94 protein-coding genes and 3 pseudogenes (2 of these 97 cut by a window edge) are annotated in these 115,343 nt (G+C 56.4%); 45 read left to right on the forward strand and 52 right to left on the reverse strand.

What is annotated here, in order from left to right:
- Positions 1-305, reverse strand: the 5' portion of a protein-coding gene (locus H6973_12555) for an aminodeoxychorismate/anthranilate synthase component II (protein MCP5126420.1). Its footprint begins 277 nt before the window's first position; the window shows 305 of its 582 coding nt (coding positions 1-305); its start codon is at positions 303-305; the stop codon falls past the left edge of the window.
- Between the two features lie 7 nt (positions 306-312).
- On the reverse strand, positions 313-1,104 hold the full coding sequence (locus tag H6973_12560; GenBank protein MCP5126421.1) for a prolipoprotein diacylglyceryl transferase: 792 nt from the start codon (positions 1,102-1,104) through the stop codon (positions 313-315).
- Between the two features lie 345 nt (positions 1,105-1,449).
- Here H6973_12560 and H6973_12565 point away from each other — a divergent pair, with 345 nt between their 5' ends.
- Entirely contained in the window at positions 1,450-3,915 is a 2,466-nt protein-coding gene (locus H6973_12565; protein MCP5126422.1) for an SBBP repeat-containing protein, read from the forward strand.
- Positions 3,916-4,077: 162 nt separating this feature from the next.
- Here H6973_12565 and H6973_12570 read toward each other — a convergent pair whose 3' ends face one another.
- Positions 4,078-4,833, reverse strand: coding sequence for an ATP-binding protein (locus H6973_12570; protein MCP5126423.1), 756 nt, complete (start codon positions 4,831-4,833; stop codon positions 4,078-4,080).
- Between the two features lie 16 nt (positions 4,834-4,849).
- The gene (locus H6973_12575; GenBank protein ID MCP5126424.1) at positions 4,850-6,379 is read right to left on the reverse strand and encodes an IS21 family transposase; all 1,530 of its coding nucleotides are present in this window, start codon (positions 6,377-6,379) and stop codon (positions 4,850-4,852) included.
- A gap of 366 nt (positions 6,380-6,745) precedes the next feature.
- On the opposite strand from H6973_12575, the gene H6973_12580 reads away from it, so the two are divergent.
- The 4 genes from H6973_12580 (at position 6,746) to H6973_12595 (ending at position 10,411) form a co-directional block, all read left to right on the forward strand.
- On the forward strand, positions 6,746-7,633 hold the full coding sequence (locus tag H6973_12580) for an IS982 family transposase (GenBank protein ID MCP5126425.1): 888 nt from the start codon (positions 6,746-6,748) through the stop codon (positions 7,631-7,633).
- A 117-nt stretch (positions 7,634-7,750) separates the two neighbouring features.
- Positions 7,751-7,978 carry a DUF4214 domain-containing protein gene (locus tag H6973_12585; GenBank protein ID MCP5126426.1) on the forward strand — a complete coding sequence of 76 codons (228 nt, stop codon included), beginning with the start codon at positions 7,751-7,753 and terminating at the stop codon, positions 7,976-7,978.
- 352 nt (positions 7,979-8,330) lie between these two features.
- Positions 8,331-9,695, forward strand: a complete 1,365-nt coding sequence (locus H6973_12590) for a transposase (protein MCP5126427.1) — start codon at positions 8,331-8,333, stop codon at positions 9,693-9,695.
- A 302-nt stretch (positions 9,696-9,997) separates the two neighbouring features.
- A complete protein-coding gene (locus H6973_12595; GenBank protein ID MCP5126428.1) occupies positions 9,998-10,411 on the forward strand; it encodes a transposase family protein in 414 nt (137 codons plus the stop codon).
- A 78-nt stretch (positions 10,412-10,489) separates the two neighbouring features.
- Here the strand turns inward: H6973_12595 and H6973_12600 are convergent, their stop codons facing one another.
- Complete coding sequence (locus H6973_12600) at positions 10,490-11,854, reverse strand: transposase (protein ID MCP5126429.1); 1,365 nt, start codon at positions 11,852-11,854, stop codon at positions 10,490-10,492.
- Between the two features lie 192 nt (positions 11,855-12,046).
- On the opposite strand from H6973_12600, the gene H6973_12605 reads away from it, so the two are divergent.
- Both H6973_12605 and H6973_12610 read left to right on the forward strand, forming a co-directional pair.
- Positions 12,047-13,009 (forward strand): transposase, encoded by a 963-nt coding sequence (locus H6973_12605; protein ID MCP5126430.1) that lies wholly within the window; start codon positions 12,047-12,049, stop codon positions 13,007-13,009.
- 526 nt (positions 13,010-13,535) lie between these two features.
- Positions 13,536-14,710, forward strand: a pseudogene (locus H6973_12610) (IS630 family transposase).
- Here the strand turns inward: H6973_12610 and H6973_12615 are convergent.
- The 3 genes from H6973_12615 to glnE all read right to left on the reverse strand — a co-directional run bounded on the left by H6973_12615 (position 14,707) and on the right by glnE (position 19,423).
- Positions 14,707-15,396: a Uma2 family endonuclease gene (locus H6973_12615; GenBank protein ID MCP5126431.1), complete on the reverse strand. Its 690-nt coding sequence runs from the start codon at positions 15,394-15,396 to the stop codon at positions 14,707-14,709. The pseudogene H6973_12610 and the gene H6973_12615 overlap by 4 nt on opposite strands.
- Before the next feature lie 147 nt (positions 15,397-15,543).
- Positions 15,544-16,464 carry a branched-chain amino acid transaminase gene (locus tag H6973_12620; GenBank protein ID MCP5126432.1) on the reverse strand — a complete coding sequence of 307 codons (921 nt, stop codon included), beginning with the start codon at positions 16,462-16,464 and terminating at the stop codon, positions 15,544-15,546.
- A 70-nt stretch (positions 16,465-16,534) separates the two neighbouring features.
- A complete protein-coding gene (glnE, locus tag H6973_12625; GenBank protein MCP5126433.1) occupies positions 16,535-19,423 on the reverse strand; it encodes a bifunctional [glutamate--ammonia ligase]-adenylyl-L-tyrosine phosphorylase/[glutamate--ammonia-ligase] adenylyltransferase in 2,889 nt (962 codons plus the stop codon).
- A gap of 209 nt (positions 19,424-19,632) precedes the next feature.
- On the opposite strand from glnE, the gene H6973_12630 reads away from it, so the two are divergent.
- Entirely contained in the window at positions 19,633-21,258 is a 1,626-nt protein-coding gene (locus tag H6973_12630) for a GGDEF domain-containing protein (protein MCP5126434.1), read from the forward strand.
- Here the strand turns inward: H6973_12630 and rarD are convergent.
- The gene (gene rarD / locus H6973_12635; GenBank protein ID MCP5126435.1) at positions 21,250-22,125 is read right to left on the reverse strand and encodes an EamA family transporter RarD; all 876 of its coding nucleotides are present in this window, start codon (positions 22,123-22,125) and stop codon (positions 21,250-21,252) included. The genes H6973_12630 and rarD overlap by 9 nt on opposite strands.
- A gap of 105 nt (positions 22,126-22,230) precedes the next feature.
- On the opposite strand from rarD, the gene H6973_12640 reads away from it, so the two are divergent.
- Positions 22,231-22,620 (forward strand): DUF2845 domain-containing protein, encoded by a 390-nt coding sequence (locus H6973_12640; protein ID MCP5126436.1) that lies wholly within the window; start codon positions 22,231-22,233, stop codon positions 22,618-22,620.
- 161 nt (positions 22,621-22,781) lie between these two features.
- Here the strand turns inward: H6973_12640 and H6973_12645 are convergent, their stop codons facing one another.
- From H6973_12645 to H6973_12670, 6 genes are all read right to left on the reverse strand, one after another.
- Positions 22,782-24,515: an NAD-binding protein gene (locus H6973_12645; protein ID MCP5126437.1), complete on the reverse strand. Its 1,734-nt coding sequence runs from the start codon at positions 24,513-24,515 to the stop codon at positions 22,782-22,784.
- Positions 24,512-24,901: a hypothetical protein gene (locus H6973_12650; GenBank protein MCP5126438.1), complete on the reverse strand. Its 390-nt coding sequence runs from the start codon at positions 24,899-24,901 to the stop codon at positions 24,512-24,514. The genes H6973_12645 and H6973_12650 overlap by 4 nt, the downstream gene beginning before the upstream one ends.
- Before the next feature lie 69 nt (positions 24,902-24,970).
- On the reverse strand, positions 24,971-26,257 hold the full coding sequence (locus H6973_12655) for a DUF790 family protein (protein MCP5126439.1): 1,287 nt from the start codon (positions 26,255-26,257) through the stop codon (positions 24,971-24,973).
- Positions 26,258-26,332: 75 nt separating this feature from the next.
- The gene (locus tag H6973_12660) at positions 26,333-27,193 is read right to left on the reverse strand and encodes a prephenate dehydrogenase/arogenate dehydrogenase family protein (GenBank protein MCP5126440.1); all 861 of its coding nucleotides are present in this window, start codon (positions 27,191-27,193) and stop codon (positions 26,333-26,335) included.
- Between the two features lie 19 nt (positions 27,194-27,212).
- Positions 27,213-28,337 carry a histidinol-phosphate transaminase gene (locus tag H6973_12665; protein ID MCP5126441.1) on the reverse strand — a complete coding sequence of 375 codons (1,125 nt, stop codon included), beginning with the start codon at positions 28,335-28,337 and terminating at the stop codon, positions 27,213-27,215.
- Positions 28,338-28,471: 134 nt separating this feature from the next.
- Entirely contained in the window at positions 28,472-30,454 is a 1,983-nt protein-coding gene (locus H6973_12670; protein MCP5126442.1) for an acyl CoA:acetate/3-ketoacid CoA transferase, read from the reverse strand.
- Positions 30,455-30,580: 126 nt separating this feature from the next.
- Between H6973_12670 and H6973_12675 the strand changes: the two genes are divergently transcribed.
- Together H6973_12675 and H6973_12680 are read left to right on the forward strand one after the other, a co-directional pair.
- Positions 30,581-32,173 carry a peptide chain release factor 3 gene (locus H6973_12675; GenBank protein ID MCP5126443.1) on the forward strand — a complete coding sequence of 531 codons (1,593 nt, stop codon included), beginning with the start codon at positions 30,581-30,583 and terminating at the stop codon, positions 32,171-32,173.
- 215 nt (positions 32,174-32,388) lie between these two features.
- Entirely contained in the window at positions 32,389-33,327 is a 939-nt protein-coding gene (locus tag H6973_12680; protein ID MCP5126444.1) for a MerR family transcriptional regulator, read from the forward strand.
- 56 nt (positions 33,328-33,383) lie between these two features.
- Here the strand turns inward: H6973_12680 and H6973_12685 are convergent, their stop codons facing one another.
- The 13 genes from H6973_12685 to H6973_12745 form a co-directional block, all read right to left on the reverse strand.
- Positions 33,384-36,455 carry an EAL domain-containing protein gene (locus H6973_12685; GenBank protein MCP5126445.1) on the reverse strand — a complete coding sequence of 1,024 codons (3,072 nt, stop codon included), beginning with the start codon at positions 36,453-36,455 and terminating at the stop codon, positions 33,384-33,386.
- A gap of 160 nt (positions 36,456-36,615) precedes the next feature.
- Positions 36,616-38,496, reverse strand: a complete 1,881-nt coding sequence (locus H6973_12690; protein MCP5126446.1) for a hypothetical protein — start codon at positions 38,494-38,496, stop codon at positions 36,616-36,618.
- 156 nt (positions 38,497-38,652) lie between these two features.
- Entirely contained in the window at positions 38,653-39,699 is a 1,047-nt protein-coding gene (locus H6973_12695) for a hypothetical protein (protein ID MCP5126447.1), read from the reverse strand.
- A gap of 174 nt (positions 39,700-39,873) precedes the next feature.
- Positions 39,874-40,989, reverse strand: a complete 1,116-nt coding sequence (locus H6973_12700) for a chemotaxis response regulator protein-glutamate methylesterase (protein MCP5126448.1) — start codon at positions 40,987-40,989, stop codon at positions 39,874-39,876.
- Positions 40,990-40,993: 4 nt separating this feature from the next.
- A complete protein-coding gene (gene cheD / locus H6973_12705) occupies positions 40,994-41,656 on the reverse strand; it encodes a chemoreceptor glutamine deamidase CheD (protein ID MCP5126449.1) in 663 nt (220 codons plus the stop codon).
- Between the two features lie 22 nt (positions 41,657-41,678).
- Entirely contained in the window at positions 41,679-42,515 is an 837-nt protein-coding gene (locus tag H6973_12710; GenBank protein MCP5126450.1) for a protein-glutamate O-methyltransferase CheR, read from the reverse strand.
- 154 nt (positions 42,516-42,669) lie between these two features.
- Positions 42,670-43,230: a purine-binding chemotaxis protein CheW gene (locus H6973_12715; protein ID MCP5126451.1), complete on the reverse strand. Its 561-nt coding sequence runs from the start codon at positions 43,228-43,230 to the stop codon at positions 42,670-42,672.
- A gap of 11 nt (positions 43,231-43,241) precedes the next feature.
- Complete coding sequence (locus tag H6973_12720) at positions 43,242-45,326, reverse strand: chemotaxis protein CheA (GenBank protein ID MCP5126452.1); 2,085 nt, start codon at positions 45,324-45,326, stop codon at positions 43,242-43,244.
- 6 nt (positions 45,327-45,332) lie between these two features.
- Positions 45,333-45,695 carry a response regulator gene (locus H6973_12725; protein MCP5126453.1) on the reverse strand — a complete coding sequence of 121 codons (363 nt, stop codon included), beginning with the start codon at positions 45,693-45,695 and terminating at the stop codon, positions 45,333-45,335.
- A 107-nt stretch (positions 45,696-45,802) separates the two neighbouring features.
- The gene (locus H6973_12730; protein ID MCP5126454.1) at positions 45,803-46,078 is read right to left on the reverse strand and encodes an STAS domain-containing protein; all 276 of its coding nucleotides are present in this window, start codon (positions 46,076-46,078) and stop codon (positions 45,803-45,805) included.
- A 267-nt stretch (positions 46,079-46,345) separates the two neighbouring features.
- Complete coding sequence (locus H6973_12735) at positions 46,346-48,469, reverse strand: CHASE3 domain-containing protein (GenBank protein MCP5126455.1); 2,124 nt, start codon at positions 48,467-48,469, stop codon at positions 46,346-46,348.
- Positions 48,470-48,783: 314 nt separating this feature from the next.
- Positions 48,784-50,862, reverse strand: a complete 2,079-nt coding sequence (locus H6973_12740) for an MCP four helix bundle domain-containing protein (protein MCP5126456.1) — start codon at positions 50,860-50,862, stop codon at positions 48,784-48,786.
- 281 nt (positions 50,863-51,143) lie between these two features.
- Positions 51,144-52,244 (reverse strand): VCBS repeat-containing protein, encoded by a 1,101-nt coding sequence (locus tag H6973_12745; protein MCP5126457.1) that lies wholly within the window; start codon positions 52,242-52,244, stop codon positions 51,144-51,146.
- A 280-nt stretch (positions 52,245-52,524) separates the two neighbouring features.
- Here H6973_12745 and H6973_12750 point away from each other — a divergent pair, with 280 nt between their 5' ends.
- Positions 52,525-52,854: a DUF4124 domain-containing protein gene (locus H6973_12750; protein ID MCP5126458.1), complete on the forward strand. Its 330-nt coding sequence runs from the start codon at positions 52,525-52,527 to the stop codon at positions 52,852-52,854.
- A 24-nt stretch (positions 52,855-52,878) separates the two neighbouring features.
- Here H6973_12750 and H6973_12755 read toward each other — a convergent pair whose 3' ends face one another.
- A complete protein-coding gene (locus H6973_12755; GenBank protein ID MCP5126459.1) occupies positions 52,879-53,058 on the reverse strand; it encodes a hypothetical protein in 180 nt (59 codons plus the stop codon).
- A 115-nt stretch (positions 53,059-53,173) separates the two neighbouring features.
- Between H6973_12755 and H6973_12760 the strand changes: the two genes are divergently transcribed.
- The 4 genes and pseudogenes from H6973_12760 to H6973_12775 all read left to right on the forward strand — a co-directional run bounded on the left by H6973_12760 (position 53,174) and on the right by H6973_12775 (position 57,470).
- Positions 53,174-54,040, forward strand: a complete 867-nt coding sequence (locus H6973_12760) for a squalene/phytoene synthase family protein (protein ID MCP5126460.1) — start codon at positions 53,174-53,176, stop codon at positions 54,038-54,040.
- 40 nt (positions 54,041-54,080) lie between these two features.
- Positions 54,081-54,824: a YciK family oxidoreductase gene (locus H6973_12765; protein ID MCP5126461.1), complete on the forward strand. Its 744-nt coding sequence runs from the start codon at positions 54,081-54,083 to the stop codon at positions 54,822-54,824.
- 621 nt (positions 54,825-55,445) lie between these two features.
- The gene (locus H6973_12770; protein ID MCP5126462.1) at positions 55,446-56,027 is read left to right on the forward strand and encodes a hypothetical protein; all 582 of its coding nucleotides are present in this window, start codon (positions 55,446-55,448) and stop codon (positions 56,025-56,027) included.
- Between the two features lie 405 nt (positions 56,028-56,432).
- Positions 56,433-57,470: pseudogene (locus tag H6973_12775) on the forward strand (IS4 family transposase).
- 58 nt (positions 57,471-57,528) lie between these two features.
- Here H6973_12775 and H6973_12780 read toward each other — a convergent pair.
- Together H6973_12780 and H6973_12785 are read right to left on the reverse strand one after the other, a co-directional pair.
- A pseudogene (locus tag H6973_12780) lies at positions 57,529-58,825 on the reverse strand (ISKra4 family transposase).
- Positions 58,826-59,069: 244 nt separating this feature from the next.
- Complete coding sequence (locus H6973_12785) at positions 59,070-61,082, reverse strand: DUF3488 domain-containing transglutaminase family protein (protein ID MCP5126463.1); 2,013 nt, start codon at positions 61,080-61,082, stop codon at positions 59,070-59,072.
- An 88-nt stretch (positions 61,083-61,170) separates the two neighbouring features.
- On the opposite strand from H6973_12785, the gene H6973_12790 reads away from it, so the two are divergent.
- Positions 61,171-61,479: a helix-turn-helix domain-containing protein gene (locus H6973_12790; GenBank protein MCP5126464.1), complete on the forward strand. Its 309-nt coding sequence runs from the start codon at positions 61,171-61,173 to the stop codon at positions 61,477-61,479.
- A gap of 213 nt (positions 61,480-61,692) precedes the next feature.
- The gene (locus H6973_12795) at positions 61,693-61,848 is read left to right on the forward strand and encodes a PIN domain-containing protein (GenBank protein MCP5126465.1); all 156 of its coding nucleotides are present in this window, start codon (positions 61,693-61,695) and stop codon (positions 61,846-61,848) included.
- Here H6973_12795 and H6973_12800 read toward each other — a convergent pair.
- The 5 genes from H6973_12800 to H6973_12820 all read right to left on the reverse strand — a co-directional run bounded on the left by H6973_12800 (position 61,845) and on the right by H6973_12820 (position 66,231).
- Positions 61,845-62,819: a DUF58 domain-containing protein gene (locus H6973_12800; GenBank protein ID MCP5126466.1), complete on the reverse strand. Its 975-nt coding sequence runs from the start codon at positions 62,817-62,819 to the stop codon at positions 61,845-61,847. The two genes, H6973_12795 and H6973_12800, sit on opposite strands and share 4 nt — an antisense overlap.
- Before the next feature lie 10 nt (positions 62,820-62,829).
- On the reverse strand, positions 62,830-63,753 hold the full coding sequence (locus tag H6973_12805) for an AAA family ATPase (GenBank protein MCP5126467.1): 924 nt from the start codon (positions 63,751-63,753) through the stop codon (positions 62,830-62,832).
- 11 nt (positions 63,754-63,764) lie between these two features.
- On the reverse strand, positions 63,765-64,289 hold the full coding sequence (locus H6973_12810) for a gamma carbonic anhydrase family protein (protein ID MCP5126468.1): 525 nt from the start codon (positions 64,287-64,289) through the stop codon (positions 63,765-63,767).
- A gap of 176 nt (positions 64,290-64,465) precedes the next feature.
- On the reverse strand, positions 64,466-64,915 hold the full coding sequence (locus H6973_12815) for a cache domain-containing protein (protein ID MCP5126469.1): 450 nt from the start codon (positions 64,913-64,915) through the stop codon (positions 64,466-64,468).
- A 143-nt stretch (positions 64,916-65,058) separates the two neighbouring features.
- Complete coding sequence (locus H6973_12820) at positions 65,059-66,231, reverse strand: oxygen-independent coproporphyrinogen III oxidase-like protein (GenBank protein ID MCP5126470.1); 1,173 nt, start codon at positions 66,229-66,231, stop codon at positions 65,059-65,061.
- 110 nt (positions 66,232-66,341) lie between these two features.
- On the opposite strand from H6973_12820, the gene H6973_12825 reads away from it, so the two are divergent.
- Positions 66,342-66,878 (forward strand): hypothetical protein, encoded by a 537-nt coding sequence (locus tag H6973_12825; GenBank protein MCP5126471.1) that lies wholly within the window; start codon positions 66,342-66,344, stop codon positions 66,876-66,878.
- On the opposite strand, the gene rdgB is transcribed toward H6973_12825, so the two are convergent.
- Both rdgB and rph read right to left on the reverse strand, forming a co-directional pair.
- Positions 66,847-67,488, reverse strand: a complete 642-nt coding sequence (gene rdgB / locus H6973_12830) for an RdgB/HAM1 family non-canonical purine NTP pyrophosphatase (protein MCP5126472.1) — start codon at positions 67,486-67,488, stop codon at positions 66,847-66,849. The two genes, H6973_12825 and rdgB, sit on opposite strands and share 32 nt — an antisense overlap.
- A gap of 22 nt (positions 67,489-67,510) precedes the next feature.
- Positions 67,511-68,233 (reverse strand): ribonuclease PH, encoded by a 723-nt coding sequence (rph, locus tag H6973_12835; protein ID MCP5126473.1) that lies wholly within the window; start codon positions 68,231-68,233, stop codon positions 67,511-67,513.
- Between the two features lie 347 nt (positions 68,234-68,580).
- Between rph and H6973_12840 the strand changes: the two genes are divergently transcribed.
- From H6973_12840 to H6973_12850, 3 genes are all read left to right on the forward strand, one after another.
- On the forward strand, positions 68,581-69,447 hold the full coding sequence (locus H6973_12840) for a YicC family protein (GenBank protein MCP5126474.1): 867 nt from the start codon (positions 68,581-68,583) through the stop codon (positions 69,445-69,447).
- Positions 69,448-69,637: 190 nt separating this feature from the next.
- Positions 69,638-69,997 (forward strand): GFA family protein, encoded by a 360-nt coding sequence (locus tag H6973_12845; GenBank protein ID MCP5126475.1) that lies wholly within the window; start codon positions 69,638-69,640, stop codon positions 69,995-69,997.
- 232 nt (positions 69,998-70,229) lie between these two features.
- Complete coding sequence (locus H6973_12850) at positions 70,230-72,917, forward strand: calcium-translocating P-type ATPase, PMCA-type (protein ID MCP5126476.1); 2,688 nt, start codon at positions 70,230-70,232, stop codon at positions 72,915-72,917.
- A 78-nt stretch (positions 72,918-72,995) separates the two neighbouring features.
- On the opposite strand, the gene H6973_12855 is transcribed toward H6973_12850, so the two are convergent.
- The 5 genes from H6973_12855 to H6973_12875 all read right to left on the reverse strand — a co-directional run bounded on the left by H6973_12855 (position 72,996) and on the right by H6973_12875 (position 76,979).
- Positions 72,996-74,306, reverse strand: a complete 1,311-nt coding sequence (locus H6973_12855; GenBank protein ID MCP5126477.1) for a phenylacetate--CoA ligase — start codon at positions 74,304-74,306, stop codon at positions 72,996-72,998.
- A 90-nt stretch (positions 74,307-74,396) separates the two neighbouring features.
- A complete protein-coding gene (gene msrB / locus H6973_12860; protein ID MCP5126478.1) occupies positions 74,397-74,792 on the reverse strand; it encodes a peptide-methionine (R)-S-oxide reductase MsrB in 396 nt (131 codons plus the stop codon).
- A gap of 59 nt (positions 74,793-74,851) precedes the next feature.
- Positions 74,852-76,450 (reverse strand): cation:proton antiporter, encoded by a 1,599-nt coding sequence (locus H6973_12865; protein MCP5126479.1) that lies wholly within the window; start codon positions 76,448-76,450, stop codon positions 74,852-74,854.
- 15 nt (positions 76,451-76,465) lie between these two features.
- Positions 76,466-76,708, reverse strand: coding sequence for a GlsB/YeaQ/YmgE family stress response membrane protein (locus H6973_12870; protein ID MCP5126480.1), 243 nt, complete (start codon positions 76,706-76,708; stop codon positions 76,466-76,468).
- Positions 76,709-76,742: 34 nt separating this feature from the next.
- Positions 76,743-76,979: a sulfurtransferase TusA family protein gene (locus tag H6973_12875; GenBank protein MCP5126481.1), complete on the reverse strand. Its 237-nt coding sequence runs from the start codon at positions 76,977-76,979 to the stop codon at positions 76,743-76,745.
- Positions 76,980-77,107: 128 nt separating this feature from the next.
- Between H6973_12875 and H6973_12880 the strand changes: the two genes are divergently transcribed.
- The 3 genes from H6973_12880 to H6973_12890 all read left to right on the forward strand — a co-directional run bounded on the left by H6973_12880 (position 77,108) and on the right by H6973_12890 (position 80,338).
- A complete protein-coding gene (locus H6973_12880; protein ID MCP5126482.1) occupies positions 77,108-78,589 on the forward strand; it encodes a M48 family metallopeptidase in 1,482 nt (493 codons plus the stop codon).
- Between the two features lie 76 nt (positions 78,590-78,665).
- Entirely contained in the window at positions 78,666-79,286 is a 621-nt protein-coding gene (locus H6973_12885) for a hypothetical protein (GenBank protein MCP5126483.1), read from the forward strand.
- Positions 79,283-80,338, forward strand: a complete 1,056-nt coding sequence (locus H6973_12890) for a class III poly(R)-hydroxyalkanoic acid synthase subunit PhaC (protein MCP5126484.1) — start codon at positions 79,283-79,285, stop codon at positions 80,336-80,338. The genes H6973_12885 and H6973_12890 overlap by 4 nt, the downstream gene beginning before the upstream one ends.
- Before the next feature lie 137 nt (positions 80,339-80,475).
- On the opposite strand, the gene phaR is transcribed toward H6973_12890, so the two are convergent.
- From phaR to H6973_12905, 3 genes are all read right to left on the reverse strand, one after another.
- The gene (phaR, locus tag H6973_12895) at positions 80,476-81,051 is read right to left on the reverse strand and encodes a polyhydroxyalkanoate synthesis repressor PhaR (GenBank protein MCP5126485.1); all 576 of its coding nucleotides are present in this window, start codon (positions 81,049-81,051) and stop codon (positions 80,476-80,478) included.
- Positions 81,052-81,113: 62 nt separating this feature from the next.
- The gene (phbB, locus tag H6973_12900; GenBank protein ID MCP5126486.1) at positions 81,114-81,857 is read right to left on the reverse strand and encodes an acetoacetyl-CoA reductase; all 744 of its coding nucleotides are present in this window, start codon (positions 81,855-81,857) and stop codon (positions 81,114-81,116) included.
- A 537-nt stretch (positions 81,858-82,394) separates the two neighbouring features.
- The gene (locus H6973_12905; GenBank protein ID MCP5126487.1) at positions 82,395-83,417 is read right to left on the reverse strand and encodes an esterase-like activity of phytase family protein; all 1,023 of its coding nucleotides are present in this window, start codon (positions 83,415-83,417) and stop codon (positions 82,395-82,397) included.
- A gap of 686 nt (positions 83,418-84,103) precedes the next feature.
- Here H6973_12905 and H6973_12910 point away from each other — a divergent pair.
- From H6973_12910 to H6973_12935, 6 genes are all read left to right on the forward strand, one after another.
- On the forward strand, positions 84,104-87,589 hold the full coding sequence (locus tag H6973_12910) for a DUF4214 domain-containing protein (GenBank protein ID MCP5126488.1): 3,486 nt from the start codon (positions 84,104-84,106) through the stop codon (positions 87,587-87,589).
- Positions 87,590-87,734: 145 nt separating this feature from the next.
- Positions 87,735-87,932 carry a type II toxin-antitoxin system HicB family antitoxin gene (locus H6973_12915; GenBank protein ID MCP5126489.1) on the forward strand — a complete coding sequence of 66 codons (198 nt, stop codon included), beginning with the start codon at positions 87,735-87,737 and terminating at the stop codon, positions 87,930-87,932.
- Entirely contained in the window at positions 87,922-88,101 is a 180-nt protein-coding gene (locus tag H6973_12920) for a type II toxin-antitoxin system HicA family toxin (protein MCP5126490.1), read from the forward strand. Before H6973_12915 ends, H6973_12920 begins: the two co-directional genes overlap by 11 nt.
- A gap of 130 nt (positions 88,102-88,231) precedes the next feature.
- Positions 88,232-88,459: a DUF4258 domain-containing protein gene (locus tag H6973_12925; protein ID MCP5126491.1), complete on the forward strand. Its 228-nt coding sequence runs from the start codon at positions 88,232-88,234 to the stop codon at positions 88,457-88,459.
- The gene (locus tag H6973_12930) at positions 88,456-88,644 is read left to right on the forward strand and encodes a DUF2283 domain-containing protein (GenBank protein ID MCP5126492.1); all 189 of its coding nucleotides are present in this window, start codon (positions 88,456-88,458) and stop codon (positions 88,642-88,644) included. The genes H6973_12925 and H6973_12930 overlap by 4 nt, the downstream gene beginning before the upstream one ends.
- Before the next feature lie 305 nt (positions 88,645-88,949).
- Positions 88,950-89,519 (forward strand): hypothetical protein, encoded by a 570-nt coding sequence (locus tag H6973_12935; GenBank protein MCP5126493.1) that lies wholly within the window; start codon positions 88,950-88,952, stop codon positions 89,517-89,519.
- 101 nt (positions 89,520-89,620) lie between these two features.
- On the opposite strand, the gene H6973_12940 is transcribed toward H6973_12935, so the two are convergent.
- Positions 89,621-90,322, reverse strand: a complete 702-nt coding sequence (locus H6973_12940) for a DUF4336 domain-containing protein (protein MCP5126494.1) — start codon at positions 90,320-90,322, stop codon at positions 89,621-89,623.
- A gap of 290 nt (positions 90,323-90,612) precedes the next feature.
- On the opposite strand from H6973_12940, the gene H6973_12945 reads away from it, so the two are divergent.
- From H6973_12945 to H6973_12965, 5 genes are all read left to right on the forward strand, one after another.
- Positions 90,613-91,041: a hypothetical protein gene (locus H6973_12945; GenBank protein MCP5126495.1), complete on the forward strand. Its 429-nt coding sequence runs from the start codon at positions 90,613-90,615 to the stop codon at positions 91,039-91,041.
- 13 nt (positions 91,042-91,054) lie between these two features.
- Entirely contained in the window at positions 91,055-92,056 is a 1,002-nt protein-coding gene (locus H6973_12950) for a GGDEF domain-containing protein (protein ID MCP5126496.1), read from the forward strand.
- 35 nt (positions 92,057-92,091) lie between these two features.
- Positions 92,092-92,865: a pimeloyl-ACP methyl ester esterase BioH gene (gene bioH / locus H6973_12955; protein ID MCP5126497.1), complete on the forward strand. Its 774-nt coding sequence runs from the start codon at positions 92,092-92,094 to the stop codon at positions 92,863-92,865.
- Positions 92,858-93,754: a malonyl-ACP O-methyltransferase BioC gene (bioC, locus tag H6973_12960; GenBank protein MCP5126498.1), complete on the forward strand. Its 897-nt coding sequence runs from the start codon at positions 92,858-92,860 to the stop codon at positions 93,752-93,754. Before bioH ends, bioC begins: the two co-directional genes overlap by 8 nt.
- An 86-nt stretch (positions 93,755-93,840) precedes the next feature.
- Positions 93,841-94,353, forward strand: a complete 513-nt coding sequence (locus H6973_12965; GenBank protein MCP5126499.1) for an OsmC family protein — start codon at positions 93,841-93,843, stop codon at positions 94,351-94,353.
- A 10-nt stretch (positions 94,354-94,363) separates the two neighbouring features.
- On the opposite strand, the gene H6973_12970 is transcribed toward H6973_12965, so the two are convergent.
- The 3 genes from H6973_12970 to H6973_12980 form a co-directional block, all read right to left on the reverse strand.
- Complete coding sequence (locus tag H6973_12970) at positions 94,364-94,660, reverse strand: hypothetical protein (protein ID MCP5126500.1); 297 nt, start codon at positions 94,658-94,660, stop codon at positions 94,364-94,366.
- Positions 94,657-95,016, reverse strand: coding sequence for a hypothetical protein (locus H6973_12975; protein MCP5126501.1), 360 nt, complete (start codon positions 95,014-95,016; stop codon positions 94,657-94,659). Before H6973_12975 ends, H6973_12970 begins: the two co-directional genes overlap by 4 nt.
- Before the next feature lie 93 nt (positions 95,017-95,109).
- Entirely contained in the window at positions 95,110-97,290 is a 2,181-nt protein-coding gene (locus H6973_12980; GenBank protein ID MCP5126502.1) for a choice-of-anchor D domain-containing protein, read from the reverse strand.
- Between the two features lie 104 nt (positions 97,291-97,394).
- Between H6973_12980 and tnpA the strand changes: the two genes are divergently transcribed.
- Positions 97,395-97,829 carry an IS200/IS605 family transposase gene (gene tnpA / locus H6973_12985; GenBank protein MCP5126503.1) on the forward strand — a complete coding sequence of 145 codons (435 nt, stop codon included), beginning with the start codon at positions 97,395-97,397 and terminating at the stop codon, positions 97,827-97,829.
- A gap of 73 nt (positions 97,830-97,902) precedes the next feature.
- Here tnpA and H6973_12990 read toward each other — a convergent pair whose 3' ends face one another.
- Positions 97,903-102,453, reverse strand: coding sequence for a choice-of-anchor D domain-containing protein (locus tag H6973_12990; protein ID MCP5126504.1), 4,551 nt, complete (start codon positions 102,451-102,453; stop codon positions 97,903-97,905).
- Positions 102,454-103,092: 639 nt separating this feature from the next.
- Positions 103,093-103,992, reverse strand: a complete 900-nt coding sequence (gene cysM, locus H6973_12995; GenBank protein ID MCP5126505.1) for a cysteine synthase CysM — start codon at positions 103,990-103,992, stop codon at positions 103,093-103,095.
- A gap of 146 nt (positions 103,993-104,138) precedes the next feature.
- Here cysM and H6973_13000 point away from each other — a divergent pair, with 146 nt between their 5' ends.
- From H6973_13000 to H6973_13035, 8 genes are all read left to right on the forward strand, one after another.
- Entirely contained in the window at positions 104,139-105,998 is a 1,860-nt protein-coding gene (locus H6973_13000; GenBank protein ID MCP5126506.1) for an outer membrane protein assembly factor, read from the forward strand.
- On the forward strand, positions 105,995-109,777 hold the full coding sequence (locus H6973_13005; protein ID MCP5126507.1) for a translocation/assembly module TamB domain-containing protein: 3,783 nt from the start codon (positions 105,995-105,997) through the stop codon (positions 109,775-109,777). The genes H6973_13000 and H6973_13005 overlap by 4 nt, the downstream gene beginning before the upstream one ends.
- Positions 109,778-109,895: 118 nt before the next feature.
- Positions 109,896-111,698 (forward strand): acyl-CoA dehydrogenase C-terminal domain-containing protein, encoded by a 1,803-nt coding sequence (locus H6973_13010; protein ID MCP5126508.1) that lies wholly within the window; start codon positions 109,896-109,898, stop codon positions 111,696-111,698.
- Positions 111,699-111,885: 187 nt separating this feature from the next.
- Complete coding sequence (locus H6973_13015; protein ID MCP5126509.1) at positions 111,886-112,803, forward strand: AEC family transporter; 918 nt, start codon at positions 111,886-111,888, stop codon at positions 112,801-112,803.
- Between the two features lie 31 nt (positions 112,804-112,834).
- Positions 112,835-113,353 (forward strand): bifunctional adenosylcobinamide kinase/adenosylcobinamide-phosphate guanylyltransferase, encoded by a 519-nt coding sequence (gene cobU / locus H6973_13020; protein ID MCP5126510.1) that lies wholly within the window; start codon positions 112,835-112,837, stop codon positions 113,351-113,353.
- Positions 113,350-114,393, forward strand: coding sequence for a nicotinate-nucleotide--dimethylbenzimidazole phosphoribosyltransferase (gene cobT / locus H6973_13025; protein MCP5126511.1), 1,044 nt, complete (start codon positions 113,350-113,352; stop codon positions 114,391-114,393). The genes cobU and cobT overlap by 4 nt, the downstream gene beginning before the upstream one ends.
- A complete protein-coding gene (locus H6973_13030) occupies positions 114,390-114,995 on the forward strand; it encodes a histidine phosphatase family protein (protein ID MCP5126512.1) in 606 nt (201 codons plus the stop codon). The genes cobT and H6973_13030 overlap by 4 nt, the downstream gene beginning before the upstream one ends.
- Positions 114,995-115,343, forward strand: the 5' end (the start) of a protein-coding gene (locus tag H6973_13035; protein ID MCP5126513.1) for an adenosylcobinamide-GDP ribazoletransferase. It continues 398 nt past the right edge of the window; only the first 349 of its 747 coding nucleotides appear in the window; it begins with the start codon at positions 114,995-114,997; its stop codon lies off the right edge, out of view. Before H6973_13030 ends, H6973_13035 begins: the two co-directional genes overlap by 1 nt.

Below are 115,343 nucleotides of genomic sequence, written 5' to 3' on the forward strand. Positions count from 1 at the left end.
CCATGCATCACCCATCGGGCGCGGACAATATGTCCACCGAAGGCTTGGCCCATGCTTTGATGCCCCAGGCAGACCCCAAACATGGGAATCTGTCCGGCAAACTGCTGGATGGTCGCCAGCGACACTCCGGCTTCGTTAGGCGTGCAGGGGCCTGGCGAGAGGACGATATGCCGAGGTTGCAGTTCAGCAATTTTATCCAAGGTAATGTGGTCGTTACGGTACACCCATACGTCTTCGCCCAATTCGCCAAAATATTGCACGAGGTTATAGGTGAAGGAGTCGTAGTTGTCGATCATCAGCAGCATAGAGCATTTACCCTGTGGTTTTTCGCCGATACGCTAGCGCCAGGAGCGCGATGCCGACAGCGATGAGCGGTAGCGACAAGATCTGTCCCATGGTCAGCCAGCCGAATGCGATGTAGCCCAAATGCGGGTCCGGTTGACGGACAAACTCGACCAGAAACCGGAAGATTCCATAGCTTAGCGCGAAAACGCCCGATACGGCCATCGTCGGACGCGGTTTGGCGGAGAAGAGCCAGACAATCGTGAACAGGGCCAGCCCTTCGAGGACCGCTTCGTACAACTGCGAGGGGTGGCGCGGAAGACCGTCACTTGTTTGCCTGAACACCATGCCCCACGGCAGATCGGTCACCCGACCCCATAGTTCGCCGTTGATGAAGTTGCCGATACGCCCAAACAGGATGCCGGGCGCGATCAGGGGCGCAATGAAATCAATGGTTACCCAGAAGGGCTTTTGATATTTGCGAGCAAACAGGGTCATGGCCAGCAATACGCCGAGAAAGCCGCCATGAAAGGACATGCCGCCTTCCCAGACCCGGAACAGCACCAGCGGGTTATGCAGGAAGCTGTCGAACCCGTAGAACAGGATATAGCCAATTCGTCCGCCAAGAATCACGCCCAGGGCGATATAGAACACCACATCGTCCATCTGCGCGGTGGTCCAGCCAGAGTGAGGTTGTCTGGCGCGATAGCGGCCCAGCGCCCACCCGGCCAGAAAGCCGATCAGGTACATCAGGCCGTACCAGCGCACTTGCAGGGGACCCAAGCTGAGCGCTACCGGGTCGAAATCGGGGTGAACGAGCATGAAAACTCCCTGAGCTTTATAGTTTACGCGGGCAAAGTAAATCGTAGCGGGCATCCTGCCGTCAAGCAATGGATATTGTCAGGTATGATAATTGCTAATGGGAGCTTTAGAGTAATTCAGAGGAAATAATCATGGCGCAAATAAGAAAGACACAGCGGGATTGGCTCAGGATGGCAGGGTTCGCAGGGTTGACTATGCTACTCCTGCTGATAAGCGGAGCGCGAAGCGCTCCGCTTATCGGGGCGCGAGCCGAGCTTCGCTCGACGCGAGTTGCAGGCGTCGCGCTGCGCGCTCCGCCTATCAACTCGCTGGAGCGGTAATCGGCCTAATCACCTGCAAGCGCCTATGCGCTCTCCGGTATTAGACCGATTCCGCTCAGCTCGCACCCCGTTAAGTGGAATCGCGCAGGCTGAGTCGCCGCCTGCTGCTTGGGCTTTCGACCTGCTCAGGCAGGTTAATCAGTGGCAATTGACGGGACCACTGGATTTCTTGCCAAGCGCAATGAACACGCTAAATCCCGCCCCTGCCAATAACATGACCGCCCGCCGTCGGATTGAGTCGCACCAACGCCTGACGCCCATTTATTTTGAACCCAATATTGGACAGGTGGCTGAGGATGTCAGATTTTTGGCGCGAGGCCCCAGCTACACACTCTTTTTGACAGCGAATGAGGCGGTGTTGGCCCTGCAAGGGAAAGCGGTCATTCGCACCCAACTGGAGGGGGCAACGCGCAATCCTGAGCCGCAAATGGAAGGTCTGGAGAAGTTGCCCGGCATCAGCAACTATTTCCTGGGCAATGATCCGGCGAAGTGGCGCACGAAGGTACCGCATTACCAGCAAGTCCGCTACGCCGACGTCTATCCTGGCGTTGATATGGTTTATTACGGTAACCCGAATCAACTGGAGCATGATTTCATTGTTGCCCCTGGGGTTGACCCTTCGGTGATTCAACTGGCGATCAGCGGCGCGGAGCAAGTAAGGGTCAATACCGAGGGTGATTTGGTGTTGGCGGTTCCCGGTGGCGAAATCGTGCAACAAGCGCCCCGGATTTATCAGGTGATCGACGGTCGGCAGGAAGCGGTCGCCGGGCGTTACGTATTGCGGAATGAAAATTTGGCGGATACAGGGACCGTGCAAGTGGCAGTGGTTGATCCTGTGATCGAAGCGCTGCAAGTTAGGTTTGAAATCGCCCAGTATGATCAGGAACGGCCCCTGGTGATCGATCCGGTGCTGAAACTGGATTATTCCACTTACTTGGGTGGTATTTTAAACGATTATGGTACAAGCATTGCTGTTGATAATAAGGGTAATGCTTATGTGACAGGCGCGACAGCTTCAATTAATTTTCCAATAACTTTAGGAGCATTTGATAGTTCGCTCGTTGGCGTTAAAACTTCCGACGCCTTTGTGTCTAAGTTCAGCTTCAGTAGCCTGATCTATTCCACTTATCTTGGTGGGATCGACTCTAATGATGATAAAGATGATATTAGCTATGACATTGTCGTGGATGATCTTCAGCGTGCTTATATTACAGGAACGACTGCTTCTGTTAGCTTCCCTTATACTCCTCCTCCTTATGTACTTCATGGACCTGGAGGAAGAGCGCCGTCTGGTGGCAAGGACGCGTTTATTGCCGTGCTGGATAGCACTGGCAGTAGTTTGTTATTTTCGACACATTTAGGCGGAACCAAGGATGATGAAGGACGAGGGATAGCATTACGGCAACCAATGGGACTCATGATTTATGTGGCAGGTTACACCAATTCCACTGACTTCCCCCTCGTATCGTCTAATCCACTCGATGCTCTTCAACCAAGACTGCTTGGCGGAACCGATGTATTTGTCAGCCAGATCGATACCGGCGGCACATTGTGGTATTCGACCTATCTAGGTGGAGATAAGGATGACAAAGGTATGGCGATTGCTAGAGATAGTAATGATAATGTTTATATTACCGGTTCAACGAAATCAGCTAATTTCCCGATAACAGGTTTGGCTTTCGATACTACACTCGGCGGTAGTGAGGATGGTTTTATCGCAAAAATTGATCCTGATCCTTCCAAAGATCCCAGATACTCGTTAATTTATTCGGCCTATCTGGGCGGAAGCAGCACGGATAGCGGCACGGATATTGCCGTAGATAGCAATTTCCATGCTTATGTTACTGGAGTTACCGCCTCCTCAGATTTTCCTATCTTTCCCATTACATCTAATGTCGCACAAAGCAGCTATGGCGGTAATAAAGACGCTTTTATTACCAAAATCGACCCAGATCCTACGCTCATAGGTTTGCATTCATTGCTTTATTCCTCTTATTTGGGCGGAAACAAAGCAGACAGTGGGGCAAGTATTGCAGTTATTCAGGAGACTTCAGGCGCGATTCGCACTTATGTTACTGGAGCAACTGCTTCCTCTGATTTTCCAGTGACCTCCGATGCCCAAGATGATGCTTTAGGTGGAACTAGCGATGCTTTCATTGCGCAAATCAGCCAATCTGGTGACCGCTGGCTTTATGTGACCTATTTGGGAGGGGATAATGATGATGTTGAAGAAAGCGGTACTGGGATTGCTGCAAATAAAACATCTACTTCTAACGGAGATGATTTTCATGTTTATATCACGGGCGTAACTGACGCCAACGACTTTCCTGTCACCAGCAACGCCTACTATCCAATCAATAATAATAACAAAGACGTTTTTGTTACCAAATTGGACGACTTGACTCCAGCGACCTTTTTGATTACTCACTACTACATTTCATGCGATGTTCGACTTTTTTCAGGCGATCAAACCCTCGAACTGGAGGTCTGACCGACCGAGTTGTCGGTTCATGAAAATCCAGCGTTTCGGGTGAAATTGTGCGTATTTCACTGATGCCGGCCATCCATTTCACGGGATGACGGCCGGCGAGTTCAGTCGAAGGCGGCAGCGTATTTCACTCGGTCGGAGCGCAGCGACGCAGTGGATGAGTGTTTACTGTTCCGTGATGGAGTTCGTCAAGGGGGTTTTACGTTTTCGTAAGGATTCTCCGGTCAGGTTGAGGGTGTAGGCGTTATGGACGAGCCGATCGAGGAGGGCATCAGCCAGAGTGGGTTCGTCCAGATAGGCGTGCCAGCTTGCCACGGGCAACTGGCTGGTCACGAGGGTGGATTGACGGTGATGCCGGTCATCGAGGATTTCCAGAAGATCACGGCGGCCCTCGCTGGTGAGCGGTGTTAAGCCCCAGTCATCGATGACCAACACGTGTGCTTTAGCGTACTCGCGTAGCAGCTTGGGATAGCGGCCATCGGCGCGGGCCAACGCCAGTTCAGGGAGCAAGCGGGGCAAACGGACATAGCGCGCGGTATAGCCCAGACGACACGCATGCTGAGCCAAGGCACAAGCAATCCATGTTTTCCCCACGCCGGTGGGGCCGGTAATCAGGCAGTTGAGATGCTCCACAAGCCAGCGTTCACCGAGCAGATGCTGGATGAGGGTTTTATCCAGGCCCCGGGGATGTTGGTAATCCAGGTCTTCCCGGCAGGCTTGCTGGGGCAAACGGGCTTGCTGTAAGCGGTACTGGAGGCGACGATTCGCGCGTTCGGTCAGTTCGCGATCAACCAGGAGACTCAAGCGATCCGTAAAGCTGAGCTGATCGCTATCGGGCATCTGGAGTTGCTCGTGCAAGGCCTGACGCATGCCGCTGAGTTTCAAGGTGTGCAGTTGATCGAGAAGGGGTTGTTTCAGCATGGCGGAGGCTCCTGGGTTATTGGTAATAGCGTGCGCCGCGCACGTTCGCGTGGGTCGCGGTCGAAGGGATGGGCGGTGGCGAAGTCCCCGCATCCGGGAGGCGTTGCTGGTCCAGGCCATGCTTGAGAATCGACTCGATGCTCTTGTAACTCAGTCCCCCAATGGCTAACGCGCGCTGACAGGCGGCCTCCAAGCGGTCGGCGCCATAGGCTTTGCCCAGACGCAAGATGCCCAAGCACGAGCGGTAGCCCTGCTGAGGATGGGGCCGCGTGGCCAGGATACGTTCCACTAGAGTCGCCGTGTGGGGGCCGGTCTGGTGAGCCCAGCGCACTAACCGTTCGGGCGTCCATTCGGCGTACTCCCGATGGGCTTTGGGCATGTGGGCGGTTACGGTGGTATGGCGACCAGGCTGCGGATGGCGGCGATGACAAGCCACCCGCTGACGTTGATGGAAGACCTCGACCGTGGTGGCGGTCAGGCGCACCTCCACTTCCTGGCGCACCAGGAGGTAGGGGACCGAATAGTAATGGCGCTCGATGTCAATGTGATAGTCAATGTTGACGCGCGCTTTTTTCCATTGCGCGAACACGTAGGGTTCGGCCGGTAAGGGACGCAACGCCGGTTGTTCCAGCGTTGCAAACCAATGCTGACGGGAACCGGGGAGTTTTTTGAAGGCGCGCTGATTGAGGGCGTCGCGCAGTTCGCGGATGACCGTGTTGAGTTCGTCGAGACTGAACAGAGTCCGATGGCGCAAGCGGGCCAGAATCCAGCGTTCCACCACGAGCACGCCACTTTCCGCTTTGGCTTTATCACGCGGTTTTCGGACACGCGCGGGGATCACCGCGACGCCATAATGGGCGGCTAACTCCAGATAACTGGGGTTGAGGTCGGGCTCATAGCGGTGCGGCGTCTGGACGCCGGTTTTCAAATTATCTGGAACCACAATTTCCGGGACACCGCCGAAAAATGCAAAGGCCCGGACATGCGCCATGAGCCAGTCATCCAGTCCTTGGGTCCAGGTCGCCTCCACATAGGTGTAATTGCTGGCGCCCAGCACCGCAACAAACACTTGGGCCTGGCGGAGTTCACCCGTGATGCGGTCCACGATGGGCACGGTGGGACCGGCGTAGTCCACAAACACCTTCTCACCGGCCCGATGGGTCTGGCGCATCACCACATCGGTATGCGCCACCCAAGCCCGATACTGCTGGCAGAACCAGGTGTATTGATAGCCCTGGGGATGCGTGGCTTTGTACTCTTCCCACAAGAGCCACAAGGTGACGCCGGGGCGGCGTAATTCCTGGTGGACGGTGGCCCAATCCGGTTTTCCGCGATCCGCAGACCCAGCGGCGGGGCGCGGCGGAAACAACCGTCGTTCCAATTCATCGGCCATCATGCCCTTGGGCAGGGGCCAACCCAGGCCCGCTCGTCGGGCGCGTTGCAGATACTCTCCGACCGTGCTACGGCCGATCCCGCAACTCCGGGCAATTTGTGGTTGGCTATGGCCCGCCGCCTGCAAACGAAGCACTTCTTGAATCTTGCGCATGGATAACCTCTCAGTCGGCATGAGTTCCTCCTCGGAAAAAAAGGAACCAGCCTACAAGTTGTTAACCTGCGTCGCTGCTCATTGGCGAAACAACCCGCCGCCTTCCGTGTAATGGCCTGCCGCCTTCCGTGAAACGACCTGCCGTCATCCCGTGAAACGACCTGCCGTCATCCCGTGAAACGACCTGCCGTCATCCCGTGAAACGACCTGCCGTCATCCCGTGAAATACGCATGAAATTGAGTCAAATTCTATTTTTAACGCGATGTTCGACTTTTCCGAGGGGAGATGAGAGCAGGCGGATGCGGCATGGCGATGTGAGCTAAGCTGAGAGGAACCAACCGCCTCAACCGCACGGAGAGACCGCCATACCGCTCGAAGACTTTATCATCACGGTGTTTTGTTGGGTAGACGAACACCTGAATGCCCTGCTCGGGGATCACTGCTTACGCTCGCGAGGCTTCGCCCCCAAGCTGAATGATAGTGAAGTGATCACGATGGAAGTCGTCGGCGAGTTCTTAGGGCTGGATACGGATGTGGGCATCTGGAAGTACTTCGGTCGTCATTGGCCGTCGTGGTTCCCGGAACTCGGATCGCGGACGACGTTTGCCCAGCAGGCGGCGAATCTGTGGGTGATCAAGCAGCGGCTTCATCAGCAGCTGCTGATCGAGTTGGGGGCGGCGACGGACCCGATTCGCTTGGTGGATGGTTGCCCTCTGCCCCTCTGTGTGTTGACCCGTGCCCCGCACTGTCGGTTATTTCCTGCGGTGGCGGATTTTGGCTATTGTGCGGCAAAGAAGCAGTACTATTACGGGCTTCACGGTCATCTGATGGTCACGATCCATGGCGTCATCACGGCGTGGACGGTGACGCCCGCTACGGGTGATGAACGCGAGGCGTTGTGGGATTTGACCGAAGGTGTTCAGGGTTGGGTGATCGGCGACAAAGGTTACCTGAGCGCCTTTCTTCAGACGGAACTGGCCACGACCGGGATTGACTTGCAAACCCCCTTGCGGGCCAACATGATCGATCCGCGTCCCCCGTGGGCTGTCCAGCAGCTTACGAGAACCCGCCGCCTCGTGGAAACGGTCATCGGTCAGCTCACCGAGCCATTCCATTTTGAGAAAATCCGGGCGCGGGATGTGTGGCACTTGACGAGTCGGATCGCCCGAAAAGTCTTAGCGCACACCTTGGGTATTTTCATGAACCGACAAGTCGGTCGGTCAGACCTCCAGTTTGAGGGCCTGATCGCCTGAAAGTCGAACATCGCGTACATTTCCATTCTTGGCCGTGCGCCCGAACCAGCAGGACTTCTTTATTGGCAGAGCCGCATCGCTACAAATCCGGGAGATGATAAACCTGTCTTTCGGGATATGGCGGACTTTTTCTTCAACAGTAGCGAATATTCGATCCCCCCCAATACCAATTCTCAGTTCATCACTGACCTCTATCGCACTTTCTACCAGCGCGAGCCGGATGCAGCGGGATTAAGTTACTGGTTGGGCCTGCTGACGACAGCCGGCGTATTACGCAGCAGCGTGATACAGGCATTCCTTTATGCCCCGGAATTCACTGCGTTCATGGAAAATCTGGGGTTTTAAAGGGAAGCGTAGATTGGCGGGTTACGCCCTCACCCCCACCCCTCTCCCGCCTGTGGGCGAGGGGGTTTCTCACAGCTTCTTCTTAGTCGGCCCTAAACCAACGTTCGTGTCACGAAGGGCAAAAAGTAAAATAAAATTATTATTATCATTAAGTTCTCATCAGTCATAAGTTCTCTCCCTGAAAAGCCTTGACGGCCGCTCCTCAAGAGCAGCATGAATTCCCCTCAGCGGTCCGCGCCTGAACAACCCGGTCGCCCGAGGAGAATCCATGCTGATTTATGTATACCATGCTTGAGAAAGTTTTCGCAGCGCCTTTGCGCGGCAGCGCAGTTGGCTGCTGTTCTGCGCGGTGGTGTTGAGCTTTCTCGCCGCCCCGGAAATGATCGGGGTGACGTCAATGTGCCGGTTCTGGCAGGGGAATGAAGCGGTCTATCACCGGTTTCTGCATTTCTGTCGCTCCAAAGCTTATGATCTAGAGACCCTGTTGGCGACGTGGCAGGGTTATGTGTGGCGTCAGGCCGTCGCCGTCCAGGTGGCCGGGCGGGCTGTCTTGTTGGGTGATCATACGCTGGTGGTCAAGGATGGGGGGCGTATGCCAGGCGTCGTGTCGTTACATGACGCTTCAGAAACCCAGCACAAGCCATCGTACTTCCGCGGGCACTGCTGGGGCGCGATCGGGGTGGTGGTTGGCGCACTCGATGCTTGTTTTTGTTTGCCTTTAGCCCTGCGCATGCATCAAGGCTTTTGCCATTTAGGTCAGGTGGAACCGACTTCACCCCAAAGGGGCGCGGACCCGAGCCTGCCCGAGCGGGTGGTGCAGATGGCCCTGACGTTGACCATCGATCAGGATGGCCCCGCATTTTTAGTCTTGGATGCCTTTTTCTCGATCGCGGGGGTCTTTCGCTTGGCCCAATCCGTTTATTCCATCGCCTTGAAGCAACCGTATTTGGTGATCGTGGCCCGGGCCAAGAAAAATTACGTCGCCTATTTTCCGGCGACCCCGAAGCCGGCCGGCCGGCCCGGACCACAACCCCGTTATGGCGAGAAAGTCCATCTGATAGAAGTTTTTGATTATCCACAAGGTTTTGACGAGGTCGAGTGTTGCGTCTATGGCCAGCGGGAACGGGTGCGGTTGATGAGCGTCCCCTTACTCTGGAAGCCCCTCGGCGACGCCCTCCTGTTCATCTTCGCGATCACCTCGCGCGGCCCTTTGGTCCTCATGTGCTCCGATCTGAGCCTCTCACCCATCACCGCGTTGGAACTCTATTGTGTCCGCACCCGCATCGAAATTCTGTTCGCGGTATTAAAGCAGCTCCTGGGCGCTTTTTGTTTTCACTTCTGGACTTCACACCTACCACGCCATGCCCGCCGTCCGACCCGGAATCGGTCGCTCAAGGCCCCGGTGATTGAGCGTCAGCCCACGGTCGCCGCCTGTTGGCAAGCCTATGAAGTCTTCGTCTTCTGCGCCGTGGTCGCCCAAGGCTTGTTGCAGCTGATCGCTCTGCGCTTTGGCCCTGAAGTCTGGCAACAACATCGGTTCTATCTGCGCACCCGTTCCCGCGACCTGCCCTCGGAGAAAACAGTCCGGCAAGTCCTCGCTCCTCAGGTGATCAAACCACTTCTCGATCTCCCACCAAACAGTCTCATCGCGCAGATCCGACACGCTTTCCAAGGTACCACGGAGGAGGAACCGGCCGACCCGCCTTCGATCGTCTGAATCCTTGCTCAAATCACTCGGTTAAATAATGTATTCTTGGCTGATTAACCTTCAGTCAGGGGCGGTCTTGTTCGACGATTAGACCGAGAACTTACGACTGAGGAGTTAAGTTATAGTCAAACCGTTTTTGGTTGGTTTACATATTCTTTATTAATTTCAGTTATTTATTTCATGAAAATCCAGCAATTCCCGGTCTCTTGAAAATTTCTATATAATCAGTGTATTATGAAAAGTGATTTTTCGCCTCAATTTTTGTTTTTTTGGCGTGTTTGGATCTAAAACGCATCCGGTGTGGTTTGATCATGAAGAAATTCCCTTTTCACCCTTTACCGAATTCTTTAAATCAAACGGTGTCAGCGCCAGCGCTCCTGAATCAGGCGCGGCGGGCCTTTGAAAACATCCCTGACCCCCGTCGTTATGGCCAACAATATTCATTAACCGATGTCTTAATGTCGGGTTTAGCGGTCTTCAGCTTAAAATATCCTTCCTTGTTAAAATTTGATGAACACCGCAATGAAGCACGAATTCGCGCAAATTTAAAATCATTATATGGCGTTGAACAAGCGCCCTGCGATACCCAGATGCGGTCGGTGCTGGATCGCGTGGATCCCCTCGAACTTCGCGCCCCCTTTATTCAAATTAACCAAGGACTTTATGATCAAGGTCTTTTGGAAAATTTTCGTTATTTACTCCTCAGTCGTAAGTTCTCGGTCTAATCGTCGAACAAGACCGCCCCTGACTGAAGGTTAATCAGCCAAGAATACATTATTTAACCGAGTGATTTGAGCAAGGATTCAGACGATCGAAGGCGGGTCGGCCGGTTCCTCCTCCGTGGTACCTTGGAAAGCGTGTCGGATCTGCGCGATGAGACTGTTTGGTGGGAGATCGAGAAGTGGTTTGATCACCTGAGGAGCGAGGACTTGCCGGACTGTTTTCTCCGAGGGCAGGTCGCGGGAACGGGTGCGCAGATAGAACCGATGTTGTTGCCAGACTTCAGGGCCAAAGCGCAGAGCGATCAGCTGCAACAAGCCTTGGGCGACCACGGCGCAGAAGACGAAGACTTCATAGGCTTGCCAACAGGCGGCGACCGTGGGCTGACGCTCAATCACCGGGGCCTTGAGCGACCGATTCCGGGTCGGACGGCGGGCATGGCGTGGTAGGTGTGAAGTCCAGAAGTGAAAACAAAAAGCGCCCAGGAGCTGCTTTAATACCGCGAACAGAATTTCGATGCGGGTGCGGACACAATAGAGTTCCAACGCGGTGATGGGTGAGAGGCTCAGATCGGAGCACATGAGGACCAAAGGGCCGCGCGAGGTGATCGCGAAGATGAACAGGAGGGCGTCGCCGAGGGGCTTCCAGAGTAAGGGGACGCTCATCAACCGCACCCGTTCCCGCTGGCCATAGACGCAACACTCGACCTCGTCAAAACCTTGTGGATAATCAAAAACTTCTATCAGATGGACTTTCTCGCCATAACGGGGTTGTGGTCCGGGCCGGCCGGCCGGCTTCGGGGTCGCCGGAAAATAGGCGACGTAATTTTTCTTGGCCCGGGCCACGATCACCAAATACGGTTGCTTCAAGGCGATGGAATAAACGGATTGGGCCAAGCGAAAGACCCCCGCGATCGAGAAAAAGGCATCCAAGACTAAAAATGCGGGGCCATCCTGATCGATGGTCAACGTCAGGGCCATCTGCACCACCCGCTCGGGCAGGCTCGGGTCCGCGCCCCTTTGGGGTGAAGTCGGTTCCACCTGACCTAAATGGCAAAAGCCTTGATGCATGCGCAGGGCTAAAGGCAAACAAAAACAAGCATCGAGTGCGCCAACCACCACCCCGATCGCGCCCCAGCAGTGCCCGCGGAAGTACGATGGCTTGTGCTGGGTTTCTGAAGCGTCATGTAACGACACGACGCCTGGCATACGCCCCCCATCCTTGACCACCAGCGTATGATCACCCAACAAGACAGCCCGCCCGGCCACCTGGACGGCGACGGCCTGACGCCACACATAACCCTGCCACGTCGCCAACAGGGTCTCTAGATCATAAGCTTTGGAGCGACAGAAATGCAGAAACCGGTGATAGACCGCTTCATTCCCCTGCCAGAACCGGCACATTGACGTCACCCCGATCATTTCCGGGGCGGCGAGAAAGCTCAACACCACCGCGCAGAACAGCAGCCAACTGCGCTGCCGCGCAAAGGCGCTGCGAAAACTTTCTCAAGCATGGTATACATAAATCAGCATGGATTCTCCTCGGGCGACCGGGTTGTTCAGGCGCGGACCGCTGAGGGGAATTCATGCTGCTCTTGAGGAGCGGCCGTCAAGGCTTTTCAGGGAGAGAACTTATGACTGATGAGTTATTTAGGACATTTTTTAATCAGTATTGATGGTACCGGGGAATTCGCTTCATCAAATGTTCATTGCCCGCACTGCTGTACCCGTCAGCATCGCAAGGGTGAAGTGAGTTATTATCATCAATTATTAGGCGCGGTGATCGTTCATCCTAACCAGAAACAAGTCATCCCTTTTTTTCCCGAAGCCATTACACATCAAGATGGTGAAACCAAAAACGATTGTGAAGCGAATGCGGGCAAACGCCTATTAAAAGCGCTTCGTGAAACCTTTCCTCATTGGCCTTTGCGCGTGGTGGAAGATAGTCTATTCGCGAACGGTCCGCACATCAAGTTACTGAAAGAACTAAATATTGGTTATATTATTTCGGTAAAACTGGGAGGTCAGGACGCTCTCTTTGCTGAGGTTAAACATCGTATTTACACGGGTCAATATGAAGAATTTGAGGTCTTAGGAGACGACAAAATTCTCCGAGGCTATCGGTGGATCAATGGCATTCCTTTGAACAAATCACATCCCGATTTAATGGTCAATTTTCTCGATTATTGGGAAATTCGCGACGGTCAGGAATTCAACTTTTCATGGGTGACGGACATCACACTCACGGCAAAAAATGTCCATCTTGTGATGAAAGGAGGGCGCAGCCGCTGGCACATTGAAAATCAAGTCTTCAATACCCTGAAAAATCAAGACTACGAATTTGAACACAACGATGGACATGGGGAACAGTATTTAGCGACCGTTTTTGCGATGTTGATGATGCTGGCTTTTCTTATTGATCAAGTCCAGGAATATGGCTGTGCCTTTTTCCAGGCTGCTCGCCAGCGTTTTCATTCACGCACCGCGTTATGGATCAAAATAAAAGGACTTTTTACCGAATTCTTTATTGATACTTGGGAATCACTCTGGCGTGCGATTATCTATGGACATTATGGTGGATTCCTACAGCCGAATACCTCTTAGCGTCTGGTTAGACTGTGGGCATGTTCTATTTTCTTAGTCTGGTTATCAGGGTCTCTTTAATATATAAGCTATTAAGCGTCTTTGAACGCTTAGGGGATATTTTTTCTTTCTTTTCTTGTATTCTATAATCACTAGAATTGATCTATTCGAAAAAGGTCTAAACAGAGAGAACGGGAATTGCTGATGAAAATCAATTAGCATAAAACTGTTTGACTATATATTAGATAACTATTGCTTTTTGTAGCCTTCACTGTTGGGTGAGATGTCAAATAGGCTTTAGTCTATTTGACAGTGATCGATGAGCTTTTAATACAATGATTTTTAATTAATTTTATCAGTTAATAGAGTGAATACCCTATTTGTCACTAGGAAGTCTATTATCCCTGACAACATCCATGCTGGAATGAACTCTATTGGCATTGCACCTGATGACACGAACGTTGGTTTAGGGCCTAGTGGGCTGACACAGAAGTTTTGACAGGTAGCGGTGGGTGCCCTATGGTTGAGATCAACAGGAGGAATCACCATGGCCCACAAGTATCTGGTTGATCTAACTGAAGAGGAGCGGGAAGACCTGCTGAAGGTCATTCATAAAGGCAAGGCAGCGGCGCGCAAGGTTGCCCGTGCCCATGTGTTGCTGCAGGCTGCGGAAGGGGCGACGGATGAGGCCATTGCCCAAAGCCTTCACTTGGGGATTTCGACCGTTCATCGTACCCGTCAACGGTTTGTCGACGAAGGGTTGCTGGCGGCGTTAAGCGAGCGGCCACGAGTCGGTTTGCCCCCGGCCTTGACCGGCAAACAGGCCGCCTTTCTGGTCGCCTTGGCCTGTAGTACCCCGCCCGCTGGCCGTTGTCAGTGGACTCTCCAATTGTTAGCGGACCGCTTCATGGAACTCCGGCCCATCGAAGCCATTTCCCGTGAGAGTGTGCGGCGCATCCTTAAAAAAACGACCTCAAACCCTGGCAACGTCAAGAATGGTGTATTCCCAGTGTCAGTCCCGATTATGTTTGGCATATGGAGGATGTGTTGGACCTGTACGCCGAACCCGATGATCCTCAATACCCCCAAGTGTGCTTCGATGAAAGTCCGGTGCAATTGACCAGCGAAACCCGCTGTCCTCAACCCGCCCGCCCGGGTCAACCGGCGCGCTATGACTGTGAATACAAACGCGAAGGCACCGCCAATTTATTTCTATTCGTACAACCCTTGCGCGGGTGGCGTCATGTTAATGTCACGAAACAGCGCACCAAACGCGATTTTGCCCAGCAAATGCAGCAACTCGTTGATGTGTACTTTCCGAAGGCGGAGCGAATCCGGTTGGTCGTGGATAACCTCAATACCCACACTCCTGCGGCCTTGTATAGTGTCTTTTCTCCAGAGGAAGCCCGCCGGATCACCCGCAAGCTCGAATTTCATTACACCCCCAAGCATGGCAGTTGGCTCAATATGGCGGAATGTGAGTTCGCTGTTCTCGCCGGCCAGTGTTTGAATCGCCGCATTGCGAACCTCGAAACTTTGCGGAAGGAAATCGCCGCTTGGCAAGGCCCACGCAACCTACGTCAGACCAAAATCCACTGGCAGTTCGGCACCGACTTGGCCCGGGTCAAACTCAAGCGCCTCTATCCTCCCTTGAAATCTTCTGAAACCCCGGTGGACCTAGAAACCTCTGAACCTGTCAAAACTTCTGTGTCAGCCCACTAGTCCCTCTCATCAGGATCGATGCCTAATGCCCGCAATCGTTCCGCGAGTCGCTCGGCGCGTTGATGCTCGGCAGTGACCCGCTGATCCAGCTCAATAAAGGTTTCAAAACGCCGACCATCCGGTCGATACAGCATCAAATCCGCTCCTTGCAGATGGAAACGAATCCGCAGGCGAGGACTGATCCAGCCTTCCATCAGGCTAACCGGTTCCAGCTGGTCGTCCCGGCGCAGCCAGCCCTGCAGCGCGCCTCGGTCCGGGTCATATTCGTAATATTCCTCAACGCCATAGCATTCATAGAAACGCAGTTTGCGTTGCATTTCACGCCGGGTGTTGCCAGGTGAGAGCACCTCGAAGGTGACCTGCGGGGCGACGCCGTCCTCGTCGCATTGCACGTAGGAACCCCGGTGGCCGGGCGGGCGGCCAAACACGACCATAGCGTCGGGGGCGGCGCGGATTTTGGGATTTCCTTCCACGGGATACCAGAGCAAATCTCCGGCGACGAAGACATCGGGCCGACCGGCAAACAGCGCAGCCAGACCGCCCTGGATCATGACAATGTAGTCAAATTGCCGGGTATTGTCGGCCATCGGTTTGCCGTCGCTTTCGGGATAGATGATTTTCGCCGGCGGGGAAGGGGGGATGCGAGCGGGCTTCGTTGCTGGGGTAGGCCAGGCGGTTGCTGTCATACTAGCCTCCATCAATGCAGTTCAACTTTGGAAGAATGAGCCGAGCAAGCTGGATATGGCGCACAGAAGGAGGTGCTCATCCCATGTGCGCCGATTCAGGCGGGGCGCGTTCGACCTTGGGCAGGGATTGTTGCTGTGAGAAATCGCCTAAGCCAGCGTCAGCCATTCAGGATAAACGTCACGGCGTCCATGCACCTGATCGAAATACATCACTTGCAAGCGATGGGTGATCGGGCCTCGTTGACCAACGCCAATACTGCGGCCATCGACTTCGCGGATTGGGGTCACTTCCGCCGCCGTACCGGTAAAGAAGGCTTCGTCAGCAATGTACACCTCATCGCGGGTAATGCGCTTTTCCCGAACCGGGATATTGAGATCGGCGGCGAAGCGGATGATAGTGTCGCGGGTGATGCCTTCCAGCGCGGAAGTCAGGTCCGGAGTGTAAATAATCCCGTCGCGCACAATGAAGATATTTTCCCCGCTGCCTTCCGAGACATAGCCTTCAGTATCCAGCAACATGGCTTCATCGTAGCCATCGCGCAGAGCATCGGCGAGGGCCAGCATCGAATTCATGTAATTGCCATTGGCCTTGGCCTTGCACATGGTGACATTGACATGATGCCGGCTGAATGAGGAGGTGCGAATGCGGATGCCGCGCTCCAGGTTCTCCGCCCCCAGATAAGCGCCCCATTCCCAAGCGGCGACAATGACATGCACTTTCAGGTTGTCAGCGCGCAATCCCATACCCTCGGAGCCGTAGAAGCACATCGGGCGGATATAGGCGCTGGCCAGATTATTGGTGCGCACCGCCTGTTGGCAGGCCGCATTGATTTCGTCTTTGCTGTAGGGCATCGGCATCCCGACGATGTGCGCGGAACGGAACAGCCGATCGGTATGCGCCTGCAACCGGAAAATCGCTGCGCCCCGGTCCGTGGCGTAAGCGCGGACGCCCTCGAAAACCCCCATGCCATAGTGCAGGGTATGCGTTAAAACGTGGGTGTTGGCTTCGCGCCAGGGCGTTAGTTCGCCGTCATACCAGATCAAACCATCGCGATCAGACATTGACATTTTTTTTAATCCTTGCAGGGTGAAATAGCATCGTATCAAAATTTCGATTCTTGTTATGTTGGACAGTTCATCAATGAATTTCCATCAACCGCCGCCAAATGCGAACCACCCCCTCGCGCTCGCGGCTCATATCATCCGGGAGAATCAGCGCCGGTTGTTCCTGTAGCTTGAGTTGGTGAATGCGCCGCCGCAGAACCCGGTAGGCGTGGCGCAACCACGCGGCGTCTGCAATAGAGAGAGCGCCGAAACGCTCCAGTCCGTCGATCTGCCGGATATTATCGGTAAAAATCAGCAAATCGGGGCAGCGACAGGCGTTGGCTAACACTGCATATTGCACCATAAATTCAATATCGGCGATACCACCGCGACCCTGCTTAAGGTCAAAACCTTCATTCGTGCTGGCATCCAGTTCCGTGCGCATCCGTTCGCGCATGTCGCGGACCTCCTGACGCAACGCGACCGGATCGCGCTCACGCTGCAAAATCTCCTGGCGGATGGCGGCAAAGCGCTCAGCCAGCGCTGTTGGACCCGCAACGACCCGGGTGCGCAACAGCGCTTGATGCTCCCAGGTCCAGGCCTGGCTACGCTGATATTCGGCGAAAGCTTCGAATGAACTCACTAACAAGCCGGCGCGGCCACTGGGCCGTAACCGGGTGTCCACTTCATACAGATCACCCGCGCCAGTTCGGGCCGTCAATAAATGGAGAATCCGCTGAAGCAGCTTGGCGAAGAAAGCGGCGTTGTCGATCTGGCGCGGCCCCGAAGTCGATTGCTGGTCGCCGGCGCTGTCATGCAGAAACACTAAATCCAGATCGGAACCGTAATTCAGTTCGATCCCACCCAGTTTGCCATAGGCAACGATCGCAAACTGCGCGTCCCGCTCCACGCCTTCGACCTTACACCGGGGCGCGCCAAACCGGGGCGTCAGATGAATCCAGGCCCGCTCCAACACCTTGCGCAGCAGGGTTTCGGCGATCTCGGTCAAATGATCGCTGACAATCATTAATGGCATGGCCCCGCTGACATCGGCGGCGGCCACCCGCAACACTTGAGCCTGCTTGAAGTAACGCAGCGCGTTGAGTTGCTCTTCTTCATCATCCGGCGCACGCTGGAGTTGCTGATCCAGCTCCAGCGCCAGTTGTGACCGATCCAGGGGCGCGTATAACGTAGCGGGATTGAGCAGATCGTCGAGCAGCAGCGGATAACGGCTCAGATGCCGGGCAATCCAGCCGCTGGCGGCGCACAACTTGACCAATTGCGCCAGCGCTTGGGGATGATCCGCCAGCAACGCCAGATACACCGAACGGCGGGCCACAGCTTCCAGCAAATTCAGAATGCGCTCCAGGGTGGCTGTAGGTTGCGGCATAGTCGCGGCTGCTTCCAGAACATTCGGGATTAGCGTATCCAGTCGCGCCCGACCCCGTGGACTCATGGTCCGGTAGCTAAAGCTGTTGCGTAACGCCCATAGCCGATTCCAGGCCGAAGCTGGATCCTCGAAATTCTGCTCCGTCAGTAAATGCACGGCGGATTCCTCGTCGGGATTGTCCCGCCACAATTCCGCCCAATCGACGTTACCGGTTCCAGATGGAGCTTCCGCACCGTCGCCAAACACATGGGCGAAGTGCTGGCTCACCTGTTCAATATGCCGCGTCAGTTCCTGGGCGAAAGCCCGCCAGTTGGGATAGTCCATGGCATAGGCCAGTCGCGCTTTCGCCCGTTCCTCTTCCGGCAGATCATGCGTCTGCCGGTCCGCCCAGGCTTGCAACCGGTTTTCCACGCGGCGCAAAAATACATACGCCTCCTTGAGTTCCGTGATTGCCATTTCTGGCAAACGACCACTCATCGCCAACGTATTCAGAACCGATAGAATGCCGCGTTCCTGCAAAGCCGGTTCCCGACCGCCGTAGATGAGCTGGAATACTTGGCCGATGAATTCAATTTCACGAATGCCGCCAGGACCGAGTTTGATATTGCGCTGCATCCCTTTGCGCTCCACTTCCTGGGCAATAAGGGTTTTCATGCTGCGTAACGCCTCGAAGGCGTTGTAATCCAGATAGCGGCGGTAAACGAACGGTCGCAGGGCTATCAATAACCGCTCGCCCGCCTTCCGGTCACCAGCAATCACCCGCGCTTTGATCATGGCGTAGCGCTCCCAGTCCCGGCCATGATTCTGGTAGTAATCTTCGAAAGCGGCAAATGACAGGGCGACCGGCCCGGAATCGCCAAAGGGGCGCAAGCGCAAATCCACCCGGAACACGAAGCCTTCCGCCGTGATTTCGGCTAATACTTTGCTTAGACGCTGACCCAATCGCCGGAAGAATTCTTCGTTGCTGATCACGCGCGGCCCATCGGTCTGTCCTTGAGCCGGATAGGTCAGGATCAAATCAATATCGGAGGAGAAATTCAGTTCGCGTCCCCCGAGTTTGCCCATACCGAGCACCACCAATTGCTGTGGCTGGCCCTCAGCATCACGCGGTGCGCCATAACGCTGTTGACATTGCCAGGCATAGAGTCGCTCCAATGCCGCGCTAACCGCGACCTCCGCCAGGTCGGTCAAATCGCCCAGCGTTTCAGTTAATTTCGCCAACCCCCCCAGGTCGCGCCAGGCAATACGGACCATTTCCCGCCGACGGAAACGACGCAGCCCGACGGAAAGTTGTTCTTCATTGGCGGCATCCGCCAAAGTATGCTCCAGCCGGTTTGCCAAATCGCCGGGAGCGTAGCACGTTGACAAATCACCGCTAGCCAGCAATTCCGCCAGTAATCCCGGTGCGCGAATGCAGGCGCGGGCGACGAATTCGCTGCACGCCCAGACTCGCGTTAAAGGCTCCAGTATCGCTCCAGTCGGCAGTTCCAGTCCTACCGTTTGGGATGACGCTTGAAATGTCTCCCAATACTGGGTGACTTCATGGCGCAGCGGTTCGGGAAGCCAACTTAATGTTTGGTTGAATCCAGTCATGATAATACTTAAAAATCAGATTATTATTGGATTCTTATCCGTGAATCAAGGAGAAGAAACAGCGCAGCAGCGCGAGGGCGAAGTGTTCTTGGATACCAAAAATCCGAATGGCCACCGATTCTAAGGCAAATCCACCGGTGAATCGTCAATAGGCTATGATGATCCATTAATATAGTTCATCTTTCCAAGGTCTATGAGTATCAAGCATCATGCACGCTGAACTGGAGCAACGCCTGCGTTTCTGTGGCAATCTGCCAAGCCTGCCGGCGGTCGCTCTGAAAATGGTCGAGCTGGCCAATGATCCTGACGTTCACCTGAATGACGTCGCCCGGGTGATTGCGATGGACCCAGCCCTGGTGACCAAATTATTCCGGGCAGCCAATTCCCCTCTGTACGGGTTGCGTCGCAAAGTGACCAATCTGAAGCAAGTGTTAAGCCTACTGGGGTTGCAAGGCACACTGGCGCTGGCGCTAGGCTTTTCCCTGATCGCAACTGGCCGGGACGCCGACGGCATTCCCCTCAATACCGAGCAGTTCTGGCGCCGTTCGCTGATGACGGCGACCGCCTGCCGGATCCTGGGTGAACGGTTGTCGATGAAGAATCTTGAGGAATTATTCCTGGCGGGATTGCTCCAGGGGATTGGCGTCCTGGCCCTGTCGATGATCATACCGCAATCTTATGGCCCTCTGCTGAAGGACGCCACCGAACATCCCGAGGGAGCGACCGCTGTGCTGAACTACCAGCGGCTGGCCGAACTGGAGCGGGAACGGCTGGGTGATGATCATGCAGCGGCGGGCGCATGGCTCATGCAGCATTGGCGATTACCGGGCTATTTGAGAGTGGCGACCGCAGGTAGCCTGGACCCAGATAGCGTCGATGCGCCTGATCGTTACCGCGCTCTGGTGCAGTCAGTGGCGTTGGCGGCGCATATCGCCGATATCTGGACCCGGCCGCATGATTGGCAACATTCGCCAGAAGTTGCGAAATTAGCTCAACAATGGTTCGGATTGGAGACCGACCATTACCTGGAAATTCTGGAGCAGATTGGCGAAAAATTTCCGGAAATCGCCGCCCTGTTCCAAATCAAACCGCTGGATGCGGCGCAAATCGCCGGGATTCTGGATCAGGCCCGGGAGGCGCTAGATATTCGCGCTGTCCAGCGCTGGCCCGAGCGGATCAGTCAAAAACCGCCTTCAACCCGGTCGTCGCGCCCGGTGGCGTTGCCGCCCCAGCTTCCACCGACGCCAACTCTGGCCAGCGCCCGTAACGCGCGCTTGCAACGTGATCCGATGACTCGGCCCTCAACTGCCCAATACGCCTTCGATGCGCTGACCGGTTTGCTGAACCAGCCTCGTCTCGGCGACCGGTTGCGACAAGAATTGGTGGCCGCCAAGGACCAAGAGTGGCCGCTGAGCGTGGCGTTGCTGGACGTGGATAATCTTCGACAAATCAATGAATCATGTGGCTATGGCATCGGTGATCAGGTGCTGGTTACGCTAGCGCGGCTGCTCAGCAGCAATATCCGGCGTCAGGATGTAGTGGCCCGGCATCAGGATGACGCATTTGCTCTGGTATTACCGGCCAGTGGGGTCAAAGACGCCCGTAATCTAATTGAGCGGTTGATGGAGCGGATTCGCGATTGGGAACCGGTGATCGAAGGAGGTCAAAGTTTACGGGTAACAATTTCTGTTGGCCTAGCGACATATCCAGAGACAGGGTTGGCTGCTTGTCAGTCCGGCGAGCAATTGCTGGAAGCTGCTAATCAAGCGTTGCGCTCGGCTCAGGAAGCGGGCGGCGGTCAGTTGGTGGTGCATGGCGCAAAACTGTCAGGCTAATGAACGGCGATGGCCAAACCAGGCATCGAGGGTATACAGCGCCAGCGCCAGCCAGATGCAACTAAAAGCGATTAGATGAATGGGAGTAAATGATTCCCGGTAAACCACCACCGCCAGGAGGAATTGCAGGGTCGGGGTCAGATATTGGATCAATCCGACAGTGGACAGCCGCAGGCGCTGCGTGGCCTGGAGAAACATCAACAAGGGAATGACCGTGACCAGCCCCGCCGCCAATAGTAACGCATCGGTTTGTTGATCCACTTGACCCAGTACCCCACCGTTCTGGGTTGCCAGAAAGAGCAGAGCAATCGGCGCAATGAGCAGGGTTTCGACACATAAACCCAGGGTTGCAGTGTGCCCTGCCTTCTTGCGCAACAAGCCGTAACTGCCGAAGCTGAACGCCAGGATCAGGGAAATCCAGGGAAACACTCCATAACCGATCACCAGCGCCAACACCCCAAGCGTTGCGATCAATACCGCAATGCCCTGACGCGGATTCAGTCGTTCACTCAGAAATATCACTCCAAGCAATACGTTGACCAATGGATTGATGTAATAGCCCAGACTGGCTTCCAGAATCCGGCTGTTTTGCACCGCCCAAATGTAGAGCAACCAGTTCCCGGCAATAAGCGACGCAGTAAGCAGATAAAAGCCGAGGCGGCGAAGATTACGAAACTCGGCGCACAGGGCTGGCCACTGCCCCCAGATCAGAATCAGAATCACTAGGAGCACTGCCGATCCGAGTACGCGATGCGCCAGAACTTCCAGAGCAGGGACGTGCTGCAATAGTTTGAAGTAGATGGGGAACGATCCCCATAAGGTAAAACAGCCAAGCGCATTCAGCAGCCCGGTGGCCGCACTGTCCAGAGCTGGGCGGGCGGGTGTTGAGGTAGAGAGATGAGTCATGTGGGGCATGATAACCGAATGGTTTGGGTTAAACTGTAGGAAAATCCAATTGGATAGGAGGCGCTCATGCAGAGGCTTGTAGAGTGGAGGCTCGTAGCGGTGTTAACGATATTCGGCATGACAACTGCGTTTGCCGACTCCATGCGCTGTGGCAGTTATCTCGTTAATACTGGCGATTCCCAGTCGCGGGTGCTGCAAGTCTGTGGGGAACCACAGCGCGCCTGGCAGGATGGTTTTATTGAGCAAACCGTGCGCCGTAATGACGGCTACTATGATCCATCGACGTTACCACAGACGCAGACTTATCCATTTCCTCTGGGTGGCCAGGAAACCGAAGTGCGCCGGGTGAAACCGGTCTACAAATGGGAATACAACCTGGGTCGTGGGCGGTTTCTCAAAACGCTGGTGTTTCACGGCGACATTCTGATGGGGATTATTGATGGGCCAAGGCAGTGAGTAGGAAGGTTGCCGGCATCAGGTTTCAGTAGAGCCTTTGTAACCGTTCAGTCCCCCCCTTTAGCAAAGGGGGGTGAGGGGGGATTTTGGCCCCGTCGCTCGTGCGCAATCCCCCCCCAGCCCCCCTTTTCCAAAGGGGGAGGTGAACGTTTACGAGCCTTTTAACCCGAACCGGGCCAGCGGGCGTGGAGCCGGGCGAGCTGCTCCCAGACCCAGCCGCCGGGAATCTCCCGTCCGCACAGCACATATTCCAGCGTGTTCTCGTTATTTAACGTCAATTCCAGATCGCCGCGCGCCTCGCGGCAACCCACGAACAATAATTGATCGCCGGCCTGAACCGAGGTATGCCGATGCGGCAACATCACCATTGCGTCATCCTCACGCACCAGATAGAGCGCCCGGCATTCGAGTTCCTGAGCGCGGTCACGCGGATTGCGCAGCAAATCGCCCAATGGCGTCGGCGCCTGGGATAATTTCAACCATTTCAGTAATGCTGGCGCTTGTGGAGCATCAATGCACACGCTCCACACCGTGGGCGCTTCCCAGCCAAAACGCCCGGTCAACTGGTCCAGCAGGGTGCTAGCCCAGGATTCGCCCCGCTGCTTGATCTGCCATAAAAACGGGGCCAGCAGCGGCGTTGTGAGAATCGCCAGACACTCGCGGGCGATAATCTGGCTCGGCACCACGGTAAAATCCGACTCGAAGGCGTCGAACAGCGCTTGATGCGCCTGCAAGTTCTGGCGCAGCACCACGAATAACCGGGCATTCAGCTTTCGGGCAGTGACCACAATGGACAGATTGTTCACATCATCGTTCGTCGAGGCCACGATGCCAACAGCTTGTTGAATGCCCGCTTCCAACAAGGCCGGTACGCTGCTGCCATCGCCGCGCACCCAGTGCCGGTGATCGGACTCCAGCGGCGGGTCATGGTCAATGATCGTGATCGGAATATTTTCCTGTTCCAGCGCCGACACCAACACCTTGCCAAACCGGCCATAGCCACACAGCACCCAATGGCCGCGCGGCGGATCGCGGTGCGGCTCTACTTTTGTGCCCGGAACTGCCGTCAGCCATTCCAGCAGGTGATAAGCTGCGGGCGCGTGCAGCGCCAGCGCCAGATAACGGCCAAATTTATCGAAGGGATTAATAATGTGCTGGGTGCCAAAGGACGCCATGTTGGCGGCGGTTTCCAGCGTTTCGACCCGGCACAGAACCGTCAATTGAGACGCCAGCAATCGGGCGGCGATGGCGATGGCCAAGTTGGCGCTATCGTCATTCGTCAACGCGATCACGCCCTGGCAGCAGCGGTGCGTCAGACCCGCCAGTTTGAGGATTTCCGGTTGACTGGCGTCAGCCGCCAGCGCCGGGATGTCTGCAGTATGACCGTGCAAATCCAGTTGACTGACCCGGCTCTCGCTGACTTCGATGACAATCGCCCGCACCCCGAGTTGATCCAGCGCGCGGCAGAGCAACTGCCCGGTTTCGCCATAGCCGCAGACCAGGTAAAACGGTTCCCGCATATTCCGCACGGCCCGGCCAAAGCGTTGCAAACGCACTGCATTGCGGAAATTCTGATCCTGCAACAAGGCCAGCAACGCGCCAATCGAGTAGGCCCAGCCAATGACCGACAGATAAATGCACAGCGTGACCCACATCCGTTGCGCTTCGGAAAAGGCGTTGGGAATTTCGCCGAAACCGATGGTGGTCGCGGTATAGCTGATGAAATAGAAAGCGTGCAGAAAGTCCATTTGGCTGGGGTTGCCCTCAGCATCCAGACCGGGAATCAGCGTTAGACCCAGGATCGAAACCGCGTAAATCACGATCAGCGTGATCAGCGGCGCGCGCATCCGCCGCAGCGCCAGAAAGAACGTGCTTTCGTAGCTTTCGGGGTTCATCGTTTCTGCATGATGGTTTCGGCGATCAGAATGACCATCGACACGACGTTGGCGAACAGCGCGCCGCCGGACAGGGAAACGACCTTGGCGGTCATCTCGGGGGTAATGCCGGCGCCGGCGCTGGCGACATGCGCGCCATAGCCCCAGACCAGCGCCGCCGCAATCAATTGCAGATCGGCCACCAGGCTGGTGGAAAGATGAATTGCGCCGATGTGGGTGCGGTCGCCGAATTTCAGCACGGTAGCGATCAAGTTCACCACGATCGCCGCGAACAGTTCATAAACGTCGTGGTGAATCGGATTGTCCAGATCGCCGATGAAGAAACCAAAGTTCAAAGTGGCGGCGAGGACGATAAAGAAACCGAAGATGACTTTTTCAAGGTTCATAAGGAGGGTTGCTGGGAAAGTAGAGTGGGCTAATTTTAGCGGGGAAAGCGCTCAGGCGGACGTGACCGTTCAATCCCCCCCTTTGGCAAAGGGGGGTGAGGGGGGATTTTGGCCTCGTTGCCCATGCGGAATCCCCCCCGGCCCCCCTTCTTCAAAGGGGGGAGATGAATTCTTACAAGTGGACAACGATCCCAGCACCGCCAGCACCTGACGCGGTTCGAGCTTGCCTTTGAAAAAGATCACCGGGCCGGGGATATCGCGGAAATCATCGGCACCAGCGTTCAGCCGCTCCGAGACAGCGACGATCAGATTCGGCATGGCGGCCCGGCGCAATTTATCCAGCTTGCGGCGCAGATAGTCCGGGTGCCAAAAGCCCATGATCTCAATGTGAATTACGCGACCGTCGACATGACGCAAGGCAAAGTCTGGCACAAACACCGTCCCTTTTAAATCCACGATTTCCACTTCCCGCTCCAGGGTCCACGGCGTACCCAGCTTCTCCCAGCGACGGGCGAAACTCTCTTCCAGCAGACTGTCGTAGGTGGGCGGTGGGGCAGTCAGCGGTTTGAGCGGCGATTGCGAATCCAGCTGGTAACTCAGTTCCTGGCCATCCCGTTGCAAGACCGCCTCCATTTGCCAGCGGCTAACCCGCAGCAACGCCGGCAGGAACACCGCCATTTGCAAACCATATTTACGGGTCTGCTTGAACAGGCTGGCGGGGCCGTCCACATAGATTTGGTAACCATCGTCCAGGTTGCCCTCGACCGCGTACATCAGTCCGTGGAATTTGAGATGCTGGAACAACCGGCGGTATTCACCAGGAACATTGCGGTGGGCAATGAGGCGCAAATAGAGCGCTGAATACAGCAAGCCCTGCGCTTGCGCCAGGTTATAGCGGTCGATCAACCGTTCTGGAGTGAAGTCCGGCAATGCAGTCAACCGGTGATTCTCTGGCAAATCGGCATACAATGCTTCACGCAGGGTCTCTGCTTCCAGCTGGTAGCGCGGCGCAACGGCTTCCAGAACCTGTTGCGCCTGGGACTCGCCATAACTGCCCTGTTCAGCGGCTAATGTGAACACTTCACGCCGCAAGGTTTCCGGTTCCAACTCGCCCGTGGCCAGAGTGAATTCGGCGGCGTTGAGCGCCAAGTGGGCGAAACCGCGCACGATGCGGTAATCAGGCGAGTCGCCTTCCAGCGCCCGCAACGCAGCCTGCAACTCGCCGCGTGGGCGGTGTTGATGTTCGGCGATCACAGTCAGTACCTGTTCCGCCCAAGGATGTTGATCAGAACGCAGGAAGCGGGGATAAAGTTGAGCGCCGCGCTTGTAGGAGAAAAGGAGAGGGGTGGGCAACATTCTCAGGAATCTCGCCAAAATAATGGATTCATTCGCGCACTCGACTTACTCCATATCTGGCGTTTCAGTGACTCATTACTCAAGGTACAGGTTGTCCCGGGCGCGTTTGGCTCGCTGGAAGGTGGCGAGAAGAGCGGCGTGGTCTTCGTTGCGGATCGCAGTAGCCAGCCGCTCCAGATCGGCGCTGAACAACGCAATCATCTCCAATAACTGTTCGCGATTGGCGAAACAAATATCATGCCACATTTTTGGATCACTGGAAGCAATGCGGCTGAAATCACGGAATCCGCCAGCGGCATAGCGGAAAATCTCCGCCCGGTCATCCAGCCGCGCCAGGGTGTCGACCAGCGTGTAAGCCAGTATATGCGGAAGATGACTGGTGGCGGCTAACACGGCATCGTGATGACGCACCCCCATGTCGATCACTTCTGCGCCGGTCAACTCCCACATGCGCTGGATGAGACGATGGGCAGCGGACGAGGTCTCCGCCAGCGGAGTCAAAATCACCCGCCGACCCTGGAACAGGGTGGCGAACGAGGCTTCGACGCCGCTTTGCTCCGTGCCGGCAATCGGATGGCCGGGTACAAAATGCGGTGGAATCGCGCCGTAAACCCGTTCCACATCCGCCAACACGCTGCCCTTGGCGCTGCCTACATCGGTTACTACGGTATCGGCGGAAAGGCAGGGAACGATCATGCGTAGCACGGGTTCAATCGCGCTCAGCGGCGCCGCGATAACGACTACATCTGCGCCTGAGACCGCCTGGGCGGGATCGGTCACATAACGGTCAATGACCCCCAGACGCACGGCGGCCCGCAGATTGTCCTCGCCACGCCCACAGCCAATGACCTCGCCCACTTCGCCAACGTCCCGCAACGCCCGGGCCAGCGAGCCGCCGATTAGCCCAACGCCGATGAGGCATAGGCGTTGAATCAGGGGTTGCGCTGTCTTCATGTCAACCCCGCAACACGTCCTGCATGGCCGCAATCAATCGGGCGTTTTCCGCCGCGCTGCCGATGCTGATTCGCAGGTGCTGAGGAAGTCCATAGTTATCGACAGGACGGACAATCACGCCTCGTTTCAGGAGTTCTACAAATACCTCGCGCCCTGAGCGACCCATATCCACGCACAGAAAATTGCCTGCTGACGGTAGCCAGTTCAAACCCCATTGCCGACAGGCGCCCTGCACTTGCCGCATCCCGGCGCGGTTGACCGCACGCCCCTGCTCCAGGTGACTGACATCCTCTAGCGCCGCCGCTGCGGCGACCAGCGCCAGGCTGTTGACATTAAAAGGTTGGCGCACCCGGTTCAGCAAATCAGCGATTGCCGGATGAGAAACAGCATAGCCGACCCGCAGTCCCGCCAATCCATAGGCTTTGGAAAAGGTGCGGGTTACAACAAGATTCGGGAAACGGTCCAGCCAGCGCAGGGCGTTGGGACAATCGGTTTCCGGCTCGACATATTCAAAATAAGCCTCATCCACGACAACGATCACCGCTGGAGGTATCGCCTCTAGTAACCCCTGCAACTCCGCTGTAGTGAGCCATGTACCGGTGGGATTGTTGGGATTGGCGATAAACACGACCCGAGTACGCTCATTGACCAGAGCGAGCAGGGCTGCTGGATCGTGACCGCAGGGCATGGCGTGATTCGGTAAATAGGCTTTGGCGACCCGAGCAGTAGCACCAATGGCCTGGGTGACTAGGGGATAGACCGCGAAGGCGTGTTCGGAAAAGACCGCTTCATGTTCCGCCGTCAGAAAAGCGCGGGCAATCAGTTCCAGCACATCGTTGGAGCCGTTGCCCAGGGTCAACATGGCCATCGATAGCCCGAGCTTGGCGGACAGGGCAGCCTTGAGTTCAAGGCCGTTACCATCGGGATAACGCGCCAAGTTGCCCAACGCATCGTGAATGGCGGTTACCGCACGAGGACTGGGACCCAGCGGATTTTCGTTGGAGGCCAATTTGACGATGTCGCTAAGACCATACTCCCGGCGTAATTCGCTTTCCGGCTTGCCGGGTTGATAGGGTTGAAGGTTGCGAACGCCGGGCGCGGCAAGGACATGGAAATCGCAGGTCATGATGGGTCGGGATTCCTCTGCAAAAGGGGAGACATGACGGTAAACCCTAGCAGAAAATCCTGAAGCTTGTGCAAGGAATCGCTTTATCTTCCTTAAAAACCTCCGCCTTGCAAAAGAGGAGACCATGAGAGTGCTTACGAGGGATCAAGCCGCGCTGCCGCCTCGGCAGCGGTGGCGTAGAGATCGGGCTTAAGATTGTGTCGCCGGAGGGCATCCCCGAGTTGGGCGCGCAGGAAAGTGTTGGTGGTGTAGCGGGTCACGCCCAGGTAGTAGCGCTGCACGACATCGCGCACCATATTCATATAGTCCTGCATTAACTCCGGGGTGATTGAGAAATTGTCGTAGTTGACAATGCCGAACACCGGTTTGCCGAGCGGTTCCAAACGGCTGGTGATAGCCGCACGAATTCGGGCGATATCTTCATGGCTACGCACGGCCAGACCCTCGAAATTCAGGAAGAACAGATTCTTGGCCGGGTCATAAGACAGACGTTGATCCAGTGGCCGCGCGACCAGCAACTCGCGCAAACCCATCGGTCCGTCGTTGAAGATGCAGGCATCCATGGTCTTAAGTTGCGGACTGATGGCCGGTCGAAACGCCATTTTCGCCAACACGTCCCGCTCCAGATCAAGGCCCGGGGCGATCTCGATCAACTCCGGTCCCTCTGCGGTCAGCCGGAATACCGCTCGCTCCGTGACATACAACACCGGTTGCTGGCGCTGGCTGGCGACTTCACCGCTGAACGTGCGCTGTTCAACCGTTTCCACGAACTTCGTGGTTTCCCCCTCGTGGCGTATGCGCAATTGGCTGTTTTCCACAGCCATGTCCAACTTGTCGGCGGTGAATGTTCCAGCGAACACCACTTTACGGGCATTCTGGCTAATGTTGATGAAACCACCCGCACCGGCAATGCGTGGACCGAATTTCGAGACATTGAGATTGCCCTGCCGATCAACCTGCGCTAAACCCAATACGGCGATATCCAGACCGCCGCCATCATAAAAATCAAACTGGTTCGGTTGATCAATAATCGCCTGCACATTGGTGGCGGCCCCGAAATCCAGCCCGCCGGCAGGAATGCCGCCGACCACGCCCGGCTCGGCGGTCAGAGTCAGCAGGTCGATAATCTTCTCCTCGGCGGCGATGTTGGCCACCCCTTCCGGCATCCCAATGCCGAGATTAACGATCGCATTCATGGTCAGTTCCAGCGCCGCGCGGCGGGCGATAATCTTGCGCTCGCTCATCGGCATGGCAGGAATCGAGGCCAGCGGCGCTTTAATTTCACCGGAGAAAGCGGGATTGTAGGGCGTAGCAAAGGTCTGCCAGTGATGTTCCGGCGGGGAAACGACGATGCAATCCACCAGAATACCCGGCACGCGCACATCCTTAGGTCGCAGAAAACCGCGCTCGGCGACCCGTTCGACCTGGGCGATAACGATGCCGCCAGAATTGTGCGCCGCGGTTGCAATCGCCAACGATTCCAAGGTCAGCGCTTCCTTTTCCATGGTCAAGTTGCCATCAATGTCAGCGGTGGTGGCGCGAATGATGCCCACATTAATCGGAAAAGCTTTGTAAAATAGGTATTCCTCGTCGTCGATTATCATCAATCTGACGATATCGTCCTGGGTGCGCGCGTTGAGTTTGCCGCCGCCCAGGCGCGGATCGACAAAGGTGCCCAGCCCAACCCGAGTCAGCGTCCCCGGTTTTCCGGCGGCAATATCGCGGAACAGATGGGTGATGACCCCCTGCGGCAGGTTCCAGGCTTCAATTTTATTGGCCACCGCCAGCACTTGCAGTTTTGGTACGAGGCCCCAGTGGCCGCCGATGATGCGCCTCACCAGCCCTTCGTGACCGAAATGATTCAGGCCCCGGGTTTTCCCATCGCCCTGACCGGCGGCGTAAACCAGCGTCAAATCGCGTGGTTTATCCAGCACCGGCGCATCCGGACCGGCATCTGGCGCCAGGAACAGGTCCTCGACCGCGCAGGCGATGTCCTCGGCAAAGCCGGTGCCGACAAAACCGCTGGTGGCCAGGGTATCGCCAGGGCGAATCAGGGTCACCGCCTCGCGCGCGCTGACGACCTTGCCGCGCTCGGCAATTTGCAGTGAGGCAAGCAGAGGATGCTACATGATGATGTTCCTCGTCAGGGTTGGGAGCCGAAATCGTTATGATAAGCCCGCCGCGTTGCTGAATTCAGGTAAAATTACTTTCTTTTCCAATAAGACCCCATCCGGCTTTTCACCATGACCACTCTGCTCCAAGAACTGCAACGGCGCCGCACCTTTGCCATTATTTCCCACCCTGACGCTGGCAAGACGACCCTGACGGAAAAACTGCTGCTGTTTGGTGGCGCCATCCAATTGGCCGGAACGGTCAAGGGCCGCAAGGCGGCGCGTCACGCGACCAGCGACTGGATGGCCCTGGAGCAGCAACGCGGCATTTCGGTCACTTCATCGGTGATGCAGTTCCCCTATCGCGACCGCATCATCAACCTGCTCGATACCCCCGGTCACGAGGATTTTTCCGAGGACACCTACCGCACCCTGACCGCCGTCGATTCGGCGCTGATGGTGATCGACTGCGCCCGGGGCGTCGAGGAACGCACGATCAAACTGATGGAAGTCTGCCGACTGCGCGACACGCCGATTTTTACCTTCATCAATAAACTCGACCGTGATGGCCGCGAACCCATTGAGTTATTGGATGAGGTTGAAGAGATTCTGAAAATCCGCTGCGCTCCAGTGACCTGGCCGATTGGCATGGGGCGGGAGTTAAAGGGCGTCTATCACTTTGAGCAGGATTTTATTCATCTCTACGATCCCTCCCGCGATGGGCGGATCAATACCGGGCGCATTCTCCAGGGATTAAGCAGCCCGGAGGTCAATCAGGCGCTGGGTTCGGACCGGGCGCAAGCCCTGCGCGATGAAGTCGAACTAGTGCGCGGGGCCAGTCATGCCTTCGATTTCGCTGAATACCGCGCGGGACGCCTGACCCCGGTATTTTTTGGTTCCGCGCTGACCAACTTCGGCGTGCAGGAGATGCTGGATGGGTTCATCGAACATGCCCCACCGCCCCGCTCCTGCGCCGCCGCCAGCCGTGAAGTCGAACCAGGAGAAGAGGCTTTCACCGGGTTTGTGTTCAAAATCCAGGCGAATATGGACCCTCAGCACCGCGACCGCATCGCCTTCCTACGCATTTGTTCCGGAACCTATCAGCCTGCGATGAAAGTGCGCCATGTTCGGCTGGGCCGGGAGGTAAAAATCGCCGATGCGCTGACCTTTATGGCCGCCGAGCGCGAACATGCCGAAGACGCTTTTCCTGGCGACATTATTGGCTTGCACAACCACGGCACCATTCGTATTGGCGATACGTTCACCCAGGGCGAGGACTTGCAATTTACCGGTATCCCGGACTTCGCCCCGGAACTGTTCCGCCGCGCCCGACTGCGCGATCCGCTGAAAATGAAGGCGTTACAGAAGGGTCTGGAACAGTTGTGCGAGGAAGGCGCTACCCAATTATTTCGCCCACTCAATAGCAACGATCTCATCCTGGGGGCAGTGGGCGTGTTGCAATTCGACGTCGCTGCTTTTCGGCTCCGCAGTGAATACGGGGTCGAATGCGGATTCGAGAATGTCAATGTCGCTACCGCCCGCTGGGTCCGTTGTCCCGACGTCAAGCGTTTTGAGGATTTCCAGCACAAGCTGCGCGATAACCTAGCGCTGGACCATCATGGCGAACTGGTCTATATCGCCCCCAGTCGGGTCAATTTACAGCTGACCCAGGAACGCTGGCCAGAAGTTCGTTTCGCCGCCACCCGCGAGCATGGCTTGCGCTGAAACCGCAACGCTAGTCGCGATAGCATTACTCACATCAATAACCGGAGAGGAAGACGCAACATTTTGACCCTTCGAGAGTAGTATTCAGCTTAAAGTTTGTATAATATTAGTCTAAATATAAGCGAGAAATTATGAATAATTAGGGTATTTTGTACACTATTTGTACAAAATATTCCATTCCGGCTGAACCCCGGTATCGAAGAGATCCATCTCCAATGCATAACAATCTCAATCATTGCAGCTTGCCTGACCAGGGCTTGGTGCCCATCCGCACGGTTTCCGGCTTGACTGGCGTGAACTCGGTCACTCTGCGCGCCTGGGAGCGTCGCTACGATCTCATCAAACCGGTGCGCACGCCCAAAGGTCATCGCCTCTACACGATGGCCGATGTGGACCTGATCCATCAAGTAGTTTCGCTGCTGAATAACGGCATGTCCATTGGGCAGGTGCGGCAAGTGCTCGATAATCCTCAAGCCCAGTCTGATGCAACGCCAGAGATTCATGCCGAGGAAAATCCGGATTTCTGGCAAGGCTACCGTCATCGCTTGCTACAAGCGGTCGCGGCCTTCGATGATGGAGTTTTAAATGACACCCACAGTGAAGTTTTGTCGCTCTATCCGGTCGACATGGTTACCCACCGATTAATCATACCGTTGCTGCGAGAATTGGGCGAACGCTGGGCAGAGGGATTGGGCAGCGTTGCCGAGGAACATTTTTTCAGCATGTTTCTGCGCAACAAACTGGGCGCCCGCTTCCATCATCGCGGTTGTAACCACAAGGGGCCGAAATTGTTGGGCGCTTGCCTGCCGGGCGAGCAACACGAAGTCGGCTTGCTCCTTTTCGCGTTGGCGGCGCTGGATCAGGACTACTCTCTGGTCTTATTGGGACCGAACACGCCGTTGACAGAGTTACCACCGGTCGTCGAACGTGCTGGCGTCCATGCGGTTGTTTTATCGGGATCGGATGAGACCGCCCTGGGCATTATTGAGGAAGATCTGCTCAGACTTTGCCAGAAGGTGACGGTCCCGGTGTTTGTTGGCGGACGAATCGCTGATGGTTGCGCTGGGATGCTCGCCGGTGCGGGAGCCATACCTTTAACTGAAGATTTCGGTCTTGCTTTGCGCCAGATTGACGCAATCCTGACCCCTCGCTAGGATGAATGCGTTGTTTATAATGAAGATTGATTTTTTAGAATCATCGCTTATCACTATTAATCCACATTATTCGGGTCGATCCTCACGGCGGTGATCCAGGAGGTGTGGGGTTGCCACTGTGTCATCCACTCAAAAATTTGCGCTGCCGGCATGGGACGGGCAATCGCATAGCCTTGGCCTAGTTCGCAGCCCAATTGCAGTAGCAGTTCACCATGGGCTGCGGTTTCCACGCCCTCGGCGATCACCTCACGCTGGAAAGCGCCGGCCAGACTGATGACGCCGGCCAGAATCGTTAGGTCGTCGGGGTCATCCAGCATGCCGCGCACAAAGCTCTGATCAATCTTGAGGGTCTCAACCGGCAGGCGTTTGAGGTAGGTCAGCGAGGAATAGCCGGTCCCGAAATCATCGAGCGCGAACCGGATTCCCAGCGCCTGCGCAGCGCGAAGGATCTGGGATACCTTGGTAATATCCTCCAGCGCGCTGGTTTCGAGTACCTCTAGCTCCAGATCGCCAGGTTGCATATCCGGGTGGCGGTCCAGGGCAGCGTGTAGTTTGTCGATGAAATCGGCTTGATCCAGTTGCATGGCGGTGACATTGACGCTCACCGGCAACGCTGCTCCCGCCCCGCGCCAAGCCGTCACTTGGGCAAGCGCGGTCTCGATCACCCAGTCACCCAACTCGATCATCAAAGGGTGGTTTTCGAGTGTCGGCAAAAAGCCGCCGGGTGACAGCAGCCCTCGCTCGGGGTGTTGCCAGCGGATCAGCGCCTCGACACCGATCACGTTGCCTCGGCGCATGTTAACCTTGGGCTGGTAATGCAGCACGAACTCCCCGTTGACCAGGGCCTTCCGGAAGCGTTCGATGCTTGCGTGGCGACCACGCAAGCCGCGATCATGCGCTGCGTCGAACAGGTAGTAGCGGTTTTTACCGGCGAGCTTGGCTTGGTACATAGCCTGGTCAGCTTGGCGTAGCAGCTGATCGGCATCGACGGGTTCCGCTTGCGGATAGAAGCTGATCCCCAGGCTGGCGGAGACCTGCAACGGCCCCACTTCGTCGTGCACGGGTTCGGCGATGGCCCGCAGCAGCCGGTTTAGCCAGGGCAAGCTAGCGTCGACGTCCGGCAGATCGACCAATATCGCGACGAACTCGTCCCCTCCCAGGCGGGCCAGGGTATCGCCTTCGCGCAGGGCGTGTTTCATCCGGTCGGCTAGCGTCATTAGCAGGCGGTCGCCGGCATCATGGCCATGGCGATCGTTGATGATCTTGAAGCCGTCCAGGTCGAAGTAGACCACGGCAAGTTGCGTACCTCGGCGCAGGGTTTGCGCCAGGGCCTGCTGCAAACGGTCGGCCAGCAGGACACGGTTGGGCAAGCCGGTGAGGACATCATAGTGGGCGATGTGCTCAAGCTGCTGTTGGTGTTCCTTTTGCACACTGATGTCCGAGAACAGCCCAACATAACGTTGCACACAGCCATTGGAGTCGCGCACGGCGCTGATGGTCAACAGCTCGGCATAGACTTCGCCGTTCTTGCGACGGTTCCAGATTTCACCGGCCCAACGTCCCTGGCTGTGCAGAGTCTGCCACATCTCGGCATAAAACGCCGCGTCTTGCCGTCCGGACTTCAGGATGCGGGGATTTTGGCCCAGCGCCTCTTTCCGGCTGTAGCCGGTGATGCGGGTGAACGCCGTATTGACATCAAGGATGACGCCGTCCGCGTCGGTGATCGTGATGCCTTCGTTGGCGTGCTGAAACACGCTGGCGGCCTGTTCCAGCTCAGCTTCAGCCTCTTTGCGCTGGGTGATGTCGTCGTAGATGCCGAGTACTCCGAACACGTTTCCTTCAGCGTCGCGCAGCGGCACCTTGGAGGTGCGCAGCCAGATGGTCCTGTTGTCGGGCGTAGTTTGAGGTTCCTCATAGTCCAGACGGGGCTGACCTGAGTCCATCACTTGCTGGTCGTCGGCGCGATAGCGATCGGCCTGTGGCGTCCAGCCCATAGCAAAGTCGTCGCGACCGATCAGTTCAGACGGCGCTTGCTTACCGGCGTCCTGAGCGAAGGCGGGATTGCATCCGAGATAGTTGAGGTTGCGGTCCTTCCAGAACACACGGATCGGCAACGTATCAATCACTTTCTGCAACAGGTAGGTCGATTCCGCAAGTTCCAGCGTCATTTCTGTGAGTGCAGCCTGAATCGTTTTCCACTCGTTGCGTTCCGAGCGCTCGGATGCAAGAATCCGTTTCCTCGGTTTCCCTGGATTGATCGCCACAACTTGATCAAGAACCCGTTGGAGTGGCGTGCGGATGTTACGGCGGACTACACGCAAGGCATAGATGACAGATACGAACACGATCAGCGCTGCAAACACGAGGACGCCATATCGAGTGTCGCGCACCGCCTGTCGGATTTGGTCGTTTAGCATAGTGGCATGACTCGCTACGCCGGTATCCAGACGCTTCATCTGTGCAAGCACCGTCTCCCGGGCGTCATGATTGTGCGCAAGTATTGCGTCGTAGTCCCCTAGCTTTGCGTTCAGTCGAATCACCTGCTCACGGTAGGCCTGAGTGAGCGCACCGACATATTTGGCAATGCGCGCCATTTCAGGTGACGCTGGGGTAAAACCCTGGATGCGCAGAACGAGATTGTCGATAGCGGGGAGTACGGCAACTTCGGCGTCATCCGCCGATCGGTTGTCGCCACTTTGTATGGCGATTTGCTTGCCGATATGCAATGCGGTTTCACGATAGCCCGAGACTAGCGCAATGATCTGGTCGAGATGACTAACCGACTTGCCAGCCAGCGTTTGGTCGATCAGCGCCCGCCCTGTCAAGCTCTCCAATTCCTCGAATGCGGTCAGCAGGCGACGGTCGGTTTCTGCTATTTCGGTCAGGACGTCGCCAATCTCTCCACATACATCGAACAGATGTTGGGTTTCCCGCCGCAGAGCGCGCATTAACTCAATTAGCTCCTGATCCGGGAGTTTCTTGATCAGTGCGTCCAGTGAGTGGCCGATGTGAGCGCGTGCCGCGCCGAATGCCGTCGTGTCCCGGCATGTTCGATTCGCCAGATCAATCTCGGAAAGCGTAGCGGTCAGATCGCGTCCAATGGCGGCATTGTCAATGACCTGCTGCATCTGGACCGAGGAAATCTGCGCCGCCAGATCTTCGAGTTGATTGAAGGAACCAATGGTCAGGATGACGGTTATGCCTATTGCCAGGGCATTGAGCGTCACCAGGACATACAGCTTGCTTGCAATGCCTTTTGGCCAAGGTGGCATGATTCGCTTCCACTGCTTACGGTTGCTCGCGCACCAGCGTCGCTCCTCTCAGCGCCATCGGTTTCAGGACAACCCCTCTACGCTCCAGTTCCGTTACGTTAATGATACGCTGCCCCTGTACGTTTTTCATGATGGGAATGGCCGCCACCGATTTGCCGCGCATGGCTTGAAGCAGCATTTCCGCCGATTTCTCGCCTTGCTCTTGTCCGGTCTTAACGACAGCCGCCAAGGCGCCCTGTTCAACCTGATAGCGGTTGCCCGCCAACATCGGACCGCGGTAAATGTCCTTCAGTAATTTGCTGATTTCCAGATTGGTGAGCGATTTGCCGCTTTGATCCGTGATGCCCTCGAGGCTGTCGATGAACAGGGCATCGCATGACGCATTCAGCGGCTTTTTCAGTGCAGCGAGTTCACGCGTCGTGGAAACCAGGTAGAAGTCGGAGAGCGTCACTGGATAGCTGTCCTTTTCGCGCATGACCTGGGCGCGCAGCGCTTGGCCCGACGGAACATTGTTGGTCAGGAAGCAAATGTTCTGAATGGAAGGCAACAACTGCTTGATGAAGGACAGGGATTCCTGGACATGGGCGCGCTCCAGCACGCCGGAGACGTTGCGCGACGGAAATCCGTACTTTTCCAGTTCGGCGTTAACGCCGTTGAACATGACCGGTTTATCGCTCTTGTCCTTAAGGAAGGGCGCTACGAACATCGCCTGGGCGTCGTCATCAGCCGCGATCACGCCATCGGGTTGGAACTGTTGGAACAAGGCATAGGCTTCTTCTGCGCGCTTTGGTCCGTTGGCGCGATCGGCTTTCGTATTCATGTAGAAATAACGAATCTCGCTTGAGGGGGAGAGCACCCCTTCAATCCCTTCGCGGATCTCCTGGACCCAGGGGTTATCTTCCTCATAGCTCATTACGACGAGTACTTTGAATTCTGCGGCTATTGCCGAAGTCGACAGAAGCCAGGCCAGCGCTGCCGTCAGCGCTCCGGCCGCCGACCGCCCTATCGTTCTCGATGATTTCTTCACACGGATAGACCTCGACAGGGAGCCGCTGCTGACGCTGGCCCGCCACTGATCCTGAATCTCCAGGATTTCGTCCTCTTCGGCGCCGCCCTGAAACACATCGTTCCAGGCCACATACAGGAGAATGCCCAGATAAACGGGCAGCGGCAGCGCCAACACCTGCGCAGGGATAGCAAACAACTCGAAGAATGGCAAAGTCGCCAGCGCTAGACCACTCAAACCCAGCGCCGGAAACAGCCAGGGATTAAGTTGCATGGCCAGAACGCTACGCCGCCAACATACCGAAAGCGGCAGCTCGCGGAATAACTGCAAGGGAACCACAAAAATGGCCAACAATATTTGTAAAACCAGTAGTACGCTTCCCAGAACGCTCAGTTGCGTCCCTAATAAAGTGCTGGCAACCCCGAAGGCGGCGGGCGGTGGAACAACAGACACTGGATCGCCAGCGGCAGCCAGATCGACGGGCAAGAGTTGATCCTGCACCCAATAGACCACTAGATAGCCTTGCAACAACAGGGCAAACAAAAACAGGCTGGTTCGCGTCAACGCTTTGGCCGCCGTCCAATTAAACAATTGTTTGGGGGCTGGCGCCTGCTTGCGGTTGGCCGCACGAGCTATTCCACAAGCCAGCGTTACCGTTAGACTAAGCGGCAAACCATAACAAAGTACGGTGGCGATCAACGTCACCCAGCCCCCCAACAGGGGCAACCACCATTCCCAAACCGGCAACGCCAACAGCAGGGCGCTGCCCGATGGGGCAAGCAGCGCAATAGCCACGAATAACCCCGGTCGCCGCCACATCAATTGCCAGGCTTGAATCAACCAATCCCGGCCATCGCCTGGGGTCAGCGCCCGAGGCCCAAAACCATGCATAATTCCTCCATCCTGTGGCAAGTGGCGAATGGCGCGATTTAACTCAAAATAAGCGTTCAGTTCCCTGTCCCCTGCCAAGGGAGGGTTAGGAAGAATTTCCAGTTTTCTTCCCCAACCCCTCTCCCGCAAGTGGGGAGGGGAGCGAACGGTTACAACTCAAAACAACTCTACGTCTCCTTCGTCCATGGATTCCTGCAAAACCGATTTGCTTTTCTGGAAGACTGCGGACTGTCGGATTGACTGCAAATGATCATGAAGCTTAAAGAGCGCCGCCTGAAGATCCCCGCCGCCTTGCGCGGTTTTAGTGAAACTTGCCAGACGTTCGCGCAATTCCATTAAAGTTTTTTCCTGTTCGCCCAGCTCGCGTTCAGCGTGCGTCAACAACTGGCCTACGATATCCTCGAATTGCAGAGACTGCACCGCTAATCCCACGCTGCGATCAATGCCTTGAGTAATCTCGGAAACCTGACTTAGATTCTGGGAGATATGCTCATTCATCACCGCCAGCTTGGCAAACAGCATATCGGAACTATCCCGGGCCTCATTGAGAGAATCCGTGTCGCGCGCGGCCATTTCGTTAACCACTTCCCGGGTTTCATGAACGATTTTCTTGGATTTTTCGACCTGAACCCGAATCTGTTCGTTCAATTTCGCCGAATTTTGCGACAGATTACGCATCTCGGTGGCAACGACCTGAAAACCCCGCCCGGCCTCGCCCGAACGGGCCGCTTCGATAAAAGCGTTAAGGGACAACAAATTGGTTTGCTTGGTGATCATCTCGACGTTACTTAACAGGGAAAATGTCTGATTGACCACATCGGTCATCGCCTCCATTTTAGCGATCACCCCACTGCTCTGGGCGCTCACCTGAGCGAGCATGTCCATGAAACTTTGTAAAATAGTCGACATGCCATCGGCAATTTCCCGAACGCTGGCCCGATCGCTATGCTGCGATCCAGCGCCCTCTTCGGAGACCTCTTGAATCAGTGAAGCAACGACTTGTTGCTGGGCATGGGTTTGGGTGTTCAGACTATTAAAGCTATTACCCAACTTAACGACCGCATCGTTAATCAGCGTCTTGCCTCGATGAATGTCGTCATGCACCTTGGTATCCTTCGTCGCCAGAATTTCCTGAACAGACAATAGGATATCGGTAACGACCTGAAGCAGGGATTCATCCGTGTTTGCAGGCATTCCACTCACTGGGCGCTTTCCTTTATCGGTCGCATGATCTATTAGCACTATTCACCATTCACTACTTACTCAGGACTTTCGCTCGGATGGCTCTATACCACCGTATATGGTGGATTTCCTGGAAAGAACAACCATACATGTAGTGTGAAAGCGAAAGTCCTGTTACTGTTCGCTACTCGCCGGTCACCGGCTATGTTCTTCCACCAACCGCATGATCTGGGCCGGGATGGCTTCCAGAGGCATGATTTTATCAACCCCGCCCAGTTTCACTGCTTGACCGGGCATTCCCCAGACCACGCTGGTTTGCTCATCCTGAGCGATGGTCGGTGCTCCCGCTTCATGCATTTCCTTCAAACCTTGCGCTCCGTCATCACCCATGCCGGTCAAAATCACCCCGATGGCGTTCAGGCTCGCATGGGTAGCGACGGATCGGAACAAGACATCGACGCTCGGCCGGTGGCGATTGACCGGCGGGCCATCATTCAGTCGGCAGACATAGCGAGCGCCGTCGCGGAACAGGACCAAATGCCGATCGCCCGGCGCGATGTAGGCATGGCCCGGCATCACCTGCTGGCCATCCTGCGCCTCGCAAACCGATAGCGCCGAAACCGAATCCATGCGTCGGGCAAACGGCCCGCTGAAGGCTTCCGGAATGTGCTGGGTAATAACGACTCCCGGACATTGCTGCGGTAAACGAATTAAGACTTCCTTGATAGCTTCGGTACCGCCCGTTGAGGCGCCGATGGCAATAATGCAGTCGGTCGTTTTGAAAGTCCGCCGCTTTTGACTGTCCCGTTGCATAATTACATCAGCGGAGTATTTTTCAGGCACCGCTGCAAGTCGGCCCGCCGCCGCCGCAGGTTCCACCGGAGCCGACCGCCGCTCCTGAACCTTGGCCCGCGTCGCCATGCGCACTTTCTCGCGAATCTCCAAGGCATAATCATCCAGCGCATGCGCGACATCCACCTTGGGTTTAGTGACGAAATCAACCGCGCCCAGCTCCAACGCCTGGAGGGTGACCGCCGCGCCGTTCTCGGTCAACGATGATACCATGACCACCGGCATGGGTCGCAGCCGCATGAGGTTGCTCAGAAACGTCAAGCCATCCATGCGCGGCATTTCCACATCCAGAGTCAGCACATCAGGATTGAGTTTTTTGATTTTCTCGCGGGCTGCATAGGGATCTGTCGCAGAACCCACGACTTCGATACCTGGGTCGCGGCTGAGAATCTCCGTCAGAATTTGACGCACCAAGGCCGAGTCGTCAACGATTAATACTTTAATTTTATTGCCCGGCATACGCTTAGTCTCCGAACAGTTCGACCTCGCCGCCTTCGGTCGCTTCCCGGCGCAGATCGGCAAGATAGGCGCTTTCCTGTTGAACAATGGTTTCATTGCGAACGTTGCGCAATTTTTTGAGCAGCACCTTGCCGGTCGCCGGAAAATACGCCATGCGGCGCGGGTAGTCGCCGCCGACATCCTCGGCGGCAATCTTCAAACCCTCGGTACGCAAATAGGCGCGCACAAAGCGGATGTTTTGCTGCCCCACATCGGCCATGCCGCCCATGATCCGTCCGCCGCCGAAAATTTTGACCTCCAGGTTCTCGCGTCGCCCGCCATATTTCAAAATGCTATTAATCAGGCGCTCCATTGCATAACTGCCATAGGCCGCGTCAGCATCCAGGCCATGCGTTGCAGTTTTATTGTTTCGCTCGGCTTTTTCTGCTGGCAGCATGAAATGGTTCATGCCGCCAATCCCGGTTGCGGCGTCGCGGACGCAGGCGGATACACAGGAACCCAGCACCGTGGTAATCATCTCGTGGCAATGCGTGACATAACATTCCCCCGCCAGAATACGGACAACTTCGACGCTCTGAATCGGATCCCAGTAACTTTTCATGTGCTGGAATTCCGGCAAACGAAGGTGTTTCACTGGACGGGAAGGACTTTTTAAAGCTGGCGCCATGCTATTAATCTCTATATTTATTTTAAAGACAGCGCTGATAAATGGTCTTGCCCAGCGGAACGAAACGCTCGGTGACCTTGAACAGCGATTCAGAGTGGCCAACAAACAGATGACCACGCTCAACCAGGATATCAGCGTAGCGCTCGAAGAGGACTGCCTGTGTTGCTTTATCGAAATAAATCACGACATTACGACAGAAAATCAGGTCAAAAGGACCACGCATCGGCCAATCATTCATCAGATTTAACTGCCGGAAAGTAATCAGATCGCGCAGTGCCGGCGCGACCCGCACCCAACCCGCCTGAGCATTTCGTCCTTTCTGGAACCAACGCCGCAAACGCGATTCGCTGAGATCTTTGACGCGGCTCCACTCATAGATACCGCGTTCGGCAGTGGCCAGCACATTGGAATCCAGGTCGGTCGCCAGAATTTTGGCATCCCAGCCAACGTTGGGCAGCACTTCGCGCAGCACAATCGCGATGGAATAGGGTTCTTCCCCGGTTGAACAACCGGCGGACCAGATGCGGATGCGCCGGTTGTTCAAACCCCGTGAGCGCATTAGCGCGGGTAACAGTTCATTCGCAAGAAATTCGAAGTGATGCGGCTCCCGGAAGAAGGAGGTCAGGTTCGTCGTCAGGGCATTGACGAATTCACGGAGTTCGTCTTCATCGTCGCCGGGTTCCAGATAATCGCAATAGTCCGCGAAACGCCGAAAACCCCGTTGGCGCAACCGCCGCGACAGCCGGCTATACACCAGTTCGCGCTTGCCGTCCGCCAACGAGATACCTGCTACCTGGTTAATAATGCGTCGAATGCGCTGAAAATCCTGATCGGAAAATTCAAATTCACTGCCCGCCATGACGGATTACCCGCCGCAACTCTGCCAGGGACGTAACCGTCCAGTCCCCCCCTCTGGCAAAGGGGGGTGAGGGGGGATTTTGGCCCTATCGCCCGTGCGAAATCCCTCCCAGCCCCCCTTTTTCAAAGGGGGGAGGTGAACGCTTACCCAGGGACTACGCATGGGCCAGCACCTGGGAACTACTGCTCCGAACCGTTTCCAGAGAAAACATTTCTTCAACACTCAACAGTCGATCAACGTCCAGCAACATGACCATGCCCGAATCCAGCGCGACCAATCCATTGATAAACTCGGTGCTGACCGCCGAGCCGAAGTTCGGCGCTTCCTTGATGTCAGCGGCATTATTAATGTTCAAAACATCCGACACCCCATCGACTACCATGCCGATGATCCGGTCACCCTGTTCCGCATGCACGGTGACCACGATAACCACCGTCGTCTTGGTGTATTCCACAGATTCCAGCCCGAACCGCAGGCGCAAATCAACTACAGGGACGATGGCGCCCCGCAAATTCATGACCCCCCGCACGAAGACCGGCGCATTAGGCACCTTGGTGACGGGCACCCAGCCGCGAATTTCCTGAACCTTCAGGATATCGACGCCATAGGATTCGCCCGCCAAATTGAAGGTCAGATATTGCAGGTTTTCCACGACAGCTTCACGTTGAGAGCTGCGCTTCCCCGCAGGGGCCAAATCGGTCGTTCTCGTTTCCATGATTCGCCTCATCAGATTACATGATTGATCCGGATCAAACCGGAAATATCGAGAATCAGTCCCACCCGACCATCGCCCAGGATCGTTGCGCCCGCGACGCCAGGTACCCGGCGGAAATTCTTCTCCAGGGATTTAATGGATATCTGTTGCTGACCCAGCAGGTCATCCACGAACAGCCCGACCTGTCGACCATCAGCCTCCACGACGACCAGCAGACCCTTCTCGAGATCGGTTTGTGCGCCTTGCGCGCCGAACAGTTCGTACAAACGCAGGATCGGCAGGTGCTGGCCCCGAAAGTGAAACACTTCATTCTTCCCAGCCAGTCGGTTGACCATGTCAGCGCGAGCCTGCACCGATTCGATAATCGACAGCAGGGGAATGATGTAACAATCCTGGCCGATCGTGACCAACTGACCGTCAAGAATTGCCAGGGTCAATGGCAGACAGATGGTGATCTTCGTACCGCGTCCTGCTTCGCTGGCCACCTGGATATTGCCGCCGACATCCTGGATGTTGCGACGCACTACATCCATGCCAACGCCGCGCCCGGATACATCGCTGATTTGTTTGGCGGTGGACAGACCGGGATGAAAAATCAGCTCATAAATTTGCTCATCGCTGTACTCTTCGCCCGGTTTCAGCAGACCATTTTCCAATCCTTTGCGCAGCAGCGCCTCGCGATCCAGGCCCCGGCCATCATCGGCGATCTCAATGAAAATGCTACCGCTTTTGTGGTAGGCGTCGAGCATGATGTTACCGGTTTCCGGCTTGCCGCGCTCCAGCCGTTCCGCAGGGGGTTCCAGACCATGATCCAGGCTGTTGCGCACCAGATGAACCAGCGGATCGCCAATCTTTTCGATGACCGTCTTGTCAATTTCAGTCTGTTCGCCGTTCATCAGTAGTTCGACCTGCTTGCCCAGCTTGCCGCTGATGTCATGCACCATGCGCGGAAAGCGACTGAACACGGAACTGACTGGCAACATGCGGATGCGCATGACATGTTCTTGCAAATCCCGGGTGTTGCGATCCAGTTGATCAAGGGCCTCGTGCAATTTGTCCAGGCGGCTCATCTCAAAATCCGTGCCGAGCGCGCTTAGCATGGATTGCGTTGTGACCAGTTCGCCCACCAGATTGATGACGGCGTCGACCTTGTCAATGCTGACCCGAATGGAGCCGCTGTCCGCGGCGGCGACGCTGGCCCGGCGTTCGCCTTTGCGTCGGTCGCCGCTGGTGCGCCGTTCGAGTACGAGCTCGCCTTGCTGGGCTTCTTCAGAGGGGGCTTTAGCAGTAGCTTCAGGCGCACCTGTGCGGGTAGATTCCTGGACTTCAGGCGCGGTAGGCGGAACCGACCCGGTCAGCGGTTCGATGCGCAAATCGCATTCGTCCTCGACCCAGGCAAATACTTCCGCCACGGCTTCCTGGGATTGAGCGCCGCGTAATTCGAGCTGCCAGGACAGATAACAGTCTTCGGGATTCATCTCCGCCAGGCGCGGCAGCCGACTGCAATCGGCTCGAACGGTTAATGCGCCCAGCGTCGACAATTCACGAAAAATGCGCACCGGATCATTGCCGCTGTGCATCAACTGCGTATGAGGGACAAATTCGATCCGCCAGTCGCCGATTTTAGGAGCAGAGGGGGAAGGCGAGGATGGCAGCGGCGATTGTTTGGCCTTCGCTGCGCTATTCGTTGCCGTTTCACGCGCTTCATTCTGCTCCAGCAACTTCAGCAGGCGAATCCGTAGTTCCTCCACCTGGTCGTTATCGATGTCTACCTGCTCGCGCAGCGAGACCAGCATCTCCCGCAGGCAATCCACGGATTCAAGCAGGGTATTAACGGCTTCGACGGTCACATCCAGGCGACCTTCGCGCATTTTGTCGAGCAGAGTTTCCATGGCGTGGGTGAAGTCTGTTACTTCACTAAAGCCGAAGGTGCCGCTGCCCCCCTTGATCGAGTGAGCAGCCCGGAAGATTGTGTTGATCTGTTCCAGGTCTGCCGCGCCGGGCGACAGGGCCAGCAAGCCCGCCTCCATCACATCCAGTCCTTCGAGACTCTCGTCAAAGAAGGTTTGGACGAACTGCCCGATATCAATGGCCATGGGCGCTTATCCCAGTACTTTGTTAACAGTCGCCAGCAGTTTTTCCGGATTAAACGGTTTGACGATCCAACCGGTAGCGCCCGCGCCCTTGCCTTCGGTTTTCTTCTCGGCAGTGGATTCGGTGGTCAGCGTCAGGATCGGGGTAAATTTGTAGGCGGGCAACGCGCGCAATTCCTTGATCAGGGTAATGCCATCCATGTTAGGCATATTCACGTCGGTGATCACCAGGTCGGCTGGAGCGCCCTGGGCAATGTTCAGGGCTACCTGACCGTCTTCAGCCACCATCACCTGATGGCCGGCTTCCTTGAGGGTAAATTCCACCATTTGTCGCATGGATGCGGAATCGTCTACGATCAATATTGTCGCCATTAGCAAAATCTCCGTCGACCTAGAAGCTATACAGAAAAACCACTCATCACTGCGGGAGCCGGCTTACCGGCGATAGCCCTGTTTATTTGTTGCTCACAAACGAGTTGCTACACCTCGCCGAGTTTCAGTTGATCAACCAGTCCCAGCAACCGCGCGCTTTCCACCAGTGGGGGCGAAGGATTACGCCAACACACCGACAAACCCAGTGACTGAGCTTCATTCATCAGGCTCAAAAATAACTGTAGCACTGCCGCGTGAACTTTGCGCACTTCCTGACCATCGATTTCAAGAGGCTCCCCTACCTGCAAGGCGCTCAACAATTGCTGATGCAAGGCGCTGGCAGCAGCGATATCCAATTCAGCCTGACATTCAATGGTTGTCATGATGGATTCCTTACTCTCTCTCTGTGGCGCAGGGCTGTTAATTGCTTTATAGCTGCGTAAGGCGAGTTAAGACGCCAGTCCGTAACCCGCCAGTTTGCTCAACTTCGACTGTGACGGGTTACGCTACGCTAACCCGCCCTACCCATCGGATCAGTAGAACTTAACAGCACTGTTCCAAATGTAAGCGTTCACCTCCCCCCTTTTGCTAAAGGGGGGAACTTATGATTCAAAATTTATTGAGAAACGGTATTACTTTTCGCACAACCTCTAAAACTCCTCCCATTCCTCGGAAGTGGCGTGGGCCGCTGGCTTCTTCTCAGCGGACACCGCTGACTTGGCGGTAGCTGCGGGCCTGGCCGCAGGCTTGGCTGTTTTAGCCATCGGTTTGGCCACAGCTGGACGGCCCTTGCTTGCTGGCCGCGATGATGCGGCTGTAGCAACCACAGCCGGCTTCTCGCTTACAACCCGTTCATCCAGCTTGAAGAAAGCCATCAGGTTTTGCAGCTCGCGGGCCTGTTCGCCCATCGACTGACTGGCCGCCGCCGTCTCTTCCACCAGGGCTGCGTTCTGTTGGGTCACCTGATCCATTTGTAAAATGGCCTTGTTGACCTGCTCAATCCCCGACGCCTGCTCGCGCGCCGCCGCCGCCATTTCCGCCACAATGTCGCTGACTTTCTTGACCGCGGTGACAATCTCTTGCAGGGTTTTGCCAGATTGTTCGACCAGCTTGCCGCCATCTTCCACCTTGGCGACGCTGTCGGTGATCAGTGATTTGATCTCCTTGGCGGCGTCCGCGCTGCGCTGGGCCAGTTTGCGCACTTCCCCGGCCACCACGGCAAAGCCCCGGCCCTGTTCGCCGGCGCGCGCTGCTTCCACGGCGGCGTTCAGGGCCAGCAGATTGGTCTGGAAAGCAATCTCGTCAATGACGCCGATGATGTCGGCGATCTTGCGGCTGCTGGTATTGATGGCGCCCATCGCGGCTATCGCCTGATCGACGACCTGCCCGCCTTGTTCAGCCTGGGTGCGCGCCGCACCGGCCAACTGATTCGCTTGTCCGGCGTTGTCGGCGCTTTGCTTCACGGTCGAGGTCAGTTCTTCCATGGAAGAGGCTGTTTCTTCCAGGGCGGAGGCCTGCTCCTCAGTGCGTTGCGAGAGGTCGGAACTGCCTTGGGCGATTTCCGCCGCCGCTGAACTAACCTGGCTGGTGGCCTGAGTGACTTGACTGACCATCTCGCGCAATTGCCGGGCCATCTCGCGCATGGCCGCGTAGATGCCGGTTTCTTTCTTACCGGTTTGCATGGAGGCCATTGTCAAGTCGCCTGCGGCGATCTTTTGCACCAGGGCAGCAATGACATCGGGTTCGCCACCAACTTGAATCAGTACGCCACGACTGAGGAAAAAGGCAACTGTGATGCTCAGAATCAGCGCAACGATGATGGTGACATAGATAACTGTAAAAGTCTGTGCCATAGCCGTTTGGCTTTCTGTTTTGCGCTGCTCCATGAGGCCTTTTTCTTCGTTCTGAAAATCGCTCATGATTTGGCGAAACTGGTCGAAGTACTGTTTACCACGAGCCTCGCCAACGAGCCTGGCCATGTCATCCATCGTCTCAGCGTGGCCAATCTGCCGGCGCAGTGCGATGGTGGGTTCAGTAACGTCCTTCTGCCAAGCCTGGATAGTTTTTTCGATCTCCTCCAGTAACTGCACTTGGACCGGATTATCGCTCACCGTTTCCTTGAGAGCACCGACCATTTTCTGGAATTTTTCATTGCCCTGATTATAGGGTTCGAGAAATGCTTCCAGACCAGCTAACAGATAACCGCGCATACCTGTTTCCATATCCACAGCGGCGGCCAGAATGGCATTGGCGCGGGCAATCACCTGGTAAGTGTGGGAAACCCACTGCTCGTTTTTTTGCAGAATCTCCAGCTGATCGAGATTGGCTTCGGACTGCCGGGCCGATTGAGTGAGTTCGCTAAAAGCCTTTTCAGACTCTTGCTCACGCTTGTCCAACAAAACAGATTCTCGTTCGGTGAACGTGGTGATCTGCGCACGGAACTGGTCAAAATATTTCTTGCCTCGAGCTTCGCCGATGAGCTTGGCCATGTCGTTCATGGTCTTGGCGTCGCCGATCTTCCGGCGCAGCGCGATAGCAGGTTCAGTGACCTTCTCTTGCCACTCCTTCAGAATCTGCTCCACTTCATCCAGACGCTTGACCTGTTTAGGATTGTCACTCACAGTTTTCTTAAGGGTTTCGATTTGCTGGTAGGCCGCCTTTTCGCCCTGTTTATAGGGGTCGAGAAAATCCTCCTTACCAGCTAATAGATAGCCGCGCATACCTGTTTCCATGTTTACTGCCGAAGCGACAATAGCTGCTGCATCGCCTAACACTTTATAGGTATGATCTACCCATTTATTGGTTTCTCCTATGATACTAATGTTGCGGATGCTAAGAACACCCAAAAAAACCAATAGCAATAAAGGGATACTAATCCCGAGTAGTATCTTTGTTCTTAACTTCAATTTTTTCATGAATGTATGCCCCTGCTTCGCTAGTCATTGCTAAATCGAAGATCAGTTTAAAAATATGGCTTTTATTTATTTTTCAATAAACTCAATGTGGGACTGACTCCCAGTGCTGGATTTGAGCCGGCTGGGGGCCAGTTCTTCATTGAAGAGCAATAATCTTATTTTTCGCACAGCCTCTAAAACTCTTCCCATTCCTCAGAGGCGGCGTGCGTTGCCGCTGACTTCTTCTCGGCAGGCGCAGATTTGGCCACGGGTTTGGCTACAGGTTTAGCCGCAGGCTTAACTGTTGTTTTAGCCATCGGTTTGGCCACGGCTGGACGTCCCCTGCTTGTGGGTCGAGACGATCCCGAGGTAGCAACCACAGCCGGCTTCTCGCTTACAACCCGCTCGTCCAGCTTGAAGAAAGCCATCAGGTTTTGCAGCTCGCGGGCCTGTTCGCCCATCGACTGACTGGCCGCCGCCGTCTCTTCCACCAGGGCTGCGTTCTGTTGGGTCACCTGATCCATTTGTAAAATGGCCTTGTTGACCTGCTCAATCCCCGACGCCTGCTCGCGCGCCGCCGCCGCCATTTCCGCCACAATGTCACTGACTTTCTTGACCGCAGTGACAATCTCTTGCAGGGTCTTGCCGGATTGTTCGACCAGCTTGCCACCATCTTCCACCTTGGCGACGCTGTCGGTGATCAGTGATTTGATCTCCTTGGCGGCGTCCGCGCTGCGCTGGGCCAGTTTGCGCACTTCCCCGGCCACCACGGCAAAGCCCCGGCCCTGTTCGCCGGCGCGCGCTGCTTCCACGGCGGCGTTCAGGGCCAGCAGATTGGTCTGGAAAGCAATCTCGTCAATGACGCCGATGATGTCGGCGATCTTGCGGCTGCTGGTATTGATGGCGCCCATCGCGGCTATCGCCTGATCGACGACCTGCCCGCCTTGTTCAGCCTGGGTGCGCGCCGCGCCAGCCAACTGATTCGCTTGTCCGGCGTTGTCGGCGCTTTGCTTCACGGTCGAGGTCAGTTCTTCCATGGAAGAGGCTGTTTCTTCCAGGGCGGAGGCCTGCTCCTCAGTGCGTTGCGAGAGGTCGGAACTGCCTTGGGCGATTTCCGCCGCCGCTGAACTGACCTGGCTGGTGGCCTGAGTGACTTGACTTACCATCTCGCGCAATTGCCGGGCCATCTCGCGCATGGCCGCGTAGATGCCAGTCTCCTTGCCGGTGTCAGTGAAATGGACGGTGAGATCGCCAGTCGCAATCTGGCCGGTCAGTGCCGCTATGTTCGCCGGTTCGCCGCCGATCGGGCGCTGAATCATCCGCGTCAGCAGGAACGCCAGGCTAATACCCAGTAACACAGCAATTGCCGACAGCCCGCTGACAACCTGCAATGCCAGCGTGGCCTGGTGCTGGACTCGTGGTCCCAGGGCCTCCTGATCGCCTTGATAGGCTGCTTTGATTTCCTCGGTGGCCTTGGCGACCTCGGGGCCAATGCGATCCAGAGTGTTTTTGATCAGGTCATCGCCTTTCTGGAGGGCTTCATACAGGGTCGGCAACCGTGCAGTATAACCGTCGTGAGCCTTGCTAAACGCCTCAAGCTGAGCCTGATAAGCACCTTTGGCGCTTTCTATTAGCGCCTTCTCGCGCTGGTTGACTTTGCCGATTATAATCTCCTGGGCTCGTTGGAAATGCTCCACTTGGTGGGAACCAAGGTATTTCAGGATGGCAACCCGCCCTTCCAGAAACTCCCCCATCAACTCACTGACGCGCTCCACCATCGCCGTATTTTGGTCATTGGCAGCCTGACTGCTGAGATCGTTCAATGCCTTGACTGCATCAGCACCCAATGCGCCTAGTTGGGCCTCCAGTTCTTGTCCTTGTTTGACCGTCTGCACGACCTGGTCAAACGCTTCGTCGTATTTTTTCCTGTCTTCGTCAATAAGTGCCACCAGCTTGATGCGCTCCGGTTTTTTTACATCTTCTCGTATCTCCTTGAGAACATTTTCCATTTTCTCCAAGTCCCGGCGATAGTTCTGGACGCTTTGATCATTCGGTTCGATGAGGAAATTCCTGACCGCCAGGCGCACACTCAGCATGTGTTCCTGGAAATTACCGGCCCGGTTGGAGGTGTTCGCCAGTTGGCGGTATTCGGTAATCCCGTCGTTAGCGCCTTGAAGACCCCACCAGGCCGCTGCCGCTACGATGATCAGCAGCACAAGGATCGCTACGAAGCCTAAATTCAACTGTGTTCTTAGCTTCATGTTTTTAAACATTATCTGCAACTCCTATTTGTGACTTTCTAGGATCACTGCTTTCAGAAAGGATGGATTTTCAGACTGTCATGCATCTCATCGCGCTCATTCCCAATCTTCTCAACAGGGGAGTATAGGTCAAGCGTCAATTTTTTCATGGGATATTTTTTCAGCGAACATAATGAAATAAATTAAGTTGACACAAGCAACCCATCTCACAAAGGAATTGACTGAATCAATAGTAAATCTTCCGTTTGAAAAATAAAAGAGACAATAGTATAAAAATACAGTCTTGCGTTTTCTCAAACGCTCAGGTCGATTTGCTGGAGGGTTCCCGCCACGCCATTTTCGTGGAGAAAAACCCCGGATTCGCGAATCGCGCCCAACAAGTTATTCTGGTCGTCCTTGAGCGAGAAAGGCGTAGCGACATGACCCAGGTAAATGGCGCCCACCCCGCGCTGACCCAGCGCAACGAGCTGATCGTTCCCCGCAGCGTCCTTCGACCAGATGCGCAGGCTTTGATAGATAGAATCGTTCTCATCGATCCACTGATTGCCGTCTTCATCATATTGAGCGAGTTCGGCAAAGCCCTGCCCTGTGGTTGCGCCGAATAATTCGCTGCCATCGTTGATTGTCCCATCGCCGTTGCGATCCAGCGCCAGGAATCCGCTGTTGGGGCCAACAAAGGCGATTTGATCCTGCTGGCCATCGGAATCGATGTCGAAGCTGAAGCGGGTTGTCGTCAATTCCGCGGCATTGCCGCCAAAGTTTAACACCAGCGGATCCTTGAGTTTTGCATCACCAGCGCGCAGGCTTACACTTTGCTCTTGCAGGAACTCGCGGCTCATGCCCAGTTCAACAGAAAAGTTGATTTCCCTGCCGTCTGCGGTCTTGACCATGCCATCCGCTGAGAAAGTGGTTTTTTCGGCTTCGTAATGGCGTTCGTAATAATCGTATTCGATGCCGAACCCGGCGCGTTCCGGAGCCTGCGCCTGCCGCTGGGCCTGTTGCAGAGATTGCGTGGTTTCCTGGGCCTGTTCCTGGATTTTGCCCATTTCCTCGCGCAATGCCTTGGGCGAGACCAGCTTGATTTTCTTGCCGGTCAGCGCCTCGATCGTGCGAATCAAAATGCCCAGTTTGAGTTCATCCTCGGGCTGCAACTCGGTCTCGTCCGACGCGACTCCCTTACAGGATCGGGCTTCACAAGCCGCCTGGGAAAGATGCACGGCATCCGAGCGCAATTGACCCGGAGGGGTGCTCTGATTTGACGGAGCAGGCTGGTTCCGGCCCTCGAAATCCGGGCGACGGTCGCCCACCCACATCCGCAACGATTCCTTGACTTCACGCTGAGTGACAGCCTTGTGCTGACCGACGAGTTGTATATTCGAACTTTGAATGATCATGGCGGATTCCTCTTGACTGGCTCCCGCCGGCGAGGCAATGGCAGGACGGGCAGCGATGGGCGCAATTTAATAGGAATATCGGCCTCGCAGAAAAATTCTTTACCAGAGGTCATGAGAGCGAATCCCCATTATTCCGTGCATCGCTGCTGAAATTAGGCTTTACTATTTCCTAACGAGGCATGAGTCAGGTCATCGCGTCATGAATAATTCAAGGTTTTTCTTCAAGACGAAGAAACGATTTACACACGGGTCAGATAGCGATTTTACCAGGGGATGGCGATTGAAACTGTATCTTTTACTTTTAGTTACATTTCCAGTTGGGTTCGCGCTGGCTGGCGATGAAGCCTACACCTGGAAGGATGCCGATGGACGGGTGCATTTCGGCAATCGTCCGCCTGAAGGTCAGACGGCTACGCCCATTCATGTTGAACCCAGCGACCGTATCTATAGCTGGACTGATGCGGAAGGCAAGGTTCAATATGGCGCGCATCCGCCTCCGGATGTCGTGGCCAAGGAACTCAAGGAAGAGGAGGGTTCGCTGTCCACCATCCACGCCAGTAAACTGCGCCCTGGAGAAAAGCAGTTACTACGGGAATGGCGACAACGTTGAGTAAAGGCTGGCGAAAGAAATCGCCTAATCGCTTTTCCAAGCGTCAGGCCAGCGGCGCTGAAGTTCAACCAGCCATTGGCGCCTCAGATTCTGGCGCGTCCCTGCGGATGCGCCATGCAATAAAGCGCGGTAGTACTGATAAGATGCGCGCGTGACCGCGCGTTCGCATCTCGGCAACTTCTCGATATCGCGAATGGTCATCATGGCGTACCTCCAGCTCTTTCAGGGAAGATCGGAAGAGAGTTTTCTGAATTTTAATAAGCATAATGCGTGCCGATATTCACCACGATGATCCGCTTTCGACCCAAGAGTTCTGAGCATGACTGCAGATGATTACTGCCACAACCTGGCAGTCCGGCAAGGCTCTGATTTCCGCTACAGCCTGCTAAAGTTACCGCTTGCGCAGCGCCATACCTTGGTTGCCGTCCACGCTTTTTATCTGGAAACTGTCCGGATTCCTCAGGAATGCCGGGACCCTGGTCTTGCCCGGACCAAATTGGACTGGTGGCGCGCCGAACTTGGTCGCTTATTCGCCGGCGACCCGCAACATCCGGTCACGCGCGCGTTGCAACCACGACTGGCGACTTTTAACCTGCCCGAGGAATACTTCCGGGAAATTCTGGACGGGATTGTAATGGACATCGACTATGACACCTATCCGAGCCTGACGGAATTGACCTTGTATCTGTATCGGCATGGCAGCATTCCAGCGCTGCTGGCGGCGGAAGTCACCGGCTACCAGGATCGCCGCGCGACGCCGCGCTTTGCTCACGAAACCGGCGCTTTGCTGCTGTTGTTTGACCTGCTGTACGAGGTGCGCCACCATGCGCAGCATGGTCATTTCTACCTGCCCGAGGATGAAATGCAACGCTTTGGCGTCGGTCCAGGCGACCTGTTAGCGGCGCAAACCACCGACCGGGTGCGGCAATTATTCGCCTTTCAGGCTGAGCGTATTCATGAATACTACCAGCGGGCATTGGCTGCTTTGCCCGAGACCGATCGCTATGCGCAATCCCATCTGTTGATCCGCCTGGAACTGGTCATGGCCCTGCTGGCGGAAATTGCCGGGGAAGGTTACCGCTTGCTGGAGCAGCAAACCCGCCTGACGCCCTTGCGTAAACTGTGGATGGCCTGGCGATTGCTCGGTCGTGAGCAACGCCGCTATCGGCAGAGGGTCGCCGCATAGTAAACTGATCCAATTAATCGCTTTTGGACAGGATAGTGTCATGAAGGATTACCAACCTGCTGCTGATTTATTGAAAGACCGGGTTATTCTGGTGACCGGTGCTGGAGACGGCCTGGGTCGAACCGCTGCGCGGCAGTTAGGCGCACACGGAGCGACGATCATCCTGCTCGGGCGCACGATCCGTAAATTGGAGCAGGTTTATGATGAGTTGGAACAGGTGGGCGCCCCTCAACCAGCGATTTACCCTATGAATCTGGAAGGAGCGACGCCCAAGGACTATGCCGATCTGGCGCAGGTGCTGGAAACCGAATTCGGTCGTCTGGATGGCTTGCTGCACAACGCTGCCCTGTTTCAGGGACTGACGCCCATTGCCAATTACGACATCGAACTCTGGTACCGGGTACTGCAAGTCAACCTGAACGCGCCCTTCCTGTTGACTCAGGCGCTGTTGGGCTTGCTGAATCGTTCTGCTGACGCCTCGGTGGTCTTCACCGCCGACCAGGTCAGCGAGAAGGGGCAAGCCTATTGGGGCGCTTATGCCGTAGCCAAGGGCGGCGCGCAGACCCTGCTGAAAATGCTGGCTAATGAACTGGAGACTAACACCCCGATTCGTGTGAACGGTATTGACCCGGGGCGGGTGCGCACACCGATGACTTTAAAAATCTATCCAGGCCGCGAACCGGAGCAATGGCCAACGCCGGAAACTGTGATGAGCGTCTATCTTTACCTGCTTGGCCCTGACAGCAAGGGAATTACCGGCCAGGTCTTCCACGCCCAGGATTGACCCGGTTCCGGCTCCTGGCGCGCGGGTTCAGAATGCTCCGAAGACTCTATGGCGCTGGGCTATTATACCCATTCCCATTATGTTCAATGACATTACCGCAGAGTCTCCCCCCTTTGAAAAAGGGGGGCCGGGGGCTTACAAGGGTAGGTTTTTATAAAAGGTTAAGCGAGACATAGTGTTGCGGTAAAGTAGTCGATAAGGAACTCGCCGGGTTACCGGAGAAACCATCATGTCTTGCTCACCTGAATGATATCAGTGGCATCAACAAATCGCCGCGCACTTTCCAAACCTGCTGTTGGGGGCCGTGGCTCCATTGGGTGCTAGAAGGTTGGATCGGGACCCAGTTGGCCGTGGCCCTGGATACGACGACCCTCGGCGCGCAGTTTGTCATCTTGACGATCAGTGTGGTGTATCGTGGATGTACGGTGCCGATCCTGTGGAAGATCCTCACAGCGGGCGTGAAACCTCCCTGGAAACCGGAGTGGGAGGGGTTGTTGAAGGCGTTGCGCGGACGCCTCCCGGCGACCTGGACCGTGATCGTCCTCGCGGATCGCGGTTTATACGCGAAGTGGTTGTTCGAGGCGATGACCTCGCTCGGTGGGCATCCGATGCTGCGAGTCAATGCGAACGGCGCCGTTCGCCCGGAAGGGGGTGTATCACCGACGCGCCTTTCGCGCCTTCGTCCCGGCCGTGGGCCGGCACTGGGCCTGTCGTGGGACCGCCTTTCACACCCGGAAAACCCGCTTGGCCTGCACCCGCTTGGCCCGCTGGGAGGCCGGGCATGCCGACCCGTGGTTGATTTTGACCGATGTCCCCCCGCAAGCGGCCGATGCCTGTTGGTACGGGTTACGCGCTTGGATCGAGCAGGGGTTCAAAAAAATCAAGCGGGGCGGTTGGCAATGGCAATACACCCGCATGACCGATCCTGATCGGGCCGAACGGTTGTGGGTAGCGATCGCGATCGCGACGTGGTGGCTCCTGGCGGTCGGTGGCGAAGCCGAAGCGGCGATCCCCGCCACCACGTTTCCTCCCGTGCCGGCTTCACCGCGCCGTCAAGGTCACAGTTGGCGGTGGGTCGGGGTTTTTCGGCATGGCTGGGCGTTAATTATCGCCGCGATGTTCAATCATCAGCCGCTCCCCATCGGTCACGGTTGCCCTGAACCTTGGCCCGCGCTCCTGATAACCACCGATGATTTCTCGTGACCACCGCTAGAACGGGAGACATGAAAAAACCTACCCTTGTAAGCCTCTCACCCCCCTTTGCTAAAGAGGGGAACTCAGAATTCAAAACTGATTGAGAAACGGTATAGTCAAACAGTTTTTGGATAGTTCGTCAGGTGCTGAGACCACTACGGTATTCCTTGCTGGAAGGGCAATCAACATAAAACTGTTTGACTATATCAGAATCAACTGCTCATTGAGAGCAAAATCACCGCGCTGGTGGGGTGTGATTCAAAGTGATGCAACGACGACTTGATCGTGTTTATGCAGCTTCTTTTTCAATCCCTCGCCAATAGGCTTCCCACTCCTGGTTAGCCCGGTTGCTTACCACCTATCAGTTCTGAGTTAGACTAGGATTATGAGTTTAACGAACATCATGAGGGGATCATGGGAACGATTCGGCAGTTGGCAACAGAAATCGAAGCGGGGTTGAGAGCTGCCCACCCGACGCTACGCAAGACGGTACGCGCCAAGCTAGCTTTAGCGGTGGGCGCCATCCTGGAAGCCCAGACCCCGAATACGGTGGAACTCGCCAATCTCCTACCCTTGGAGACCGAACGGCAAGATATGCGCGAGCAGTGGCTGCGGCGGTTGTTGAAGAATCCGTTGCTGTCGAGTACGGAAGTGCTGGAACCGTGGGCGCGCCAAACCTTGGCGGCGACGGGCCAGCAGGGACAAACGATTATTTTGAGTCTGGATCAAACCGATTTGGGGGATCGTTTTGCGATTTTGATGGTGAGCCTTGGGATCGGCGATCGGGCCTTACCCCTTGCTTGGCGGGTGGAAGCCGGCCCGGCCAATCTGGGTTTTGCGGCCCAGAAAGCGGTATTAGAACAAGTTCGAGCGTGGCTCCCGGCGGGAGCCGAGGTGCTGCTTTCGGCGGATCGCTTTTATCCCTCGGTGGATTTATTCGCGTGGCTTCACGCGCAGTCCGGTTGGCATTATCGGTTACGATTGAAAGGCAATCTCAATGTGGATCCAGGGTTTGGAGACATGACCACGACCGGGGTGCTTGCCACAGGGCAAACCGAGCGCTATCTGCCCAATGTGCGGTTATTCAATCAAGGGGTCGCGACGAATCTGGCGATTTGGCATGAGGGGGCCCACCCGGAACCCTGGATCATCGCCATGAATGACCCGCCGAATCGGGCGACCGTGCGGGATTACGCAAGTCGCTGGGGCATTGAGCCGATGTTCTCCGATTTCAAAAGTCGCGGTTTTCAATTAGAAGACACGCAGTTACAGGCCGCTGATCGGCTCGATCGGTTGCTGCTGATCATGGCCTTGGCCATGTACTGGTGCGTGCGCGTCGGTCAAGAGGAGGCCCACGATCACCCCACGCCCCTGGAAAAAAGACGCAAGAACAGACCGATCCTCACCATTGGACCTTTCGAAAACTCGCCCGTAGCGCCGTTTCCTGGTTCACCCGGGGTCTGCGCGCAATCCACCGGAAGCTACAAATGCAACAACCTTTACCTTCCTTCTATCGAGTTTGCCCCGTGATGAGAAACTGATAGGTGGTAAGAGCCCGGTTGAGCCGGAGGGCTAACATCGTCTCGATATGAACGGGTGACCACCAAGCGCCGGGAAGCTTGAGCCGTTCTTGGATGATATAGCGGTGCGCACTCTCGATTTCCCCTGATCCAATCGGAAGGCCCTGGGCGATCGCCCCTTGATAGTCCAGTTGATCGAGGCGGTTACGGAGATAACGATCACAGGCGGTGACCGGGTCATCGTCGTTTTCGGCCTGGATGAACGGTACCAAGGTCTCCAGGATTGCGGGGGCCTGGTTGACCTTCAACCGGTCTTTTTGCACTTCCAACCACGCGTGGGGATCGTTCGCCGCACAGACCTTGGCCGCTTCACTCAGATACTCACAGAGATGAAAAAAATCCACTAAATAGGTCCCTTGAGTCCCGAATTGCCGGTCGACTTGGTGAGCAATCCACGGCGCGCCATCGCCGATGGCATGCAACTGACTTTCGGGACCAAACCCGGCTTTTGCCGCACAACGTGCCCATTGCCGCCCGCTTTCTTCAACGCTGCCCATAAAATTGCCGCCAAACACAGGGGATACGCTCCCTTTCGGATGGACAAGATTCAGGCGTACTTCTTTCCAACTTAATACCTTCGCCTTGCGTCGGTCTTCGGCATCCGGTGGGGACTCCACCACAGGTACCATCGAGCCATCCATCTCACCGATGAAAATGCCCCCTGTCGTCGTCCCCGGCTCGATCACACGGGCCGCCTCTTGTTCATAAATGCATTCAGCATGATGTTCCGTCATCCGTTGAATGGTGCTTACCGGCATCTCAATGCCATCATGTTCCTGCAGCTTAGCAGGTACCCGTCCAAACGCATGATCCGCTCCAAAATCCGTCATGACTCGTTGTAAGGGCAGCGAACTGCATCGGCACGTGACCCCCGCCAACGCACGAAACGGCCGCTCAATACCCGTGCCATGCCGCCAGAGGGGTTCCATCACCTCAATTTGGCCAAAGGTGGTGTGCCAGTAGAGTTTTTTTACCCCCCGGCCGCCAATCCGGCTCCGCTTTGGCCAACACCGTTTGCTTCTCGACCCCGCGTTCCGCCCACGCCGTCAGCGCCTCGTGGCCCATCTGGCGGAGTTCTTCAATCACCCGCCGTTCTGCCGCATCGGCTTTTTCACAGTCCCCCTCGGCATCTTCGACCACCCGCAACAGACTTTCCATCCGGCAGCGTAAGACGGGATGACGATCCAGGCGCTCGATTAAGGTTTCGTTGCGGTCCAGGGTGAGCATGGCAGGTCTCCTCGAGTCGTATCAGTATCAATAGATCATGCCGTATATGGAGCCTGCATCACTTTGAATCACACCCGTCCTAAACATCATGTATAGACTGAAAGGTGACGCCTATGGGGTGCGGATGGCCATTGAAGACGCCGGGGACAGCGCGGTACGCAGCGGTGGGAGATTGAAGCATTTCATTCACACAGCCATCGGATGCCCAGGCAGGCGCATCCGGGAAAAGTCGCTCCTGAAGAGCTTAAGTCCGAAATTGCCTCACCCGTCGCTGCAACTGGCGCACCGCCATCGGCGGGATGACCGGGCCATAGCGCAAGGCCATGTACAGTCGCGCAATGTCCCGAACTGGCCCGGCCAGCTCGGGGCATTGTGCGATCACCCGGTTGCTGAAATCCAGTGGGCCTTCATGGGGGCCGCGCGCTAATCCGCGTTGCGCCAATCGGCCGCAGAACTGCTGCCAGGCCCGCACGACCGGGTCACGAGGTCGACGGCTCCGCCAACGCAGCGTGACGAAGATCACCCCCAACCCCCCAAGTATCGCCACCATAGCGATCGTCATCTCGCGCCAATCCACCTCGCCAAACCCTAGACCTGATAGAAATTCCTTCTGTCGGTCGGGGCCATAGGCCAACACCCACTCGTTCCATTGAATATTTAATGCATCCCAATTCAAGGCCAAGCGTCGCAGCCATTCATAATCGCCGCCTCGGCGGGCTAGAAACGGCAGGGTATCCATATCAGTCAGCGCAGCATAAATACCTTGTTGAATCCGATTTGGCGACACCGCCGCGGTAGGATCAACGCGCACCCAGCCCTGGTCTTCCAGCCAGACCTCAGCCCAGGCATGCGCATCGGATTGGCGAACGATCAGGTATTCCCCCAATTCATTACGCTCGCCACCCTGATAACCGGTAACCACTCGTGCGGGTACGCCAGCGGCCCGCATCAGAAACACGAAGGCGCTGGCGTAATGTTCACAAAAGCCTTCACGGGTGCGAAAGAGAAACTCATCGACGCTGTGAAAACCGAGTAGCGGTGGCGTTAAGGTGTAATAAAACGGCTGCTTGCGAAACAGCGTCAGGGCCGCATTAACCAGACTTTCGGGGCTGGAGTCGCGCGCGCGCCATTCCTCGACCAGTTCCCGGGCGCGTGGATTGCTCTGCGCAGGCAACTGCAAGCCAACAAACCGCTCGTGCGAAGACAACTCGCCCGTCCGATATTGCAGGTAGGAGCGCATCTCATAGCGGTACACTTCATTGACGGGTTGCTTGCGCAATATTTGAAATGACCGGGTCATGCCGGCGCGTTGCGGGAGACTGGCCGGCAAATCCAGCGCCAACAACCATCGTCGGTTGTTCGGCTCCATGAGGACTACGTAATCGAGCGCCTGCCCCTGCGGGATAAAGGGTACCGGGGTCCGTAATGGCAATTCATCACGCTGCCGCCAGCGCCGTCCGTCGAAGCTCCATAACACTGGGCCGCGCCAGTAAAGCTGCCTAGGTGAGGGTATGGCGCCGGTGAACCGGACGCGGAAGGCGACTTCGCCAGACTGGATTAACTGACTGATCGTGCCCGGCTCCATCTCCCCGGACAAACCGGTGCGGCCTTTATAGGCATCTTTGGGCAATCCCCATAAGGGGCCGGGAATGCGTGGGAATAGCACGAACAGCACCAGCATGACTGGAAAGGCCACCAGCACCATTTTGCCCGCCAGCCGCAAGGGGGCGAGGGTGGTCAGGCCAGCGTGCTGGCGGTGAATGAGTATTTGTGAAACCAGCATCAGCGTCACTACCCCCAACAGGTAGGCAACTATGGGAATCTCCTGGCTGTAGAGCAAGTTGCTCATCACCAGCAGATAACCCAGGAAGACCAACACCACGCCATCGCGCAATCCCCGGGTTTCCAGCAATTTACAGGCGGCCATCGCAGTCATCAGCGCCACGCCGGGGTCGCGGCCAAACAATGTCCTGAAGCTGACCAGCACCCCAGCGGTCGCCAGCAGTGCCAGCGTCAGCAGCATCCAGCGGGGCGGCAGTGGTCGTTCTCGAATGGCGATGAAAACGCGCCAGCCGGCAATGATGAAAAATGCGGGCGCCAGCCAGGTCGGCAATTCATTGGCGTGCGGCGCAACCGCCAGCGTTAAGGTCAAGGTCAGCCAGATCAGCGCCGTCGATGTCAGCGGCTCCGCCGGAGGTTGAACATGAGTTCTGGCATTGTCCTTTCTCCCAGTCAGAGAGGAGAGTAACTGGAGCATTGAAGATGGATTCCCATGCGATGGTTTATCGCCATTCATATACAATGATCGTCTATCTTGCAAGGAGCATCATGTCATGAATCATCAGATGTTGCTGACTACCCAGGAAGCTGCGGAACAGCTACGCGTATCCGCGACCAGCCTGTATCGCTGGCGGCGGGAAGGTTTGGGGCCTGCTTATATTCTGGTTGGGCGCAAGGTGCGCTATGAGACCCAGGCCGTTGTCGACTGGTTATCCAGTCGACAACGGCAACCCATTCGTCGAAGGGTCTCACGCGAATCACCCCCATGTCCCGCCGAGTCGCTGGCGGAATTGATGAGGCAATTACCCGAACTGCCTGCTTTCCAGGGTGATCCATTAGCGATCCAGCAGGCGATGCGCAATGAATGGCGATAAGTTTTTGCTGGACACTAATATTCTGATCGGGATGCACCAGCACTCGCCGGATGTTTTCGATAGGGTGCTGGCCAGTGGAGCTACAACCACCCAGTCCGGTTATAGCGCCCTGACGCGAATTGAATTACTCGGTTATCCAAGCCTCACCCAGGCGGAAGTGAGTGTGCTGGAATCATTGTTGGACAAATTGCAGCGCTATCCTCTTGATCAGCTATTGAAGATGCGGCTATCCAAATCCGTCGCGCTCACCGCGTCAAACTGCCCGATGCAATCATTCTGGGGACCGGCCAGGTTCACCGATTGACTTTGTTGACTTTGGACAAGGATTTGGACCGGTTGGCAAAATTGTTGCCAGGGTATTCAACCTAAGGAGAAGGGGTATGCCGCGCATTGCCAAACAGCGCCAGCGCCTCCAGGCAGCGCCGGTGATGCGCATCGCCCTGTCCTGGCGGAATTTGCACGCCGGGCAAGCGCAGACCATAGCGAAGCCCCTCGCTTTCCGCTTTAAGCGTCCACTGGCAGAGCTGCGCCAACCGCGTCTCGACCAGCTCATCGCCCAGCAGCGCCCAGTCCAGCCAAAGTTCCGGGCGGGCCTGATCGGTGAAGCGTTTGACCAGGAGTTGATCGCTGCGACTTGCTGCCTTCCAGGCGATCCGGCGCGGCGAGTCGCCTAGGGTATAGGGCCGAAAACCGGCATAGTCTTCACTGCCCGGCCCCTGTTCGTGCAAACCGCCGCCGGAATGGCTGGGCAACGCCACCGGCAAGGCGCGGCGTCCCCGAGGTTGTGGATAGATTAAAGCCGCCGCCTCAAATTCCACCCAGCTCCACGCTTGCAACAGACCGAGTGGAAACCGGGTCAATACCCGAATCCGCCCTGGCCGTAGCCAACCCCGCCGCGTCGCCGGGATCGCCACGGTCGCCACCGCCGCGCCGGAAGCTGGCGCATCTACATAGTGAGCGGGCTGATCGCGCCATTGCAGCCCAACGCCGTAACGCGGTTTCAAATCGGGATTTTCCAGCCGGAAACGAAATACCGCATCCTGGCCAACGAAAACAGGCTCCACATCAGGGGGATGCACGATCAAACCCAGCAGCGCATCGTGCGCCTGCCACATGCTGTTGTGGGCTACGGCAACCAGCAGGAAGGTAAAGGCGAAGCCCATGCTGTTGCTGTAGTTGATGGACCAAAGAAACAACACGAACAGTAGCGCGGCGAAGCCATAACCGTAGCGGGTCGGCAGAATGTAAATGCGACGACGCTCCAATCGCACCGGTTCATGCGTCGGTCGCTGACTACGGGTGACCCACGCTTCGAAGCGTTGCCGTAAACCATCGAACATGCAATCAGACTCAGGCCGGCAGGGCTACAACGTTTAGTAACTGTTCAATCAATGCAGCAGATGACTGTTCCAGGTTATCGTCACCAGGGTGCAGGCGATGGCCGACGACGGCTGGCAACACGGTTTGCACATCCTCTGGCAACACATGCCCTCGCCGGTGCAGCAACGCCCAGGCCCGCGCCGCGCGCAATAGCCCCAATCCAGCCCGTGGCGACAGGCCGCCGCGGAAACGATTGGACTGGCGAGAGAACGCCAGCAGCGCCTGCACATAATCCAGCAGCGGCGGCGCGGCGTGAACGCCAGCGACTTTCGCCTGCGCCTCATGCAATTGCGCCGGCGTCATGCGGATTGTCAAGCGGGCCAGCACCTCGCGGCGGTCTTCGCCTTCCAGCAACATCCGCTCGGCTTGCACATCGGGATAACCCAGTTCGATTCGCATGAGAAACCGGTCCAGTTGCGATTCCGGCAAGGGAAAGGTGCCAATCTGGTAAGCCGGGTTCTGGGTGGCGATGACGAAAAACGGCTTCGGCAATTCGCGGCTTTCGCCTTCAATCGTGACCTGTCCCTCTTCCATTGCTTCCAACAACGCACTTTGCGTCTTGGGCGTGGCGCGGTTAATTTCGTCGGCCAAGATGAGCTGAGCAAAGATCGGTCCGGGATGAAAAACAAAGGTCTCCTTCTGGCGTTCATACACTGCTGCACCGAGAATATCCGCCGGCAACAGGTCGCTGGTGAACTGGATGCGCTGGTAGTGTAAGCCGAGACACCGCGCTAGGGCATGGGCCAGCGTGGTCTTACCCATACCGGGTAAATCCTCGATGAGCAAGTGACCACGCGCCAGTAGGCAGGCCAGCGCCAGCCGGATGGCTCTTTCCTTGCCTAGAATCGTCGTGCCGACTTCCTGGATCGCGAGTTCCAACTGGTCTTCAAGCATCGCCACCGGCTTTAATCCTGCTCGCGTAAATCGCGCTTGAAGCGTTTGAAATTCTCGACGTAGCGCCCGGCTGTCAGGCGCAAGCCTTCGATTTCCTGCTCAGTCAGGGTGCGCACAATCTTGCCCGGCGAACCCATAACCAGCGAGCCGTCCGGAATCACCTTGCCTTCCGGGATCAGGCTGTTGGCGCCAATCAGGCAGTTTTTGCCGATTACGGCCCGGTTCATGATCAGACTTTTTATGCCGATCAAGCTGTTGTCGCCGATGATGCAGCCATGCAGCATGGCAAGGTGGCCGACGGTAACATCGCGTCCGATGGTCAACAGAATGCCGGGGTCGGTGTGGAGAATGGCACCGTCCTGGACATTGGAATTCTCGCCAATGGTCATTACGTCATTGTCGCCGCGCGCCACGACGTTGAACCAGATACTAGCGTTGTGCTTGAGGACGACCGAGCCAATTACGGTCGCGTTGTCGGCAATGAACCAGTCTTCGCCATGAAATTCGACCCTGCGGTCGCCAAGGGAATAAATCACCGGATCCTCCTGGGAAGGTGCGAGGGGGATTGAGAAAACCGGGGCAGTATAAACGAGATTGGCGGATGAACAGCGCTATGAAGTGGGAAATGCGGGAGGATGTGGCGAGATAGGAATGCCGAACTCCAAATGGAGTTCGGCGCAAGCAGGATCATTAACAATCGTTGAATGCGACCTTAGGGCTTGTAATAACCCACGGCGCAGATTTGATCGCCTACTTTCTCAACATACGCTACTTTCTCGGAAGGTTTTTCTTCGCCCGGACGCGGCCACATGTAAGTCACTTCGATCATCCCGCCTTCATGCGCATCCTTGTACATTTCCTCGCCGAGCGCCTTGCCCGCCTTATCCTTCAGATCTTTCAAGCTCTTTCCCACCAACTTCGGGTGAGCGGTGAAGTTGCCATCGGGACCGCCGCAGAAAACGTATAAGTCCTTTTCCCCAAATCCGTCTTCTTTCTTCGTGAACATCTCCAGAGCCTTAGCCTGGTCTTCCTTCACCGCGGCAACCGCTTTCTCCAGCATCGCCTTGGCTTCGTCAGGGGTGCCGAAATCAGACGCCCAGGCGCCGGCGGACAATCCCATCGCACAGAATGCGGCTACGCCCATCAGTAGTTTCTTGTTCATCAATCAACCTCCTTTGTGCATTATCGCTCTGAATTCTCGGTTTTACATCGCCATGCGGGTATGGCGACGCTTTCAAACTGTAGACGGCGAATGGGCAAGTAACAAGGTGAGGAGCACAAAATGTACCCTTAAAATTTAACCGGCTATCCTGGCATGAACTCTTGCAGCAGATCATTCAGAAACCGCAACCCGAATGGAGTCGGTTGCAGTCGGTCGGGATCGGACTCCATCAACCCTTTGGCGCAGGCTTGACGCCATGCCGGTTCCAATACAGTTAAGGGTAAACCGGTTCGTTCGCTGAACAGCGTCGCGGAGACGCCTTCCACCAAACGCAGGGCGTTCATCAGAAATTCCACCGGTAGATCGCTCTTCTGGATGGGTTCATCGCCGCCGATGCTTGTCGGAGTTCCAGCGAAAGTCAGGTAGTCACGAGGATGCTTGAGCTTCCACAGCCGGTGAATTCGTCCGGTGGCGGGATCGGTCAATTTGCCGTGCGCGCCGGCGCCAATCCCCAGATAGTCGGCAAATTCCCAGTAGTTGAGGTTGTGCCGGCAGCGACGGTCTTCGCGGGCGTAAGCGGACACTTCGTAGCGTTGATAACCCTGGCGCTCCAGTTGAATCCACGCCTGTTCCTGGATGGCGTCGATGGTTTCGTCAACCGGCAAGGCGGGTGGCGCATGGTGAAAGCGAGTGTTCGGCTCAATGGTCAACTGATAGTACGAAAGATGGGCTGGTTGCAGAGCGATGGCGTTAGCTACATCAGCCAAAGCCTGCTCAACCGTTTGCCCCGGCAGGCCGAACATCAGGTCCAGATTGAAGTTATCCATCTCGGCGGCATGAGCGGCCTCCGCGGCGGCGAATGCAGCGCGGCGGTCGTGGATGCGTCCTAATGCCTGTAAGTGTCCATCATTGAAGCTTTGCACGCCGATGGACAAGCGATTGACGCCAATTTCGCGAAATTCAGCAAACCGGCCCTGCTCAACTGCACCCGGATTCGCTTCCAGGGTGATTTCCATATCCGGGCGCAATGGCAACCGGGCGCGCAGACCCGATAGCAACCGCTCCAGGGACTCGGCGGAAAATAAACTGGGCGTGCCACCGCCAATAAACACACTGTCAATGCGCCGCCCCCACACCCGAGGCAAATCCTGCTCGACATCGGCCAGCAAAGCGTCAACATAAACCGGTTCCCGCAACGGCCCGCGCAATTCGTGAGAGTTGAAATCGCAGTACGGGCATTTGCGCATGCACCAGGGGATATGGATATAGAGCGCTAATGGCGGCGTCGAATGAAGAGTCAGCATTGATTTTTCCATTACCCTTCTAAAATGATGATGATGCCCATCAAAATGACTTCGTGCCTACGAACGTCATCACCTGGCCGCAGCGACCTATCATCCACTGAACCCACACTTTCAGGTGCGATATGGAACTTGATCAGGTGTACATCAAAACAGTCAAGGGACAAGAAGAGATCCAGAATCGAACTCACAAACTACCGGTCAACCTGCGCAAGCTGTTGATCATGGTGAACGGACGATCGACTGCTCGTGAAATGATTGAACGACTGACCTCACTGGGCGACATGACTCTGGCGTTTGCCGAACTGGAAGCGGGTGGTTTCATCACGTTCCACACTTCGCCAACTCCTCTAACCGCTGTGGCATCCGGTTCTGCAGACCGCGTATTACCGGATTTATCATTAACAGGAGAGGTGGCGGAACCCCGGTTTAATCTGGACAAAGCTAAAAGCTTTACGCGCTCTATCCTGTTAGGCGCTATCGGCCCCAGCGCCGGACGGCGGATCGAGCGGGTTGAAGCGACTACTACCGCCGAGGAATTACGAGTTGAATTGGAAGCCATTTACGAAATGTTGCCTAAAGTCCTGTCTAAACGCCAGGCCGAGCAAACGTGGAAGCAACTGGAACCGATCATGCTGTCGATTGTGTTGCCGCCGCTGTAGCCAACCTCCAGAATTCATGGTGTCGCTTGAGCATCTCAATCAGCTGCGCCAGTGCTTGGCCGCGATGACTCAGCCGGTTCTTGACCGCCAGATCCAGTTCAGCGGCGGTTTGCCCTTCGCTGGGGACGAGGAATACCGGATCGTAGCCGAAGCCGCCAGCGCCATAGGGTTCGAAGGTGATGAAACCTTCCCAGCGAGCTTGGCAAATCAGCGGCGTCGGGTCGGCAGCGTGGCGCAGGAGAACCAGTACGCATAGAAAATACGCGCCGCGTTGTTCGGCGGGTGCGTCCCCCAACTCGTTTAGCAACTTTTCAATGTTCGCGCGATCACTGGCGCCAGCGCCCGCATAACGGGCTGAATACACGCCGGGCGCGCCGCCCAGGGCGTCTACCACCAATCCGGAATCATCGGCCAGCGCCGGCAATCCTGTGTGTTGTGTCGCATTTCGGGCCTTGATCAGCGCATTTTCGACAAAAGTCAAGCCAGTCTCTTCGGTTTCCGGAATATTCCACTCCGATTGTGGCCTGATTTCCAGCTCCACTTCCGTCAGAGCGGCGCGGAATTCTCGAAGCTTGCCGGCATTACCGGTCGCCAGGACAATCTCATGCATGAGTTTCTCCATTCGTTGTGTATCAGGCGGGCAATCCCAATACTTCTCTTTGCTTAACCAGCAATTTTGCGATGCCGCCCCGCGCCAGTTCCAACATAGCCTGCAACTCCTCCATGCGGAAGGCATGGCCCTCGGCGGTGCCCTGGATTTCGATGAAAGCCTGGGCGTCGTTCATCACTACGTTCATGTCGGTTTCGGCTTCGGAATCCTCGGCGTAGTCCAGATCCAGCACTGGCTCGCCTTGATAAATACCGACCGAGACCGAGGCAACTTGGCCATGTAGCGGATTTTTTTTGACCCATTTCCGTCCGATCAAATAGCGCACCGCATCGGCCAGCGCTACAAAACCGCCGGTAATTGCTGCAGTGCGGGTGCCGCCATCAGCCTGAATTACATCGCAGTCGATAGTAATCGTGCGTTCGCCTAGCGCTTCCAAATCCATGACTGCGCGCAACGAGCGACCGACCAGGCGCTGAATTTCCAGGGTGCGGCCATCTTGCCGGCCTCGACTGGCTTCTCTCTGTGTCCGGGTGTGAGTGGAGCGGGGCAACATGCCATATTCAGCCGTGACCCAGCCCCGTCCTTTGCCTTTTAGGAACGGAGGTACCCGCTCTTCAATACTGGCGTTGCAGATCAAGCGGGTGTCGCCAAATTCCACCAGCACCGAACCTTCGGCGTGTCGGGTAAATTGGCGAGTAAGGCGAATCGGGCGCAATTCATTGGCGGCGCGGGCGCTGGGACGCATAAGGCGGTTTCCTGTTTCAGTAGGGATTAAAATTTCAAGAATGGACTATAACAGAACAGGCGGTCAGGTCGGATCAGGTCGTTTGATCAGTTATTGTCTTGCTCGCCGTTATCCCTACATTCCGGGTCATGGCTATTCACTGCAGCAGTACGCAGTGCGTACCCTACTCTTGAATGATCGGTATCAACGTCATCGATGTAGGGTACGCACCGCGTACCTTGGAATGCAGGCTAAACAGGTTGCCAGACTATAATCTCTTGTTTTGAGCGTTTCTACCGATGGTTTCAGCTAAGCTTAAGCACCAAATCATTAAATGACGAACGACCACTAAAGATTGAGGATCAGCCATGTTACGCAGCATGACAGCGTTTGCGCGCCAGGAGCAATCCAGCGTGTGGGGAACGATGATTTGGGAATTGCGCTCGGTCAATCATCGGTATCTGGAAACCTCGATTCGTCTGCCGGAAGCGTTGCGCAGTTTGGAGTCTCTGGTCCGCGAACGCATCGTGGCGGCGCTGAGTCGCGGCAAGGTGGAAGGTACGCTTAAACTGCAAACGACCGGTGCAGCGCTAACCGCTATCACGTTGAATCAACCTCTGGTTGAGCGCTTGTTGGAAGTGGCTGGCGAGCTGGAACACCTGATGGGGCCGGGCACTGGATTGCGGTTGGTGGATGTATTGCGTTGGCCCGGAGCGGTCAGCGAGGCCGAGCCGAATCTGGATGAGATTAAGTTGACCCTGCTTGCCGGTTTGGATGCCGCGCTGGCGGAGTTGGTTGCAACCCGCGAACGGGAAGGCCAGCGCACTGCTGAAATGATTCGGCAACGCTGCATCGCGATGCGCGAACACGTTAAACAGGTGCGCGCGCGCCGTCCAGAGGTGCTGGCGCGTTGGCGCGACAAGCTGTTGGGCAGACTGGCGGACATTCCGGCGGATGCTGACCCTGGTCGGCTGGAGCAGGAACTGGTGTTGATTGCGCAACGCCTGGATGTGGATGAGGAACTGGATCGACTGGATACTCATCTGGACGAGATTGAGGCGGTTTTGGAACGTTCGGAACCGGTGGGGCGGCGGTTGGATTTTCTGATGCAGGAGTTGAACCGCGAGGCGAATACGCTCTCCTCGAAATCAGCGGATGCGGACACCACACGGTCGGCGATTGAACTCAAAGTGCTAATCGAACAGATCCGGGAACAGATTCAGAATATTGAATAGGGTTTCATGGCGTTTCATGGTATCTCACATCTTCGGATTAGCTGTTGTTTAAGCGTATTTTTTAATGAGAACTTGCGAAATTTTCAGCTTCAACGGCATCACTTCCTTAGATCATAATCTGTTCGGCGGGAACGTTAGTTTCTCAGTCGACAGTGACGGCCCCCACCCAAAGATACGCAGGAGGTAAAGTATGGCCAAGCATTATCAAGGCAGTTGCCACTGTGGCGCTGTGCGCTTCTCGTTCGAAAGCGAACCGCTTACCAAAGGAGTACGCTGTAATTGTTCGATCTGCGCCAGAAAAGGGGCGCTTATGTCCCCTGAGCCGATGTCTCAAGACCTGCTCAAAATTGACGCCCAGGAAGGAATGCTGGGCCTTTACCAGTTTGGAGCGAAAACCGCCAAGCATTATTTCTGTAAAAACTGCGGTATTTACACATTTCACGAAACCTCGCGCAAGCCCGGCTATTTTCGCGTCAACCTGGGGTGCGTAGACAGCGTTGACACTTTTGCATTGGAAACGGAGGTCTTTGATGGAAAACATCTGCTGTAATTCCCTGAGCGTTGCGCAATTGCGCGCCGATTCTTGATCAACGCGCCTCCATAGCCCGAATGGCCAAAGTCGAAAATTCGATCAGGCGTTGGAAACCCTGAAGGCTGTGATGGATCGAAGCCCTGGTTGGTCTTCAACCGCGTGGGGAGTTGAAGCCAGGATGCAGGTTCTAAAGCAGCCTTGCTAGACTTACTCTTCACACTCTTCCACCCTTCCTATTCGAGACTTCGTCATGAAATTCACGTATCCGGGACTGACCGATCAGGAAGTTGCTGCTTCGCGCGCCCAACATGGCTCGAACGCCGTGGCCAGCCAGGAAGTGGAAACTTTCTGGGATAAGCTACTGGGCAATCTGAAAGACCCCATCATTATCATTTTGATCGTCGCGTTGCTGATCACGGTCGCGCTGACGGTATTTGGCTATGCTGAATGGTACGAAAGCGTTGGCATTGCTTTTGCTGTCGTGATTGCGACCTTCGTCGCCACCTGGTCTGAGCACAGCAACGAACAGTCCTTCCAGAAACTGCTGGAGGAAGCCTCGCTGATTCTGGTCAAGGTGTTCCGCAACGGCCACCTAACTGAGATTTCCATCAATGATCTGGTGGTCGGCGACTATATTCTGCTGCAGCCCGGCGATACCGTGCCGACTGACGGTCTGCTGATCGCCGGCCATGCCGAGGTCGATGAGGCCGCACTTACCGGTGAATCGGAGCCGGTGAAGAAGATAGCAACGCCTGAAGATGCTGATCCCGCAACGGCTGGGGAAGAACATCGCTTGTTCCGCGCCGGGTTGCTGGTGGATGGCGAATGCGTGATGCAGGCCAGCGCGGTGGGCGACCAGACCCGCTATGGCCAGACCATGAAGGAGTTGCTGTCCGCCGAAGACCGCCTCTCGCCGCTGCAACACAAGCTGACCGTGCTGGGCGGCCATATCTCGACCTTTGGCTACATTGGCGCGACCTGCATTTTCCTGGCTTTCATGTTCAACAACATGTTCCTGCAAGCCGAAAGCCTGGACGCCTACTGGGCGCAAGCGGGCGGGATCATCGTCAAGGACTTCGTGACCGCGGCCATTCTGGCCATCATTGTTATCGTGGTGGCGGTGCCGGAAGGGCTGCCGATGATGATCGCTATGGTGCTGGCGATCAATATGAAGAAGCTGCTCAGCGTCAAGGTGTTGGTGCGCAAGCTATTAGGCATCGAAACCGCCGGCAGCCTGAACATTCTGTTCACTGACAAGACCGGCACCCTGACCCAGGGGCGGTTGTCGGTCAGCGCCTTTCTCACTGGCGCAGGAACCCGGTATGAAAAACTGGACGACATTCCTCAAGCTGTGCGCGACACCGCCGGATTTGCTCTGCGCAACAACACCAGCGCAGTGATTGACGCCAGCGACCCGAACGCCATCAAGATGGTTGGCGCGGATCGCACCGAGCAGGCGCTGCTGCGTTTTGTCACTCCCTATCTGACCGCGCCGGGTAATGTCGACATCGTCGATGTCATTCCTTTCAGCAGCAGCCGCAAATTCTCCGCCACCCAAGTGACTGGCGACCGGGCGGTCACCTTGGTCAAGGGCGCCCCGGAAGTGATTTTGCAGAACTGCACCCACTACCTGGATGCCGACGGTCACCCGGTTGACCTGAGCAACCCGGACGCGTTGCAAACGGCCATGAGCGAACTCTCTGCGCGAGCCATGCGCCTGCTGGCGGTGGCGGTGAGCGAAACGCCGATTGACGACAGCAAGGCCCTGCCGGCGAACCTGACCCTGGTCGGCGTGTTCGGGATGCGCGACGAACTACGCGACACTTCCTACGCTTCGGTGAAAACCGCCAAGCAGGCCGGCATTCATGTCATCATGATCACCGGCGACGCCAAGGAAACCGCGCAAGCGATTGCGAAGGACGTGGGCCTGCTGGAAGATGATCCGCAAGCGATTATCCTGACCTCGGCGGAGCTGGCGCAACTGTCTGACGAGGAAGTCAAGCAGAAGCTGCCGCATCTGTATGTAGTCGCGCGCGCCTTCCCGACCGACAAGAGCCGCCTGGTCAAACTGGCCAAGGAACTCGATCTGGTGGCCGGCATGACCGGCGATGGCGTCAACGACGCGCCAGCGGTGAAAAACGCCGATGTTGGCTTTGCTATGGGCAGCGGCACGGAAATGACCAAGGAATCCGGCGACATCGTCATTCTCGACGACAACTTCTCCTCGCTGACCAAGGCGGTCCTCTACGGACGCACCCTGTTCAAATCCATTCGCAAATTTCTGGTCTTCCAGTTGACGGTCAACGTCTCCGCCATCCTGGTCGTGTTCCTGGGACAGTTCTTCGGCTTTGACCTGCCGCTGACCATGACCCAGTTGCTGTGGCTGAACATCATCATGGACACTCTGGCCGGGCTGGCCTTCGCCGGAGAAGCGGCCTTGCAACGCTACATGCTGGAGAAACCGATGCGCCGCGACGAGCAGTTGATTAACGCCGATATGTGGTCATCGATCCTGATCAATGGCGTATTTATCGCGCTGCTCAGCATTGTGTTCCTGACCAGTGGTTTCACCCAGGGGCTGTTCTCCGGCGGTCATGAAATCGGCTCCGAAGCGGCGCAGGCCAAATTCCTGACCGCGTTCTTCGCCTTCTTCGTGTTCATCCAGGTGTTCAACACCTTCAACGCCCGCACCCAGGGTCTGAACCTGCTGGAGCATCTGTTGGATAACCGTCTGTTCTCCACCATCATTCCGGCGATCATGGTCATCCAGGTGATCTTTATCACCTATGGCGGCGAAATCCTGCGCACTGTCGGGTTGTCGGCGCAGGAATGGATTTACGTGCTATTGATGACCGTCGTGATTATCCCGGTTGATCTGGTGCGCAAGATCGTGCGTAACCAGTGGTTTGGCAACCCCGTGCGGTCGGAAGCGGCATAGTACCGTGCATGAAAACCCCTCTCCCCCAGTGTGAGAGGGGTTGGAGAGATTTTTTGTCACTCTCGGATGCGTTGGCGTTCAGAACGCCGGACGTAAATCCAGAACCCGCTTCGCCTTGCCTTCCGACACTGGCAGACTACCCGGTGGGTGCAGCTCAACCGCTGGTTTCACCAGAATCGCCGAGCGCAACACCTCACCAATGTGTTCGCGCAGTTCATCCAGTGCGCGCGGCGGACCGGCGGACAGCGTCGCATCGACCTCGGTTTTGATCAGCAATCGATCCAATGATCCTCGCTTTTCCAGTTGGATCAAATAATTGGTTCCCACTCCCGGCATTTTCATCAAGGCGCTCTCAATCTGGGACGGGAAGACATTGACGCCGTTGATGATCAACAGATCATCGCTACGACCCTGGAGACGCGCCAGGCGGCGATGGACTCGCCCGCAGGGACAATGACCGCTCACTAAATGGGAAAGATCGCGGGTGCGATAGCGCAATAACGGCGTCGCTTGCCGTTGCAAGGGGGTCAACACGATCTCGCCGGTTTGCCCCTCAGCCAGCGGTTGCAAGGTTTCTGGATCGATAATTTCCAGAATGTAAGCATCTTCCCAAAGATGCAGACCGGTCTGGTGCAAGCACTCGAACGCTACGCCAGGACCGTTCATCTCGCTCAAACCATAAGAGTTATAAGCCTTGACGCCCAACAAGCCTTCAATCTTGCGTCGCGTCTCCTCGGAGTGCGGTTCAGCGCCGATAAACGCTTTTTGCAGCGCAAGCTCCGCGACGGTCACTCCTTCGCCCGCCAGCGCCGCCTGGAGATGCAACAGATAGCTAGGCGTGGCGTGAACGACGGTCGTGCGAAAGTTGCGCATTAACTGGATTTGGCGACTGGTGTTGCCAGAACTGGCCGGGATCACCAGCATTCCTACTCGTTCCGCCCCGTAATGCAGACCCAGCCCGCCAGTGAACAACCCATAATTCGTCATGTTCTGGAACACATCGCAGCGGGTGGCTCCGGTCGCAACGATGCAACGAGCAACCAATTCGGTCCAGCCATCAATGTCATGCTGGGTGTGATAAATCACCGTGGGCGCACCGGTCGTACCACTGGATGTGTGCAGGCGCACTACTTCCTCCCGGTCAACCGCCAGCAAACCTTCGGGATAGGCGTCGCGCAGGTCGTCTTTCGTGGTATAGGGCAGGCGACGCACATCACGCAGGCTGGCGATGTCTTCCGGATGGCTCAATCCAATCCCGGTTAGCCGTCGCTTGTAAAAGGGAGTTTTCAGCGCCCAGGCAATGGTGTTGCGCAAATAAGCGAGTTGCAGGCGCTCCAGCGCCTCCCGTTCCATGAATTCAATCGCCGGGTTCCAGGCCGGTGCGTTCATTGATTAATTACGGTTCCTGAATGGAAAATAGTCGGGCAATAGGAACGGAAACCGCTGGGTCAGCCGCCTTGAACTGAATGAAAATGGTAGCTACTTTTCGTCCAGCTTCAACGCTGCTGAATTAATGCAATACCGTAAACCAGTCGGGGCGGGGCCATCATCGAAGACATGGCCGAGATGCGCCCCACAATCCGCGCACAACACCTCCGTCCGGCGCATGAACCAGCTTCGATCTTCAGCCGTCGCTACTTTTTCCGCATTGACCGGCGCCCAGAAACTGGGCCAGCCGGTGCCGGAATTGAATTTAGCCTGGGCGTCGAACAGCGGTGCGCCACAGCACACGCAGTGGTAAACGCCGGGATCGTGGCAATCATGGTAGGTGCCGGTGAACGCCGGTTCAGTCCCTTTCTGACGGCAGATTTTGTACTGCTCAGGGGTCAACTGCGCACGCCATTCGGCATCCGTGTGGGTGATCTTGTTGCTCATGTGAGGTTCCTCAAGGTCGGTTGAGTCCGCTCAATAGACCGTGGAGGCATGAATTAGTGTCAAATTGATGCCTCTTCGGTGTGTTGATCCATGCGCTTTTGCAGCGCCTCCCAGACATGCTCCGCCAGACCCACGCCAACTTCATTAAACGCCAGGAAGGTCATATCAGCGCCCGCCGCCTTGAGTTCGCTTTCTTCCTCGGGATAATGACTGATCGCTCCAATCAATCCTGGAAAACCGCGACGCCGCAGTTGTCGACTGGCAATACGCTTAGCCTCCGAATCAGGCATCGCCAATATCACCGCCTTGATGCCTTCCAGCCGTAACCGGTGCCAGAAACCCGGATCCTCGGCGTCTGCATACACGACTCGCCGGCCCTCGTGAAGATGCCGCTCCACTTTGCTGAAATCCGAGTCGATGCCCGATACCATCAGGATTTTGTGTTCTTCAGGAATATTTTGGCGTTTCTTGAGGAAGTCATAAGCGGCGGCGCCGGCGTCACCCATACCAATGATCAGAATCTGGGTGCTGCCCAGCGATACCGGTTGCTCGTCAGGATGATGATCGGGACGCTCAAAGCGCGTCAACCAATCCTCGAATCGCTCGTACAAGGTATGAGCAAAGCGGTTAACCGGCGCAGTGATCACAAAGGATAGCGCTACCGCAATAGCCAGCAGCACTAGCCATTCCGGCTCCAGTTGGCCATTGCCCACCATGAATTTCACTACGATCAGGGTAAATTCGCTGTAGCTGGTCAGAGCCAGCGCGCTCAGGAAGGCAGTTCTCGCCCGCAAACGGAACGCCAGCAGGATGAAGAAGAACAGCGCCGCCTTCAGCGGCAGCAGCAGCGCCAGCAACCCGGCCCCGCCTAACATGGCCAGACTTGGCCAACCCATCAGGCCGATTTGCAGGAAAAAACCCACCAGCAGCACTTCCTTGAGCGACCAGACCGCTCGGGCCAATTCTGCAGCCTTGGGATGGCCAACCAGCAATACGCCAAGCAGGAGCGCGCCCAGTTCCGAACTCAGTCCCAGATGCTCGAAACCCAGTCCACCTACGACCAGCGCCAGCGCCAGACCGTAGAGCACCAATAGTTCATCGTGGCCGCTCCAGTCCAGAATTTTGGTCACCAGCGGTCGTAGCAACGGCAGTCCCAGCACCAGCAATGCCCAAGGCGACGGCGCCGCAGCTCCGGCAAAAGCCATCAACGCCAGCGCCGCCAGATCCTGAATGATCAGAATGCCAATCGCCAGCCGGCCATGAAAAGCGCGCAGTTCGACCTTTTCTTCCAGCGTCTTGGCAGCCAGCACCGTACTGGAAAACCCCAGCGTCGTCGCCAGCACTAATGCTTGCCAAGCGGGCAGAGTGACCACCGCCAAGAACCCCAGCCCCAGTAGAACGCCGCTGATGATCAGATGCAGCAACCCCCCGGCCCAAACTTCGGGACGGGCCAGACTTTTGATGCGCAGTTTTAAACCGACGCTGAACAGCAATAGCAATACGCCGGCATGGGCGATATGGTCGAGCAATGCGCTGCCTTGCTGACCAAAGGCGTTCAGCGCGAATCCGGCAGCCAGATAACCGACCAGCGCCGGTAGGCCCAGATGGCGGGAAAGTAGCCCCAATAGGAAGGCGAGTGCAAGCCAGAGTGCATCCATGACTGTGATAAACCTTTAAGCTTTCTTCAAAACCCGCACCACGTACAACAGAGCCATCGCCCCCACGGTTGCGGTGATGAGATGGCCGATCAGACCCACAGCGGCGAAGCCGATCAGGCGGAATAGAAATCCGCCAACAAACGCGCCGACCACGCCAATCACCAGATTACCGCCCAGTCCCATGCCGCTGCCGCGCATGAAATTCGTGGCAATCCAGCCCGCCACCAAGCCAATTAACAGAAATCCGATCAGATCCATAGCGTTCTCACCTCAACCAGGTAATTTGGATTCATCAATCCATACGCTTGCGCAGTAGAAAAAAGAATTGTCCGTTCGTCTCCTGCACCTCCAGCAATTCATGGCCCGACTGTTGGCTGAAGGTTGCAAAATCCCGAACCGACTCCGGATCGGTAGCGGTTATGCGCAACGTTTGTCCGCCCTGCAAACCCGCCAGCGCCTTCTTGGCTTTGAGAATCGGCAACGGGCAGTTCAGCCCCGATGTATCGAGTTCAGCATCAATGACGGTCATGGCGGCGGAAAATTCTCCAAAAGTCTTACTATCATTCAAGCATGTCTATTCTCCAGGTGCAAATCCTGGAACCCTGGAGCCGGCTATCGAGTCTGACAGGAATCTCATTGCCGATTTGTGGAAATGCTATGTCGCATCGCTTGCCGCCTCTAATGCTGAGCCTGATTCTAAGCCTGACGCCCAGCGCGCCCGCGACGGCGCAGTCGATTCTGTTGCCGGATATCGGCGATCCATCCAGCGTCTATTTCGGCGCCAATGACGAACAGAAACTGGGCCTGGAAATCATGCGGAAATTGCGTGATCGCGGCGCAGTGCTGGATGACGCGCAACTGACTCAGTATCTGAACTCGATCGGCCAAAGCATTGTCACCTACGCCGACCAGAATGGCGCGCCCTACACTTTTTTCATGGTGCGTGATTCCAGCATCAATGCCTTCGCATTGCCGCATAACTTCATTGGCGTCAATGCCGGCCTGTTGCTGGCGACCCAGCGTGAAGACGAACTGGCCGGAGTGATCGCCCATGAAATCGCCCATGTCTCCCAGCGGCACATTGTCCGCGCTATGGCCGATATGCAGCGCCTGAGCTTGCCGATGGCGGCGGCTATGCTGGCGGGCGCAGCACTGGCCGCATCCGGCAGCAGTCAGGTCGGCCAGGCGGCGATGGTCGGTTCCATGGCCGCCAGCGCCCAGCATCAAATCAGTTTTACGCGCGCCAACGAACAGGAAGCCGACCGCATCGGCATGCAATTTCTGGCCAAGGCGGGTTTTGATCCCAAAGGGATGACTGACTTTTTTGGCAAACTGGAGCGTTTATCCAGTGGGGAAGCGCGCAACCAGATTCCCGAAATGCTGTTGACCCATCCCCGTCCGGAAAACCGCGCCGCCGATACGCAGGACCGCATCCTTCTGCCGCCGGTGCGCCAAGCCGCTCCGCGTGACCGCCAAGCCTATGCATTGGCCAAAGCCCGAACCCAAGTATTGGTGACCGAGGATACCCATACGCTGATCCGCGAATTGGAAACCCGGCTGACCCGAGGTGATTTTACTAATGAAATGGCCGAGCGCTACGCCTACGCCCTGGCGCTGCGTCAGGCCGGTCGTTACGACGACGCCCAGCAGCAGGTCGCCCGCCTGCTGCGCAATAATCCAGACCGGTTGGCGTTCCGCATCGAGGCTGCGGAAATCGCCCTGGCTAAAGGCGACCGGGCGCGAGCCTGGCGCTTGTTTGAAGACACCTGTCGGCTTTATCCTGATGACTTTACTTTGGCAATGCACTATGGCTCAGCGTTGACCACCCAGGGCAATCCCCAACGCGCCATGCAATTGCTACAGCCGCATTTGCGCCGCCATCCCAACGATCCGCAGCTGTACGCCACCTATGCGCAGGCGGCGCAACGAGCAGGGGACCGGGCGGCGACTTACGCAACTATGGCTGAATATTACTACCTGAATGGCGAATTGCTGGCGGCAGTGGATCAACTGGAGGCCGGTTTACGCAATCCAGGATTGTCCCCGAATCAGGAGGCGCAGTTGCGCGCCCGGCTGAAACTGTTCAAAGCGGAAGCCCTGGCTCAAGACCTGCCAGTCTCTAAATCAACGACACCCTGAGCGAAAACCGGCGATAGCGAAATGACTCGTCTATACTCCAGTGATTACCCCAATCAATCCAGAATTCCCCGTTGCCATGATTGAGCAAACCGAGCAGACCGAACCGACTTCTACGTCCGATACGGGCCAATTCGATATTGAACTGGCGCTCAGGCAGGCCCGCGCCTATCTGGCCTTTGGCGAGCAGATCCGTCAATTTACCGACCGGCTGAATGCGCAGGTGGATGAACAAACCGATTGGGGTGCGGCGTTACAGCAGCATTTCACTGAACTCAAGGCCGCGATTGCCCAGTCTGCCGAGGATCCGAAGATTAATCCCGAACTGGCCCGGTTTTGGCTTTTAATTGCCGAAACCTGGAGTGGAACCGTCGCTTCGCTGGGGATGGCGGCGGAAACCATTCCCGAGGAGCTGCGGCAATCCGAATCCTGGCGCTCCTATCAACGCACCCAGATGGAATATCTGGATTTGCTGCAAGGCGCGGCCCGTGAAGCGCTGGATCGGATGGAGGAGAAGCTCAACGAATTCGCCGCTGCCGGAAAGACAATTGCCAGCCTGCGCGAGTTATATAACCTGTGGGTGGACTGCAATGAAGAAACCTACGGTCGAATGCTGCGCAGCTCCACCTATGCGGTTCTCAACGGCCGTCTCATCAACAGCCTGCTGCATTGTTACCAGCGCCGGGGGACTGCGCCATGATCGGATTGACCTCTGAACAGATCGCTACGGAAATCGAAGCCTTCAGCGCCCGGTTGACGCAAGGTTCCCGGGTACTGGCCGGATTGGGCGAGATCGAATCCGGGGTCTCGGCGCGCGAGGTGATTTACCAGGAAGACAAGCTGACCCTGTACCGCTATCAACCCCGGGCGCAGAATCTACATCCTGTGCCGCTGCTGATCGTCTACGCGCTGGTCAATCGGCCCTATATGATGGATTTGCAGGAAGATCGCTCGATGATTCGGGGATTGCTGGACGCCGGACTGGATGTTTATCTGATCGATTGGGGTTATCCCGACGCCGGTGATCGGAGTCTGACCTTGGCGGACTACATCCATCGCTATATCGACCACTGCGTGGAGGTTCTGCGCGAACGTCATGGAACGGACGTCATTAACCTGCTGGGCGTCTGCCAGGGCGGCGCGCTGAGTCTTTGCTTCGCTGCGCTTTACCCGGCGAAAATTCGCAATCTGGTCACGATGGTGACGCCCGTGGATTTCCAGACTCCGGATAATTTACTGAGTCAACTGATCCGGTACGTTGATGTGGATCTGCTGGTCGATACCCTCGGCAATCTGCCAGGCCAGATGCTCAATTTCGCTTTCCTGTCATTGAGTCCCTTTCGCCTAGCCGGGCAAAAGTATGTCGATTTGACCGATGCTTTCGACGATGCGCAGGCGCTGAAAAACTTTCTGCGCATGGAAAAATGGATTTTCGACAGTCCGGATCAGGCTGGGGAAGCCTTTCGCCAGTTCGCTAAAGATTTCTTTCAACAGAATAAGCTGGTCAAGGGCGAAGTCGTGATTGGCGACCGGCGCGTGGATCTGCATGAGGTCGTCATGCCGGTGCTCAATGTTTACGCTACCCAGGATCATCTTGTGCCGCCGTCGGCGTCCAGGGCGTTAGCGGACTGTTGCGGAAGCCGGGACTATTCGGAGTTCTCCTTCCGGGGCGGTCACATCGGCATCTATGTCAGCGCCCGCGCCCAGCGGGAAGTGCCGCCAGCGATTGCCGCCTGGTTGCTGGCGCGTTAAGGTGCTATAGTCTGGCAACCTGTTTAGCCTGCATTCCAAGGTACGCGGTGCGTACCCTACATCGACTACATCGACGACGTTGATACCGATCATTCAAGAGTAGGGTACGCGCCGCGTACCGCTGTAGTGAATAGAATTCAGACGCTTTTATCTTTCTTATTACTCTTACGTTCTTTTTCGGGCTTTGCCGAGGATGACGCCGGGTTCACTGGATTTCCTGACGGCGTGGGGTTTGGTCGAACCAGCGGTGAAAATTCGCCGACGGCGGACGGCGGATAGGGTTTCTGGAGCTGTTCATTGACGCTCTTCCAGAGCGACAGATTATGCTCCACCAGTTCGGTCATCATCGCCAGCGGATTCTTGCCGATAAACGTGCGCATCTGTTCTCGAAACAGGTGCTGTTGATCCACAAACGCCTGTAGGCTTTTCTCCAGATAATTGCCCATCATGCCTTGCAGCGTGTCGCCGTAAAACCGAATGATGTGCGCCAAGACTTCCGTGGTGAAAATCGGGTTGCCCTGTTCCTCTTGCTCGCTGATGATCTGTAGTAAAATTCCGCGTGTGATGTCGGTATTGGTCCGGGCGTCAATGACATGAAAATTGGCGCGATCCAGCACCAGTTGCTTGACATCTTCCAGGGTAATATAGCTGCTGACGGCCGTGTCATAGAGTCGGCGGTTCGGGTATTTCTTGATAATACGCGGTTCACTCATGGCGGGACATGCAGAAAAGCGGCGCGGCGCCACCGGAGAGGCGGCGCCGCCCGGTTCATGATCTAGCGGAAGTAGAGGCCGCCGTTAACGGTAACGTCTTCGCCGGTCAGGAAACCGGCGTCTTCGGCAGTCATGAAGGCAACCGTGCGAGCGATTTCGGACGGTTCGCCCAAACGACCGACAGGAATGGTCCCGACGATTTTCGCCAGCACATCCTCGCGGATGGCCCGCACCATTTCGGTGCCGATGTAGCCCGGAGAAATGGAGTTGACGGTGACGCCCTTCTTGGCGCATTCCTGGGCCAATGACTTGGTGAAGCCATAAACCGCCGCTTTGGTTGCGGAGTAGTTAGCCTGACCGGCCTGGCCTTTGATGCCATTGACCGAAGAAATATTGACGATGCGGCCCCAGTTCCGCTCCACCATCTTCCCATAGACCTGCTTGGTCATGTTGAAGATGCTGTTCAGGTTGGTGTTGATGACGGCATGCCACTGTTCCGGGGTCATCTTGTGGAACATGGCGTCACGGGTGATGCCGGCGTTGTTGACCAGGATTTCAATCGGTCCGACTTCCGCTTCGATCTTCTTGCACGCTTCGGCGCAGGAATCGAAATCGGTAACGTCAGCCAGATAGACCGGGATATCCAGACCTTCGGCCTTGCGGTCGGCCTTCCACTTGTCCACGACTTCCGCGGAGAGACCGCTGTAATCAACCGCTACCGCCTTCCGGCCCTGTTCAACCAGCGCCTTGCACATCGCCGTGCCCAAACCACCGATACCACCAGTAACCACTGCAACTCGGGACATTGAGATACTCCTCCTCAGATTATTTGCTTATTGATCAACTGCATTCGACGGCCAAAAAAACAGCGTTCCGACCGTCGCCGATGTTCAGGGCCACGAGACCCTTTCTGGCGTCCCGGCGGATTCTGTCATGCGCGAATTGGCGCACTGGCCGCCGTTGACATTCACTTTAGCTGGCTTTTCCAGCCTATTTCACGGTTGACGAGGATCGAATCACGCCTTGCCTGGCGCAAGCATTCGATACAAATGCATAAGGCGTATTGGTTTTATAAACCTGACGATCAATGGAAACCGGAAATAGCTCCCTGTTAATTTAAGCGCAGCATATTGAAGCCTGCCATACCCCTTGTCAACCAATTCCGCTGTGCAGCATTGGGCAATCCGGGGTTATGTTGCGGCTTGTCGATCACCAGAGGCGCTGCCAACCATGCGCAATCCCCCCCGACCCCCCTTTTTCAAAGGGGGGAGATGAATGCTTACGTTTTTCAAAGGGGGAGGTGAATGCTTACGTTTTTCAAAGGGGGAGGTGAATGCTTACGTTCAGCGCGGCGCTTTTTCCTGGGGAACGGGCAATAGCTCGAAATAAACCAGAAAGGTCGATTGCCAGGCGCTGCAGTTATCATCGCTGATCATGAAAAATCGCTGCTCCCGGTGACGGGTCAGACCCTCGAAATTGTCCAGCAACCAGCCCTGACTGCTATCGAAAACCGCCACATTGGCGACATTCAGTAGCGCTGCTTTTCCCGGCGTGGGCAATTCGGTCCGGCGCAGACTGATAATCAGGGGACGTAAAGGCGCGACAAAGGCCCGTTCCAGGGTCAGAAGACTGCCATCCGGCAGAGCCGCCATGTCGACCAGCGCGCTTTCCGGCGCAGGACCGAGAGGATAGCTCCAGGAGCGGCCACCATCGAGTTGAAAGAGGCGAACCTGATCCGACGGCTCGTTGCGTAGTGACACTTCCGTTCCGACCAACGGCCCCCAGCGTGGGTGAATCGTGATGGCTTCCAACGCCTGATTTTCATCGCGATAGTGGCGTCGATTCCTGAGCGGCGCGGGTAATTTTTCGTCACCCTGCCGATGGCCGGTTGGCGTGTAGCGAACCACTCTGGGCCTTCTTTCATAGGAGACCAGCAATTCTGTGTCGTTCTGAATGGCGTTTTCGCCATTGCGTATGGCTAGACCTTCGGCATCGTTGTAGGGAAATCGCAATGGCTGGTCACGGCTGTCCCGCAGAGGATAAGCCGCCATCAACTGAACTCCCGTCAAATAGCCCTGCTCGCTGAATTCCGGTCGCAAGTGAAACAGGGCGCCAAAGTCGGAGAGAGCATACAGAATGCTGGCGTCCTCGTCCCAGGCTAATCCCGATAGACCGCACAACCGTTGTCCATTGATTTCGGTATTGGCCAACCGCAATGCACCCAGCAGGCGAATCCCGGCGTAAACTTCCCCGACGCTAACCTGATCGGCCAACGTAATCGGGGTTGTCTTAAACTCCTGGGTCGCGCAGGTGCTGGCGTTTAGTCCAACCATCAAGATGCAAATCAGTAATAAGCGACGAGGCATGAGGACTCCAGTTAAGATCGCCACGGTGCAAGTTGAAACGGATGAACCATTAAGGCGCTAAGAAGCGTTTTCGTACAGCTAAGGCGATCCGTGAATTTCCCCTTTCGCGAAGGGGCTTCAGAGTAGCGTAGATACAAGGTTAGATTGCCGTCTTTTTGGCAACACAACCAGCGGCGATTCCCATTTCTTATGCTATGATTATGCCTTATGGTAAGCGTCAATTCAGGGCAGGTTCAGGATGGTGTGGCACAATCTTCCGTTACCGCGCAGGATTGCCCCTTTGTCAGAAGCCGACTGGCGTATTTCCCCCTTTGCAAAAGGGAACGTCAACGTAATTCCCCTCTTTGCAAAAAGGAACGCCGACGCAATTCCCCCTTTGTAAAAGGGGGCAAGGGGGGATTCCACCTTGACGCAACAAACTTTTGCAGTAAACTTGACGTGATCGTAGTTTTCAAGCAACATAACAACAAGTTTGTATCTTTTTTTCACGATGCGCCCGACCCGAGACGACTAGACCTTGGTGAATCTGCGAGAATTAGAGGTATGGCGTGGGTTATTGGTGTTTTTTTACGAGTCATCGTCTCATTTCCTTGAATCCGTATTGATTCATGGGGTAGTCTTTGCGGGTGTGTTTCACCACGAAATTTTTAGGTTGTTGTTTTCCTACAACGGTGAGGTAAGTTAATATGGCTTTTCAAACTCAAGACGCTAAAACCATTAGCTGGTTCTATGCTGCTGCTTTCGGGCGGACGCCGGTGCCGGATTCGACGGCGACGGATAATGGCGACCTTGGCGGTCTGATTTTCTGGACCAATGTATTCATCGCGGGGGAGGGAGATTTCGCGCAGTTCCAGGGTAATCTCGATGCGATCGGCGACTTCTTCGTGGCGTCGGACGAGTTTCAGGCGAAGTATCCAGCCGCACTGACCAACGAACAGTTCGTGACCGCTTTGTATGACAACATGTTGAACCGCGCCCCGGATCTGGCGGGATTCAATTTTTGGGTGAATGAGCTGAACAGTGGCCAAAGCCGCGGCGCGGTGCTGGTTGATTTCGCTAATACCGAGGAAAACCAGGGCGCGATTCCCAACCAAAGCGCGGCATTGGATAGCTTTATCCTCTTCATTGCAAATGACAACAGCATGCCGAATCCGGTGATCACGCCGGAAGAGGCGACGACCTGGCTGGCGGACAACCCGACGCTGGATGCGTCTATCATCGACCTGCCGCTGGACACCACGGCTCCGACTATCGACGCCGATCAAACAGCGACCTACTCCGAGGGTTCCACCGCTGATGCGATCCTGCTTACCTTAGATGCAGCGGATAACGTGGGCGGCAGCGGCATTGAGAGCTTCGCCATCGTTAGCGGCGATGACAACCATTATTTCGAGATTGACGCCGACGGCAACATCAGCCTGACGGCGGCGGGCGCAGCAGCGGGCGCGGCGTCCAACAGCGCCACGGTCGATCCTGATACCTTTACCCTGGGTGTTACCGCGACCGACCGGGCAGGCAATACCTCGACGGCGGTCGATGTGGTCCTGACCGTAGCCGATGTTACGCCGCCGGCCCTGAGTTCGGCGCTGGTTGGGCCGACTTCGATCATTCTGGCCTACAACGAGAACCTGGACGCCACTAAACTGCCGCTGCCCACCGATTTTGCAGTGACGCAGAATGGGACGACGGCTGTTAGCGTCAACTCAGTGACCATCAGCGGCTCCTCGGTGACGCTGGCGCTGGCGGCGGCTCCGACGGGTACCGTGACGGTGTCCTACACGCCGAATGCGGATACGGGCAAGCAATTGCAGGATCTGGCAGGCAATCCAGCGGTGGCGCTGGCCAACCAGGCCACGCAGGGCGATACGACCGCGCCGATCTTGATGAGTACTGAACCGGCGGATAGCGCCACCGATGTAGCGGTGGGCGTCAATATCGTGATGAACTTCTCCGAGACAGTGAAGGCGGGGACGGGAAATATCATCATCGCCAACAGCGCCGATGGAACCGATACCCGCACGATCAGTGTCACCGATACCTCGCAGGTGACCTTCAGCGGTGCGAAGATGACCATCAACCCGACAGCCGATCTGAAGGCTAATGGCAGCTATACGGTCACGATGGGCGCGGGTGTGGTTGAAGACCTGGTCGGGAATGACTTTGCCGGTCTGAGTGGCACTGACTTGAACTTCTCCACGCCGGGCGGTGGCGGTGGCACAGAGGGCCAAATTTTTGCGCTCACTACCAGCACTGACGTTATTCCGGGACTGATCGGTTCGCTGGGCACCACAAACACTGATGGCGATGACACGATTATCGGTGGATCGGGTTCCGCCGGTGGTAGCAACACGCTAGGTTCCGCTGATAGCATTAATGCAGGCAAGGGTACTGACACTCTCAAGTTCACATCGGAGGGTAGTGGTGCCGCTGTCAGCGTCACACCGAACCTGACCTCGGTGGAAAAGGTGTTCATCCAGGGTCTCGCCATGGGCGGCACTGTTGTTAATATGGTGAATGCAACGGGTACAACCGAGATCTGGAACGAACGTTCTACGGATGCGGGCGGCGTGCTCGTCACCAATGTTCAGGAACAGGCAATTGTCGGCGTCAAGGGCGAAATTACTGGTGCAAGTTATTATGCGGTTGCGTTTAAGGACAGCCTGGTTTCCGGCGCAAATGATGCGATTACTATCGCCCTGGATGGCGCCACGCTTGGTGTCTTGGCGGTAGGCGACACAAGTTTAGCTAACGAGTTTGAGACGCTGAAATTCGTTGGAACTGGCGTTAATAAGGTTACCACCCTGTGGGATAGTTTCGGTGCTGCTCTGAACACCACCAAAACCGTGGAATTTTCCGGTGCGGGTTCTATTGCTATTGTAGCTCCGCTTGCCGCGACCGTCACCACGGTTGACGCAACCAGCAATAGCGGCGGCGTATCGGTGGATGTGAGCGCTACGGGCACTTTGATGGCAACTGGCGGCTCGGGCAATGACACCTTTAAAATGGGCGCCAGCCTAACGACCGCTGATACGTTAGCAGGCGGTGCGGGCGTTAATACCATCGGCATTACTACCGGCACGTCATTGGTGGATAGCTTGAAAGTCACCAACTTCCAGACCTTGGACGTGGGTGGCGCTGATGCCAACGCGAATACCTACAACCTGTCGAAGCTGACTGGCATCACCAAGGTACAGGTAAGCGCTCCTACGAACGCGACAGCCGGTAACGAGGTAATTATTAACAACCTCGCTAAAGGCGCAAGCATTGAGATTGACGCTTCGATTGCGGGTGCATTGCAGGTAACGGGTGACTTGATTATCAATGTTAATGGCGCGGGCGCTGGTAGCCCGAACGATACGATCGATGTTCTGATCAAGAACAAGGCGGCCTTCGATACCACGGGTAACTTGGTCATCAACGACATCGAGACGGTCAACTTGACCTCTGACAAGGGGACTACCAGCGGCGATGTTAAGCACACGATTGCACAACTGACGGACGCAGCTGCAACTACGGTTGCGGTTCATGCCGGTTCTGGTCAGCTCGCCATCACCAACTTGGAAACATTGGCTTTGGTGCTGTTCGACGCCTCTGCGGCTACGCAAAAGGTTGAATTGACCACGGGTGCTGATGTCTTCACGGCGCTTAACGGCGTAGCCTTCAAGCTGGGGGCTGGTAACGACCTGCTGGACCTGACGGGCGCTACAGTGACTGGCGATATTCTCGTCACCGGCGGCGCTGGGGGTGACGCGATCACCCTGACGGCGGCTGGTCAGGTGGAAAAGTTGATTTATACCGCTGCGGGTCAATCCAATGTAGGCGTGACCAACAGTGAAAACAACTTTGATAAAATCGCTAACTTCACGACGACTGAGGACAAGATTGACCTGAAGGCTTTTGGGTTCACCGGCGCTTTGACCAGTGCCTTGAAGGTTGGTGCAGCGGCTGACATTGATGTGACTACGGGTGTGCTGGCAGCGGGCAAGGAAGCAAATTTCTTCGGTGCAGGCGCAGATCAACGCGCAGTAGTCATTGTCGATGATGGTGCTGACACGTGGGTTTATGTGGATGCTAACAAGGACGGTAGCTTTAACAGTGGCGATCTTGCCATTGAGTTGACTGGATTGACCGGAGGGACCATACCGGTTCTGGGTGACTTTACATTTGTCTAATGTCTTAGCGTTTGTCAGGCTGTATCGACTAAGACCTGATTGAAGGGTTGTAAACAGACCCCCCCGCCCTGTGATGAATAGGGCGGGGGGGTTGTCTTTTTGGGAAATAGGGGATAGACCACAGTTTTAAATCGAGATCAATCTGATGAACCATAAACTGACCGTCATCTACTGGAAAAGCGAACACTTTTGGTTGGGTAAACTACTTGAACACCCGGAAATTATGACGCAAGGTGAAACACTCGAAGAGCTTGAAGAAAATCTTCTCGATGCCTATCGAGCTATGATTTTGGATGATGTGCCGGAGGATCATGGAATTAAAGAATTAACCTATGAAGCGTAATGAGCTGATCCGTGCGTTATTAGCGGCGGGTTGTGTTCTACATCGGCACGGCGGGCGCCACGATATTTACCTCAATCCAGCAACCGGCCAAAAACAATCCGTACCCAGACACGCCGATATTGACGAACACTTGGCAAGTCATATTAAGAAACACTTAGGCGTCTTGTAGCCGCGTTGGTGAGGTTGCGGTCTATTGCACAAAATCCCCCCCAGCCCCCCTTTTTCAAAGGGGGGGCTGAACGGTTACTTTCTATCCAAAGAATTGTGGATTATTAACATGGATTTTGTATTGACCGACCATGCACGAAAGGCGGATTTTAAAACGTCAAATTAACCTGGAATGGATTAAAGACGCTTTAGAATATCCGGCAAGGATAGAATCTGATCTTGATGATGGAAACGTGGTGCATGTTCTGCGGCCTATTGCTGAACGAGGTTTTCGTGTCTTGCGTGTCATCTACAACGAAACCGCTAATCCCCATGTGGTTGTGACTGCCTATTTTGATAATGAGGTGAAGGATCTATGAAAATTGAATTTGATCCCCAAGCAGATGCCGCTTATCTTGAATTGATTGAAGGCCATGTAGAGCGATCCGAACCGATACAAGCAGGGATTATTGCTGACTTTGACGAACAAGGACGCCTGATGGGGATCGAAATTCTGCATATCAGCAAACGCGCAACGCTTGAGCCTGTAAAAAAAGCTGCGTAGCTTCGTAGGTTGTGAAGTCTCTTTTTGGCAACTAAATCCCCCCGACCCCCTTTTTCAAAGAAGGGAACAGAGAACGAGAGTAGATGAACTGTGCTGGGAGACTGGGGTGATTTTTTATGGAGGTGCGATACGGCGTATACTGTTCACATTGAGTGGAAGAGAGAATGACGATGGCAACAACTTATGAAGAGATTTTAGAATTGTTCCGCGAGACGGATCGGAAGTTTCAGGACACGAACCGAGGTATTAAGGAATTGCTGGACGCGCAAAAGGAGACGGATCGGAAGTTTCAGGAAACGGATCGGTTGCTCAAAGAACGATTCCAGGAGACGGATCGGAAGTTTCAGGAAACGGATCGGTTGCTCAAAGAACGATTCCAGGAGACCGACCAAAAGTTTCAAGAGACCGAGCGATTGTTGAAAGAGCAATCCCAAGCCACTAAAGCCCTTGAAGCGCTGTTCACCAGTCAATGGGGCCGGCTGATGGAATCGCTGGTCGAGGGGGATCTGGTGAACCTGCTGGTGGCCCGAGGGATTGCCATCACCGACACTACCAGCCGCATCAAGGGCCGCCACCCGGTCGGCGGAAACTATGAGTTCGACATTATTGCCCATAATGGCGATGAGATCGTAGTGGTGGAAGTCAAAACGACGTTGCGCCCGGACGATGTGAAAACCTTCCTGAGCAAACTGGATCATCTCAAGGAATGGCTACCCCGGTATGCCCACAACCGGATTTATGGCGCGATGGCGTGGCTCACGGCGGACGCCAGCGTCGAGGCGATGGCGATCAAGCGCGGACTGTTCAGCATCCGGGCCACGGGCGATTCCGCCACGATTCAGAATGATTCGGCCTTTACTCCACGAGCGTGGTAGCCGAATAGAATAGCCCTATACAAGGCTATTGAATTTAAAAGTATGGGTAAAAATGGTTCTTCGAGGGTTCTTGTGAAATTCGGCTCATCTGTAGAGGACCGCTATAGCAACTTTTCCCATGCCCTTGCAAGTGTTTCTCTTACATGTTCTTCTATATTCTCACCATGTGCGATAATCACTCTTTTCGCGTCCCAACTAAGAATTTTTTTTAAGGCGATCTTTACTGCCGCCTTATTTCCCCAGCCCATTTGATATTCAGGCGCAGCCTTTGGATTGTTCCACATTCTAAAGATTACTTTCCACCAGAACTGCAGCAATAAACCCGCTTTGTGTCTATAATCGTCTCCGATATTTTCAAGTAAATCAACGAGAATAAGCGTCTGGGATGGCTTATGGAAAAAAGCCACTTCCCACATGTACTTCGTTCCATGCACCATGACTTGGTCAACAGTATCTTCCCATCTATGGTCTGGCTTATTTCCGAGAATCCATTCAAACTTAATATCTGGCCGCTTTCTCTCTAATCCTGAGCATAAGAATGTTTCTGCAGTGGGATAATTCTCTTGGAAGTCTTTAACGAATAAATGATGATAATAACCAGGCGCGATTATGTACTTTACGACCCCAATTTTATCAATTTGTCTTTTAACTGAATTGGAGATTTTACAAGGATCGTGAATCATTAATTCTCCGTTTTCCAACCTCAGAATTGTAGTGCGCCCAAATAAATCCATTCCTCCAAATCGGACTGGATATTCAAGTAACCATATTTGATTCTTTACATATTCAGTTAAATGATCCATTGATTTGTTCTCAGAATTGTGCGAATTGACTTCCAAACAAAAGATGACGAGACGTCGCCTGCCCAAGGACGATCGACAGCAGGGGCAACAACCTGTTCAGAAAATTCTGAAACGGTTGGCTCAATTTCAAATTCGACAGTACACTTCCGAGCAGCGGCATCGGTCATCCCCCGGATTCGGCTTGGGTTTGCTCCTTCGCCTTATCCGAAAATAATTCGGTGCCGCTACCCGACCGTACCCCTTCAAAAACTGTCTGAACTTATTGTTTCCATAAGCTAAGGATTAGAATTATGCATATTCCTGAACAGAGCGAAGACACCGTGCTGGGCAAGATCGCCCGTGGGTCCTCCGCTAAACGGGCCTCTACCCTGATGAATTATGGCAATGTGATCGCTATTTTGATTCCATTTCCGCTGCTGATTTTCTGGTTTGGCGCATCGATGCTGGTCTACGCCATGAATCGCCATCACCCGAATCCCAAGGTAGGCCACTATACTCAACAGGCAGCTTATCGATTTTACGGGATTACGGGATTTTTTATTGTCATTGCCACTTTTATCCCCGGTGGTGGGTGGTGGTGGCATTTGTTGGCCTGGATTGTGGCGGCGCTGATTCTGATTCCCTGGTCCATTCTCGATCTACGCCGGATTTACCGGGATGAATGGGTCGATATTCCTCTGGATGACCAAGGACATCCCCTGCTTGGCGCACTCATTTAGCAGACTTTTCTGTATGAATGGCCTGGTTTGTTCCCTGGAAGATATCGGATTACCGCCGTTTCTGCAGGAACTGGGCAGTGTAGTCATCGCGCTGCTTGATGAAAATGGCAACGTGCTGGCTGCTAACCGGAGCTTTCTGCGACTGGTGCCGCTGCTGGAAGCCTCTGGCCAGCCCTGGAATGTCCGTTCGCTGTTCGTCAACCCACGCTTGGAAGATGTACAGGCGCTGGTGCCATATCATGGCGGTGCGTTGTTGCTATACCGTGGCATTCTGAACGTCGCTCTTGAGGATCAGCCTTGCCGTTCTCTGCAAGGACATATTTATCGCTGGCAAGAGGGGCGGTTGCTGGTGGCGGCTGAATATGATGTGGAAGGCTTAGAGATGCTGGGCGCTACGGTGATGCAGCTTAACGAGGAACTGGCGGAGACCCAGCGTCAATTACTGCGAGCGAGCCGGGGACTGAAACGCAATGAGGCGACGATCCGGGAATTGATGCAGACTGATTCGCTGACCGGCGTCGGCAACCAGCAGCGACTGGATGAAGCGCTGACGGCTGAAGTCGAGCGCAGCCAGCGTTACCATCATTTATTGTGTCTTCTGATTACCGATATAGATCATTTCAAGGATGTCAACGATCATCACGGTCATGCCCTGGGCGATGAAGTGTTGAAACGCTTTGCGTTGTTATTGCGCGAGCATTGCCGGCAAAGCGACCTAGCGGCGCGTCTCTGCGGTGAGAAATTTGTCATTCTGTTGCCGGATATTTCCTTGGAGAACGCGGTCGCTTGCGCGGAGCGCATCCGCCAGCAGTTAGAGTCCCAACCGCTCGTGGGACAGATCGGGCGAGTGACCGCCAGTTTCGGCGTAGCGATGCTGGACCGGGATGAAGAGAGCAGCGATTTCATGCGGCGCGCCGATCAAGCTCTTTATCGCTCCAAAAAGGAAGGCCGCAACCGGGTCACGCAGTCGGTGGTCGCCGAGCAGAACGCAGTGCCGGATGTCGGCTGTTGTTAATTTATTCCCCCTCATTTAACAAAGGAAGGAGGTGAATGTTTACGCTCTATACACACACTGCTGGCGCAGGCCCGGATGTCGTGTTGGTGCATGGTTGGGGCATGCATTCTGGCGTCTGGGAGGATGTTGCCGAAAGCTTGGTGGATCACTACCGGGTCACAGTGCTGGACTTGCCGGGCCACGGTTACAGCCGGGGAGGCTCCGAAGTAGGTCACACCCTGGACGATTGGGCAAAAGCCGTGATTGCGGCAACGCCTGCGCGAGCGGCCTGGGTCGGTTGGTCGCTGGGAGGACTGATCGCCCAGCAGGTCGCCTTGACAGACCCGGCGCGGGTCCGCCAACTGGCGCTGGTCAACAGTACGCCCTGCTTTATCCAGCGCCCCGATTGGCCACAAGGCATCGCCCGGTCGGTTTTACAGCGCTTCGCTGAGGAGTTGCGCGAAGATTACCGGGTAGTGCTCAAGCGCTTCATCGCGTTGGAAGTTCACGGCAGCGACAAGGCCAGCGCCCAGTTGAGGCAACTCAAGGCCATGCTATTCCAACACGGCGAACCCGAGGTAGCGGCTCTGGAGGATGGATTGGCGATTCTGGAAACCAGCGATCTGCGCGCCAGCTTAGCAAAAATCGCTTGCCCAACCCTGCTCCTAATGGGACAGCGTGATCAACTGGTTCCGGCGAAAACCGGAGAGGCGATGCTGCAACAGTTGCCGGACGCTCGGTTGCGGGTATTCCCCCGGGCTGGACACGCGCCATTCTTCGCGCACCTGCCGGAATTTATTACTGAACTACGGGCGTTTCTCGATGCATGACGACCGTGAAGGCTTGCTGTTTGCGCCCGACCGAAATCAGTTAAGGCGCGCTTTTGAGCGGGCGGCGGCGGATTACGACGAAGCGGCGTTTCTGCATCGTGAAGTGGGCGGGCGCTTGCTGGAGCGTCTGGACCTGATCAAACTGCAACCGCAGCTTATCCTCGACGTCGGATGTGGAACCGGCGTTATCACCTTGGCTCTGATGAAGAAATACCGTAGGGCGCGAGTAATCGGTTTGGAGCGGGCGCCAGCTATGTTGGCGAAAGCCTGTAAACGGAAGCCCTGGTTCCGCACCCTGTACGGTTTGACCGGCGAACCCGAAGCGTTGCCGTTGGCCAATGCCAGTTGCGATCTGATCTTTTCCAATCTGGCGCTGCCCTGGGTGACTGAACTGGATCAGGCGCTGGCGGAATTTCGCCGGGTGCTGAAACCCGGTGGAGCGCTGTTGTTCAGCACTCTTGGCCCGGATACCCTGGTCGAACTCCGCCGCAGTTGGGTTGCCGCCAGCGATGGTTACAACCATGTTAACGCCTTCTTCGACATGCATGACATTGGCGATGCCTTGTTGCGGGCGCGGTTGGCGGAACCGGTGATGGATGTCGAGCGGCTCACTCTAACCTATTCCGAGATGGACGGTTTAGCGCGCGATCTCAAAGCCTTGGGCGCGCGCAATGTAACGCGGGGGCGCCCTACGGGTCTGATGAGCCGGAAACGGTGGCAAGCAGTGCGGGAAGCCTATGAGCAGCACCGCCGTTCGGATGGATTGCTGCCGGTCAGCTGCGAAGTCGTTTATGGCCACGCCTGGGGGCCGACTTTGAGCGCGTCCCGTCCCTGGGATCAAGGTCCAGCGGTCTTTCCCTTGTCACAATTGCGCCGGCGCAATTCATGAACTTCTACTGGCTAAACAGCTATATTCGCTAACATAACGAGAATATACTCAACGGAACACACGCGCCTGTTTACGAGGAGAAGTTGATGAATGCTGAAGCGTTACGATCAATCCAGGGTCCGCTGAAAGAACGTTACCGCGAGGCTCCCGATGCCGCGTTGATCAGGCTGCGCGCCCAAGGTCGTCTCGGTGAAGGGGTTGTCTGCAAGGTTGAGACGGGCAAGGCGCCAGTGGTGGCTGGATTGCATCCTGCCACTGGCGGCGATGGCCTCAGCGCCTGTTCAGGCAATATGTTGCTGGAAGCGCTCGTCGCTTGCGCCGGAGTGACGTTGAACGCCGTAGCCACTGCACTGGAGATCAAACTGCGCGACGCAATGCTTGAGGCGGAAGGCGACCTCGACTTCCGAGGCACCCTGGGTCTGTCCAAGGAAACGCCCGTCGGTTTTAAAAATATCCGGTTACAGATCACTCTCGACACCGATGCTTCCGAAGAACAATTGAACACCCTGCTGCGCCTGACCGAGCGGTACTGTGTGGTGTACCAAACGCTGGCTCACTCACCCGCCTTGTCAGTGACTTGCCAGCGCGACATAGCTTGATTTACAGTCTTTAAGGATTGATCTTGACGCCGCGACGCGCCAATTCTTGTACAATCGCTGTTGCATGAGGATGGCCAGCATTGGCCAGACGCCGAGTACCCGCTGCCAGCGCGTCGAGTTGCTGACGCATCTTCTGGGCAGTCTGGACGGTTTGCTCCTGGTTCGCGTACAGGGTTTGCAGGTTACTGCGCTCACGCAGCAACTGCACGGACTGAAAGCCGGTCCATAATAGCCAAGCGGTCATAAAGAGGGCCAATGGTAAAAACAGAGTGCGTTCTGGCCGGGGTCGTTGTGGCGCGTCTTTCATGACTTGTCCTTTTTGTTTGCAGCTTCGGTAGACTCAGTGGACTGGGTGGACTCAGTGGATTCGACAGGCTTGTCGGGGGCTGGCGCCGGTGACGCTACATTCACTGTAATACCTTGCGCAGCCAGTAATGCCCGCAACTGGACATCGTTATGCCGAACGGATAAATCCGCCAGGGTGCGCAGCAGCGGTTGATAAATGTTCTCAAATTGCAGGCTTTGCTGAATGTAGAGATTGCGGTTCGCTATATCGGCTTGCAAATTGCGGTTACGGTCGTACAACAGGATGTTGACCAGCACCAGCACCAGGGAAACACCGGCCAGCGCAGTCAGCATCCAATAACGGAATCGATGATCCATTTAGAAGTTCTCGCTTAATTGATAGACGAAAAAACGGCTCCACCCCGACATCGAGGTGGAGCGGTTATCAGGCGCGCCTGATCGTTGTCGAGCTTAATTCACGCGCCGCAGGCGCAGACGACCATAAAGGCCCGCCAGCCCGAACAGCATCAGCAACAACATCGGCGGTTCGTCGACCGAGGTAGCATCACGATCCTGGATCAGACCCCGGAAGTTGAGATTGATGTCGAATTGTTGCTGGAAGCCGCTGGCGTTGAAGCCAAACGCGGTCAGGGTAATCGTCTCCTGGAAGCTGCCGAGGCCGAGATCCGCCGTGTTAAAGGCGAAGCTCAGGCCGCTGATCGTATCGCCGGCCACCAGATTGTCAAAGTCGCCAAACCCGCTCAGCGTGAACGGCGTACTGACGCCCGTCAGGTCATAGCTGCCGCGCAGCAGATCAGCCGGACCGGCAACAGCGTTGCTGAAGCTGAGTCCGGTGTTGACAGAGCCAAAGTCGTTAAACAGCGAACCCAAGTCGATCGTGAAATCGAGTCCGGACATGCTCAAAGCGCCCAGGCCCGAATTCAACGCGAAGAGGGGATTCGCGTAGTTGTTAACCGTCCCGAGTAAACTGACCGAGACATCGTCGAACACCAGGTCGGCGAGATCAGGGTTCTGCGAGGCCAGTTTGACCGTTGCGTTGCCATTAAAGACGCCAGCGTTGCTGGTATCCAGACCCGCTACCAGCGAGGCGCTATCCGATTGCTGCGCACCCAGGCCGGCGAAACTGCCGCTGGCGGAGAATGGGCCGCTGGCATCCAGGAGGCTGGCCGCCAGGGTATCGTTGAGTCCGGTCAAATCGGCGTTGTTCAAGACCTGGAGCGCCTGCTCGGCGAAATCGCCCACATGGACGATGCCAAAGTCGATGATGTTGGTCGCCACGACGGGGTCTGCCGAGGTATAGACCCGTCCAGTGAGCGCGACATCGCCACTACCGACGGACAGGTCCGCGGCGCCGGTCGTGCCTGCGCCGGTGGAGACGAAAGCAACCGTGGCGTTGTCGTTGAAGCTGCCGGCGGTGCTGGTGTCGAGGGCCACTTGCAGGCTGGCCGCATCACTGCCGCCCGCCGCGAGATTGTTGATTGCGCCACTGGTTGAGAACGGGCCGGTAGTTCCGCCAATCGTGGCGTCCAGTCCCTCGGTAAAGGCGTCGGGCGAGACATTAGCGACCCCGACGTTGGCTGTTGGCGCGGCATCGCCGACACGGGCGGCCAGGATGATCGTCGGCGTGTCGATTTCCGGGTTGGCCAGGCGATAGACCGCCCCAGTGACTTGCACATTTTGTGACGCCAGCGTCATTTCACAGTTGGGCGCGCAATTGCCGATGTTGCTGGCGTCGGACACCAAGTTGAGCGTCGCCGTGCCATTGACCGCGCCAGCTGTCGCCGTATTCAGGCCGACTTGCAAGCTGCTCGCATTGGTCTGACCGGGATCAAGCAAGTTGAACCCGCCACTGGCGGTGATCGGGGCGTTGCCGCTGATGGTGGCGTTGAGCGCCGCCTGATCGTTTCCGGTCGCCTGGTTGGTGACGCTGACGAACGCGGTGGGAGAGGTTGCGCCTTGACGCACGTTGCCAAGATTAATCGGCTGCACGGTGTTGATCACCGGATTGGCGGCGTCAATCACCGTAGCGGTGGCTTCAATCAGACCATTGACGCCAAAGTTTTGCGAGCCGACCGCGAGTTCGCCAAGGCCGTTACTGACGCCGTTCACCGTGCCGGCGCTGAAGTAATTGACGGCGATGGCGCCGTTGATGGTTCCGGCGCTGGCGGTATTGACGCTGACCATCATGCTGCTGGCGTCGGTGCCGCCAGCAGCCAGGCCGGTGATGCTGCCGCTGCCGCTGATCTGGCCTGCGCCCTGGCCGCTGGTTCCGCCAAAGCGGGCATTGAGGTCTTCGACGAAGCCCACCGGGCCGGTGGCGATGTTGCTGATCGACAGCGCCTGGTTCACGGTCTGGCCGACTTGCACCGTGCCGAAGTTGTAGCTGGCGACATTCAGATTGCCTTCGGCGACCTGAAAGACGTTGCCTGACACTGCGATTGTCTGACTGCCGACATCCAACGTTCCCAAGCCGCTCGTGCCGGTTCCGTCTGTTTGGTAATTCAGGGTGACGGTTCCGGTTCGGGCGCCCGCCGCCGAGGTATCGACGCCGACTGTTAATGACGTGCTGTCGCTGCCGCCGCCCGCCAGCAGATCGATGCTCCCACCGTTATTAACAACGTAGAAAACCACGCCCTTAGGGCGTGGTCAGAGATCAACGGCTTTGCCAGTTGATCGACTCATGGGGTACTACTACGGTTTGTTGTCCCCACAACAGATCGAGAGGAGTACTGACCATGAGTCGATTCAGAAAGTTATCACATACGATCTGGCACTGCCAGTATCATATTGTTTGGGTTCCGAAATACCGGTATCGAGTCCTCACAGGGCACATTGCAGAAGAGGTATCGCGATGTATTCACGCCTTTTCGGACTATCAAAAAGTGGAAATTGTTGAATTAAATATCCAGGTGGATCATGTTCATCTGTTGGTGATGATTCCGCCGAAGTTGTCGATTTCTAACTTTGTGGGAACGCTGAAGGGGCGGACGGCCATTCGGGTCTTCAATCGGTTTTGCGAACTGAAAAGGAGACCCTATTGGGGCAACCACTTTTGGGCGCGCGGCTACTGTGTGGATACGATAGGACTGGATGTCGAGAAGATTCGCAAGTATGTGCGGTATCAAGAGCGTAAGGAAAGAGACGCCGAACAGCGCGGTTTCGATTTCTAAAGTGAGAACCCATCCTGTGGGGACGACGCCCTTGCCTCCTCAGGGGGCAAGGCAGACTATCCCCTTTTAGGGGTTAACCAAAACCACCCGCTTTGCGGGTGGTTTCTTTACTGACAGCATCGCCGCTATTGGCGCCGAAGCTGGCGTTAAGTCCCTCGGTGAACGCGCCGGTCGGTGCGGTGTTAGCGACAGTGAGCGTCTGACTCTCCGCGCCGCCGACCCGCTGGTTGGCGATCACGACCGGATCGGGACTTGCGCTGCCCTCGGCCATGTTGAAGCCGGTGGCGGTTAGCGCAATGCTTTGCGTGTTGCTGTTGATCGCGGTGAACGAGGCGTCGGTCTGCGTGCCGTCGGTGGTGTACTGAATGTCCAGAGAGCCGGTATTCACCCCGGCCTGACCATTGCTGACGGAGGCGCTCAGGGCATTGGCCTGGGTCGTTCCGCCGTTGATCAGGCCCGCGCCGAGGTTATTGCTGGCGGCGAAGTTGCCGGTAGTGGTGGCGGTACCGATGCCGAGCTGTTCCGCGCCGGAGCCGCTGGTGGTGTTTTCAACGGCGAAGTCCTGAGAAACGCCATCCTGACCTACCCGGAAATTGCCCAGATTGACCGGGCCGGGCGCGGGCGTGGCGTTGCCTTGGGCGAGTGCGGTGGCCATGCCGGTGATTTCGATGGTCTGCCCGGCGACGTTGTCGAAGTTGCTGACCACGCCGATGGTTTGGCCGTTCAGAGAGCCGCCGCTGGTGGCGGTGAAGGTTACGGACAAGTTGCCGCTGTCTGTCCCGGCTTCAACAGGGCCGAAATTCTGGGCCGTGACGCCGCTGCCGGAGAGTCTTGCGTCGGTGATGTTCCCTGTTCCCGCCGCCGTCTGCACGGCACCGCGAATGTCTGCGCCAGTTCCGGTATTGGCGATCTGGTAGTCGACGGTGGTGGAGGTTTCACCGCGAACATTGCCGAGATCGAGGGTGACAGTGTTCGACCCGGATGGCGTCACCGCGCCGGTGATGGTCAGGTCGGCGTTCTCGCCGATGATCTGGCCAGTTCCGGTCACGTTGGCGCGGGCGTCAAAGCTGTTGCCGGTCCCGCTATTGGCGTTGGTGTAGTCCTTGAAAACGACGAAGTCATTGTTCCCCAGGTTCAGGCTGTCGGGGGCTGTGCCCTGATGGTTCAGGAAATCGGCGCTACTGGATTGAGTGGCGGCGCTGAGGTCTAACGCGCCATCGGGTTGGATCGTCACCGTGCCGCTGCCGCCCTGAATGCCGCCGGTCATGGCGAGCGTGCCGCCGGTGGCTTCGATCAGTCCGCTGTTGACCGGGCGCGGGGTGACCGTGCCGTGGCCGGTGAGTACACCGGTGTCGGTATTGGTGAGGCTGTTGGCGTCCAGCGTGCCGCCACCGAGTTGGATGACCCCGGCGTTGGTCAGGTCGTTGCTGGTGGTATAGTCGCGGTTATCGACGATGCGCAGTACGCCGGTGGCCTGATTCGTGGTCAGGCTGTCTTCGAGGGTGGTGAGTTGCGTGGTCGAGGTGCCGGGCCGCACGCCAATCACGGAACCCGCGCCGCTTAAGACGATTTCGGCGGCGTTGTCGGTGATGGCGTCGCCGCGCAGGGCGATGGTTGCGCCGTTGCCGGTGGAGACCGCTTCCCAGCGCCCGTCGGTGAGGACGCCCGCCTGATTGTTGCTCTGGGTTACGGAGGAGCCAAATTCGATGGCGGAGTTGTCGGTGGCGCGCACTGTGCCGGTGCTGGTGAAGACGCCGCCCCCAGTGATATTGAGGGTGTCGCCACCGTGAGCCAGGATCGTACCTTGGTTTTCCAGGGTGACGTTGCTGTAGTACAGCCTCAGCTCATGAGTCTCGCCATCACCGGCGCCGCGAATCGTGTGATCCGTGTCGTTGACCAGCGTGACCGCGTTCGCAGCGTCCAGGGTGCCGTTGCCACTGCGATTAATAAGATACGCATTGCCCCCGATCACCAGCGCGCCCGTACCCGACAGGGTCGCCGTCTCACCGTTATCGACATGCAGGTAGCCCGTGCCCGTGCCGGAACCCAGCGTGAGCGTCCCGTCGTTGGTGAGCGTACCGGCCACTGTCAGGCCTCGGCTATTTTGCACCGCAATCTGCCCTTGGTTGGTCACATCTTCCAAGCGCGCCGAATTGGTGAAGGAACCGCTCGTGATCTGGATCACGCCGGTACCCGCTGTGTCCAGGACGCCATTCGCGATTCGGGTGTTGCTGGCTATTCCTACCGTTGATCCGTCTTGCGCCTGGATCAACCCCCCCGTGTTGTCGATGAAGCCGCCACTCAGATTCAGCGTGTCGCCATTGTTCGCCAGAATCGTCCCTTGGTTGTCCAGGGTGACGTTGCTGTTCATCGTCAACGTACTGGCGCCGCCATCACCGGCGCCGCGAATCGTGTGATCCGTGTCGTTGACCAGCGTGATCGCGTTCGCCGTGTCCTGGGTGCTGTTGCCACTGCGATTGCTGAGTAGGCTGTTACCGGCAATCACCAGCGCGCCGGTACCTGACAGGGTCGCTGTCTCACCGTTATCGACATGCAGGTAGGAGGTGCTGCTCGACTGCGGATTGAGCGTGATCGTGCCGTCATTGGTGATCGTCCCAGCCACCGTCAGGCCACGTGCGCTCTGCACCTCGATCTGCCCTTGGTTGGTCACATCCTCCAGCCGCGCTGAACTGGTGTAGAAACCGCTCGTGACCTCGATCACGCCGGTGCCTGCTGTGTTCAGGGTGCCGCCGAGAATGGATGCATTGCTTCCAAGCCCTACCTGACCGCCGGTCTCCGCCTGAATTAGACCGCCGGTGTTATCGATAGCCGTACCGCTAAACGTCAGCGTGGAGTCCTGGGCTGCCCGTATCTGCCCAGCGGTATTGTCGATGAAGCCGCCACTCAGATTCAGCGTGTCGCCATTGTTCGCCAGAATCGTCCCTTGGTTGTCCAGGGTGACGTTGCTGTTCATCGTCAACGTACTGGCGCCGCCATCACCGGCGCCGCGAATCGTGTGATCCGTGTCGTTGACCAGCGTGATCGCGTTCGCCGTGTCCTGGGTGCTGTTGCCACTGCGATTGCTGAGTAGGCTGTTACCGGCAATCACCAGCGCGCCGGTACCCGACAGGGTCGCCGTCTCACCGTTATCGACATGCAGGTAGGAGGTGCTGCTCGACTGCGGATTGAGCGTGATCATCCCGTCATTGGTGATCGTCCCAGCCACCGTCAGGCCGCGTCCGTTCTGCACCTCGATCCGCCCCTGGTTGGTCACATCCTCCAACCGCGCTGAAGAGGTGTATGCGCCGCTCGTAACCTCGATCACGCCGGTACCATCAGTGTCCAGGACGCCATTCGCGATTCGGGTGTTGCTGGCTATTCCTACCGTTGATCCGTCTTGCGCCTGGATCAACCCCCCCGTGTTGTCGATGAAGCCGCCACTCAGATTCAGCGTGTCGCCATTGTTCGCCAGAATCGTCCCTTGGTTGTCCAGGGTGACGTTGCTGTTCATCGTCAACGTACTGGCGCCGCCATCACCGGCGCCGCGAATCGTGTGATCCGTGTCGTTGACCAGCGTGATCGCGTTCGCCGTGTCCTGGGTGCTGTTGCCACTGCGATTGCTGAGTAGGCTGTTACCGGCAATCACCAGCGCGCCGGTACCTGACAGGGTCGCCGTCTCACCGTTATCGACATGCAGGTAGGAGGTGCTGCTCGACTGCGGATTGAGCGTGATCGTGCCGTCATTGGTGATCGTCCCAGCCACCGTCAGGCCGCGTCCGTTCTGCACCTCGATCCGCCCCTGGTTGGTCACATCCTCCAACCGCGCTGAAGAGGTGTATGCGCCGCTCGTAACCTCGATCACGCCGGTGCCTGCCGTGTCCAGGACGCCATCATTGATACTTACATTGCTATTCAGTTGGACCTTGGATGCATCCAGCGCCTGAATCACCCCGCCAGTGTTGTCCAAGGTCGTCGAATTGATGATCAGCGTACCGCTATTGCTTGCTTGCAGCGTGCCGCTGTTGCTGCGGGTCGGGGCGGTGCTCGACAGGCTGATTGTCAACGGGACCGATTGATTAGCGTCGATCAAGCCCTGATTGTTCAAGCCCACTTGCGTGATTGATCCCGAGCCTTGGATCGTATGGCCAGCGGCATTGGTCAAGACGCTGAGGCTCGAGGAACCAGTAATCCGGTTTTGCGCCTGATTACTCAAGTTAACCACACCCGTCCCGGAAAACGTGATGTTCCCGATCCGTAATGTGGTCGTGCTGCCCGCTGAACTCAGCGACAGCGTACCGTTATTCAGCAGGCTGGCGCCGTTGATCGTGAGTTGCCGGCCATTGTTGATATCCACCTGATCACCGGCATCGATGGTCAACGTATTGGCATTCGCCGTCACATTGACATTAACCAGTGAAGCCGTCCCGGTCTTTCCGCCATCGACCTGGACATTGGTGGTCGAATTTGGAACCGTACCGGTATCCCACTGGCCCGTATTGTTCCAATTTCCGGTCCCACCCTGCCAGGTTGCGGTTTGCGCCCAGGTCAGCGCGCCCGGCGTCGCCAGCGCAACCAGCGCCGCCAATCGCGGCAGGTTACGGCGCAGACTGACCGAATGACACATCGTATTTCTCAGATGCTTTATAACTTTTTGTATGCGCACCGCTAATGGAAAGAATTTACGTCCTATCAAGAAATAGCCGATCCGTCTAACGTGCCGTGACTCACGCCGCGCTTGGCAAGGGGCCTGATAGGCGGTCAGTGGATATGGTTTTTTCTTTAGCATTATGAATCCCCTAATAAAAAATATTTTCCAAAATGCAGCGCTCTTATCTGTTTCTTGTTGCTGGTCGCTTCAAGAATAAACGCGCTAAAATTACCGATTTATCTTTGAGCAAAAAACAAACCAATAACGCAACTTATTAAAATTAATAATAAAAAAATATATTCAGCCATCTGGATTGTAAAGAAAGTCGACATCCAAATAACTCGCTGAGAAACCCATATAAATAAATAATAATCTGTTTTCAATAACTTAAAAAAATATATGCTTAAAATTTAACTGTAAAATTTCAAAACAGACAACCTTTAATTGTAAAAAATCCTGACAATTTTGTCGAAAAACCGATTAATACTGTAAAGAATGGACGAATCTGATAGCGATTTTGCCCTTGACATAGTGCATACCGTACTTTCCTCGTCCACAATGTTTTCGGTACTGGTTCAGCACAACCAATTTTCACCAATCCGCCAGGCATGAGTATCAACCCGCAAACAATCCTGTGGACAAATAGCGGTCGCCCCGGTCGCAAATGATGGTCACGATCACCGCGTTCTCCACGCTCGCCGACAAGCGCAACGCCACCGCCATTGCCCCGCCTGCCGACACCCCGCAGCAAATTCCTTCTTCCTGGGCGAGGCGGCGGGTTCCCTCCTCAGCCTCGGCCTGACTGACATCCATGAGGCGATCGACCCGCGCCGGATCAAAAATTTTCGGCAGATATTCCGGCGGCCAGCGGCGGATACCGGCGATGGAGGAACCCTCGGTCGGCTGTACGCCGATAATTTGCACCGCAGGATTTTGTTCCTTGAGATAGCGCGATACGCCCATGATCGTCCCGGTGGTCCCCATCGCGCTGACAAAATGTGTGATCTGACCGTGAGTATCGCGCCAGATTTCCGGGCCAGTGGTCTGATAATGCGCCAGCGGATTGTCGGGATTGGCGAATTGATCCAGCACCCGTCCCTGCCCTTCCTGTTGCATCCGCATCGCTAAATCCCGCGCGCCTTCCATGCCTTCTTCCTTGCTGACCAGAATCAATTCAGCGCCATACGCCTTCATCGCCGCGCGACGCTCGGCGCTCTGATTTTCCGGCATGATCAGCACCATCCGATAGCCCTTCATCGCCGCGATCATCGCCAAGGCGATACCGGTATTGCCGCTGGTCGCTTCGATCAGGGTTTCGCCCGGTTGCAGATCGCCGCGCGCCTCGGCCTGGCGGATCATGCTTAACGCCGGACGATCCTTGACCGAACCCGCTGGGTTGTTACCCTCCAACTTGCCAAAAATCCGGTTGGTCGTTCGCCCCGGCAGGCGCTGCAGACGCACCAAGGGCGTATTGCCGACGAAGGATTCAAGAGTAGAATCAACATGATTTGGCATGGTTTGTAAAATTCCTGTATGAAAAAATTGCGGCGCTGGCTTTTTCTTGGCCCGCCAACTATGGTAAAGAATTATAAAATGTCCAACCTCAAAGAAACCGGCGTCACTTCCGCTTCTGCTGGTTTATTCCATTCGACGACCGCCACGTGATCGCAATCATTACTCTTTTCATCCGCTGTCCAAGACGATTATTCCATGTCGGACCACCGCTCGTCAGTCTCTGTCTGCTCCTGTCAGCCGGACTGCTCTACGCGCAACAGATGGCTCCTGAACCTTCCAGTGACCCGGCAAGCGCCACGGCTACGAAATCTCCGGCGACTGAGACGGGTAAGTTGACTGTGGTTATTGATGGCCTGGAAGACGACGCATTACGCAACAATGTACTGGCCTTTCTGGACATCAATCGTTTTGCTGGTAAACCTGCACCGGAGGAAATCCGGCTCAACTGGCTGTATAAACAGGCCGAGGACGAAATCCGCCAAGCGTTGCAACCCTTTGGCTATTTTGAACCTACCATCGAGGCATCGCTGACGCGGACTGACAGCGGCGGTTGGGAAGCGCGCTATCGCATTCAACCAGGGCGACCCATGCGCATCACCGAGCTAGACGTGCAAGTGTTGGGCGAAGGCGCACAGGATCCGCCCTTTCAAACCCTGCTGGCCAATCTGCCGCTGACTCAGGGTCAAGTGCTCGATCAACCCAAATATGAGCAGATCAAGAGTGTTATGGAGTCCCTGGCCACCGAACGCGGCTACTTTGACGCCCGCTTTACCGAGCGCGCCATTCGCGTGGATTTGCAAGCCTATACCGCAACGATTCGCCTGCATTACGATACCGGGAAACGTTACCGTTTCGGTAATATCACTTTTAAACAGGATTTTCTGTCGCCCGATCTGCTCTCGCGCTACCCCAGCTTCAAGCCGGGCGATCCCTACAATGTCAATCAGTTGCTGAAATTGCAAACCGACTTGAGCAACACCGCCTATTTCAGCCGGGTCGAGGTCAATGCGCCGCCCTCCGCTGGAACCGATATCGCACCGGTGGATGTGGATCTGGAGTCTGGCAAACGCCATCAGTACAGCGTCGGCATCGGTTACGGCACGGACACTGGTTTCCGGGGCAAGCTGCGGACCGAGGATCGCCGGGTCAATCACCTCGGCCATCATTACGAAGCCGAACTGGGTTATTCGCAAATTAAATCGCTCATCGGATTCAAATATGTGATTCCCGGCGACAGCCCCGTTACCGATGAATATGCAATCACTGCCGGCTACGTTAAGCAAAACGACGACAACAAGGATTATCAAACCTATACAATTGGCGGCAGCCTGCAAATGCAAGATGGCAAATGGTTGAAGAACTATAGCCTGGGCTTGCAATACGATGAATACACGATCGGCAACCGACCGAACACTGAGGAATCGCTGCTGTTAATTCCGGGTTTGAGCTGGACCTGGATCGATGCTGATGATCGCATCTATCCCAGTCGTGGCCTGCTGTTCGGTTTCACGTTGCAAGGCGCCACAACCGCATTACTGTCCGACACCAACTTTTTGCAAGGCACCGTGAAGCTGCGCTGGATCCATGCCCTGAATAACGATAATCGGCTCTTGGCGCGCGGTACTCTGGGGACGACGGTCGTTGACAATTTTGAAAAGCTGCCTCCTTCCCTGCGTTTCTTTACCGGCGGCGACGCGACAGTGCGCGGTTATTCCTATGAAAGCATCGGCCCCACAGACCCGGACGGCGCGGTAGTCGGCGGCAAAAATCTGCTTGTCGCCAGCCTGGAATATGAACATCGGGTTTGGAAGGAATGGGGCGTAGCGGCTTTTGTCGATACCGGCGACGCCTTCGATGGCGCATCTCCCAACTTGAAAACCGGCGTTGGGGTCGGGGTGCGCTGGCGCTCGCCGGTCGGCCCGATGCGCATCGACTTTGCTTCCGGCCTGGATCGCCCGCCTGGCGATGCGTTCCGTTTCTCCTTCAGCATTGGACCTGACCTGTGAGTTATGCCCGCACGCTGCGTCGCATCCTGTTCTGGGTGGCGGCTATCCCTCTGTTTCTATTACTGCTGGCGCTGTCTATCGCCGGGTTCGTCATTTCCACGGAAACTGGCCTGAATAGCCTGTTGTCCCTGGCGCAACGGGTGTTGCCCGGTCAACTCAGCTATAACCAGGCCAGCGGTCGGCTGATCGGCCCACTGCATATCGAACAATTCCACTACGAAGATGGCTCGTTGCAAGTCGCGCTCGCTAATGTTGATCTGGATTGGCGACCGGCTGAACTCTTCGACTTCGCAGTGAACGTGACCCGGCTGCATTTCAGCGGCCTGGAACTAAGCTTGCCGCCAAGTAAAAAAGCGCCGCCGTCCGACGAGCCGTTCACGTTGCCCAATGTTCAGTTGCCAGTGGCGATCACGGTCGCCGACCTGCAAGGCCGCGAGATTCGCATCCAACCGGCTGGCGTTGATCCGATTGTAGTCAATGCCGTCGATCTCAAGGTGCGCACCCAGGAAGACGGCGTTCACATCGAAGTCTTGCAAGCACAGTCCCCGCTGGGTGAAGTCCGACTCAGCGGCCAAGTAAACCCGATCGGCGCTTATCCGCTGCAACTGCAACTGGCCTGGAAGGCGATCACGCCCGATTACGGAACTTTCGACGGCCAAGGCGAAGTTAGCGGGACGGTGCGTGATCAGCTAAAGCTGACTCAACGAGTCACCGGCTCAGCCGTGCTGGATTTGACCGGCGAGGTTCAGCAAGCGCTGGTCGAACCCGACTGGTCGGCGCAGGTCAAGCTGAACGTCGCCGACCTGAAACCGTTTGTCCCCGATTTAGCCGGCAAGCCGTTGAATGTTCAAGTCGATGCGAAAGGAGTGATGGCCCGCTTCGAAGGCAAGGGTGAAATCAAGGCGACTGCGCCGGAAATCGGTCCCGCTACGCTGCGCTTTACCGCCGCTGGCGATGAAAAAGCGGTGCGCCTGGATGCGTTGAAATTGACAGCGACCGATCATCCGTTGACGCTGGAGGCCAAGGGCGATTTTCAGTATGCCGAACTGCGCTTTAACGCCAGCGGCCAGTGGCAATCCCTGGTGTGGCCCCTGACCGGTCCCGCGCAAGTGCAAAGCGCCAAAGGAGACTTCTCCGCCAAAGGGACGCCGAAAGATTACGAGTTCCAACTTGCTGCCGATGTGCAAGGACCGGAGATTCCCCAGGGTCGCTGGAATTTGACCGGCCAAGGTTCCGATCAGGCGGTGCGTGGCGTCAAATTAGCTGGCAAGACGCTGGAGGGAACGATTGAAGGAACGGTTGACGCCAGCTGGGCGCCCAAGATCGGTTGGCAAGCCACTCTGGCGGGTAACGCTCTGAATCCCGGCGTACAGTGGAAAGAAGTCCCCGGCAAGTTGAACCTGCGGCTTAAGAGCGATGGCGGCCTCAACGGTAAACTGCGCGCGAATGTATTGCTGGAAGAGTTCACCGGAACCTTGAGCGGGCAAGCGCTGAGCGGCAACGCCGATGTCAGCCTGCTGGATCAGGACCTGACTATTAAAGCCTTGCAGTTGAACGCGGGCGCAGCGCGACTGGAGGCACAAGGAGCGTTAACGCAACGCTGGGACTTGCGCTGGAAATTGAATGCCCCGCAACTGAAAGCGCTGGTTCCCGGCCTGAGCGGCAGCGTGGCTGGCGCCGGCCAACTCAGCGGTTCCCGCGACCGCCCACAGGTCGCCGCCAATTTCACTGTGCGCAACCTGCAACAAGGCGCAACGCAAATCCAGCAACTCACCGGCGAAGCCAAGGTCGATGTCGGCGGGGTCAACCGTTCCCAAATTAAATTGGCGGGCCAAGGCTTGGTGCTGGGCGGTCAGCGCTGGAAAACGGTGAACCTGGACGGAGGCGGGACGCCGGACGCCCATGAACTGAAAGCCGAACTTGCTGGAGATCCCGGTCGCTTCGCGCTGGCGCTGGTCGGCAAGCTGCAAATGCCCGCCCTGGTCTGGGAAGGGCGCATCACGCAACTGACCGCCAAGGATACCGTCGCCGGCGCCTGGAGTCTGGATAAAGCCGTAGCGGTTCAGGCTTCGGCGCAAAAAGCCCGGCTGGATAATGCCTGCCTGGCCAGCGCTCCAACCCGACTCTGTGTACAAGGCCAATGGAATGGCGCGAGCGGTTTCAATGGTCGCGCACAACTCCAGGATTTACGCCCGGATCGCTTTAAATCCTTTTTTCCACCGGGCGTGAATCTGACCACCCACGTCAACGCTCAGGCGGACGTGAGCGGGAAGCCAAATGGCTCAATTCAGGGCAAGGCGAATCTGGACATCGCACCGGGCAACCTGAGCATGGTCGCCGATGGGCGCACGTTGCGCTTCACCCTCAACGGCGGCGGTTTCCAGGCGCAAACCGACGGACGCACCGCAACCGCCCAGGTCAAGCTGGATTTGGCGAAAACCGGTCAACTGCAAGCGGATGCCCAGATTCAAGATCCGCTGGGCGCAGCTCGCCTGAACGGCAAAGTCAACGCTGCCATCACCGACCTGGGCCTGATTTCGGTATTCGTACCCCAGATACAGGATGTCAAAGGCCAGGTGCGCGCGGATGTGAAAGTAACCGGCGCGATGCCCAAACTGGCGCTGCGCGGCGCAGTTCGCCTGGAAAATGCGGGCGCTACGATTCCTGATGCCGGTCTCATTCTCCAGGACTTGCAGCTCACCGCGACCAGCGATGGTCAGGGACCGTTGCAACTGACCGGTTCGGTGCAGTCCAAACCGGGACAGTTAAAACTGAGCGGCGCAATTGATCCACTGAAACCGCAAGCCAACCTGAACATCCAGGGTCAGGATTTCCAGGCGTTCAATACCCGCGATATCCAGGTGCAAATCAGCCCGGACCTGAAGCTGGATATTACCAGGCAACAAGTGCGGGTCGAGGGCCAGATCATCGTTCCCAAGGCCTATTTGAGTCCGGGTGGCGGCATGGACGGCGGTCCCAGCGCCGTCAAGTCTTCCGAGGATCTGGTGATTGTCAAAGATGCTGGAGGCCAAGCCAAGCCCGCCGCCAAGGGACCGGCGATTTTCGCCCAAGTAAGGGTCATCCTCGGAGACGATGTGAAAGTCAATACGCCGGTCTTCCAAGGTCAGTTCAAAGGCAATGTACTGGTCACGCAGACCCCGGAACTGGCTCCGCGCGCCAGTGGCAGCGCTGAGATTATCGCTGGAAAATACGATATTTATGGCACCGAAATCGACATTCAACGAGGCCGGGTATTGTTCAGCAACAGTCCGCTGGATAATCCGGGGCTGGACATGCGGGTGGCGCGGGAATTTAGCAGCGAACTTAGCGACACCACCACTGTAGGCGCCCAAGTGCAGGGTACGCTCAAGAAGCCGCAACTGACCCTGTTTTCTGATCCGGCAATGCCCCAGGGCGATATTTTGTCCTACCTGGTGCTGGGTCGCGCGCCCAACGACGGCGGTAGCGGTGAGTCCGCAATGATGTTCAAGGCCGCCAGCGCCATGGGCATCGGCGGCGGCGTGCTGGCCAAGGGTCTGGGTACGGCGGTTGGACTGGATAATGTCGACCTGAATACCGGAACCAATGGCAATGACGCCTCGCTGACGCTGGGTAAGTACCTGACCCCGGATCTGTATGTCGGTTATGGCGTTGGCTTGATGGACGCCGCGATGAGCACCATCAACATCAAGTACCGACTGTTTAAGGGCCTGACTTTTGAATCCAATAGCAGCGCGGACGGTTATGGCGCTGACTTAACCTATAGTTGGGAGCGGTAAATGTCCATGCAGTGTTTTGCACAATCTGGCTATCTTCATGAATGTAGCATGTTTATTCTAATTTTTAGGGTTAGGCTTTTGTTATGGTGAACGATCAACATCACTCAGGACGACGCCCATGCCCACTTATACCGCACCTGTTCGCGACATGCAGTTTATCCTGCATGAACTGCTCAAAATCGACCGTTACCAGGATTTGATTCCCGGTTTCGCCGAGGCAACCCCGGATACCGTCGCCGCCATTCTCGATAGCGCAGCGCAACTCAGTCAGGAGGTCTTGCAGCCGTTGAATGCGGTCGGCGACCGGGAAGGTTGTCGGTTGGAGAACGGTCGCGTGGTCACGCCCACCGGCTTCAAAGAAGCCTATCAGGTGGTCATCGATGGCGGCTGGACCGGATTGATCGGCGATCCGCATCACGGTGGCCAGGGTCTGCCCTATGTGCTGGGGCTGGCGGTCAGCGAAATGATGGCCTCGGCCAACATGGCGTTCACCATGTACCCCGGCCTGACCAGCGGCGCCATTGAAGCCATCGAAATCGGCGGTTCGGATGAACAGAAGAATCTCTATCTGCCACCGATGATCAGCGGTCAATGGACTGGCACCATGAACTTGACCGAGCCGCATTGCGGCACCGATCTGGGTTTGTTGCGCACGAAAGCCGAATCGCAATCGGATGGCGGCTACCGTATTACCGGAACCAAGATCTTCATCTCCGCCGGTGAGCACGATCTGGCGGAAAATATCATCCATCTGGTGCTGGCCCGCATTCCCGGCGGCCCAGACGGGGTTAAGGGCATCAGCCTGTTTATTGTCCCCAAATTCCTGGTCCATCCCGATGGCAGCCTCGGCGACCGTAACGCGGTGAGTTGCGGTGCGCTGGAGGAGAAAATGGGCATCCACGGCAACGCCACTTGCGTCATGAATTACGATGGAGCGGTCGGTTATCTGCTCGGCGAAGAACACAAGGGCCTCAGAACCATGTTCATCATGATGAATGCGGCCCGCCTGGGTGTAGCCGTGCAGGGACTGAGTCAGGGAACCGTGGCTTATCAAAACGCCGTGACCTATTGCCAGGAACGGCTGCAAGGTCGGTCTTTGACCGGCGCCAAGCATCCTGATCTCGCGGCGGACCCGATCATTGTCCATCCTGATATTCGCCGGATGTTGATGACCGTTCGGGTCTTTCAGGAAGGCGCGCGGGCGTTGGCCTATTGGGCCGGTTTGCAGGTGGACATTACCCGCAAGCATCCCGACCCGGAGACGCGGCGCAAGGCCGATGACTTGCTGGGCCTGCTGACGCCGGTGATGAAAACCTATTTCACCGACACCGGTTTCACTGCTACGAATTTGTGCCTGCAATGTTTCGGTGGCCATGGCTACATCGCGCAATGGGGCATGGAGCAGTTCGTGCGCGACGCCCGCATTACGCAGATTTACGAAGGCGCCAACGGCATCCAGGCGCTGGACCTGGTCGGGCGGAAACTGCCGGCTAACAAGGGCCGCGCGATTCAGTTCTTCTTTACCGTGGTTGGCGGCTTCTGCGAGAAGTATGAGAACAATGCGGCGCTGTCGCCCTTCGTGAAACCACTGACCGAGGCGCTGGAACGCCTGGTCACTGCGACCCAGTGGCTGATGCGCCACGCCATCTCCAACCCGGATAATGGCGGTGCGGTGTCGATGGATTATTTATACATGGTGGCGCTGGTGGCGCTGGGTTATCAATGGGCGCAAGTCGCGCGTATTTGTGAGAACCAGCTTTCCAACCCGGATGATGACAGCTTCGATCGCCGGTTTTACCAGAACAAGCTGGTGTGCGCCGGATTCTTCATGGACAAGGTGCTGCCGGAGACTATGGCCCATCTGGCCCGGATCGAAGCCGGTGCGGATTCATTGATGAGGTTGGACGCCGAAGTGTTTTGAGATGGAGTTTGTGGCGCTTGTTTCGCGTCTCGCGGCGCGGATCGGGCAGGTGGGCAAAATACGGGTTGGGGTCCAGTCATTGATTCGGTAGTGGAGAAATTCCGCCCGTCGATAATGATCATCGGCCAAATCATGATAGAGTCAAATAGGATTTTGCAAAAGACTCAGGTTTTGAAGAGGCCGATCCTTGAACAATCTTCCGCTCATTCTCGGCGCGCTGGGGCCAATTTTCGCCTCGATCCTGCTGGGTCTGGGCTTGCGGCTGACGGGCTTTCCCGGCGACGGATTCTGGCCTGCCGCTGAACGCCTGACCTATTTCCTGCTGTTTCCCGCGCTGTTGGCGCATCGACTGGCGCTGGCGCGATTGGGCGATTACGCCGTGGGGTCAGTGGCCACAGTAATCGGCGCCTTGCTATTGATCATGACGGCGTTGGCCTACCTCCTGCGCCCCTGGCTCAAGGTCGACGGGCCGGCATTTACTTCGGTTTATCAGGGAACCATTCGTTTCAACACTTACGTCGGGTTGGCTGTGGTGCTGGCGGTCTTCCATGCCGAAGGCGTGACGGTGGCGGCGCTGATCATGGCGATCATGATTCCGCTGATCAACGTATTGTGCGTATTGGTGCTCAGCGCCCATACGAGTGGTTCATGCACCGCAGCGGGCATTGCGCGAAGTCTGAGCACGAATCCGCTGATTCTGGCCTGTCTGAGCGGGATTGGCCTCAATGTCAGCGGGATCGGGTTACCCTGGGGATCGGCAGCGGTGCTGGACATTCTGGCGCGGGCAGCCCTGCCGCTTGGCCTGCTGGCGGTAGGCGCGGGATTGCGGCTGGATGGATTATCCCGTCCGGGTTTACTGGTGACGGCCAGTGTGTTGAAACTGCTGGTTCTGCCCATGGTTATGGCGCTATTGTGTTTCATCGTACAACCGGGACGCCTGGAGACCGCGGTGTTGATGACGTTTGCCGCCTTACCCGGTGCCTCCGCCGCTTATATCCTGGCGCGGCAAATGGGCGGCGACGCCTCGCTCATGGCGGCCATTATCACCGTCGAAACCGCGTTAGCGCTGGTGACGTTGCCCGCCATCCTGGTTTGGGTGGTTTAAAATGAATCGCGAATCGACGATCATGCATCCCATGAAAGAATTCATTCTCGGCGGCGCCCGTTCCGGCAAAAGCGCTTTCGCTCAGCAACGAGCGATGGCCAGCGGTCTGCCCGTTATTTATCTGGCGACCGCCCAGGCGGGCGATCCGGAAATGGCTGAGCGCATCGCCCGTCATCGCGCCGAACGTCCAGTTGACTGGAGTCTGGTGGAAGAACCACTGGCGATGACCGCGGCCTTACGCGCCCATGCCGCTCCCGACTGTTGCCTATTGGTCGATTGCCTGACCCTGTGGCTGAACAATCTGTTGGCCGCCAGTGACTCGCGTTTATCTGATGAAATCAGCGCTTTGTTGAAAATCCTCCCGACGTTGCCTGGTCACATCCTGCTGGTCAGCAACGAAGTCGGCCAGGGCATTGTTCCCGCCAACCCACTGGCCCGGCGGTTTCGCGACGAAGCGGGCTGGCTGCACCAGGCGGTTGCCGCCCGCTGCGATCGCGTGACTTTTATCATTGCGGGCTTACCTCTCACTCTCAAGGACCGTTTCGCATGAGTCACCACTGGTTTGACGACCCGATTCCCACCCCCGATGAAACGACACGTGCCGCCGCCCGTGAACGTCAGGCGCAATTGACCAAGCCGCCCGGTTCACTGGGCCGGCTGGAGGAACTGGGCGTCGCCTTGGCGTCCATGCAGCGCACCCAGCAACCGCGTATCGAACAGGTCTGGATTACCGTATTCGCTGCTGACCACGGCGTAGTCGCCGAAGGCGTATCCGCTTTCCCGCAAGCGGTGACTGCTGAAATGGTGCGCAATTTCGCCCGGGGCGGGGCGGCGATCAGTGTATTAGCCCATGAGTGGGGCGCGCGATTGGATGTGGTGAATGTAGGGACGGCGCAACCCCTGGAAGAATTGCCCGGCGTACTGGACGCCCGAGTGGGTCCCGGCACGGCCAATTTCGTTCACGAACCGGCCATGCGCGTTGAACAAGTGCATGATGCGCTGATGGCGGGTCACCATGCGGCGGATCGCGCGGCCATCAACGGCGCACAGTTATTCATTGGCGGGGAGATGGGCATTGGCAATACCACGAGCGCTGCGGCCATCGCCTGTTCCTTGCTCGGTCGTCCGGCTGCGCAACTGGCGGGACCTGGCACGGGACTGGACACGGTGGGCGTCACCCGCAAGGCGCTGGTGATTGAACGCGCTTTGGCGAAGTTGCGCAGCGACAAGCCGCTGGAAGTATTGCAACGGTTGGGAGGATTCGAAATTGCCGCGTTGACCGGCGCCTATTTACGTTGCGGTCAATTGAGCTTACCGGTTTTGGTGGACGGATTTATCGCTACGGTTGCGGTGCTGGTCGCGGTGCGCTTGCGGCCGGAACTGGCGCACTGGCTGTTTTACGCCCACTGTTCCGCCGAACCGGGACACCGCCGCTTGCTGGAAGCGCTGGACGCAAAACCCCTGCTCGACCTGGAGATGCGTCTCGGCGAAGGGAGTGGCGCGGCGGTTGCCCTACCGATCCTGCGCGCTGCCGCCGCTCTGCACGCCCGCATGGCGACCTTTGATGAGGCGGGAGTTTCGCAGGCATGAATGACTTTACCATCGTCGATTTGTTACGGCATGGCGAACCGGAAGGCGGACAAAAATTTCGGGGGGCAATCGATGATCCCTTGAGTGCGCGCGGTTGGGAGCAGATGCGCGCAGCGGTTGGCGACTATCGGGAATGGGAAACCATTATCAGTTCGCCGTTGATCCGTTGCGCGGCGTTTGCCCAGGCGCTGGCGCAACAGTTGACCCGCCCACTGGAAATTGTGGAGGACTTCACTGAAATCAGTTTCGGCGTTTGGGAAGGGCGTTCGGTGGCCGAGGTGCATGATGCCGAACCACAAGCGCTGGGGCGCTTCTGGCGCGATCCGGTTGCCTGGCCGATTCCCGGCGGCGAACCGGTTGTGGACTTCGACCGGCGCATCGCCCGGGCCTGGACCGATCTGCTGAAACGTTATCAGGGCCGGCATGTGTTGCTGGTCGCGCATGGCGGCGTCATTCGCATGGTGTTGCGGCAACTGCTGGATATGCCGGTGCGGCGCATCTGGCGCATCGAGGCGCCTTTTGCTTCACTTACCCGGATGCGGGTGCATTGCGACCCCGAGGCCGAACCGCATCTGGTGTTTCACAACGGCTGCCTGGCATGATCCGTCCCCTGGCGCTGGCCTTGCAACTACTGACCCGACTGCCGGTTCCCACCCTGACCGCGCCGCCGCAACCCTGGGAACTGGGGCAGGCAGTGCTGTTTTTTCCATTCGTGGGCTTGCTGATCGGCGCGTTGCTGACCGGATTGCATACAGCGCTGTGGTGGGCTGATCCCGGAGTGCTCGCGGCGCTGATGCTGGCGGTCTGGGTGTTGTTGACGGGCGGTTTGCACCTGGATGGGCTAGCCGATACCGCCGATGCCTGGATCGGCGGACAGGGTGACCGGGAACGCACCCTGGCGATTATGAAAGATTCGCACAGCGGCCCAATGGCTATTTCCGCGATCGTGT

The sequence above is a fragment of the Gammaproteobacteria bacterium genome (genome assembly GCA_024235095.1).
Classification (GTDB): Bacteria; Pseudomonadota; Gammaproteobacteria; order Competibacterales; family Competibacteraceae; genus UBA2383.

Coding starts and splice junctions, on each gene's coding strand:
- H6973_12855 (MCP5126477.1), bottom strand. CDS start 74,306: ATGAACGCACCGGCCTGGAACCCGGCGATTGAATTCATGGAACGGGAG.
- H6973_12785 (MCP5126463.1), bottom strand. CDS start 61,082: ATGCTCCAGTTACTCTCCTCTCTGACTGGGAGAAAGGACAATGCCAGA.
- H6973_12710 (MCP5126450.1), bottom strand. CDS start 42,515: ATGGCGGGCAGTGAATTTGAATTTTCCGATCAGGATTTTCAGCGCATT.
- H6973_12620 (MCP5126432.1), bottom strand. CDS start 16,464: ATGTCAATGTCTGATCGCGATGGTTTGATCTGGTATGACGGCGAACTA.
- H6973_12820 (MCP5126470.1), bottom strand. CDS start 66,231: ATGGAAAAATCAATGCTGACTCTTCATTCGACGCCGCCATTAGCGCTC.
- H6973_12965 (MCP5126499.1), top strand. CDS start 93,841: ATGAATGCTGAAGCGTTACGATCAATCCAGGGTCCGCTGAAAGAACGT.
- H6973_12920 (MCP5126490.1), top strand. CDS start 87,922: ATGAAGCGTAATGAGCTGATCCGTGCGTTATTAGCGGCGGGTTGTGTT.
- cobU (MCP5126510.1), top strand. CDS start 112,835: ATGAAAGAATTCATTCTCGGCGGCGCCCGTTCCGGCAAAAGCGCTTTC.
- H6973_12770 (MCP5126462.1), top strand. CDS start 55,446: ATGCGAACGGCGCCGTTCGCCCGGAAGGGGGTGTATCACCGACGCGCC.
- H6973_12570 (MCP5126423.1), bottom strand. CDS start 4,833: ATGCTGAAACAACCCCTTCTCGATCAACTGCACACCTTGAAACTCAGC.
- cysM (MCP5126505.1), bottom strand. CDS start 103,992: ATGCCAAATCATGTTGATTCTACTCTTGAATCCTTCGTCGGCAATACG.
- H6973_12565 (MCP5126422.1), top strand. CDS start 1,450: ATGCGCTCTCCGGTATTAGACCGATTCCGCTCAGCTCGCACCCCGTTA.
- H6973_12645 (MCP5126437.1), bottom strand. CDS start 24,515: ATGAACCCCGAAAGCTACGAAAGCACGTTCTTTCTGGCGCTGCGGCGG.
- H6973_12950 (MCP5126496.1), top strand. CDS start 91,055: ATGAATGGCCTGGTTTGTTCCCTGGAAGATATCGGATTACCGCCGTTT.
- H6973_12630 (MCP5126434.1), top strand. CDS start 19,633: ATGCACGCTGAACTGGAGCAACGCCTGCGTTTCTGTGGCAATCTGCCA.
- H6973_12640 (MCP5126436.1), top strand. CDS start 22,231: ATGCAGAGGCTTGTAGAGTGGAGGCTCGTAGCGGTGTTAACGATATTC.
- H6973_13010 (MCP5126508.1), top strand. CDS start 109,896: ATGCCCACTTATACCGCACCTGTTCGCGACATGCAGTTTATCCTGCAT.
- phaR (MCP5126485.1), bottom strand. CDS start 81,051: ATGAGTGAACCGCGTATTATCAAGAAATACCCGAACCGCCGACTCTAT.
- H6973_12975 (MCP5126501.1), bottom strand. CDS start 95,016: ATGGATCATCGATTCCGTTATTGGATGCTGACTGCGCTGGCCGGTGTT.
- rdgB (MCP5126472.1), bottom strand. CDS start 67,488: ATGCATGAGATTGTCCTGGCGACCGGTAATGCCGGCAAGCTTCGAGAA.
- H6973_12680 (MCP5126444.1), top strand. CDS start 32,389: ATGCATAACAATCTCAATCATTGCAGCTTGCCTGACCAGGGCTTGGTG.
- H6973_12605 (MCP5126430.1), top strand. CDS start 12,047: ATGAGTTATTTAGGACATTTTTTAATCAGTATTGATGGTACCGGGGAA.
- H6973_12925 (MCP5126491.1), top strand. CDS start 88,232: ATGCACGAAAGGCGGATTTTAAAACGTCAAATTAACCTGGAATGGATT.
- H6973_12815 (MCP5126469.1), bottom strand. CDS start 64,915: ATGAACAAGAAACTACTGATGGGCGTAGCCGCATTCTGTGCGATGGGA.
- H6973_12755 (MCP5126459.1), bottom strand. CDS start 53,058: ATGATGACCATTCGCGATATCGAGAAGTTGCCGAGATGCGAACGCGCG.
- H6973_12760 (MCP5126460.1), top strand. CDS start 53,174: ATGACTGCAGATGATTACTGCCACAACCTGGCAGTCCGGCAAGGCTCT.
- tnpA (MCP5126503.1), top strand. CDS start 97,395: ATGAGTCGATTCAGAAAGTTATCACATACGATCTGGCACTGCCAGTAT.
- H6973_12725 (MCP5126453.1), bottom strand. CDS start 45,695: ATGGCGACAATATTGATCGTAGACGATTCCGCATCCATGCGACAAATG.
- H6973_13030 (MCP5126512.1), top strand. CDS start 114,390: ATGAATGACTTTACCATCGTCGATTTGTTACGGCATGGCGAACCGGAA.
- H6973_12655 (MCP5126439.1), bottom strand. CDS start 26,257: ATGTTGCCCACCCCTCTCCTTTTCTCCTACAAGCGCGGCGCTCAACTT.
- H6973_12730 (MCP5126454.1), bottom strand. CDS start 46,078: ATGACAACCATTGAATGTCAGGCTGAATTGGATATCGCTGCTGCCAGC.
- H6973_12940 (MCP5126494.1), bottom strand. CDS start 90,322: ATGGATCATTTAACTGAATATGTAAAGAATCAAATATGGTTACTTGAA.
- msrB (MCP5126478.1), bottom strand. CDS start 74,792: ATGAGCAACAAGATCACCCACACGGATGCCGAATGGCGTGCGCAGTTG.
- H6973_12850 (MCP5126476.1), top strand. CDS start 70,230: ATGAAATTCACGTATCCGGGACTGACCGATCAGGAAGTTGCTGCTTCG.
- H6973_12825 (MCP5126471.1), top strand. CDS start 66,342: ATGGAACTTGATCAGGTGTACATCAAAACAGTCAAGGGACAAGAAGAG.
- H6973_12885 (MCP5126483.1), top strand. CDS start 78,666: ATGATTGAGCAAACCGAGCAGACCGAACCGACTTCTACGTCCGATACG.
- H6973_12615 (MCP5126431.1), bottom strand. CDS start 15,396: ATGACAGCAACCGCCTGGCCTACCCCAGCAACGAAGCCCGCTCGCATC.
- cheD (MCP5126449.1), bottom strand. CDS start 41,656: ATGGCGCCAGCTTTAAAAAGTCCTTCCCGTCCAGTGAAACACCTTCGT.
- H6973_12870 (MCP5126480.1), bottom strand. CDS start 76,708: ATGGATCTGATCGGATTTCTGTTAATTGGCTTGGTGGCGGGCTGGATT.
- H6973_12740 (MCP5126456.1), bottom strand. CDS start 50,862: ATGTTTAAAAACATGAAGCTAAGAACACAGTTGAATTTAGGCTTCGTA.
- H6973_12840 (MCP5126474.1), top strand. CDS start 68,581: ATGTTACGCAGCATGACAGCGTTTGCGCGCCAGGAGCAATCCAGCGTG.
- H6973_12800 (MCP5126466.1), bottom strand. CDS start 62,819: ATGTTCGATGGTTTACGGCAACGCTTCGAAGCGTGGGTCACCCGTAGT.
- H6973_12865 (MCP5126479.1), bottom strand. CDS start 76,450: ATGGATGCACTCTGGCTTGCACTCGCCTTCCTATTGGGGCTACTTTCC.
- H6973_12720 (MCP5126452.1), bottom strand. CDS start 45,326: ATGGCCATTGATATCGGGCAGTTCGTCCAAACCTTCTTTGACGAGAGT.
- phbB (MCP5126486.1), bottom strand. CDS start 81,857: ATGTCCCGAGTTGCAGTGGTTACTGGTGGTATCGGTGGTTTGGGCACG.
- H6973_12805 (MCP5126467.1), bottom strand. CDS start 63,753: ATGCTTGAAGACCAGTTGGAACTCGCGATCCAGGAAGTCGGCACGACG.
- H6973_12650 (MCP5126438.1), bottom strand. CDS start 24,901: ATGAACCTTGAAAAAGTCATCTTCGGTTTCTTTATCGTCCTCGCCGCC.
- H6973_12890 (MCP5126484.1), top strand. CDS start 79,283: ATGATCGGATTGACCTCTGAACAGATCGCTACGGAAATCGAAGCCTTC.
- H6973_12945 (MCP5126495.1), top strand. CDS start 90,613: ATGCATATTCCTGAACAGAGCGAAGACACCGTGCTGGGCAAGATCGCC.
- H6973_12875 (MCP5126481.1), bottom strand. CDS start 76,979: ATGACCGTCATTGATGCTGAACTCGATACATCGGGGCTGAACTGCCCG.
- H6973_12715 (MCP5126451.1), bottom strand. CDS start 43,230: ATGGAAACGAGAACGACCGATTTGGCCCCTGCGGGGAAGCGCAGCTCT.
- cobT (MCP5126511.1), top strand. CDS start 113,350: ATGAGTCACCACTGGTTTGACGACCCGATTCCCACCCCCGATGAAACG.
- H6973_12970 (MCP5126500.1), bottom strand. CDS start 94,660: ATGAAAGACGCGCCACAACGACCCCGGCCAGAACGCACTCTGTTTTTA.
- H6973_12745 (MCP5126457.1), bottom strand. CDS start 52,244: ATGATCATTCAAAGTTCGAATATACAACTCGTCGGTCAGCACAAGGCT.
- H6973_12910 (MCP5126488.1), top strand. CDS start 84,104: ATGGCTTTTCAAACTCAAGACGCTAAAACCATTAGCTGGTTCTATGCT.
- H6973_12595 (MCP5126428.1), top strand. CDS start 9,998: ATGAAGAAATTCCCTTTTCACCCTTTACCGAATTCTTTAAATCAAACG.
- glnE (MCP5126433.1), bottom strand. CDS start 19,423: ATGACTGGATTCAACCAAACATTAAGTTGGCTTCCCGAACCGCTGCGC.
- H6973_12765 (MCP5126461.1), top strand. CDS start 54,081: ATGAAGGATTACCAACCTGCTGCTGATTTATTGAAAGACCGGGTTATT.
- H6973_12560 (MCP5126421.1), bottom strand. CDS start 1,104: ATGCTCGTTCACCCCGATTTCGACCCGGTAGCGCTCAGCTTGGGTCCC.
- H6973_12690 (MCP5126446.1), bottom strand. CDS start 38,496: ATGCATGGTTTTGGGCCTCGGGCGCTGACCCCAGGCGATGGCCGGGAT.
- H6973_12845 (MCP5126475.1), top strand. CDS start 69,638: ATGGCCAAGCATTATCAAGGCAGTTGCCACTGTGGCGCTGTGCGCTTC.
- H6973_12905 (MCP5126487.1), bottom strand. CDS start 83,417: ATGCCTCGTCGCTTATTACTGATTTGCATCTTGATGGTTGGACTAAAC.
- bioH (MCP5126497.1), top strand. CDS start 92,092: ATGTTTACGCTCTATACACACACTGCTGGCGCAGGCCCGGATGTCGTG.
- rph (MCP5126473.1), bottom strand. CDS start 68,233: ATGCGTCCCAGCGCCCGCGCCGCCAATGAATTGCGCCCGATTCGCCTT.
- H6973_12930 (MCP5126492.1), top strand. CDS start 88,456: ATGAAAATTGAATTTGATCCCCAAGCAGATGCCGCTTATCTTGAATTG.
- H6973_12585 (MCP5126426.1), top strand. CDS start 7,751: ATGGCGGACTTTTTCTTCAACAGTAGCGAATATTCGATCCCCCCCAAT.
- H6973_12790 (MCP5126464.1), top strand. CDS start 61,171: ATGTTGCTGACTACCCAGGAAGCTGCGGAACAGCTACGCGTATCCGCG.
- H6973_12575 (MCP5126424.1), bottom strand. CDS start 6,379: ATGCGCAAGATTCAAGAAGTGCTTCGTTTGCAGGCGGCGGGCCATAGC.
- bioC (MCP5126498.1), top strand. CDS start 92,858: ATGCATGACGACCGTGAAGGCTTGCTGTTTGCGCCCGACCGAAATCAG.
- H6973_12675 (MCP5126443.1), top strand. CDS start 30,581: ATGACCACTCTGCTCCAAGAACTGCAACGGCGCCGCACCTTTGCCATT.
- H6973_12700 (MCP5126448.1), bottom strand. CDS start 40,989: ATGCCGGGCAATAAAATTAAAGTATTAATCGTTGACGACTCGGCCTTG.
- H6973_12665 (MCP5126441.1), bottom strand. CDS start 28,337: ATGACCTGCGATTTCCATGTCCTTGCCGCGCCCGGCGTTCGCAACCTT.
- H6973_12685 (MCP5126445.1), bottom strand. CDS start 36,455: ATGCAGCAGGTCATTGACAATGCCGCCATTGGACGCGATCTGACCGCT.
- H6973_12915 (MCP5126489.1), top strand. CDS start 87,735: ATGAACCATAAACTGACCGTCATCTACTGGAAAAGCGAACACTTTTGG.
- H6973_12880 (MCP5126482.1), top strand. CDS start 77,108: ATGTCGCATCGCTTGCCGCCTCTAATGCTGAGCCTGATTCTAAGCCTG.
- H6973_12990 (MCP5126504.1), bottom strand. CDS start 102,453: ATGTGTCATTCGGTCAGTCTGCGCCGTAACCTGCCGCGATTGGCGGCG.